Source organism: Lysobacter solisilvae (assembly GCF_016613535.2).
GTDB lineage: Bacteria > Pseudomonadota > Gammaproteobacteria > Xanthomonadales > Xanthomonadaceae > Agrilutibacter > Agrilutibacter solisilvae.
Genome location: NZ_CP071518.1, coordinates 2,788,668 through 2,904,010 on the forward strand (window position 1 = coordinate 2,788,668; position 115,343 = coordinate 2,904,010).

The following is a 115,343-nucleotide window of genomic DNA, read 5'->3' on the forward strand; positions in this document are numbered from 1 at the left end:
ATGCCGGACTGGTGACCAACAACCGGCTGGACGAGCTGCAGATCGAATGGCGGAGCCTGGGCTACGGCCAGCTGCAGATCCATCCACGTGGGATGCGCGACCTCTACGGCCCCACGCTGTTCCTCGAACCGCGCACCGCGGACAACATGGCGGCGATCGGCGGCGACATGCTGACCCAGCCCAGCCTGCAGCAGCCGATGCTGGCCGCGCGCGATTCGGGCGAAGCGCGACTGACCGCCCCGCTGCGCGCGGCGGTGGGCGGGCCTTCGGCATTGGTGCTGTTCGTGCCGGTGTACGAGCCGGGCCGACGCCCCGACCAGCGCGCGGCAAGGGTGGCGTCCATGCGCGGCTGGATCTACCTCCCGTTCGACGTGCAGCGGTTCGTGCAGACCTCGCTGGCCGGCCAGTATTCGGACCTGTCCTTCCGGCTCGTGGATGCCACCGGTGGCGGCGAGATCGATCTGTTCACGCATGCGGCCCCGAGCGTCGTGCCGGCGTTCCGGCATCGCCGCACCATGGACGTGTATGGACGCCAGTGGCGTCTTGAATTCGACTCCGCACCGCTGGCCCTGGCCGCGCCGCGCGTGCGCGCGCTGGAGAACATGCTCGCGCTGGGCCTGGTGGCCAGCCTGCTGCTGTACGGGATGGTGCTGGCGCTGGCGCGGACCGAAGGGCGCGCGCAGGTGATCGCACAGCGGCTGACGGAGGATTACCGCCGCAGCGAGCAGCGCTTCCGCAGCTCCATGCAGTATTCGGCGATCGGCACCGCCCTGCTGGACAACGACGGCCGCATCGTCGAGGCGAACGCCGCGCTCGGACGCATCGTGGGTCGCCCGGCGCATTCCCTGATAGGGCAGCCATTGCAGGCGCTGTTCGAGGACTTCGACCGGCCGCTGGCGCCCGACGACGAGGAGGTGTCATCCACCGACGGCCCGGGCGTGCGCCGCATGACCCGTCACCTGCACCGGGAGGGCGACCTGCCACGCCAGGCGCAGCTGACCTTCGCACCCGTGCCGGGCAACGTGGGGCAGGACCTGGCGGGGCTGGTGCAGGTCGAGGACGTGACCGACCGCGTGCGCGCCCAGGCGCGGGTGCAGGCGCTCAACCGGACGCTGGAGGCGCGCGTGGAGCTGCGCACGCGCGAGCTGAGCCAGGCCAACCAGGAACTGGAGTCCTTCGCCTACAGCGTCTCGCACGACCTGCGTGCGCCGCTGCGCGCGATCGAAGGCTTCAGCCGGGTGCTGCAGGAGCGCTACTCCGACCGCCTGGACGAGGCCGGCCACGATTACCTCGGGCGCGTGCGCAAGGCGGCGGGGCGGATGGGCGAGCTGATCGACGCGATCCTGGTCATATCGCGCCTCGGCCGGGCGGAGATCCGGCACGAGCCGGTGGACCTGAGCAGGATCGCCGTGGAGGTGCTGGACGAGCTGCGCATGGGCGACCGTGATCGCGTGGTCGAGGTGCGCATCGCGCCCGGGCTGGAGGCCAATGGCGACGCGACGCTGCTGCGCAACCTGCTGGGCAACCTGCTGGGCAACGCGTGGAAGTTCACCCGCGACCGCGAGCACGCGGTCATCGAATTCGCGTCGGTCTCCCACCCGACGGGAGAGCGCGAGTATTACGTGCGCGACAACGGGGCCGGATTCGCCCAGGCGTACTCCGACAAACTGTTCCGGCCGTTCCAGCGCCTGCATTCGCCCAGCGATTTCGCCGGCCATGGCATCGGGCTGGCGTCGGTGAAGCGCATCATCGAGCGGCACGGCGGGTCGATCCGCGCCGAGGGCCGCGAAGGGGAGGGCGCGGTGTTCTACTTCACGCTGCCCTAGGCACGCACGGGCGTGGCCCGTGCCCGTGTACCGGGTTCACGCGTCCTTGTTGTGGCGACGCATCACGCGTTGCTTCTCGCGGTCCCAGTCGCGTTCCTTGCTCGCCTCGCGCTTGTCGTGCGACTGCTTGCCCTTGGCCAGGGCGACTTCGGCCTTGACCTTGTTGCCTTTCCAGTACAGCGCCGTGGGCACCACGGTGTAGCTGTCGCGCTGCACGCGGCCGATCAGGGTGTCGATTTCGCGCCGGTGCAACAGCAGCTTGCGGCTGCGGCGGTCGTTGGTCACCACATGGGTCGAGGCGGAGATCAGCGGGGTGATCTGCGCACCCACCAGGAACATCTCGCCCTTGAGCACCACCGCGTAGGCCTCGGTGATGTTGGCCCGCCCGGCGCGGATGGCCTTGAGTTCCCAGCCTTCCAGCGACAGGCCCGCCTCGAAGCGGTCCTCCAGGTGGTATTCGTGGCGTGAGCGCTTGTTCAGGGCAATCGTCCCGCCGGCGCCCTTTCCTTTATCCTTGCCTGTCTTGCTGCTTGAATTCTTTGCCATCGCGTCATTGTCGCCGATGCCACGGCTGCGTGCGAACCGGTCCCGCCCATGCCCACGATCCGCCGCTCCGCCCTGGTCGAACACTCCGCCGCGCGCATGTTCGCGCTGGTCAACGACGTGGCCGCCTACCCGCGGCGGTTCGACTGGTGCGAGCAGGCGCAGGTGCTGGAGGCTGACGACACCCACATGGTGGCCCGGCTCGACCTGGGCCTGGGCGCGCTGCGGACCTGGTTCACCACGCACAACGCGCTGAGCCCGCCGCACCACATCGACCTGAAGCTGGTCGATGGGCCATTCCGCCGGCTGTCGGGGCGCTGGGAGTTCCACGCCCTGGACGAGTCGGCGTGCAAGGTGACCCTCACCCTGGAGTTCGAGCCGTCGATGAAGCTGCTGGGGCCGGCGTTCGCGCTGGGTTTCCAGAGCCTGGCCGACCGGATGGTCGACGATTTCGTGAAGGTGGCCGATTCCCCCGAGGAAACCACGCCATGAAGGTCCAGCTGCTGCGCGCCTCGCCGCGACGCTTCGACGAAGTGTGGCTGGACCTGCCCCAAGGCGCCCGCGTCGCCGATGCCCTGGTGGCGGCCGGCTGGAGTGACGACCCGGAAGTGGTCGGCCATGCGGTCTTCGGCCAGCGCGTGGACCGGGCCAGCGTGCTGCACGAGGGCGACCGGCTGGAACTGCTGCGGCCGCTGCAGGCCGATCCCAAGCAGGCCCGCCGCGAGCGCGTCGAGGAAGCGCGGCGCACGCAGGGCAGGCGATAGCAGACCGGCGAAAGCGGGCGGCGAAAGCGGGCAGGATCGGGCAGGGATCGCGCGGCGGCCGCACAAACAAAAACGGAGCCCGAGGGCTCCGTTTTTTCCTGCAGCGCGGGCCGGATCAGCGGCCGCGCTTCTTGTCCTTGTCCTTGGCCAGGTTGCGCCCGAACTGCCGCGGCGCGGACTTGGCCAGCGCCTCGTCCTGCTCGGGGAAGTAGTCGCCTTCCCAGCGGGCCAGGCCTTCGCCCTCGAAGTACACCGTGAGGTTCTTGATCTCGGTATGGCCGGTGCGTCCGGTGCGCTGGGTGGCGGTGTAGTCCCAGCGATCGTGGTGGAACGGATCGGAGATCGACGGCGTGCCCAGCAGCAGCATCACCTGCTGCCGGCTCATGCCCGCCTGGAGCTGGTCGACGTTCGACTTCTCAAGTAGGTTGCCCTCGTAGATGGGCTGCTTGTAGAGGATGCCGCAACCGGCGGTGAGCAGGGCAAGGCAGGAGATGAGCAGAAGCTTTCGCATGGGGTTTTCGCGACTGGCGGGACGGCCGGATCAGTCGCCGATGATACACTGAACCCATTGCAGCGCGGCTTGGCCGCGCCCGCGTTCATTCACCATTGCGGGCGCCCCGGACTGCGCGCCAGGCCGTGCCGCAGTTGGCGGAACGACGGCCGCGGCCGGTTCGACGCCCGCGTCATGGGAGCTTCAATGGAATCGCAAGACCTCCGCAACGCTGGTCTGAAAGTCACCCATCCGCGCCTGCGGATCCTGGAACTGCTCGAACAGGCCAAGCCCCGGCACATGACGGCCGAGGACATCTACCGACACCTGCTCGAGCACGGCGAAGACATCGGCCTGGCCACGGTCTATCGCGTCCTGACCCAGTTCGAGGCGGCGGGCCTGGTGCTCAAGCACAACTTCGAGGCCGGCCAGTCGGTGTACGAACTGGACCGCGGACACCACCACGACCACATGGTCGACATCGACAGCGGCAGGATCACCGAGTTCGAGAGCCCCGAGATCGAGGAACTGCAGCGCAAGATCGCCGCGGCCCACGGGTACGACATCGAGGAGCACTCGCTCGTGCTGTACGTGAGGAAGAAGAAGTAGCAGCAGCCGGGGCGCGCCGATAACGGAGCGCGCCCGCCAGCGCGTTGCAGTCACTGATGCTCCTGCCTGCCCGGACAGTGTCGCCTCATGCACTGCCCTGGATCGTCCGGTCCCTGTCCCGATGCCGGCGCTCCCCGCGCTCGGGTCGTTACTCCACGTCCGCCAGCAGGCGCTTTGCAGCCGCACGCGCCTCGCGCGTCATCTCCACGCCGCCGAGCATCCGCGCCAGTTCTTCCTCACGCTGCTTCGCATCCAGCCGCGTGACGGCGCTCTGGGTCACGCCCTGGCTGGCGGCCTTGCTCACCCGGTAATGCGCGTGGCCCTGCGCCGCGACCTGCGGCAGGTGGGTGACGCACAGCACCTGGCGCGAAGCGCCCAGCGCCCGCAGTTTCTGCCCCACGATCTCGGCCACGCCGCCGCCGATGCCCGAATCGACCTCGTCGAAGACCATCGTCGGCACGGCGTCCAGGCCCAGCGCGGCCACTTCTATCGCCAGCGAAATGCGCGACAGCTCGCCGCCGGATGCGACCTTGCGCAGGGGCCGCGCGGGTTGGCCGGGATTGGCGGCCACCAGGAATTCGACGCGCTCGCCGCCCTGCGGGTCCGGCCGCTCGGTTTCGATGGGTTCGAAAGCCACCTCGAAGCGTCCCCCGCCCATGCCCAGTTCGCCGATGAGGGCGCTGGTGGCGTCCGAAAGCGAGGCGCCCGCGCTGCGCCGGACCGCGCCCAGGGCATCGGCTGCCGTGCGCCAGCGGCCGCGCGCCTGGGCGATCTCGCCGTCCAGGCCGGCCAGGCGTGCATCGGCGCCCCGCAGCGTGTCCAGTTCGGTGGCGATCGTGTCGCGTTGTTCGGCCAGCTGCTCGGGCGGGACGCGGTGCTTGCGCGAGAGTTCGTGGATGCGGCCCAGGCGGCGCTCGAGGACGGCGAACGCGTCCGGGTCGACTTCCAGGTCGCTGCGCACGCGATCGAGCAGCGACAACGCCTCGTCGATCTGGATGGCGGCGTTGTCGAGCATGCCGTCGACTTCGCCCAGGCGGGGCTCGTGTTCGGCCACGTGCTGCAGCTCGCTGCGGACCTGGTTGAGCGCGCTGGACAGCGAAGGGCCCTCGTCCCCGCCCAGGCGGGTGAAAGCGCCCTCGCAGGCGGCGATCAGCGCCGCGGCGTGCGCGTGCCGGCGGTGGTCGGCGTTCAACTTGCCCAGCGATTCGGGTTCCAGCGTTTCGCGGTCCAGTTCGTCGAACTGGTGCTGCAGCCAGCCCATCCGATCGGTGACGTCGCCCTTGGCGAGCAGGGCTTCGCGTTCGCGCAGCAGGGACGCCCACTGGTGGGCCGCCTGTTCCACCGCGGCGCGCTGCGGTTCGCAACGGGCGTAGGCGTCCAGCAGGCTGAGCTGGCTGGCGCGGGTCAGCAGCGCCTGGTGCTCGTGCTGCCCGTGGATTTCCACCAGCAGGCCGGCCAGGTCGGTCAGCTGGGCCACCGTGACGGGGCGACCGTTGATCCACGCCCGCGAACCGCCGTCGGCGCGCACCACGCGCCGGACCTGGCAGTCGTTGTCTTCGTCCAGTTCGTTCTCGCGCAGCCATGCGCGCGCCGGCGATGCATCGTCCAGCACGAACTGCGCGGTGAGCTCCGCCCGCTGGGCGCCATGCCGCACCGCGCCGCTGTCCGCGCGCAGCCCGGACAGCAGCCCGAGGGCGTCGACCAGCAGCGACTTGCCCGCGCCGGTCTCGCCGGAAATGACGGTCAGTCCGGGGCCGAAGTCCAGCTCTGCGCTGCTGACGACGGCGAAATCCTTGATGGCGAGGTGGGCGAGCATAGGGGCGGATTGTGCCTTGGCCGGTGCGGCCGGAGTAGCCGGGAGAGTTTGCCGGTGGGGCGCGATGGCGCGCAGCCTCGCGTGGGGCCGTCTCACGGGGCGATACGGCGGCCCGCCGCATGGCTTCGCGCCGCAGGCTGGCAGACGACGACAGATCCTCGCTCTCCCCCGAAGGTTCCGGAGCGCTTCCGGGGGCGCACCTGTCATCCAGGGACCTCGCTTCAGAGTCAGCCGCTAGCCCTCCCGCAGTTTCCGGAAGGCAATCCGTATTCCCCCAAGGTGCTTTCGCCTTCGCGGAGACGATTCCGGCTTCCGGAAGGCCGTGGCGGATTCCGGAAGGCCGAAACGGTATTCCCGAAGACCGTTTTTGCCTTCGCGAATACGAATTCCGGCTTCCGGAAGGCTGTGGCGGATTCCGGAAGGCCGAAACGGTATTCCCGAAGACCGTTTTTGCCTTCGCGAATACCAATTCCGGCTTCCGGAAGGCTGTGGCGGATTCCCGAAGGCCGAATCGGTATTCCCGAAGACCGTTTTTGCCTTCGCGAAGACGAATTCCGGCTTCCGGAAGGCTGTGGAGGACTCCGGAAGGCTGTGGAGGACTCCGGAAGGCTGTGGAGGACTCCGGAAGGCTGCGGAGGATTCCGGAAGGCTGTGGAGCATTCCGGAAGGCCGTGGAGCATTCCGGAAGGCCGTGGAGGATTCCGGAAGGCCGTGGAGCATTCCGGAAGGCCGTACCGATATGCCCTGGGCGCGGCCCGCCTGCGCGGCGGGCGGGGTTCGGCAGATCGCCGGGCTCCCGAAGCTGCGGTGTCCTGGCGCGCCCGTGCGCGGCGTTCAGGCGAACGCCCCTGGAAGGCTGAAGCAGCCATTCCGGTCCGTCCCGGCGGCCGCGCCGTCCTTGCACCCGGCTGTCCCGGCCCGTATATCCACCGCATGGCCCGCCATCCCGCCGACATCGCCAACCTCGACCCGCGGGCCCGCCACCTGCTGCGGACGCTCATCGGCCGCTACATCCAGAGTGGTGAACCGGTCGGGTCGCAGACGCTGGCCCGCCATGCCGGCCTGGATGTCAGCCCCGCGACCATCCGCAACATCCTGTCGGACCTGGAGGAGATCGGGCTGCTCAGCGCCCCGCACGCCTCAGCCGGGCGCATCCCCACCGCCCAGGGCTACCGGCTGTTCGTCGATTCCCTGCTGCAGGTCCGGCCGCTGCCGGAGGGCGAGATGACCCGGCTGCGCAACGAACTGCCGGCCGGGTCGGGCATCCAGTCCCTGCTGGGCAATGCCTCCGAACTGTTGTCGGCGATGACCCATTTCGTCGGCGTGGTGAGCGTGCCGCGCCGCGAGCAGTTCGCGTTCCGCCGGATCGAGTTCGTGCCGATCGACGGGCTGCGCGTGCTGGCCATCCTGGTGTTCGCCGACAACGAAGTGCAGAACCGCATCATCCAGACGCGGCGCCCCTTCGATGCGGGCGAGCTCGAACGGGTGGGCAACTACCTCAACACCCATTTCGCCGGCCGCACCGTGGCCGACATCCGGGCCCACCTGGTGCGCGAACTGCGCAACGCCCGCGACGAGATGGACGTGCTGCTGTCCCAGTCGATGGAGCTGGCCGAGCAGGTGCTCGCGCCCACGCACGACGACATGGTGCTGGCCGGCCAGACCCGCCTGATGGGCGTGCAGGACCTGGCCGACGTGGACCGGCTGCGCGAGCTGTTCGAGGCCTTCGCCCGCAAGCGCGAGATCCTCCAGCTGCTCGAGCGGACGGTGCGCGCCCCGGGCGTGCGCATCTTCATCGGAGAGGAAACCGGGCTCGCCCCGCTGGAAGGCATGTCGCTGGTCAGCGCGCCCTATACCGCCGGCGGACAGGTGCTGGGCGTGCTGGGCGTCATCGGCCCCTCGCGCATGGCCTACGAGCGGGTGATCCCGGTGGTGCAGGCCGCGGCCCAGGCGCTGGGTGCGGCGATCCAGCCGGACCCGACCTGAGCCGGGCACGATCCGGTACGGCAGCATTCGCCGGGCGAGATCCTCTCGGCACCGCCGGCATGACCCGGCACGACCCGGCACGATCCTGTCGGCACGATCCGGCCCTGCACGATCGGGCCCGGCATGCCGCCGGCTGCTTCCGGCCGGCCGCGCCGTGATCCGGGCTGATCGCAGGCGGACAGTTGAAAGCGCTCGGGGCGGGCCCCATACGGGCTGGGTTGCGAAACCCTCGCGTAAGGACGAGCCCGCCCACGATGACCACCGAACCGATCCAGGACCCCTCCGAAGCGACCGCCGAGCAGGAGGCCAACCCCCTGCAGGCGCAGCTCGACGCGGCCCTCGCCGAACTCGAACAGCTCCGTAATGAATCGCTGCGCGAGCGCGCCGAACTCGACAACCAGCGCAAGCGCCTGGCCCGCGACATCGAGATGGCCCGCAAGTTCGCCAACGAGCGCCTGCTCGGCGCGCTGCTGCCCGTCATCGACAGCCTGGAAGCCGGCCTGGCCGTGCAGGGCGACACCGCCGCGCACCTGCGCGAAGGCATGGAGCTGACGATGCGCCAGCTGCTCAAGGTCGCCGGCGACAACGGCCTGGTGATGGTCGACCCGGTCGGCCAGCCCTTCAATCCCGACCACCACCAGGCCATGAGCATGGTCGACAGCCCGAGCCACGCCCCGGGCCAGGTCGTCCAGGTCTACCAGAAGGGCTGGCTGCTCAATGACCGGCTGTTGCGGCCGGCGCTGGTGACCGTCCGCGGGGACTGAGCCGGCGGCTGAAGCCGGGGCAGGCGCCGCACGCCGGACGCTTGAACTACCCGGCCGCGACCCCAGATAGCGCTCAGGCGGTCACGACCGCAGCACGACACACCAGCTCACGCACACAAGATTCGCAAGAGGATTCCACCATGGCAAAGATCATCGGCATCGACCTGGGCACGACCAACTCGTGCGTGGCGATCATGGAAGGCGGCAAGGCCCGCGTCATCGAAAACGCCGAAGGCGATCGCACGACCCCGTCGATCGTCGCCTTCACCAAGGACGGCGAAGTGCTGGTCGGCGCCTCGGCCAAGCGCCAGGCCGTGACCAACCCCAAGAACACCTTCTACGCGGTGAAGCGCCTGATCGGCCGCAAGTTCACCGACGCCGAAGTGCAGAAGGACATCGGCCTGGTCCCGTACAAGATCACCCAGCACGACAACGGCGATGCGTGGGTGGAAACGGCCGACGGCAAGAAGATGGCCCCGCAGCAGATCTCGGCCGAAGTGCTGGCCAAGATGAAGAAGACCGCCGAGGCCTACCTGGGCGAGACGGTCACCGAAGCGGTCATCACCGTGCCGGCCTACTTCAACGACAGCCAGCGCCAGGCCACCAAGGACGCCGGCAAGATCGCCGGCCTGGACGTCAAGCGCATCATCAACGAGCCCACCGCGGCCGCGCTGGCCTACGGCATGGACAAGAAGGGCGGCGACCGCAAGGTGGCCGTGTACGACCTGGGCGGCGGCACCTTCGACGTGTCGATCATCGAGATCGCCTCGGTCGACGGCGAGATGCAGGTCGAGGTGCTGTCCACCAACGGCGACACCTTCCTGGGTGGCGAGGACTTCGACAAGCGCGTCATCGACTACCTCGTGGAGGAGTTCAGCAAGGACCAGGGCATCGACCTGCGCAAGGACCACCTCGCGCTGCAGCGCCTGAAGGACGCCGCCGAGCGGGCCAAGATCGAGCTGTCGTCCGCGCAGCACACCGAGGTGAACCTGCCCTACGTCACCGCCGACGCCTCCGGTCCCAAGCACCTCAACATCAAGTTGACGCGCGCCAAGCTGGAGTCGCTGGTCGAAGACCTGGTCCGCAAGACGATCGAACCCTGCCGCATCGCCCTCAACGATGCCGGCCTGCGTGCGTCCGACATCGCCGAGGTGATCCTGGTCGGCGGCCAGACCCGCATGCCCAAGGTGCAGCAGGCGGTGACCGAGTTCTTCGGCAAGGAACCGCGCAAGGACGTCAACCCGGACGAGGCCGTGGCCGTCGGCGCGGCGATCCAGGGCGGCGTGCTGCAGGGCGACGTCAAGGACGTGCTGCTGCTCGACGTGACCCCGCTGTCGCTGGGCATCGAGACCCTGGGCGGCGTGTTCACCAAGATCATCGAGAAGAACACCACGGTGCCGACCAAGGCCTCGCAGACCTTCTCCACCGCCGAGGACAACCAGTCCGCGGTCACCGTGCACGTGCTGCAGGGTGAGCGCGAACAGGCCCGCTACAACAAGTCGCTGGCGCGCTTCGACCTGTCGGGCATCGAGCCCTCGCCGCGCGGCCTGCCGCAGATCGAGGTCTCCTTCGACATCGACGCCAACGGCATCGTGCACGTGACGGCCAAGGACAAGAAGACCGGCAAGGAGCAGAAGGTCGAGATCAAGGCCGGCTCGGGCCTGTCCGAGGACGAGATCCAGAAGATGGTCGCCGACGCCGAGGCCCACCGCGAGGAGGACAAGAAGTTCCACGACCTCGTGCAGGCGCGCAACCAGGCCGACGGCCTGATCCACACCGCGCGCGGCGCCATCAAGGACAACGGCGACAAGGTGCCGGGCGACGTGATCGGCCGCACCGAGGGCGCGATCGCCGAGCTGGAAACGGCGATGAAGGGCGACGACCAGGGCCAGATCGAGGCCAAGTCCAAGGCGCTGGAGGAAGCCGCGCAGGCGCTGTTCGCCGCGGCCGCGGCGGCGGGCCAGCCGGGTCCCGACATGGGCGCCGGCGCCGCCGGTGCCGCGCCGCAGGACGACGTGGTGGACGCGGAGTTCACCGAAGTCCGCGACGAAGACAAGAAGTAAGCGCAACGGGACCCGCGCCCGGGCATCGAAGGAGCAACGCCTCGGCTTGCTCCTTCGGTCTTTCTGCCGCCGGCCCCGCGGTGCGCTCGCGGCGGTTCCGCCCCCGGCGGTCCGCTCCGGGTGCGCGCCACCGACCCGATCGATCAATCCCCCCAGGTTCCTGAAATTCCGGCATGAGCAAGCGCGACTACTACGAAGTCCTGGGCGTGGCCCGTGACGCCAGCGAGGAAGACCTCAAGAAGGCCTACCGTCGCTGCGCGATGAAGTACCACCCCGACCGCAATCCCGGCGACCACGCCGCGGAGGCTTCGTTCAAGGAGTCCAAGGAGGCCTACGAGGTGCTGTCGGACGGCGGCAAGCGCCGCATGTACGACCAGCATGGCCACGCCGCGTTCGAGCACGGCATGGGCGGCGGCGGCCAGGGGCCGGGCTACGCCGACATGGGCGACATCTTCGGCGACATCTTCGGCAACATCTTCGGCGGCGGCGCGGCGCGCGGCCAGCCGCGGCGCGGCGCCGACATCGGCTACGTGATGGAGCTGTCGCTGGAAGAAGCCGTGGGCGGCATCGACAAGCAGATCGAGATCCCCACGCTCGACGAATGCGAAACCTGCAAGGGCTCGGGCTCGGCCGACGGCAAGCTCGACAACTGCGGAACCTGCCAGGGCCGCGGCCAAGTGCGCTTCCAGCGCGGCATCTTCTCCATGCAGCAGACCTGCCCGCATTGCGGCGGTCGCGGCAAGACCATCACCAGCCCCTGCGGCGACTGCCACGGCCAGGGGCGGCTGGAACGCACCAAGACGCTGCAGGTCAAGATCCCGGCCGGCGTCGACAACGGCGACCGCATCCGCCTGGCGGGCGAGGGCGAGGCGGGCCCGGCCGGTTCGCCGCCCGGTGACCTGTACGTGGAAGTGCGCGTGCGCCCGCACGACATCTTCGAGCGCGACGGCGACGACCTGCATTGCGAAGTCCCGATCCGCATCTCGCAGGCGGCCCTGGGCGACAGCGTCCGCGTGCCCACGCTGGAGGGCGACGTGGAACTGCGCATCCCGGCCGAGACGCAGAGCGGCAAGCAGTTCCGCCTGCGCGACAAGGGCGTGCGCTCCGTGCGCAGCCGCGCCCCCGGCGACCTGTATTGCCGCGTCGTGGTCGAAACCCCCGTCAACCTCACGCCCGAACAGCGCGCCTTGCTGGAGCAGTTCGAGGCGACCTTCGTGGGCGACGGCGCGCGCCGGCATTCGCCGCGCGCATCGACCTTCCTCGATGGCGTGAAAGGGTTCTGGGACCGGATGACGTCCTGAGCCCGGCGCCGGTGCCGGATCCCGCGCCGGCGCACCAGTCCACCTCCCCCGGATCCGGCATGTGGCCGGCGCGTGGGGCGCGACACTTGATAACCTTTCGCCGCGCGGATCTGGCGCGCGCCCTTTCCGGGGCGCGTGTTCCGGACCGCCCATGCCGGGCGCGCACGACTCGCGGGTGCCGGCGTCAACTTTCCAGGGGATGCAATCGATGAAATTCGTGAATTTCCGCTGGCTTGGCCTGGCGGCCGGGCTGGCCTGCGCCAGCGCCGTGGCTGCCGAACCGGCCAAGCCGGCCTAGCCGGCCGAACCGGCCAAGCCGGTCGAGCTGTTCGTCAAGACCCAGCGCTACAACGTCGCCTACACGATCAATGCCGACGGCTCCTACGTGGAAGACCGCGAGTGGGCCGTGCAGATCGTCAAGGAGCAGGCGGTCGACTACATGAAGGACACCTCGATCTCCTACAGCACGAGCATCCAGAAGGCGGACGTGATCTCCGCCTATACGCTCAAGGCCGACGGGCGCCGGATCGACGTGCCCAAGGCCAACTTCCAGGTCGAAACCAACGGCGGCAAGGGCGACGGCGGTCCGGCGTTCTCCGACCGCACCACCATGACGGTGGTCTTCCCGGAGCTGGCGGTGAATGACACCGTCGTCTTCGCCTATCGCCTGACCGGCAGCCAGCCGGTGTTCGAGCGTCACTTCTCCACGGTCGAGAACTTCAATCCCTCGACCTACTACGGCGACGTGCGGATGAAGATCGACGCGCCCGAGACCATGCCGGCGCGGTACGAGGCGTGGCAGCTGAAGGAAGCGCGCAATGCCGTGGCGAACGGCCGCCGGGTCATCGAATGGACCTGGCAGAACCGCGCACCGATGGAAAGCACGCGCAAGGACTGGTCGGTGTATGAACTCGGCCAGGCCCCGGGTCTGGCGTACTCGACGTTCCCCGACTACGCCAGCATCGCCGATGCCTACGGTGCGCGCGCGCTGCCCAAGGCGGCGGTGACCCCGCGCATCCAGAAGCTGGCCGACGAAGTCGCCGCCGGCCGCACGGGCACGCGCGAGATCGCGCACGCGCTGTACGACTGGGTGGCCACGGAGATCTCCTACGCCGGCAACTGCATCGGACTGGGCGCGGTGGTGCCGCGCGACACCGATTTCGTGCTCGACAACCGCATGGGCGACTGCAAGGACCACGCCACGCTGCTGCAGGCCATGCTCGCGGCCAAGGGCATCCGCAGCCAGCAGGCACTGATCAACGCCGGCAATTCCTACGGCCTGCCGAAGATCCCGGTGGTCTCGATGGTCAACCACGTGATCACCTACATCCCCGAGCTGGACATGTACCTGGATTCCACCTCGTCGGACACGCCCTTCGGCAGCGTGCCGCCCTCCAGCGCGGGCAAGCCCGTGCTCCTGGTCGACGGTTACCGCGACGGGTCGCGCACCCCGCCCATGCCGGTGGGCCGCAACCGGCAGGTGCAGTCCACGCACCTGAAGGTGCTGGCCGACGGTTCGGTCGAAGGCGACATGACCGTGAAGCTGGCGGGCATGTACGGCGCCGCCTCGCGCGCCGGGCTGCGCGAGGTGACCGAGCAGCAGCGCCAGGAGATGGTGAAGAACTACTTCGAGCGCAGCGGTCACGAGGGCAGCGGCAGCATCGAGTGGGACGACGCCAAGGCCTTGGCCGACAGCCACCGCTACAGCGCGAAGTTCCAGGTCAAGGAACTGCTCCCGGTCCCCGGCGCCTTCCAGGTGGACGCGCCGTTCTTCAGCGCCGGCGGCGTGGCGCGCTTCGCGGCGGGCGGCGCGGATGAGGTCGATCCCGACTTCCCCAGCGCGTGCACCAGCGGTTATGCGGAGGAAGAGTTCACCTATGAATTCGCGCCGGAACTGAAAGTCCTGGCCGTGCCGTCGAACCTCAAGCTCGCCAATGACCTGATCAGCTACGAGGCCAGCTACGAGCTGGACGGCAACCGCTTGAAGGTGCGCCGCGTGATCGACGACCGCACGCCCGGTCCGACCTGCGCGCCGGCCGTCAATGCGGCCAACCAGGCGCTGCTGAAGAAGGTGCTGTCCAACCTGAAGTCGCAGGTGGTGTACGGGACGAATTGAGGGGGGCGGGTCCGGGTCTGTCTGATGGCGTGGCAACCGGGACCGTCCCAGCCTGTCCGGCCTGCGCAGTGCGCGGCGGCTCGATCGGGTGCTCCTTCGCTTTGAGGGGCACCTGGCGCGGCCCCGCCTGTCAGGGCTGCGCAGCGCGCGGCGGCGCGTTCGGGGGCTTCCACGCTTTGAGGGGCACCTGGCGCGGCTGCGCAGCGCGCGGCGGCGCGTTTGGGGGCTGCTTTGCGTTGAGGGGCACCTGGCGCGGCTACGCAGCGCGCGGCGGCGCGATTGGGCGCTGCCACGCTCTCAGCAGAACCTGGCGCGCCCTTGCAACAAACCCGGGGCGACGTTAGCGTCGGCGCAAGGGCCGGGGGCCCGTGGGGCACGATGTGGTCGCGGACAGTTCGGATCGTCAGGAACATGCGCTTGGGGAGCAGGCTCTCAAGGAGCAGGCTCTCAAAGGGCAGTCTGCGGGGCTTGCCGGCCCTGCAGGCCAGGCGTGGCTCCTCCCCGACGACGTGCCGGCCGCGCTGCTGGTCTATGACGACGACATGCCGGTGGCCGCCAATGACCGCGCCCGCCAGTTGCTGCGCCTGGGCAGTGAGGCTTCGCTGGCCCAGTTGCGCCACACCCTGGATCCCGACCACTGCCTGGCCGCGATGCTCGAGGCGGCCGGGCCCGAAGGCGCGGCGATGGAATGCCGACTGCACGATGGCACCCGCCTGCGGCTGCGCGTCCAGGGCGTTCCGGTCGCATCGCGGCCGGGACGTCGCGTCGTGGTGCTGGAGGACATCGGTCCGCGCGAGGACAGCGAACGCCAGCTCCAGCGCCGCCTGCTGTTCGAACGCCTGCTCACGGAGGCGTCGGCGGCGCTGATCCGCAGCGATGACGAAGCGCTCGACCTGGTCGTCGTCAACATGCTGGGCTCGATCGGCAGCTTCTTCGGCGTCGACCGGGCCTACGTGTTCCTGATCGACGAGTGCGCGCAGACGCAGAGCAATACCCACGAATGGGTGGCGGCCGGGATTTCCCGCGAGGCGCCCAATCTCCAGGACGTTCCGCTGACGACCTTCCCCTGGCTGCTGCAGCAGCTGCGCGCCGATCGCGTGTTCCGCGTGGAGGACGTGGCGGCCCTGCCGCCGGAGGCCGCGAACGAACGCAGCGAATTCGAGCGCGAGGGCATCCAGTCCCTGCTCGTGGTGCCGCTGTGGACCGGGCTGCGCCTGGACGGCTTCGTCGGCTTCGACGCGGTGCGGCACCGGGTGGAGTGGGGCGAACACTACGTGATCGGCCTGCGGCTGATGACACAGATGATCTCCAACGCGCTGGAGGCCCGGGCCATGTCGCGGCGCCTGCACATGCTCGCCTTCCAGGATCCGCTGACCGGCCTGCCCAACCGCAAGCGGCTCGAGGACGACTTCACGATCGCCTCGCGCGTCGCGGGCGCGGCGCCCGAGCGGATCGTGGTGGCCGTGGTCGACGTGGACAATTTCAAGCAGATCAACGACACCCATGGCCACGCCGTCGGCGACCGCGTGCTGTGCGAGATCGGCCGGCGCCTGCAGGGCGTCATGCGCGAGACCGACACCGTGGCCCGCATCGGCGGCGACGAGTTCGTCGTGGTCGCGCACCGCCTGGACGCGGCCGGCCTGTCGCGCCTGGCCGACCGGCTGCTGACGGCCTGCGCGACGCCGGTGGAAGTCGATGGACTGGAACTGCGCCTGGGCCTGAGCGTGGGCCTGGTCCGCGCGTCCGATGGCGCCGAAGCGCTCGACGGACTGCTGCGCAAGGCGGACCTGGCGATGTACCGGGCCAAGGCGGAAGGCAAGAACCGGTGGGTGGAGAGCCTGGCGGACGAAGTGGACTTCTGAGCCGGCGTCCACGCAGGGGAGGGCAGCCGGAAATCTCCGCGCTGTTCACTACGGCCGGCAGCGGCTAGCCTGTGGCCATGAACGAGGCAACTTCCCCCGTGCGCCTGCTCGTCCACGGCGCATCCGGCCGCATGGGCCAGGCCCTGCTGAGGCTGGCCGCCGAACGCGACGACATCGCCATCGCCGGAGCGGTATCGCGCCGAGTGGAAGCGCGCGTGGTCGACGGCATCCCCCATTTCGCGGCGACCGAGCTGGCGGGCGTTCCGCCGTTCGATGTCGCCATCGACTTCAGCCTGCCCGAAGCGTTCGACGCCATCACGCAGGCCTGCGTGGCCCGTGACGCGGCCCTGGTATCGGGGACGACCGGGCTGTCGCCCGGGCAGCGGCAGGCCCTCGACCAGGCGGCGGGCCGCATCCCGGTGCTGTGGGCCTCCAATTTCAGCCTGGGCGTGGCGGTGCTGCACGAACTGGTGGAGCGGGCCGCAGCGGCGCTGCCCGGCTGGGACTGCGACATCGTCGAGGCGCACCACACGCGCAAGCTGGATGCGCCGTCGGGTACGGCGCTGACCCTGGGGGAAGTCGCCGCGCGCGGCGGCGCCCAGGCCCGGTATGCCTCCCTGCGCGCCGGCGACATCGTGGGGGAGCACACGGTCCAGTTCACCGCGGCCGGCGAGCGCATCGAGCTGATCCACCGCGCCACCAGCCGCGACATCTTCGCGCGCGGGGCCCTGCATGCGGCCGTCCGGCTGCGGGGTCGCCCCGCGGGCCACTACTCGCTGCGGGACCTGCTCGACTGATCCGGGCGCCTCGCCCCCCGGGGCGGGCCGCGAACCTGGGGACGGGGGAAGTGTGAACTGCGACACGGTCGCTTGACCTTCCATCCGCCGACGAACGGAGCGTAGCGCCGGATTTTGACGAAGATCACCTTGCTGGTTCAGCAACTGGTTAGGATGCCCTCGAGATCCAAGGGAAGTGTTGGCATGTCCATCGACGGCGAGTCATTTCCGGCTGGAAGCCGGGACCCGCAATTGCTGCTTGCGGCAATGCAGCGCATCACCCAGGAACAGCTGGGGGCCGCGCTCGAGCGCGTCCTGCGCCGTACCGACGACTACCTGTTCGACAGCAGCAACAGTGGTGGCGGCGGCGCCGAGCTGACGGCGCTGCGTGACCTGCGCCGGGCGCGCGCCCAGATCCAGCAGCGTTTCGACCAGACCGTCGCCACCGGTTTCCGGCGGCTGCAGGAAGCGCCGATGGCGGGCCGGACGATGGATGCTTCCTCCCTCAGCCTGGTCTCGGACGAGGCGCTGGAAGAGCAACTGGCCACCGAGCAGGTCGTCGACAGCCTGAGCAAGGCGTTCGCCCCGGGCCTGGAACTGCTGGACAAGCGCCTGGCCGCACTGACCGAGCGGCCCGTGCTGCATGCCAAGGACAACCCGGCCGGGCCCAAGTTCATCTCCGAATCGATGAGTGGCGCGTTGTCCGCGCTCGAGGTCTCCGCCAACGTCCGCATCGTGCTCTTCAAGTTCCTGGAGCGCGAACTGGCCCCCGTGCTGGGTCCGCTCTACGAGCGACTCAATGCCGGCCTGGCGGGCGCCGGCGTGCTGCCGATGATCAAGCCGACCAAGCGCGCCGAGCCGCTTCCCCAGCAGGCGGCCACCGTGGTCGAAACGCCGGCCGATCCGGCCACCGCCGCCGCGATGGCCGGCGTGGTGGCGGCGCAGGGGGGAATGGCCGGGCCGGGCGACCAGGCCCTGTTCTCGAGCCTCTTGAATCTCCTCCAGACCTGGCGGCAGGCGATGCAGCCGCAGCGGTCGGACGGTGGTGGCGGCGGCGTCGGCGGCGGTGCTGGCGGCCCCAGCATGAGCACGACCGACGTCATGACCGTGCTGTCCCTGCTGCAACGCGAGGCGCCCCCCAGTTTCGAGCCCGCCGCGAGCGGTGAGACCCGGGCCCCGCTGGCCGACCAGATGCGCAACCAGCTCATCGAGGGCGCCCGGCGCCTGGGAATGGGCGAGCGCATGAGCCTGTCGAACGTGGACGAGGATGCCGTGGACCTGGTCGGCATGCTCTTCGACGTGCTGCTGGACGAACGCCATTTCGAACCCGACGTGCGCTCCAAGCTCAACCGGCTGCTGGTGCCCTACATCAAGGTCGCGGTGAAGGACCGCCGCCTGTTCCTCTACAAGGCCCATCCGGCCCGCCGCCTGCTCAACGTCGTGGCCGAAGCCAGCGAGGGCAATCGCGGCGAGAGCGTCCAGGACCGCGAGCTGATGGCGCGCGTGGACACGACCATCGAACGGCTCGTGGTGGAGTTCAACGAAGACATCGCGATCTTCGAGACGCTCGAGCAGGAGCTGCGTTCCTTCATGGAACAGCACCGCAAGCGCATCGAGGTCACCGAACGACGCGCCGCGGAGGCGCAGCGGGGCCGCGAACGCCTGGAGCAGGCGCGCGAGGACGTGTCCGTCGATCTCACCATCGTCCGCCAGATGCGCGACCTGCCGCCGGCGCTGGATGCCTTCGTCGTCCAGTACGCGGCCCACCACCTCACCCAGCTCGTCCTGCGCGAAGGCAAGGATTCGCCGCGCTACGCCGAGGCGATCCGTGCGGTCACCTCGGTCATGGCGATCTACGACCAGGCCGAACTGGGCGTACCGATGGACCGGTTGCCCGCGCTCGACAAGCCGACCATCGAAACCATCCTGGCCAGTTCCGGCCTGCTGGGCGCCACGGCCGACGACGTCGTGGCGACGCTGCAGCGCACGCTCACCCAGATTTCCGCCGGCGACGAGGCCGCGGCCAGCGCCGAGCAACTGCCGGTGTCGCCCGTGCCGCCGCCGCCGCCCGAACCCGCCGCGGCCGAGCCCGACCTGGAACTCATCGCGGGCAATTCCACCCTCGACTTCGATCCGGCGATGGCCGATCGCATGCGGGCGCTGGAAGTGGGCACCTGGATCCAGCTGACCAGCGAAAGCGGTCGCGTGGAGCCGGCCAAGGTGTCGTGGGTCAGCCCGATCTCCTCGCGCCTGCTGTTCGTCAATCGCCGTGGCATCCGCGTGCTGGTCGCCTCGGCCGAGGAGCTGGCGGCGATGGCGCGCCTGGGCCGTGTCCAGCTGCGCGAAGCCGACACCGCCTTCGACGACGCGATGCAGCAGGTGATGGGTCGCCTGAAGTCCAGCGCGCCCCCGGGGGCATCGTTCAACGCCTGAACTCGGCCGTCCCTGGATGCGTCGCCCCTGGATGCGACAGCCGTGGATGTGATCGCCTGGATGCGATCGCCGTGGATGTGAATGCGCGTGCGGGCCTGGCCCGGTCGCAGGCGGCGGGCTTGGAGGCTCGGCGGGGCCGCTTCAGCAGTCTCTGAGTCCGGTCTGGCGGGCCGGTCCTCCTCGGGCGGGCGGCGCTGCGGCCTTCGGGCCGGCGTGGGCCGCGCCATCCCCGTGCCGGCCCCCCTCGACGCGGGTCGCCGTCGGCGCCCATCACTCGGCGCCCATCACATCGACGCTGGTCATCCGACTCGGCCATCGCTACAATTCCCGCTCGCCTGAACCCCTCCCTCGGACCGGTACTCCACCGTGTTCGCGATTTGCTGCAACCTGCGTTCAGCCGGTTGCCCAGCGGCGGGGTCAGTCCCCCCAGCTGCCAAGGCGATCCCCAGTGACCCAACCCGCAATCCTTGCACTCGAAGACGGCACGATCTTCGAGGGCATTTCCGCAGGCGCGCCCGGGCTTTCCGCGGGCGAGGTGGTGTTCAACACCGCCATCACCGGTTATCAGGAAATCCTGACCGACCCGTCCTACGCCCGCCAGATCGTCACCCTGACGTACCCGCATGTCGGCAACACCGGCATGACCGACCAGGACGACGAGGCCACCCAGGTCTGGGCGTCCGGCCTGATCGTCCGCAACGTGCCGCGCCGTCCCAGCAACTGGCGCAGCCAGGTGCCGATGCCCGAATGGCTGATCAAGCGCGGCATCGTCGCCATCTCCGACATCGACACCCGCAAGCTGACGCGCCTGCTGCGCGACAGCGGCGCCCAGAACGGCGCCCTCATGGCCGGGCAGATCGACGTGGCGCAGGCGCTTGCCGCCGCCCGCGCGTTCCCGGGCCTGAAGGGCATGGACCTGGCCAAGGTGGTCAGCACGCCCACGTCCTACGAGTGGCATGACGGCCAGCTGGACCTGGACAACAACGTGTTCGTCCACGCGAACCCGAAGTTCCATGTCGTGGCCTACGACTTCGGCGTCAAGCACAACATCCTGCGCATGCTGGCCGAGCGCGGCTGCCGCGTCAGCGTGGTGCCGGCCCAGACCTCCGCGGCCGACGTGCTGGCGATGAACCCCGATGGCGTGTTCCTCTCCAACGGCCCGGGCGACCCGGAGCCCTGCGATTACGCGATCACCTCGATCCGCGAATTCATCGCGCGCAAGGTGCCGACCTTCGGCATCTGCCTGGGTCATCAGCTGCTGGGCCTGGCCGCAGGCGCCAGGACGCAGAAGATGAAGTTCGGCCACCACGGCGCGAACCATCCGGTCCAGACCCTCGACGGCGGACGGGTGATGATCACCTCGCAGAACCACGGTTTCGCGGTCGACGAGGCCACGCTGCCGGCCAACGTGCGGGTCACGCACCGCTCGCTGTTCGACGGCAGCAACCAGGGCATCGAACTGACCGATGCGCCGGCCTTCAGCTTCCAGGGACACCCGGAAGCCAGTCCCGGCCCGCATGACGTCGGCCCGTTGTTCGATCGCTTCATCGATTCGATGCAGCAGGCGAAGTGACCGCGGTGGCCGCCAAGCCGGCCCGTGGACGCCGTCTGCGGCGTCTGTTGGCCGTGCTGGCCGTCGCCGGCGCCTATCCGGCGCTCGTGCTGGGCGGCACCTACTGGTACTTCTTCCAGGCTGAATTTCCCGGTGGCCGCAACGGACCGGCGGATGCCTACCGCCATTCCCTGGCCAGCGCGATCGTGGCGTACACGCTCTCGCCGCGCTGCGTGGACTGGGTGACGACGCTGATGGAACGCGACGGGGAAGGCCATCCCTCGCGCGCCATGGATGCGCACAACAACCGGCTCGGCGCGCGCATCGGCGCGACCGCCCGCAGCTGGAACGAGATGCAGCAGGCCGTGCTTGCTGCGGTGAACCAAGGCGCGATCGATGCCCGATCGCCCGACCAGATCACCTGGCTCGCGCCTGGCGCGTGGCAGGAACGACTTTACTGAGGACGCCATGCCCAAGCGCACCGACATACAGACCGTCATGATCATCGGCGCCGGCCCGATCGTGATCGGCCAAGCCTGCGAATTCGACTACTCCGGCGCGCAGGCCTGCAAGGCCCTGCGCGACGAGGGCTACCGCGTGGTCCTGGTCAACTCGAACCCGGCCACGATCATGACCGACCCGAACATGGCCGATGCCGTGTACATCGAGCCGATCAACTGGCAGACGGTCGAGAAGATCATCGCCAAGGAAAAGCCCGATGCGCTGCTGCCGACCATGGGCGGCCAGACCGCGCTGAACTGCGCGCTCGACCTGGCCGACAACGGCGTGCTGGAGAAGTACGGCGTCGAGTTGATCGGCGCGTCCCGCGAAGCCATCCGCATGGCCGAGGACCGCGAGCTGTTCCGCATCGCGATGAAGGAAATCGGCCTGGATTGCCCCAAGGCGGAGGTCGCCCGGAATTTCGACCAGGCCGTCGAGATCCAGGCCAAGGTCGGCTATCCGACCATCATCCGTCCGTCCTTCACGCTCGGCGGCACCGGCGGCGGCATCGCCTACAACCGCGAGGAGTTCGAGGAAATCGCCAAGCGCGGCCTGGAGCTCTCGCCCGTGCACGAGATCCTGGTCGAGGAATCGGTGCTGGGCTGGAAGGAATTCGAGATGGAGGTCGTCCGCGACCGGGCGGACAACTGCATCATCGTCTGCTCGATCGAGAACTTCGACGCCATGGGCGTGCACACCGGTGACTCGATCACCGTGGCGCCGGCGCAGACGCTCACCGACAAGGAATACCAGCGCCTGCGCGACGCCTCGATCGCGGTGCTGCGCAAGATCGGCGTCGATACCGGCGGCTCGAACGTGCAGTTCGGCGTCAACGCCACCAACGGCCGCGTGGTCGTGATCGAGATGAACCCGCGCGTGTCGCGCTCCTCGGCGCTGGCCTCCAAGGCCACGGGCTTCCCCATCGCCAAGGTGGCCGCCAAGCTCGCGGTGGGCTACACGCTGGACGAACTGCGCAACGAGATCACCGGCGGCAAGACCCCGGCCTCGTTCGAGCCGACGATCGACTACGTCGTCACCAAGATCCCGCGCTTCGCCTTCGAGAAGTTCCCGCAGGCCGATGCCCGCCTGACCACCCAGATGAAGTCGGTGGGCGAGGTGATGGCGATGGGCCGCACGTTCCACGAATCGCTGCAGAAGGCGCTGCGCGGACTGGAGACGGGCAAGGTCGGCCTGGACCCCACCGGCCTGGACCTGGCCAGCGAGGTCGACATGGCGACGCTGCGGCGCGAACTGAAGGAGCCGGGCCCGGAACGCATGTTCCACATCGGCGACGCCTTCCGCGCCGGCATGAGCGTGGAGGACGTCCACGCGCTGTCCTTCGTCGATCCCTGGTTCCTTGACCAGATCGAGGAGATCATCGCCGCCGAGAAGGACCTGGCCGCCGCCGGCCTGGGCTCGCTCGACGCGCGCCGCATGCGTGCGCTCAAGCGCATGGGCTTCTCCGACGCGCGCCTGGCGCAGCTGTGCGACACCGACGAGACCGCCATCCGCATGCTGCGCCGCGCACTGAAGGTGCGTCCGGTCTACAAGCGCGTGGATTCCTGCGCGGCGGAGTTCGCCACCAGCACGGCGTACCTGTACTCGACCTACGAGGACGAGTGCGAGGCGATGCCGACCGACCGCAACAAGATCATGGTCCTGGGCGGCGGCCCCAACCGCATCGGCCCAGGGCATCGAGTTCGACTACTGCTGCGTGCACGCCGCGCTCGCCCTGCGCGAGGACGGCTATGAAACCATCATGGTCAACTGCAACCCGGAAACCGTGTCGACCGACTACGACACCTCCGACCGCCTGTACTTCGAGCCGCTGACGCTCGAGGACGTGCTCGAGATCTGCGACCTGGAGAAGCCCAAGGGCGTGATCGTGCAGTACGGCGGCCAGACGCCGCTGAAGCTGGCGCGCGCGCTGGAGGCCAACGGCGTCCCGGTCATCGGCACCTCGCCCGATTCGATCGACCTGGCCGAGGACCGCGAGCGCTTCCAGAAGCTGGTGCAGGACCTGGGCCTGGCGCAGCCGCTCAACCGCACCGCGCGCAACCCGGAAGAGGCCCTGCTGCTGGCCTCGCAGATCGGCTATCCGCTGGTCGTGCGGCCCAGCTACGTGCTGGGCGGGCGGGCGATGGAAGTGGTGCATTCCGATGCCGACCTCACGCGTTACATCCGCGATGCGGTGAAGGTGTCCAACGACTCGCCGGTGCTGCTCGACCGCTTCCTCGACAATGCCGTGGAAGTGGATGTCGACGTCATCGCCGACAAGGACGGCAACGTCCTCATCGGCGGCGTCATGGAGCACATCGAGGAGGCCGGCGTGCACTCGGGCGACTCGTCCTGCTCGCTTCCGCCGTACTCGCTCACCCCCCGAGGTGCAGGAGAAGCTGCGCGTGCAGGTCGTCGCGCTGGCCAAGGCCCTGAACGTGGTCGGCCTGATGAACACGCAGTTCGCGATCACCTTCGACGAGGCCGGGCGCGACACCGTCTACCTGATCGAGGTCAACCCGCGCGCCTCGCGCACCGTGCCCTTCGTGTCCAAGGCCACCGGCATGCCGCTGGCGAAGATCGCCGCCCGCTGCATGGTCGGCCAGACGCTGGCCGAACAGGGCGCGACGAAGGAAATCATCCCGGACTACTACTCGGTCAAGGAAGCGATCTTCCCGTTCGCCAAGTTCCAGGGCGTGGATCCGATCCTCGGCCCGGAGATGCGTTCCACCGGGGAGGTGATGGGCGTGGGCCGCAACTTCGGCGCCGCCATGGCGCGGGCGCAGGAGGCCGGTGGCATCCGCGCGCTGCCCGAGTCCGGCAAGGTCTTCATTTCCGTCCGAGACCCGGACAAGACCCGCGTGCTTTCCGTGGCGCAGGACCTGGTCAAGCGCGGCTACACGCTGGTCGCAACCGGCGGCACGCATGCCTTCCTGACCGCCAATGGCCTGGCCTGCGAGCGCATCAACAAGGTCGCCGAAGGGCGGCCGCACGTGGTCGACCTGATCAAGAACGGCGAGATCGTCTACATCGTCAACACCACCGAAGGCCGCCAGGCGATCAACGACTCGTTCTCGATCCGGCGCGAAGCGCTGCAGCAGCGCCTGACCTACTCGACCACCGTGTCGGGCGCGCGGGCGCTGGTGAATTCACTGGATTACCGCGGCACTGGCCCGGTGTGGTCGCTGCAGGAGCTGCACGCGGGCGCCGGCGGCAACACGTGACATCGCGGCGCGGGCGCCCTGGCGGGCCCGCGCCACACTCGAAAGGGCTGGCGCATCGCGCCGGCCCGCCAAAGCCTTCCGCCCGCACCGGGGGTGGGAGAGAATCGGTCCATTCAAGGACAGCCATCCATCCGGGACGGCACGAGGAATACGAATGCGAGCACCCATCACCCTGCAGGGCGCCCAGCGCCTGCGCGCGGAACTCGAAGAACTCAAGTCGGTCAAGCGGCCGGCGGTCATCCATGCGATCGCCGAAGCGCGCGCGCATGGCGATCTCAAGGAAAACGCCGAATACCACGCCGCGCGCGAACAGCAGGGCTTCATCGAAGGCCGCATCAAGCAGCTGGAAGGCGAGCTCTCGCACGCGCAGATCATCGACATCTCCTCGCTCAACGCCGGTTCGCGCGTGGTGTTCGGCGCGAAGGTCGAACTTGCCGACGTGGACACCGATGAACAGCGTTCCTACCAGATCGTCGGCGACCTGGAAGCCGACCTCAAGCTGGGCCTGATCGCGATCTCCTCGCCGGTGGCGCGCGCGCTGATCGGCAAGAACGAAGGCGACAGCGTCACCATCGAGGCGCCCGGCGGTACCCGCGAGTACGAGATCGTCGGCGTCAGTTACCCCGGCTGACATGAAGTCCGCGACCCTGCTGCTGCCCGACCGCGCCCGCTTCGGCGCGCAGCGCCTCGCACCCGGGATCGCCAGGGCGGTGGGGCAGGGTGACCGGATCGCACTGGCAGGCGAACAGCGTGCGCGCGTGTTCGACATCCTGCCGCGTGGCTGGCCGGTCGCCGCGGTCACCCGCCAGCGCGACGCAGGCGACGCCTCGCTGGGCGCATGGCTGCGCGCCGACCCGGCCCACGTGCGTCCGGACATCAACGGCGCGCGCCTGCTGGCCTACGGGTCGGCGCTGGAGCTGAGCATGGAGGACTGCCAGGCGCTGCTGCGCCCGTTGCAGCCCCTGTTCGGGGACACCGGGTTTCCGATCGATGCGCCGACGCCGTCGCGCTGGTACCTGCGGCTGCCGCGGGGAGCGAAGCTGCCCGCGTTCACCGAGCCCGAAGCGGCGCTTGGCTCGGATCTGTTCGAGCACCTGCCAGAAGGGCCGGAGGGCCGCCGGTGGCGGGCACTGCTGAGCGAGGCGCAGGTCACCCTGCACAATCATCCGGTCAACGCGCGGCGGATCGCGGCCGGCCTGGCGCCGGTGAATTCGCTCTGGTTCTGGGGCGCGAGCGCGTCGCCGGATCACGTGCGCACCGGTTTCGAGGCGATCCACAGCGAGGACGATGCCTTCCACGCTTTCGCCTTCGCCGCCGGCCTGCCGGCGCAGAGCCTGCCGGCGCGCTGGCCCGCGCAGGAGGGCGCCGGGGCGAGCGCATTCGACCTGCGCCACGTGCGCGACCTGGCTGCGCTGCAGGCCGACTGGATCGACCCGATGCTGCGGTCGATGCAGGCGGGCGGCTTGCGGGCGCTGACGCTGGATTTCGAGGATGGCATCGGCGTCGCGCTGCGGCCTGGTCAGCGCTGGCGGTTCTGGCGCCGCCCGGTCGGAAGCCTGTCCGCATGAGTCCGCAGCCCAGGCTGCGCCGCCGCGAAATGTCGGACGGCGGCGAATGGCCGGCGCAGTTTCCGCCGCTGCTGGCGCGCCTGTATGCGGCGCGCGGCGCCGTCACCCTCGACACCGCCCAACCCCGCCTGGCCCAGTTGCTGCCGCCGGACACCCTGAGCGGCCTGGCCGCGGCCAGGCGCCTGCTGGCAGATGCCATCGAGCAGGACCAGCACATCGTGGTGGTCGGCGACTTCGACTGCGACGGCGCCACGGCGTGCGCGGTCGGCGTGCGCGGCCTGCGCCTGCTGGGTGCGCGCCACGTGTCGTACGCCGTGCCCAACCGCATGGTGCATGGTTATGGCCTGTCGCCACTGCTGGTGGACGAACTGGCGGCGCTCAAGCCCGATCTGCTGGTGACCGTCGACCACGGCATCGCCTGCCATGCCGGCATCGCGGCCGCGAAGAAACATGGCTGGAAGGTGCTGGTCACCGACCATCACCTGCCCGGCGACGCGCTGCCACCGGCCGACGCGATCGTGGACCCCAACCAGCCCGGGGACCTGTTCCCCAGCAAGGTGCTCGCCGGGGTCGGCGTGATGTTCTACGTGCTGCTCGCGCTGCGGCGGCAGCTGCGCGAGGACGGCCGCTTCCCCGCGGCCGTGCCGGACCTGTCGCAGCTGCTCGACCTCGTCGCCGTCGGCACGGTCGCCGACCTCGTTCCGCTGGACACCAACAACCGTGCCCTGGTGGGCGCGGGCCTGCGGCGCCTGCGCGCGGGGCAGGGCTGCGCCGGCCTGCGGGCGCTGGTCGAGGTCGCGCAGCGCGACGCCTCGCGGCTGACGGCGGCCGACATCGGCTACGCGATCGGACCCCGCCTGAACGCGGCCGGCCGGCTGGAGGACATGGCGCTGGGCATCGAATGCCTGCTCACCGACGACCTCGCCCGTGCGCGGGACATCGCCGCCACCCTCAACGAGATCAACGGCGAGCGCCGCGCCGTCCAGCAGCAGATGACCGACGAGGCCGAGCACGCGCTGTCGCGCGTCGCCCCGGCCGATGGACAGGTCCCGGCGGCGGTGTGCCTGTTCGACGCGGAGTGGCATCCCGGCGTGGTCGGGCTGGTGGCGTCGAAGATGAAGGAGCGATTGCACCGGCCGGTGATTGCGTTCGCCCCGGCGGAGCCAGGCAGCGGGCTGCTGCGCGGCTCGGCGCGCTCGGTGCCCGGCTTCCACATCCGCGACGCCCTGGCCGCCGTCGACGCGCGGCACCCGCAGCTGATCGAACGCTTCGGCGGCCATGCCATGGCGGCCGGGCTGTCGCTGCGGATCGAATCCTTCCCTGCGTTCGCCGCGGCCTTCGTGCAGTGCGCGGCCTCGTTGCTGACCGCGGAGCTGCTGCAGGCCGAAGTGCTCAGCGACGGCGAGCTGCAGGCCGGCCAGTTCGACCGCGCCACCGCCGAAGCGCTGCGCGATGCCGGGCCCTAGGGGCAGGGCTTCCCCGAACCCCAGTTCGATGGCGAATTCGATGTACTTGGATGGCGACCCGTCGGCGAGCGCCACCTCAAGCTGGAGCTTGGCCTCGCGGGGCTTCGGCTCAATGCCATCCATTTCGGTGGCTGGGCGGGTGAACCGCCGCCCGTCCGGGTGCGGATCGCCTACCGGCTGGATCCGGACGACTACCGGGGCGGCAATGCGGTGCAGCTCGTGGTGGTCCATCGCGAGGCCTGTGATGGCCCACGGACCAATTGACACCGGATCAACAAAAGCGCACATAGGCTGAATCTCGACCTGGAGCCCCCGCCATGAGCCTGACCGTCACCCTCGAGCTGTCCGAGAAGGACATCGCCCACTTCAACCGCGCGGCCGAAAAGGCCCGGACCATGGCCGAGGGCATGTCCAACGAGGAGGTCGCCAGCGGCGCGGTCGTGCTGCTGGTGAAGGCGCAGCAGATGGAGGACGTGCCCGAGTTCGTGAAGCAGCGGCTGATCGTCCTCGACACCCTGGTCGCGATGATCCGCGACGAGGGTTGGGCGCTGTCCGGGGAAGACGCCGAGCACGTGCGTTCGGCCCTGATGTATTTCTCGGTCGCCGGCGACGCCATCCCGGACCACATCCCGGTGCTGGGCCTGCTCGACGACGCGATCATGATCGAGTTGTGCGCCCGGGAACTGCAGCACGAACTGGAGGCGTACGACGATTTCTGCGAGTACCGCCAGCGTGAAACCGAACGCCGTGGCCTGGCCCCGGAATCGGTCGGCCGGGCGGACTGGCTGGATGCCCGCCGCGATGAACTGCAGGAGCGCATGCGCCGCCGTCGCAGCCGCGACGGGAATTCGGGCTTCGGCAAGGGCTATGGCAGCAGCAGTGGCTATGCCAGCAGTCGCGCCGGCTACACGAGCGGATGCTGGCGCCCGGGCATGTTCAAGTTCGGCTGACCGGCACGCCGCGCAAGCCGTGGGCCCTGGGGGTTTGCTAGAATTTCGGTTCTACGACGCCCCAGGGCCGAACATGATCGAACTCAATCCCGTCCGCCAGCGCATCGCCGACCTCCGGGACCGGCTGGATGCGCTCAGGGGGTATCTTTGACTACGACCGCAAGGTCGAACGTCTGGAAGAAGTAAACCGGGAGCTGGAAAGCCCCGATATCTGGAACAACGCCGAGTACGCCCAGACCCTGGGCCGTGAACGCTCCCAGCTCGAGAAGGTGGTCAACGGCATCCGTGACCTCACCGACGGGCTGGTCGGCGGCGCCGAGCTGCTCGAACTGGCCGAAATGGAAGACGACGAGGACACCGCGCGGGCCGTGGTGGACGACGTCGAGGGCTTCGCGCGCCAGGTCGACAAGCTCGAATTCCAGCGCATGTTCTCGGGCAAGATGGATGCCACCAACGCTTTCGTCGATATCCAGGCGGGAGCGGGCGGCACTGAAGCCCAGGACTGGGCGGAAATCCTGCTGCGCATGTACCTGCGCTGGGCCGAGTCGCGCGGCTGGAAGGCCGAGCTGATGGAAGTCAGCGGTGGCGACGTCGCCGGCATCAAGTCGGCCACCTTCCGCGTCGAGGGCGATTTCGCCTACGGCTGGCTCAAGACCGAGACCGGCGTGCACCGCCTGGTGCGCAAGTCGCCGTTCGATTCCGACAATCGCCGCCACACCAGTTTCACCTCGGTCTTCGTTTCGCCCGAGGTCGACGACAAGATCGACATCGAGATCAATCCGGCCGACCTGCGGACCGACGTCTACCGCTCCTCGGGCGCGGGCGGCCAGCACGTCAACAAGACCGAGTCCGCGGTGCGCATCACGCACATGCCCTCGGGGATAGTCGTGGCCTGCCAGACCGAGCGCAGCCAGCATGCCAACCGCGACCGCGCGATGAAGATGCTGGCGGCCAAGCTCTACGAAATGGAAATGATGAAGCGCAACGCCGAGCGCGATGCGGTGGAAGCCACCAAGTCGGATATCGGCTGGGGCAGCCAGATCCGCAACTACGTGCTCGACCAGAGCCGCATCAAGGACCTGCGCACCGGAATCGAGCGCAGCGATACGCAGAAGGTGCTCGATGGCGACCTCGACGAGTTCGTCGAAGCCAGCCTGAAATCGGGCCTGGAAGTGGGCTCCAAACGCAGCGACGCGGCGTAGTGCGGCGGGGCGGGGCGCCTGCGCCCCGCAAAGTCCCGCAGCCACCGCACGCAGGCCCGCCCGTGCTCTGCCCGTTCCCGCTTCCCACCCCCTTCCACTCTCCAGTTGCCCCATGACCGACACCGCCGACACCCCGACGCAGACCGACGAGAATTTCCTGATCGCCGAGCGTCGCGCGAAACTCGCCGCACTGCGCGGGCTGGGCGTCGCCTTCCCGAATGATTTCCGCCGGGCCGACTACGCGGGCGACCTGCAGTCGCAGTACGCCGACGCCGAGCGCTGGACCGCGCAGGCGCTGGAAGACGAGACGCCGCGCGTCGCGATGGCGGGCCGCATCCTGCTCAAGCGGGTGATGGGCAAGGCCAGCTTCGTGCAGGTGCAGGACGAGTCCGGCCGCATCCAGCTGTTCCTGCAGTCCAATACGCTCGGCGACACCTACGAAGCCTTCAAGTCATGGGACGCCGGCGACATCATCGGCGTCGAGGGCGTGCTCACGCGCACCCGCACGGGCGAGCTTTCGATCCGGGCCGACCGCCTGCGCCTGCTGACCAAGTCGCTGCGCCCGCTTCCCGACAAGTTCCACGGCCTGGCCGACGTCGAGCAGCGTTACCGCCAGCGCTACGTCGACCTGATCGTCTCGCCCGAGTCGCGCGAAGTCTTCGTCAAGCGCTCGCGGATCATCCGCGCGATGCGCGCGTGGCTGGACTCGCGGCGTTTCCTGGAAGTTGAAACGCCGATGATGCATTACATCCCCGGCGGCGCGGCAGCCAAGCCCTTCGTCACCCACCACAACGCGCTGGACCTGGAACTGTTCCTGCGCGTGGCGCCGGAGCTCTACCTCAAGCGGCTGACGGTCGGTGGCCTGGAGCGCGTGTACGAGATCAACCGCAACTTCCGCAACGAGGGCGTGTCCACGCGGCACAACCCCGAGTTCACCATGCTCGAGCTCTACGAGGCCTACGCCACGTACAACGAGATCATGGACCTCACCGAGAACCTGATCCGCGACGTCGCGCGCGAGGTGCTGGGCACGACGGTGATGGAATGGGACGGCGTGAGCATCGACGTCGGCCCGGCGTTCCGCCGCTGGCGCCTGGATGCGGCCGTGCGGGAGAAGAACCCCGAGATCAGCGCCGCCGACTGCCGCGACCGCGACGCGCTCGTCCGCCATTGCGAGCGACTGCGCATCCCGGTCAAGGCCGGCTACGGCTGGGGCAAGCTGCTGCTGGAAATCTTCGAGAAGACCGTCGAGGGCAAGCTGGAGCAGCCGACCTTCATCACCCATTACCCGGTGGAGGTTTCCCCGCTGGCGCGCGAGAGCGACAGCGAGGCGGGCATCACCGACCGCTTCGAGCTGTTCGTCAACGGCAAGGAGCTGGCGAACGGCTTCTCCGAGCTCAATGACCCCGAAGACCAGGCGGCGCGTTTCCAGGCCCAGGTCGAGGCCAAGGAGGGCGGCGATGACGAGGCCATGCACTTCGACGCCGACTACATCCGTGCGCTGGAAGTCGGCCTGCCGCCCACCGGCGGGCTGGGGATCGGCATCGACCGGCTGGTGATGCTGATGACCGGTTCGGCGTCGATCCGTGACGTGCTGCTGTTCCCGTACATGCGGCCTGAAGCCCAGGGCTGATCGACGCCGGCATCTATCGGCCGGTGGACTGGCGCCGGCATGGGCTGGAAATTGTCCCGGAAACCGGCCCGGACGCGCTCAATTTCCGCGCCTGCATGCCGTCAATGCATCCGGAGTCGGCGCACCGCAACGCGCGTCAACGCACATACGCCAATGCCGTCCAGTACGGTCCCGGATGCCCAAGGCCGTATTCGGGGTTATGCTGCATCGACGGCCGTGAAGGACAACGGCACCGACCGCAGGGGGACTGTACGTGGATGTAGTCATTGTCGATGACCAGACTTCGGCGCGCACGATGCTGCGCCACATCATCGAGGACATTGCCACCGAGCTGCGCGTCCATGATTTCGGCGAGCCGGCCACGGCGCTGGACTGGTGCGAGAACAACCAGCCGGACCTGCTCCTGCTGGACTACCGCATGCCCGGCATCGACGGCCTCGAGTTCGCGCGCCGGTTCCGCCGCGCGCCGCTGCATCGCGACATCCCGATCATCCTGGTGACCGTGGTCGGCGACGAACCGGTGCGCCAGGCCGCGCTGGACGCGGGTGTCATCGATTTCCTGGTCAAGCCCGTGCGCCCGCGCGAACTGCGCGCCCGCTGCCGGAACCTGCTGCAGCTTCGGCAGCAGTCGGAGAACGTCAAGCAGCGCGCCCTGTCGCTCGAACAGCGGCTGCTGGCGAGCATGCACGAGGTCGAGGAACGCGAGCGCGAGACGCTGCAGCGCCTCGCCCGCGCCATCGAATACCGCGACGCGGGCACCAGCGCCTACCTGGAGCGGATGTCCCACGTGGCCGGCCTGATCGCCGAGCAGCTGGGCATGACCGAGGACGAGGCCCGGCTGGTGGAGATGGCCGCGCCCCTGCACGACGTGGGCAAGATCGCCATTCCCGACTCGGTCCTGCTCAAGGCCGGGCCGTTGACCCCGGAAGAAGCCGGCGTGATGCGGCAGCACCCCAAGATCGGCCACCAGCTGCTCGGGGGCAGCCAGAACCGCTTCATCCAGACCGGCGCGCTGATTGCACTGCGCCATCACGAGCGCTTCGACGGCACCGGTTACCCGGATGGGTTGGTCGGGGAGGAAATCCCCCTGGAAGCCCGGATCGTGGCGGTCGCGGACGTCTTCGACGCCCTGATTTCCCCCCGTCCCTACAAGGACGCCTGGGACATTGACGCCGCGCTGGCGTACCTTTGCTCCCAGCGCGGACGGCTGTTCGACCCCCGCTGCGTGGATGCCCTGATGCATTCACGTGCGCGGCTCGAGGAAATCTGCGATCGTTATTCGCGACGGCACGGACGGCCCGGCGTGGAGTAGGGCAATGACTGCGACCTGGCGCTGGATCACACAGCGTTTGTCGAACCGCCCGGACACTGAACATGCCCAGGCACTGATCCGTATCGCCGTTCTGGCGGTGGTGCTGGCGTACCTGCTGATCCTGATCTACGTGGAAAACCGGCCTCCGGTCGGCTATTTCCAGGTATTGACCCTGGTCGCACTGGCCTTCGGCATCGGCGCCATCATCATCGGCTGGCTGCTGGCCGACCCCGCTCCGTCGCACGTCCGGCGGGTGGTGGGCATGCTGGCCGACTATGGCCTGATCAGCCTGGCCATGATCCGGATGGGCGAGCCGCTGGCCTGGATCTACGTGATCCTGATGTGGGTCACCATCGGCAACGGCCTGCGCTTCGGCCCCAGCTACCTGGTGGCCGCCATGTCCATGGCCACGGTGGGTTTCGGCAGCGTCCTGTTCTACACCCCGTACTGGTGGGTGCACATGAGCCTGGGGATCGGCCTGCTGGTCGGCCTGGCGGCGATCCCGCTGTACCTGTCCGGCCTGCTGCGCGCCCTGACCGACGCCACCGAGGAGGCCAAGCGCGCCAGCGCGGCCAAGAGCCGGTTCCTCGCCAACATGAGCCACGAGTTCCGCACCCCGCTCAACGGCCTGGCCGGCATGTCCGAACTGCTCGCCGCCACCCGCCTGGACCAGGAACAGCGCGAGTGCGTGAACACCATCCAGGCCTCGACCCGCAGCCTGCTGGCGCTGGTCGAGGACGTGCTGGACATCTCGGCGATCGAAGCCGGCAAGCTCCGCCTCAACCCCACCGATTTCTCGCCGCGCGAGCTGGTCGCCGGCATCGGCCTGATCCTGCAGCCGCAGGCGCGCGCCAAGCAGCTGCGGTACGAGGCCCGGGTCGCGGACGACGTGCCGGAGAACCTGCGCGGCGACGTGGTCCACCTGCGCCAGGTCCTGATCAACCTGGCCGGCAATGCGGTGAAGTTCACCGACAAGGGCTCGGTCCGGCTCGAAGTGGACCGCCTGGACAGCGAGGACGGCGGCACGCGCCTGCGCTTCACCGTGACCGATACCGGCATCGGCATCCCCACCGACATGCGCCAGCGGCTGTTCGAGGCCTTCGAGCAGGCCGACGCCCGCCTGGTCCGGCGCTACGGCGGCAGCGGCCTGGGCACGACCATCGCCAAGCGCCTGACCGAGGCGATGGGCGGCACGATCGGTTTCGAAAGCGTCGAGCGCAAGGGCAGCCGGTTCTGGGTCGAGCTGCCCTTCGAGCCCTCGGTGCTGGAAACCCTGAGCGAGCCGATGGCACTGCCGTCGCTGGCCCCGGCGCCCGACGACCTGCTGGAGGCCGGGCAGCCGCAGGACCGGCCACGCAACGTCATCGCCTTCGGCGACCCGTTCCTGCGCCATCGCGCCCGCGTGCGCAGCATGCAGATCCTGATCGCGGACGACCACGCGGCCAACCGCATGGTGCTGCAGCGGCTGCTGCAGAAGGCCGGACACCGGGTGATGTCGGTGGAGGGCGGGGAACAGGTGCTCAACGCGCTGGAAGTGGCCGACTACGATGCGGTCATCGTCGACCTGCACATGCCCGACGTCAGCGGCCTGGACCTGCTGCAGCAGCTGCGCCTGATGGAAGCCGGTGGCCGGCGCCGTACGCCGGTGATCGTGCTCAGCGCCGATGTGACGCCCGAATCCATCCAGGCCTGCGAACGGGCCGGTGCCCGCGCTTTCCTGGCCAAGCCGGCATCCACGGCGCGCCTGCTCGACACGCTGGCCGACGTCGCCGCCAGCGCCCGCGTCGACGCTACGCCGACACCCACGCCGATGGTCCGCGGTGAAGGGGCAGGGGGTGACAGCGTCTTCGATCCCACCCTGCTCGACGAACTGGCCGGGCTGGGCATGGGGGACAACTTCGAGCGGGAATTCATCGCCCAGTGCCTGAGCGACGCCGGCGCCTGCCTGCTCGCCCTGGCCGAGGCCGGCGAGGATGCCCACTGGGTGCGCGTGCGCGAACAGGCGCACGCGATCAAGGGCGTGGCAAGCAACCTGGGGCTGATGCAGCTGGCCGGCAGCGCCAGCGAAATCATGCGCCTGACCGATCCGGTGATCACCCGCGAGTGGCGGCAGCGCCTGGAGACGCTGCACCGTCAACTCGCACACGGCAAGTCGGCGCTGGAAGCGCGAGCGCGCCAGCGCGACAGCCGGGATGGCAACCCTCCCTAGCGCGGTGCCGTCGTCATTCGGGCGCGGTCAAGCCTGACCAACCGCGCCCCGACACACCGCATTGCCTCGGTCCTGTGGACCGGTTCCCCTCAGGCTGCCTGCGCAGCGCTGCGACGCACCTGGGCCCGCACGATCCGTTCCATCATCTTCAGCGACTTGTCCCCGAGTCGCAGCGCGCTGTCCACCCACAGCTCGGTGATGTTCATCAGCTCGTCGCGGCTGACCGGCTGCGCCATGGTGCGCGCGGCGTTGAGGGCCAGGTGCGAGATCGGCGAACGCTGCTGCTGCTGGATGAGCGCCTCGACGGCCTGCGCGCCACCGCCCTTGGGCGCCAGGATGTCCACCACGCCCATCCGGTGGAGTTCCTCGGCCTTGTAGAGGCGGCCTTCCAAGATGATCCGCTCGGCCATCTGCGAGCTGACGCGGCGGCTGAGGAAGGAATACGCGCCCATGCCCGGGAACAGCCCGAACAGCACTTCCGGCAGGCCCATCTCGACGCCTTCCTCGGCGACGATGTGATGGCAGGCCAGCGCCAGTTCCATGCCGCCGCCCAGCGCGTCGCCCTGGATGAGCGCGATGGTCCTGACGTCGCCGCCCAGGCCGGTGTGCAGGTGGTGCACGCCGTCGATGCAATGGCGGGCATAGGACAACAGCCGCTGGCGGTCCTGCTCGCGGATCAGGCGGGCGAACAGCTCCAGGTCGCCGCCCAGGTTGAAGGCCGCCGGGGCATCGGAGGCCAGCACGACGTGGCGCAGGCGATTGCCGGAACGCTGGTCGTCGCGCAGGGTGATGGAGGACAGGAAGTCCCACATGTCGTTCATCAGTTCGGTGCGGAAGCAGGGACGGATACCGCGTCCGACATCCGTGTGCATGTGCAGCCAGTGACAGGCGCCGGCGGGGTCGGATTCGACCCGCACGGTGTTGTACGAGCGCACACGGCGCAGTTTCTCGATCGTGCTCATATTGCAGTCCTCGGTGAGCTCGCCCGCAGACTGACGGTGGGCGCGGGCGGCGTTGTGGAAGCCCACGTCCAGATGCTACTCCGGTCGGACCCGCGTGCCCGGCGGACAGGCACGGGGACGGCGACGGCGCCCGGCCATCGCAGGCGTCCCCGCCCGGGGGTTCAGGCCGCCCGCGAACGCGGCAGCGGCTTCAGCACCGGCCGGTCGGGCGCCGTATACCGGTCGATGACCTGCTGCGCGAGGGCGCTGTCGTCCAGTTGCCAGGGGTGGAAGCCCGGGCGCAGGTAGTCGAACACGTGGCGGCATGTCCGCCGGAACATGTGATCGCGACCGAACAGATGCGCGCGCAGCCGCGACCAGGTGTCGCGCCGGCCCAGCAGGCGGTCCTGGCGCAGGAACACCATCGCGCCCACGGACATCAGCAGGTAGAACAGCGGCAGGACCAGCACCGCGCCCAGCAGGCGCAGGGGGTAGCGCAGGGGCAGGGTCTGCAGCACGTCGAACACCACGTGCTTGTGCTCGATCTCTTCGGCGAAGTGCCATTCGAACAACGCGCGCAGTTCGGGCTCGGCCGAACGCAGCAGGCCCTCGCTGAGGAATTCGTGCCCCAGGTAGGCGTTGACGTGCTCCACGCAGCTGACCATCGCGATGCGCAGCGGCAGCGGCGTGATCGGCTCCAGGACCTTGTAGAGGAAACCGTCGACGGGCTGCTGGAAGCCGGAGATGCGGTAACCCTGGGCCTCCAGCATCTGCCAGCAGCGATGGTGCCCGGCGCCATGCTGGCCTTCCTGCAGCAGGAACTGGGCCACCATGACCCGCATCGCGGGGTCGTGGATGCGTGGCATCCGCAGCTTCAGCGTGCGGATGTAGTAGCCCTCGTTGCCCGGCACCAGGAGGGTGTAGGCATTGAGCATGTGGGTCAGTACCGGATCGCCGTCGCACCAGTGGCGCGGCGTGTCCGCATCGAAATCGGCGACGAAGCGACGGGCGGGAATCGGCCGCTCCACTCCGTTGGTGCCGGGATCCGCCATGGTGCGATCCCCCCGTTCAACACGCCCGCCACAGGCACGGACGCTCGCAACGATCTTACTACCTTCCCGGCGAGGGGCCCAACCGCGTGCGGGCGGCCCTGGGCCGCCCGCACGGGGCCTGGGATCAGGCCTTGGCCGCGTCCCGCAGCTCGCGACGCAGGATCTTGCCCACGTTGGTCTTGGGCAGTTCGGTGCGGAACTCGACGAACCGCGGCTGCTTGTAGCCGGTGAGGTTCTCGCGGGCGTGGGCCTTCACGTCCTCGGCGGTGAGGGCCGGGTCCTTCTTCACGATCACGACCTTCACGGCCTCGCCGGACTTGTCGTCGGGCACGCCCACGGCCGCCACCTCGAGCACGCCGGGCATCATCGCGATGACGTCCTCGACCTCGTTGGGATACACGTTGAACCCCGAGACCAGGATCATGTCCTTCTTGCGGTCGACGATGTAGAAGTAGCCGCGCTCGTCCATCTTCGCCATGTCGCCGGTGTGCAGCCAGCCGTCGGCGTCGATGACGTTGGCCGTTTCCTCCGGCCGCTGCCAGTAGCCCTTCATCACCTGCGGGCCCTTGATGCACAGTTCGCCCACTTCGCCGACGGGCATCTGCTGGCCGTTCTCGTCCTTGACGCAGGCCTGCGTGGACGGGATGGGCAGGCCGATGGCGCCGTTGTATTCCTCCAGGTCCATCGGGTTGATGCAGGCGGCCGGGGAGGTTTCGGTCAGGCCGTAGGCCTCCACCAGGGTGGTGCCGGTGACCTGCTTCCAGCGCTCGGCCACGGCGCGCTGCACGGCCATGCCGCCGCCCAGGGTCAGGTGCAGCTTGGAGAAGTCGACCTGGTCGAACCCGGGCGTGTTGAGCAGGCCGTTGAACAGCGTGTTGACGCCGGTGATCGCGGTGAACGGCGTGTTCTTGAGCTCCTTCACGAACGCGGGCATGTCGCGCGGGTTGGTGATCATGTGGTTCAGGCCGCCGAACTTCATGAAGACCAGGCCGTTCGCCGTCAACGCGAAGATGTGGTACAGCGGCAGCGCGGTGATGATGGTCTCGTGGCCGTACTTGACGTTGGTGCCGATCCAGGCCGAGGCCTGCTGCATGTTCGCCACCAGGTTGCGATGGGTGAGCATCGCGCCCTTGGACACGCCGGTGGTGCCGCCGGTGTACTGCAGGAAGGCGATGTCGTCAGGCGCGATGTCCACCACCGGCAGCTGCTTGAGCTGGCCCAGCACCAGGGTGTCGCGGAAGCGCACCGCGCCCGGCAGGCTGTAGTCCGGCACCATCTTCTTGATGTGCCGCAGGACGAAGTTGACGATGTTGCCCTTGGGGAAGCCGAGCATGTCGCCCAGGCCCGTCGTGATCACCTGCTTCACCGGGGTCTGCGCGATGACTTCCTGGACGGTGTGCCCGAAATTGTCCAGCACCAGCAGCACGCTCGCACCCGAGTCCACCAGCTGGTGCTTGAGTTCGCGCGCGGTGTACATGGGATTGGTGTTGACCACCGTCAGGCCCGCGCGCAGCGCGCCGAAGATGGCGATCGGGTACTGCAGGCAGTTGGGCAGCATGATCGCGACGCGATCGCCCTTCTTCAGGCCGAGCTCGCCCAGCAGGTAGGCGGCGAACTGCCGGCTCAGGCGGTCGATGTCGCCGTAGGTGAGCGTCTTGCCGAGGTTGGCGAAAGCGGGGCGGTCGCGGTAGGTGTCGATGGCCTTCTGCAGGACCGACACCACGGACGGAAACTCGTCGACGTCGATTTCGGCGGGCACGCCTTCGGGATACTCCGCCAGCCACGGACGTTCATTGCTCATCGCGATCCCCTCGCTGTAACGCTGTCTAGTCGCTGCGCCGGCGAATGCGCCGCCGTACGGTATTCACCCGATTGGAGCATAGGCTCCAGAGGCTGGCAAGGCGCGTGGGCGCGCGCCGTCGCGGGCCTGCTAGGCTCGCGGCATACGAGCGGAGAACTCGCCGATGAAACCACGCGCGCCATGGCTCGGACCAGCCTGCCGGACCCTAGTGCTGTCATGGATCCTCATGGCGGCCGCCTGTTCGGGCACCCCGCCGGAGGCCGCCCTGCGGCAGACCATCGCCGATGCACGCGACGCCGCCGAGAAGCGCGACGCCGCATCGCTCAAGGACACGCTGGCCGGCGATTTCGTCGGCCCCCAGGGCATGGACCGGCAGGGCCTGGCGCGCATGGCGCAGGCGGTCTTCCTGCGCCACCAGGGCATCGACGCCACGCTGGGCCCGCTGGACATCGACATGCACGGCGACGCCGCCACGGTGCGGTTCACCGCCGCGGTGACCGGCGGCAACGGACTGCTGCCCGACACCGGGCAGGTCTACGACGTCGATACCGACTGGCGCCTGGAAGACGGCGAGTGGCGACTGGTGCGGGCGAACTGGAAACCGCAGCTGTAGCGCCTTCCCCCGCTTCGCGGGGGGTGAGAGGACGCGATTGCGGACCACGGGTCCGCGCGTCATCGAACGCCAGCAGGCTGTGCCTGCTGGCCGGGACGGTTGGGATGGGGGGCAACGATCGCCGCGAATGCGCCCCTTCCCCCGCTTGACCAGCCTTCGGCTGTTGAAAGCGCGGGGGAAGGTTGGGATGGGGGCAACGATCGCCGCGAATGCGCCCCTTCCCCCGCTTCGCGGGGGAAGGTTGGGATGGGGCCAACGATCGCCGCGAATGCGCCCCTTCCCCCGCTTCGCGGGGGAAGGTTGGGATGGGGGCAACGATCGCCGCGAATGCGCCCCTTCCCCCGCTTCGCGGGGGAAGGTTGGGACGGGGGCCAACGATCGCCGCGAATCATCCCGTGAGGGCAGCAAGTCAGTGCGCGCCCGCGGTTCGCAATGGCGCTCAACGCAGCAAAATCAGATGCAGGGGCGAACCGCGCGATTGGACATCGTCGCGACCTGCGCCCCCACCCCGACCCTCCCCCGCGAAGCGGGGGAGGGAGCACAAGGTCCAGCGCCTTTCCCCGCGAAGCGGGGGAGGGAGCAGAAGGTTCAGCCCCTTCCCCCGCGAAGCGGGAGGGAGCCCGGCGCTCACACCTGCTTGCGCGCCGCCAGTTGCCGCAGCACGTAGTGCAGGATGCCGCCGTGGCGGAAGTACTCCACTTCCTTGGGCGTCAGCAGCAGGACCTTGACCTCGAAGCGGTGCTCGCGGCCGTCGGGCTTGGTCGCCACGACGGTGGCCGTCTTCGACGCGCCGTCCTCCAGGCCGGTGATGCTCACCGTCTCCGAGCCGTCCAGCTCCAGCTTCAGCGCATTCTCGCCTTCGCAGAACTGCAGCGGCAGCACGCCCATCCCGACCAGGTTCGAACGGTGGATGCGTTCGAAGCTCTCGGCCACGACCGCGCGGATGCCCAGCAGGTTGGTGCCCTTGGCGGCCCAGTCGCGCGACGAGCCGGTGCCGTATTCCTTGCCCGCGAACACCACCAGCGGCACGCCGTCGGTCTTGTAGCGCATCGCCGCGTCGTAGATCGACAGCTTTTCGGTGCTGCCGTGCGCGCCGTGGTACAGCGTGTTGCCGCCTTCCTCGCCGCCGAGCATCAGGTTCTTGATGCGGATGTTGGCGAAGGTGCCGCGGACCATGACGTCGTCGTTGCCGCGGCGCGAGCCATAGCTGTTGAAGTCCGCCGCCTGCACCCCGCGGTCGACCAGGTAACGGCCGGCGGGCGAGTCCTTCTTGATGTTGCCCGCCGGGGAGATGTGGTCGGTGGTGATCGAATCGCCGAACAGGCCGAGCACGCGCGCGCCGGCGATGTCGTCGATCGTGCCGACCTGCATGCTCATGCCGTCGAAATACGGCGGGTTCTTGATGTAGGTCGACGCCGCGTCCCAATGGAACGACTCGCCCTCCGGCGAGGCGATCTGGTTCCAGCGCGTATCGCCCTTGAACACGTCGGCGTAGTTCTGCGCGAACAGTTCCGGGCCCACCGTGGCGGCGATGAGGTCGCCGATCTCCTTGTTGCTGGGCCAGATGTCGCGCAGGAACACTTCCTTGCCATCGGCGGTCTTGCCGACCGGTTCACGGGTGAGGTCGATGTCGACCGTGCCGGCCAGCGCATAGGCCACGACCAGGGGCGGGGAGGCGAGGTAGTTCATCTTCACCTCCGAGTGCACGCGGCCCTCGAAGTTGCGGTTGCCCGACAGCACCGAGGCCACCACCAGGTCGTTCTCCGCGATGCCCTTGGACACCTCGTCCGGCAGCGGCCCCGAGTTGCCGATGCAGGTCGTGCAGCCGTAGCCGACGACGTAGAAGCCGAGCTTTTCCAGGTCGGCCAGCACGCCGGCCTTGCGGAGGTAGTCGGTCACCACCAGCGAGCCCGGGCCGAGCGAGGTCTTCACCCACGGCTTGGTCTTGAGCCCCAGCCTGACCGCGTTGCGCGCCACCAGGCCGGCGCCCAGCATCACCGCCGGGTTGGACGTGTTGGTGCAGGAGGTGATCGCGGCGATGACCACCGAGCCGTCGCACAGGTCCGCGTCCTGGTCCTGGATGCGGATGCGCGATACCGGCCGCGCGGCCAGGTGTTCGGCCTGCGGCTGCGCGCCGCCCTCGCTGGCCAGGCGTTCCAGTGCGACCTTCGGCTTGGGCTTGCGGTTGACCGTGAGGCCTTCCAGATTCTGGTGGTAGTTGTCCTTGACCGCCTCCAGCAGCACGCGGTCCTGCGGGCGCTTGGGTCCGGCCAGCGACGGCCTGACATCGGCCAGGTCCAGTTCCAGCAGGGCCGAGTAGGTGGCCGCCGGCGTGTCGGCGTCGTGCCACAGGCCCTGGGCCTTCGCGTAGGCCTCCACCAGCCCGATCAGCTCCTCGCTGCGCCCGGACAGGCGCAGGTAGGTCAGCGCCTCGCCGTCGATGGGGAAGATGCCGCAGGTCGCGCCGTATTCGGGCGCCATGTTGGCGATGGTGGCCCGGTCGGCCAGCGGCAGGTGCTGCAGGCCGTCACCGAAGAACTCGACGAACTTGCCCACCACGCCCAGCGCGCGGAGCATCTGGGTGACCGTCAGCACCAGGTCGGTCGCGGTGGTGCCTTCGGGCAGGCGGCCGGTGAGCCGGAAGCCCACGACCTCGGGAATCAGCATCGAGGAGGGCTGGCCCAGCATCGCCGCTTCGGCCTCGATGCCGCCCACGCCCCAGCCGAGCACGCCGATGCCGTTGATCATCGTGGTGTGCGAGTCGGTGCCGAACACGGTGTCCGGGAAGGCCAGCAGTTCGCCGCCCACTTCGCGCTCCATGACCACGCGCGCCAGGTTTTCCAGGTTCACCTGGTGGACGATGCCGGTGTTGGGCGGCACGACCTTGAAGTTGCCGAAGGCCTTCTGTCCCCAGCGCAGGAAGGCGTAGCGCTCCAGGTTGCGCTCGAATTCGATCTTGCCGTTGAGGTCCAGCGCGTCGGGCCGCCCGAACACGTCCACCTTGACCGAGTGGTCGATCACCAGTTCCGACGGGATCAGCGGGTTGATCTGCGAGGGGCGGCCGCCCAGCCGCGTCACCGCGTCGCGCATCGCCGCCAGGTCGACCACGCAGGGCACGCCGGTGAAGTCCTGCAGCACGACCCGGGCCGGCATGAAGGCGATCTCGGTTTCCGGCTCCAGCCGCGCGTCCCAGTTGGCCACGGCCCGGATGTGCTCCGGCCCCACGGTCATCCCGCCGTCCTCGTGCCGCAGCAGGTTCTCCAGCAGGATCTTCATGGAGTAGGGCAGGCGCGACAGCGGCATGGCCGGCGTGCCGTCCGCCTCCAGCCGCCGGGCGAGTTCGGGCAGGCTGAAGTAGGTATAGGACTTGCCGTTGACCTCGAGCTTTCGGCGGGTGGCGAAGGAGTCGTGCGACATGGGGGGCTCCGGTGGGGCGGCGGGGGGACGGCGGCCTGGCGGTGGACCGGCACCGGACTGCGGCGCGGGGCGCCTTGATTATGAACAACTGTGGCCCCGTGGGGCGAAAGCCAGCCCACGGTCGCAGACGCAGTGTTGCGATTGCGTCGTAACCCCGCGCCAGGTCTCGGATTTTGCCGCTTTCGACATTGCCCGCGGGGGCCATTGCGGGCAAAATATGCGGTCGGGAATGGTGCGTGCCGGTCACTGGGCTGCGCCATTCCGACAGCACGCAACACCAGTAGCCATTTCCCATCGGACCCTGTCGCTGCGGCCCCGCGCCGCCGGTGTCGCACGGGCCCGGTGCCCTGACGCCACTCAGACGGGACTGTTCATGCTTTCCAGCGACACGCTTTCCAACGGCACGCTCACCAACGGCACGCTTTCCACCTACCGCCAACACGTCGCCGAGCGCGCCGCGCTGGGCATCCCGCCGCTGCCGCTCACCGCCCGGCAGACCGCCGATGTCATCGAGCTGCTCAAGGCCCCGCCGGCGGGCGAGGAAGCCTTCCTGCTCGAGCTGATCACCCACCGCGTCCCCGCGGGCGTGGACGATGCGGCGAAGGTGAAAGCGTCCTACCTGGCGGCCGTGGCGTTCGGTTCCGAAGCCAGTGCGCTGATCAGCCGCGAACGCGCCACGCAGCTGCTGGGCACGATGCTCGGCGGCTACAACATCCTGCCCCTCGTGGAACTGCTGGACGACGCCCAGGTCGGCACCGTCGCCGCCGAGGCGCTCAAGCACACCCTGCTGATGTTCGATGCCTTCCACGACGTGCAGGAAAAGGCCCTGCAGGGCAACGCCAATGCCAAGGCCGTGCTGCAGAGCTGGGCCGACGCCGAGTGGTTCACCAGCCGCCCGCAGGTGCCCGAGAGCCTCACCGTCACCGTGTTCAAGGTGACCGGCGAAACCAACACCGACGACCTCTCGCCGGCCCCCGATGCCACCACGCGTCCGGACATCCCGCTGCACGCGCTGGCGATGCTCAAGAACGCCCGCGACGGCATCGTCCCGGAAGTCGACGGCAAGCGCGGCCCGGTGGGCTTCATCGAGTCGCTCAAGGCCAAGGGCCACCTGGTGGCCTACGTCGGCGACGTGGTCGGCACCGGTTCCTCGCGCAAGTCCGCCACCAACTCGGTGCTGTGGTTCACCGGCCAGGACATCCCCTACATCCCGAACAAGCGCTTCGGCGGCGTCTGCCTGGGCTCCAAGATCGCGCCGATCTTCTACAACACGATGGAGGACGCCGGCGCGCTGCCGATCGAGCTGGACGTGTCGCAGATGGACATGGGCGACGTGGTCGAACTGCGTCCGTACGAAGGCAAGGCGCTGAAGAACGGCCAGGTCATCGCCGAGTTCTCGGTCAAGTCCGACGTGCTCTTCGACGAAGTGCGCGCCGGTGGCCGTATCCCGCTGATCGTCGGCCGCGGCCTTACGGCCAAGGCGCGCGAAGCGCTGGGCCTGGCGCCCTCGACGCTGTTCCGCCTGCCGTCCAACCCGGCCGATTCCGGCCGCGGCTATTCGCTGGCGCAGAAGATGGTCGGCCGCGCCTGCGGCCTGCCCGAAGGCACCGGCATCCGCCCGGGCACCTACTGCGAGCCGAAGATGACCTCGGTGGGCTCGCAGGACACCACCGGCCCGATGACCCGGGACGAGCTCAAGGACCTGGCCTGCCTGGGCTTCTCGGCCGACCTGGTGATGCAGTCCTTCTGCCACACCGCGGCCTATCCCAAGCCCGTCGACGTCAAGACCCACCACGAGCTGCCGGCCTTCATCAGCAACCGCGGCGGCATCGCGCTGCGCCCCGGCGACGGCGTGATCCACAGCTGGCTCAACCGCATGCTGCTGCCCGACACCGTCGGCACCGGCGGCGACTCGCACACCCGTTTCCCGGTCGGCATCTCGTTCCCGGCCGGCTCCGGCCTGGTCGCCTTCGCCGCCGCCACCGGCGTCATGCCGCTGGACATGCCCGAATCGGTGCTGGTGCGCTTCAAGGGCACGATGCAGCCGGGCGTCACCCTGCGTGACCTGGTCAACGCGATCCCGCTGGCCGCCATCAAGCAGGGCCTGCTGACCGTGGCCAAGCAGGGCAAGCAGAACATCTTCTCCGGCCGGATCCTCGAAATCGAAGGCCTGCCGCAGCTGAAGGTCGAGCAGGCCTTCGAGCTGTCCGACGCCTCGGCCGAACGCTCGGCCGCCGGCTGCACGGTCAAGCTGGACAAGGAACCGATCGTCGAATACCTCACCAGCAACATCACGCTGCTGAAGTGGATGATCGCCCAGGGCTACGCCGATCCGCGTTCCCTGCAGCGCCGCATCAAGGCGATGGAGCAGTGGCTGGCCAGCCCGCAGCTGCTGGAAGGCGACGCGGACGCCGAGTACGCCGCCGTCATCGAGATCGACCTGGACCAGATCGTCGAGCCGATCGTGGCCTGCCCGAACGACCCGGACGACGTGAAGACCCTGTCGGACGTCGCCGGCGCGGTGATCGACGAGGTCTTCATCGGCTCGTGCATGACCAACATCGGCCACTTCCGCGCCGCCGCCAAGCTGCTGGAAGGCCAGCGCGACATCCCGACCCGCCTGTGGGTGGCCCCGCCGACCAAGATGGACGCCTCCGAGCTCACCAAGGAAGGCCACTACGGCACCTTCGGCACCGCCGGTGCGCGCATGGAAATGCCCGGCTGCTCGCTGTGCATGGGCAACCAGGCGCAGGCGCGCGAGGGCGCGACCGTGTTCTCCACCTCCACCCGCAATTTCCCCAACCGCCTGGGCCGCAACACCAACGTGTACCTGGGTTCGGCGGAACTGGCGGCGATCTGCTCGCGCCTGGGCCGCATCCCGACCCGCGAGGAGTACATGGCCGATGTCGGCGTGATCAACAGCAAGGGCGCCGAAATCTACCGCTACATGAACTTCGACCAGATCGAGGAGTACCGCGACGTGGCGGACACGGTCGCCTGACCGTTCCGCGCGGCGCGCATGCACGAAGCCCCGGTTCGCCGGGGCTTTTTGTTTCGGGGGCCCGGGGCTGTCGGGCGGTGAGGGTCGGGGGAATAGCTTTGAAGCGATTGGGGAATAGCTTTAAAGCGATTGGGGAATAGCTTTAGAGCGATTGGGGAATAGCTTTAGAGCGATTGGGGAATTGCTCCCGAGGGTTCCGGAATCCCTCCGGAGGGATTGGGGAATAGCTTCAAAGCGATGGGGGAATAGCTTTGAAGCGATGGGGGAATAGCTTTGAAGCGATGGGGGAATAGCTTTGAAGCGATTGGGGAATAGCTTCAAAGCGATTGGGGAATAGCTCTCGAGGGTTCCGGAAACGCTTTGAAGCATTGGGGGAATCGCTTCATAGGGCGGGTCTCGACCCGCCATCGCGAATCCCTCCGCCGCGACGCCCGCCTGGTCCCGCATCCGTGGTCTTCCCGCGTGTAGGGAACGCCTCGGCCGGATCCGATGGCGACCTTCGACATCGTGATGGCGGGTCGAGACCCGCCCTATGGGACGCGCCCCGAATAAGGCGGGTCTCGACCCGCCATCGCGCATCCCTCCGCCGCGACGCCCGCCTGGTCCCGCATCCGTGGTCTTCCCGCGTGGTGGGGAACGCCGCGGCCGGATCCGATGGCGACCTTGGACATCGTGGTGGCGGGTCGAGACCCGCCCTATGGGATGCGCCCGGGCGGCCGGATCCGATGGCGACCTTGGACATCGTGATGGCGGGTCGAGACCCGCCCTACGGGACGCGCCCCGAATAGGGCGGGTCTTGACCCGCCATCGCGCATCCCTCCCCCGCGACGCCCGCCTGGTCCCGCATCCGTGGTCTTCCCGCGTGGTGGGGAACGCCGCGGACGGATCCGATGGCGACCTTCGACATCGTGATGGCGGGTCGAGACCCGCCCTATGGGATGCGCCCGGGCGGCCGGATCCGACGGCGACCTTCGACGTCGTGATGGCGGGTCGAGACCCGCCCTATGGGATGCGCCCGGGCGGCCGGAGCCGATGGCGACCTTCGACATCGTGGTGGCGGGTCGAGACCCGCCCCATGGGACGCGCCCCGGGGCTAGGCGCCCAGCAGCGCCCGCACGGCCGCGCCCATCTCCCGCTTGCGCAGGAAGAAGTCCCACAGGCTGCCGCCCATCTGGCGCCACAGCACCGCCGAACGCACGGCGGCGAGCAGGACGGCGCGGACCTCGGCCACGACGGGGGCCTGTCCCAGGTAGTGCGGGTTGCCCTGGACCAGCACGCGCGGTCGCAGGTGGCTCAGGGTGTCGGCGTAGAGCGCGCCCAGGGCGTTGAGGACCTCGGGATGGGTGCTGCCCAGGCGCTGGGCCGCGTCGGCCTGCGCGCGGATGCCGGCCTGGACGCGCCGGGCCATCTCGTCGTCGCGGACGAAACGGCGTTCCAGCTGCATCACCGCCATCGCCAGCCGCGGCAGCTGGTCGTCGGGCATGCTGCCGTCGAAGTAGTCGCGCAGCAGCACCAGGCCGTTGCGCAGCGACTGCTCGCCGCCGTACACCTGCGCCGCGTCGGTGGCGTCGATGCGGAAGACCGAGTCCAGCGCCGTGCCGAGCACCTCGGCGTGCGCCTGGCCGGTGTCGGCGATCCGGCGCACCTGTGCCAGGGCCTGCGCCAGGCCCGCCAGGGCCAGGACGCGTTCGGACATCGGATTGAAGCGGCCAGCGTCGCTCATGCAGCCTGTTCCCTGATCAGTTGTTCCAGCGGGGCATCGGTGGAGGCGATCACGCCGCCTCCCAGGCAGACCTCACCGTCGTACAGCACCAGCGATTGCCCGGGCGTGACCGCGCGCTGGCGCTGGGCGAAGCGCACGCCCACCGTCCCGTCGTCGGCGACGGTGACCTCGCAGTCCTGGTCGGGCTGCCGGTAGCGGGTCTGGGCCATGCAGGTGAAGCGCCGCTGCGGCGGGCTGCCGGCGATCCAGTGGACGTGCTGGGTGTCCAGCGACTGCGACTGCAGCCAGGGCGAATCGGTGCCCTGGTCGACATAGAGCACGTTGCGCGCCACGTCCTTGCCGACCACGTACCACGGGGCGGCCGCGAAGCCGCGCCGGCCGCCGATGTTCAGGCCCTCGCGCTGGCCCAGGGTGAAGTAGAAGACGCCCGGATGCTCGCCGACGGGCTGGCCGTCGGGCGTGCGCATCGGGCCGGGCCGGGCGGGGAGGTAGCGGCCGAGGAATTCGCGGAAATCGCGTTCGCCGATGAAGCAGATGCCGGTCGAATCCTTCTTGGCGTGCGTGGGCAGGTTCGCCGCCCGCGCCATCTCGCGCACCTTGGTCTTGTGCAGTTCGCCCAGCGGGAACCGGGTGGCCGCCAGCTGGTCCTCGCCGAGCTGGTGGAGGAAGTAGCTCTGGTCCTTGCCGCGGTCGGCGGCCTTGAGCAGCTTCCAGCCCTCCCCCGATCGGGCGATGCGCGCGTAATGCCCGGTGGCGATGTACTGCGCGCCCAGTTCCTGCGCGGCATCCAGGAAGTGCTTGAACTTGATCTCGCGGTTGCACAGCACGTCGGGGTTGGGCGTGCGGCCGGCGGCATACTCGTCGAGGAAGTGCGCGAACACGCCGGACCAGTACTCGGAGGAGAAGTCGCGGAAGTGCATCGGGATGCCGAGCCGTCCGCACACCGCCACCGCGTCGCGCCGGTCGTCCTCGGCGCGGCAGTCGCCGCTGTCGTCCTCGGCCCAGTTGCGCATGAACAGTCCGGCGATCGGCTCACCGGCTTCCTGCAGCACCAGGGCGGCGACCGAGGAATCCACGCCGCCGGACATCCCCACGATGGTGCGCATGGCGCTCATGACAGGTGCTGCAGCATGTCCAGGGGATAGCGGCGCCCGGCGAGGAAATCGGCGGCGACCTGCCACACCAGCGGGCTGCGGTGGCGTCCGGCCTCGGCCTTGAGTTCGGCGGGCGTCAGCCAGAGCGCGCGGATGATGCCGTCGTCCAGGGCGCGCCCCGGATCGTGCGACACCGGCTCGGCGGCGAACGCGAAGCGCAGGTAGTGGCGGCCCGACTCGGGGGCCTTCCATTGATAGGCGCCAACAAATGCCGTCAGCCGCACATCCCAGCCCGTCTCCTCGCGTGTCTCGCGCAACGCCGCCTCGACCAGGCTTTCGTCGGGTTCCAGGTGCCCGGCGGGCTGGTTGATCACGCACTGGCCGGCCACCGCTTCCTCCACGACGAGCAGGCGTCCGTCGCTGACCACCACGGTGGCGACGGTAACGTCCGGTTGCCAGAAGCGGCCTTCGCGATAGCTCATTGATTTTCCTGGGACGGGAGGCGCGGCGCGCGCGGCACGCGGGATGCGCGCCGGGTGGTCGATGGGGGAATCACGCCCCCTGCACGCCCTGGGCGGTCACGCCGTCCACACCGGACGGTCACTGCCTGGCTGATCACATCGGGCCGGGACCGTGCCGATTCAATCACGCGGGCTTCAATTCTGACGATTGCCGGCGATAGCGTCCAATTTGGCCGCATTTCCTATAATGCGCCGATGCCCAAGCAGACCGACCACGAACACAGCCACGGCCTCATGGTCGAAACCGGCAAGCCGGAAGTGGCGCGACCGCCCCTGTATTCCGTCCTGCTGCTGAATGACGACTACACGCCGATGGACTTCGTGGTCGAAGTCCTCATGCGTTTTTTCTCGTTCAACGCCGAAAAGGCGACGCAGGTCATGCTCCATGTCCACACCCGCGGACGGGGCGTTTGCGGTGTCTTCACCCGGGAAGTTGCCGAATCCAAGGTGGCGCAGGTGAACGAATATTCAAGACTCAACCAGCACCCCTTGCTCTGTACGATGGAAAAGGCCTAAAACGACTCGAACGCGCGTTGTATTAGGGAAACAGGGAAGCCGCGCCACACAGCGTTCCGAAAGCCTGAGGGGGCTGGCATGGAAAAGCCGGTTGCTGTCCCCATCTAGGGTTGCAGTAACTGCGGAGGCAAAAGCCACCATGTTCAGCAAGGATCTCGAGTACAGCATCGGCCAGTGCTACAAGCGCGCCCGCGAGGCGCGCCACGAGTTCATGACGGTCGAGCACCTGTTGCTGGCGCTGCTGGAGAACCCCTCGGCCGAGGCGGTCCTCAAGGCGTGCCACGCGGACTTCGACCGCCTGCGCGGCGAACTCGAACAGGCCATCGCCACGTCGGTCTCCCGACTGGCCGACGACGACGGGCGCGACACACAGCCCACGCTGGGGTTCCAGCGCGTGCTGCAGCGCGCCGTCTACCACGTGCAGTCCTCCGGCAAGAAGGAGGTGACCGGCGCCAACGTGCTGGTCGCGATCTTCGGCGAGAAGGACTCGCACGCGGTCTATTACCTCAACCAGCAGGACATTGCCCGGCTGGACGTGGTCAATTACCTGTCGCACGGCATCGCCAAGCATGGCGGTGAAGAGCCCTCGCACCAGGACGAAGGCGACTCCCGGCAGGGCGAGGGCGGCGACGGCGAGATGAAGGGCGACGCCCTGGCCGAGTTCGCGGTCAACCTCAACCAGCTGGCGCGCGAAGGCCGGATCGACCCGCTGGTCGGCCGCGTCAACGAGGTCGAACGCACCATCCAGGTGCTGTGCCGCCGCCGCAAGAACAACCCGCTCTACGTGGGCGAGGCCGGCGTGGGCAAGACCGCCATCGCCGAGGGCCTGGCCAAGCGCATCGTCGACGGCGACGTGCCCGAGGTGCTGGCCGACGCCACCATCTACTCGCTCGACCTGGGCGCGCTGGTGGCCGGCACCAAGTACCGCGGCGACTTCGAGAAGCGCCTGAAGGCGGTGCTGGCGCAGCTGAAGAAGCTGCCCGACACGATCCTGTTCATCGACGAGATCCACACCATCATCGGCGCCGGTTCCGCCTCGGGCGGCACCATGGACGCCAGCAACCTGATCAAGCCCGCGCTGGCGTCGGGCGAGCTGCGCTGCATCGGCTCGACGACCTTCCAGGAATACCGCGGCATCTTCGAGAAGGACCGCGCGCTGGCCCGTCGCTTCCAGAAGATCGACATCGTCGAGCCGACGGTGGGCGAGACAGTGGAGATCCTGCACGGCCTCAAGCCGCGCTACGAGGCGCACCACGGCGTGACCTACGCCGACGACGCGCTGCAGGCCGCGGTCGACCTGTCGGTCAAGCACCTGGGCGACCGCCTGCTGCCGGACAAGGCCATCGACGTCATCGACGAAGCCGGCGCCCGCCAGCGCCTGCTGCCCGACGCCGAGCGCAAGGCGCTGATCGACACCGAGGAAATCGAGACCATCGTGGCCAAGATGGCGCGCATCCCGACCAAGCAGGTCAGCGCCTCGGACAAGGACGTGCTGCGCAACCTGGAGCGCAACCTCAAGATGGTGATCTTCGGGCAGGACCCGGCGATCGACACCCTGACCGCCGCGATCAAGCTGGCGCGTTCGGGCCTGGGCAATCCGGACAAGCCGATCGGCAACTTCCTGTTCGCCGGCCCCACCGGCGTGGGCAAGACCGAGGTCACCAAGCAGCTGGCCCTGCAGCTGGGCATCGAGCTGGTGCGCTTCGACATGTCCGAGTACATGGAGCCGCATTCGGTCAGCCGCCTGATCGGCGCGCCCCCGGGCTACGTGGGCTTCGACCAGGGCGGCCTGCTGACCGAGAAGATCGTCAAGACGCCGCACTGCGTGCTGCTGCTCGACGAGGTCGAGAAGGCGCATCCGGACATCTTCAACATCCTGCTGCAGGTCATGGACCGCGGTGTCCTCACCGACACCAACGGCCGCGAAGCCAACTTCAAGAACGTCGTGCTGGTGATGACCACCAACGCGGGCGCCGCGCAGGCCTCGCGCCGGTCGATCGGCTTCACCCGCCAGGACCATTCCTCCGACGCGATGGAAGTGATCCGTCGTGCCTTCAGCCCGGAATTCCGCAACCGCCTGGATGCGGTGGTGCAGTTCCAGGCACTGGCCTTCGACCACATCCTGCGCGTGGTGGACAAGTTCCTGATCGAGCTGGAAGCCCAGCTGCACGAGAAGAATGTCAGCCTGACCGCCACCCTGAGTGCGCGCGACTGGCTGGCCCAGCATGGCTTCGACCCGCTGATGGGCGCGCGCCCGATGGCCCGCGTGATCCAGGACAAGGTCAAGCGCCCGCTGGCGGACGAGCTGCTGTTCGGCAAGCTGGTCGGCGGCGGCCGGGTCACCATCGACGTGCGCGACGACGAGCTGGTGGTCGATGCGCAGGCCGAGCCGGAAAAACTGCTGCCCGTCACCGTCTGACGGTGGGGCGGCGGGGGAGGGCCGCGGCCAGGCCCTCCCGGCGGGTGGCGCAGGCCTCCCGGGCGCGGACGGATGGTCCCGGGCGGATCCCGGATTGCGGAAACGAAAAAGGCGGCCCCGAGGCCGCCTTTTTTCAATGTTTCCGGAGCATCACTTCATGCGATAGGTGATGCGACCCTTGGTCAGGTCGTAGGGCGTCATCTCGATCTTGACCTTGTCCCCGGTGAGGATGCGGATGTAGTTCTTGCGCATCCGCCCGGAGATATGGGCAATGATCTCGTGGCCGTTCTCGAGGCGCACGCGGAACATGGTGTTCGGAAGGGTTTCCGCCACCGTGCCCTCGAATTCGATCACATCATCTTTTGCCATGCGTTTCCTGTATCACCGGATGTAACGGGCATCCACGCCCGCGAAGCCGCGCATTCTGCCACAAAAGCCAGCCGCCGTTGCGATCCCCCCGGCAGGCCCGGCCAGGTCGTTCAGTCGGCTGGGGCGGGCCGCGGGCGGGAGCGGTGCCGTCCCGGGTTCAGGGGGGCGGATGGCCCAGGTCCCGTGCCGGGAGGCGGCCGAACCGCGCGGTCCAGGGCCCTGCCGGGGCGTCCAGCCGGGTCAGGTTTTCGACCTGCGCCAGGAATGCCTCGCGTGGCCAGAGCTGCGCGCCCAGGCTGAGCAGGTGGTCATTTTCCACCTTGGCGTCCATCAACGGCCAGCCCCATGCCGACAACTGCCGCGCCAGGCCGGCCAGGGCGACCTTGGAGCCGCCCGAGGCGGCGCTGTACATGCTCTCGCCGAAGAACATCCGGCCGATCGCGACACCGTAGAGCCCGCCGACCAGCCGGTCGTCCCCATCGAACACCTCGACCGAGTGGGCGTGGCCCAGCCGGTGGAGGGTGTCGTAGGCGGCGATCATTTCCGGCGTGATCCAGGTGCCGTCCTGGCCTTCGCGCGGCGTGGCCGCGCACTGCCGGATCACCTCCGCGAAAGCCGTGTCTGCCGTGACCGTCCAGTCGCTGCGGCGCAGCAGGCGGCGGAACTTCGAGGACAGCCGCACCTGGCCGGTGTCGAACACGGTGCGCGGATCCGGGCACCACCACAGGATCGGCTGGCCGTGGCTGTACCAGGGAAAGATGCCGTGCCGGTAGGCGTTGATCAGCCGCGCGGGCGACAGGTCGCCGCCCATGGCCAGCAGTCCGTCGGGATCGACCCGGGCGGTGCGGGCGGGAGGAAAGGGCGCGGTGGGGTCGCTGGACAATGCGGGCAGGCGGATCGGCATGACCCATCATCGCCCAGGGCACGCGCGCCCCGCAGCGGTGCCTAGCTCCGGAAGGGCGAGCGCTCGGCAAGATGCCGGGCGTAGCGCTCGACCGCGGCCGACTCCTCCGCGCACCAGGCGCGCAGCGCCTGGCGGAAGCGCGGGTCGGCGATCCAGTGCCGGCTGTGCACCAGGGTGGGCAGGAATCCGCGCGCCAGCTTGTGTTCGCCCTGTGCGCCGGGTTCGAACCGCGTGAGCCCGTGTTGCAGGCAGTATTCGATGCCCTGGTAGTAGCAGGTCTCGAAGTGCAGTCCCGGCAGCGTTTCCGTCGCGCCCCAGTAGCGTCCGTACAGGGTGTCGCCCCCGCGCAGGCACAGGGCGCCGGCGATGGTGCGTCCCTCGCGCTGCCCCAGGATCAGGACCAGCGATCGCGGCCGGGTACGCGCCAGGTGCTCCAGGAACGGCAGGGTCAGCGCCGGCTGGTTGCCGTACTGGTCGAAGGTGTCGACGTAGAAGGCGTGCATCGCCGCCAGGTCGCCCTCGCGCAGCTCGTCGCCGTGGACGACCCGGAAGTCCACCCCGGCGCGGGCGACCCGTGCGCGCTCCTGGCGGATGTTCTTGCGGTGGCGATGGTCCATCGCGGCGAGGTAGTCCTCGAAACCGGCCCAGCCGGCGTCGTTGCGCCAGTGGTACTGCACGTCCACGCGGGGCAGCCAGTCGTCATCGAAGGCCGGCGCCTCGTCGTCGCGATGGAAGTTGACGTGGGCCGAGGACCAGCCCTGGTCACGGCAGTGCGCCACCAGCGCCTGCGCCAGCGTGGCGCGCAAGGCGACGGCCGGCGCCAGCAGCCGCGGGCCGGTGACGGGCGAGTAGGGCACCGCGCAGAGCCACTTGGGAAAGTAGTCCAGCCCGTGCTGCGCATAGGCGTGGGCCCAGGCGTGGTCGAAGACGAACTCGCCGTGGGAATTGGACTTGAGGTAGGCGGGGGCGGCGGCGACCAGCTGGTCGCCTTCCCAGAGCGTGAGGTGCCGGGGCTGCCAGCCCCAGCGGGCGCGCAGGCAGCCGTGGGTTTCCAGGCCGGCGAGGAAATCGTGGGTGACGAAGGGATGGGTGCCGTCGTGCAGGCCGTCCCAGCGCGCCGCGTCGACCTGGTCAAGCGCGCCGAGGACGCGCGCCTGGGGCATCAGCCTTCCTTGTCCAGGAACTTCTCGGCGTCGAGCGCGGCCATGCAGCCGAAACCGGCGGATGTGATCGCCTGGCGGTAGACCTGGTCGGCCACGTCGCCGGCGGCGAACACGCCCTGCACGCTGGTGGCGGTGGCTTCGCCGGCCAATCCGGTGCGGATGGTGATATAGCCGTTTTTCATCTCGAGCTGGCCTTCGAACAGCGTCGTGTTGGGCGTGTGCCCGATGGCGACGAACAGGCCGTGGATCGGGATCTCGCGCACCGCGCCGTCCTGCACCGACTTCACGCGCATGCCGGTCACGCCGGCATCGTTGCCCAGTACCTCGTCGACGACGTGGTGCCACACCGGTTCGATCTTGCCCGACTGGATCTTCGCCTGCAGTTTGTCCTGCATGATCTTCTCGGCGCGCAGCGTGTCGCGACGGTGCACCAGGTAGACCTTGCGCGCGATGTTGGACAGGTACAGCGCTTCCTCGACCGCGGTGTTGCCGCCGCCGATCACGGCCACGTCCTGGTCCTTGTAGAAGAACCCGTCGCAGGTCGCGCAGGCGGAAACGCCGCGGCCCTTGAACTCGTCTTCCGACGGCAGGCCCAGGTACTTGGCGGTGGCGCCGGTGGAGATGATCAGCGCGTCGCAGGTGTACTCGCCGCTGTCGCCCTTGAGCTTGAACGGCCGGCGCGAGAGGTCGGCGGTGTGGATGTGGTCGAACACCACTTCGGTGTCGAAGCGTTCGGCATGCGCCTGCATGCGCGTCATCAGGTCCGGACCCATCAGGCCGTGCGCATCGCCCGGCCAGTTGTCGACCTCGGTGGTGGTCATCAGCTGACCGCCCATCTGCAGGCCGGTGATCACCACGGGCTTGAGGTTCGCGCGTGCCGCGTAGACGGCGGCGGTCCAGCCTGCCGGGCCGGAACCGAGGATGATCAGACGGGAGTGCTTGGATGGGCTCATGGGTATAATTGCGTGCTGTTGGACGCGCACCGTACGGTGCGGAATGGATTGGCCTGTGCGGGTCTGGAACCGGCTTTGAATGCAGGGTTTGAATCCAGGTTTGAAACCCTGGCTTGAAACACTGACTTCAAACCGGATTGGAACCGGCGAGCGGAAACCGTAACTCCGCTCGATGTGCCCAGGCAGGATCCGTGGACGCAATAGATTGGCGGTCGCGTCCCGGCATTACAAGGCAAGGTTGGCGGGCCGCAGCGTTGCGTGCCCGCCCCGGATCGCGTTTGGACAATTTCGCCCCGGAGCCGCCGCAACCGCGGCGCCTCTTTCCCGGGCCCCCACTTGAGAGAACGGTAATGCGCATCGGTGTACCGAAGGAAACCAAGACCCTCGAGGGTCGCGTCGCGCTCGTGCCGGCCGCCGCCGGCGACCTGGTGAAGCGTGGCCACGAGGTGTGGCTGGAGCAGGGCGCGGGCCTGAAAAGCGGGTTCAAGGACGAGCAGTACACCCAACTGGGCGTCAACATCGCGCCGGACGCCGCTGCGCTGTATGAAAAGGGCCAGCTGATCGTCAAGGTCAAGGAACCCATCGCCGGCGACCTGCAGCACCTGCGCCGCGACCACCTGCTGTTCTGCTACCTGCACCTGGCCGCCGAGCCGGTGCTGACCAAGCAGCTGCTGGACATCGGCCTGACCGGCGTGGCCTTCGAGACGGTCGAGCTGCCCAACGGCGACCTGCCGCTGCTGGCGCCGATGTCGATCATCGCCGGCAAGATCGGCGTGCAGGTCGGCACGCACCTGCTGCACCAGCCCATGAGCGGCAAGGGCAAGCTGCTGGGCGGCCTGCCGTCCACCGAGCGCGGCAAGGTCGTGGTGTTCGGCGCCGGCCAGGCCGGTGGTGCATCGGCCGCGCTGGCCGCCTCGGGCGGGTCGAACGTGACCGTGTTCGAGATGCGCCAGGACCGCATGGACCAGATGATGCGCCTGGGCAACAACGTCACCACGCTGTATCCCTACGTCGACGTCGTGGCGCGCGAAGTGGCCTCGGCCGACCTGGTGATCGGCGCGGTGCTGGTGACCGGCGCGCGCGCGCCGCATGTGCTGACCCGCGAGATGCTCAAGGGCATGGAGGACGGCAGCGTGGTGGTGGACATCTCCATCGACCAGGGCGGCTGCTTCGAGACCTCGCGTCCGACCACCTGGAAGGAGCCGACCTACGTGGAAGAGGGCGTGACCCACTTCTGCGTGACCAACATGCCGGGCGCCGTGCCGCAGACCTCGTCGCAGGCCATCTGCGCGGCGATCCTGCCCTGGGTCAACAAGCTGGCCGGCGGCAACGAGTGGCGCAACAACCCGGCGCTGGTGCGCGGCATCAACGTCGAGGGCGGCCAGCTGGTCCACCCGGCGCTCCAGGGCATGAAGCTGTAAAGTGCCCCGTCAGGGCCCCGCGAGGGGCCCTCCATGGATACGGCTCCCGATTGCGGAGCGAGCACGAAACCCTGTCATTTGGCAGGGTTTCGCCGTATATTCAATAACTAACGGAACCTAGCTCAGGCAGATCCTCACGGTGGCGCAGCCGTCCACAGCAACCCGCAAGAAGGCCACGGCGGACAAGAAGCCGCCATCGCCCCGCCGCCAGCGGATCATGCGCGACATCGCGATGATCCTCATCGCGCCGGTGTTGCTGTACCTGATGGCGAGCCTGTTCTCGTTCTCGCCGACCGACCCCGGCTGGTCGCACTCGGGCAGCATCACCGCGCCGCTGCACAACGTGGGTGGGCGCGTCGGCGCCTGGATCGCGGACGTGCTGCTCTACCTCACCGGCTACGTGGCGTTCCTGCTGCCGGTGATGCTGGGCCTGATCGCCTGGATCGCCCTGTTCGGAATGGACGCCGACGGCGATGGCGACGCTGACCTCGGCCCCGCACTGCGCCTGATCGGCATCGTCGGCTTCCTCGTCTCGGCCACCGGCCTGCTCTACCTGCGGGTGAGCGCGGCGCCGGACTTCTCCGCCGGGCCTGGCGGCATCCTCGGCCGCCTGGTCGGCAATTCGCTCTATCGAGGCTTCGGCCCCATGGGCGGCAACCTGTTCCTGTTCGCGCTGCTGCTGATCTCGATCACGCTGGCCACGGGCCTGTCGTGGCTGGTGGTGATGGACCGCATCGGCCAGTGGACGCTGTCGATCGGCCCGCTGCTGTCCAAGCTGTTCCGCCGCGGCAGCCAGCAGGCCACCGAATGGCAGCAGACCCGCGCCTTCCGCGAGGAACGCGTGGAAGCGCGCAAGGTCGATACCGAACTGCGCGCCAAGCGCCCGCCGGTGAAGATCGAGCCACCACCGGCGCCGGTGGTGGAGAAGAGCGAGCGCGCCAAGCGCGAGCAGCAGATTCCGCTGTTCCATGTCGGCGACGGCTCGGGCATCCCGCCGCTGGCCCTGCTCGACGACCCCAAGCCGCAGGTCAAGGGCTACAGCGAGGAAACGCTGGAGACGCTGTCGCGCCAGATCGAATTCAAGCTCAAGGACTTCCGCATCGAGGCCCAGGTCGTCGGCGCGTATCCGGGCCCGGTGATCACCCGCTTCGAGCTCGAGCCCGCGCCCGGGGTCAAGGTCAGCCAGATCAGTTCGCTCGACAAGGACATCGCCCGCGGCCTGTCGGTCAAGTCGGTGCGCGTGGTGGACGTGATCCCGGGCAAGTCCGTGGTCGGCCTGGAAACGCCGAACACCTCGCGCGAGATGATCTATCTCTCCGAACTGCTGCGCTCCAAGGAGTACGACAAGTCCGGCAGCCCGCTGACCCTGGCGCTGGGCAAGGACATCGCCGGCCGCCCGACGGTGGCGGACCTGGCGCGCATGCCGCACCTGCTGGTCGCCGGCACCACCGGCTCGGGCAAGTCCGTCGCGGTCAACGCGATGGTGCTGTCGCTGCTCTACAAGGCCTCCGCCAAGGACGTGCGGATGCTGATGATCGATCCGAAGATGCTGGAGCTCTCCGTCTACCAGGGCATCCCGCACCTGCTGGCGCCGGTGGTCACCGACATGAAGGAGGCCGCCAACGGCCTGCGCTGGTGCGTGGCGGAAATGGAACGCCGCTACAAGCTGATGTCCACCGTGGGCGTGCGCAACCTGGCCGGCTTCAACAAGAAGGTCAAGGACGCCATCGACGCGGGCCAGCCGATGATGGACCCGTTGTTCAAGCCCAATCCGGACTTGAACGAGGCGCCGCGCCCGCTCGAGCCGCTGCCCTACATCGTCGTCTTCATCGACGAATTCGCCGACATGATGATGATCGTCGGCAAGAAGGTGGAGGAGCTCATCGCCCGTCTGGCGCAGAAGGCGCGCGCCGCGGGCATCCACCTGATCCTGGCCACCCAGCGTCCGTCGGTGGACGTGATCACCGGCCTGATCAAGGCCAATATCCCGACCCGGATCGCGTTCCAGGTGTCGAGCAAGATCGACTCGCGCACGATCCTGGACCAGTCCGGCGCCGAGACCCTGCTGGGCCACGGCGACATGCTGTACCTGCCACCGGGCACGGCGCTGCCCGAACGCGTGCATGGCGCCTTCGTCAGCGACGAGGAAGTGCATCGTGTCGTCGAGCACCTCAAGCAGGTCAGCGGCAGGCCCGACTACATCGACGGCGTGCTGGACGAAGTCCAGACGCTGGGCGAGGGCGTGGTGGTCGGCGCCACCGGCCTGCCGGAAACCAGCGGCGGTGCGGGCGATGAGTCCGATCCTCTGTACGACGAGGCGGTCCGGATCGTCACCGAGACCCGCCGCGCGTCGATCTCCGGGGTGCAGCGACGGCTCAAGATCGGCTACAACCGCGCCGCGCGGCTGATCGAGGCGATGGAGGCCGCCGGCGTGGTGTCCCCGCCGGAACACAACGGCGACCGCAGCGTGCTGGCGCCGCCGCCGCCGAAGTAGGTCGCGGCAAGGGCGATGTCACGGCGGCGTCGACGCCGCCTGAACACGGTCCGATTCAAGTTAGCCCGTCTACCGCGCTGTTCAGCCCGCACCGGGCAGACTCGCCCCCATTCCAATCAAATCCCCAGAGGCCTTCCCATGCGTCATCCGAAGACCCGCCTGCTTGCCGCCGCGCTGTGCACCCTGCTGGCCGGCACCGCCGCCGCAGGCGCCCGCGACGAGCTCAACGCCTTCACCAAGGGCCTCAAGGGCCTGGATGGCGCGTTCTCCCAGCAGGTGTTCGATCCCAAGGGCAAGCTCAAGGAAACCTCCAGCGGCAAGGTCGCGCTCTCCGCGCCCCGCCTGTTCCGCTGGGAGTACACGAAGCCCTACCCGCAGCTGATCGTCGCCGACGGCAAGACCGTGTGGGTGTTCGACCCGGACCTGCAGCAGGTCACCAAGCGGCCGCAGGGCGCCGAAGAGCAGCACAGCCCGCTGTCGGCCCTGATCGACCCGGGCAAGCTGGATGCGCAGTTCGTCGTCAAGGAAGCCGGCACGGACAAGGGACTGGAATGGCTGGTGCTGTCGCCCAAGGGCGAGAAGAGCGACGCCAGCTTCCAGAGCGCGCGGCTGGGGTTTGGCGCGGCGGGGCTGGAGAAGATGCAGGTCGTCGACGCACTGGGCCAGCGCACCGTGATCGACTTCAGCGGCTGGAAGCGCAATCCCGCGTTCGGACGCGACGTGTTCCGCTACAGCCCGCCCAAGGGCGTGGACGTGATCGGCGAGGGCGGTTGAGCGCATCCGTGCTGGCCAAGCCAGTCTGAAAGAAGGAAAGGGGCCCACGCGGGCCCCTTTCCATTTGTGCACCGGCGGTGTTGCTGCCGTGCGCGTTGCGCTCAGAAGAAGCCGCAGGTGTCGGTGAAGTAGCCCCCGTTGGAGTCCACGCCGCCATTGGTGTTCCAGGACAGGGTGACGCCCGAGCCGGAGCCGTTGCGGGTCACCGTGGCGCTGGCATCGCCGGTGAACTTGTGCGCGCACTTGGTTTCCGCAACCCAGCGTCCGGTGCGCCCGGAAGAGCCGTAGTTGTACGCGTTGCCGCAGGCCACGTCGTAGCCCAGCGTGCCCGAACCGCTGGAGGAATTGCTGTAGCCGAACGGCGCCGGATAGCAGCTGGAGTTGCAGCGGATGCCCGACTGCTGTCCGCCCAGGTTCTTGGTGACCAGGGTGATGCCGTAGATGTTCTTGTAGCGCTGGGTCCACGCGCCCCAGGTCAGCCACTTGGAGATGTAGGCCGGATTGCTGGCCAGGCCACAGGCGGCAAGCTTGGTGTCGCCGAGCTTGCCCGCCAGCGACGCGGGGCGTTCGCCGTACTGCACGCGCGGACCATAGCCGGCCGCCTTGGCCAGGCGACGGTTGTTCACGATCGAATCGAGGAACACGATGCTGGGGTCATAGACGACGCAGTGGCCCAGCTTCTCCCAGCACAGCTCGATCGCCTGGTGGCGCATCGTCTTCCCGGCCACGGTGGTCTGCACCGCGAGCTTGCGGTAGCGGCCCATTTCCAGTGGCAGGCCCGCGACTTCGAAGCCCTCCACGCCGCCACGCAGTTCGGTGCCATCGTAGCCATGCAGGTCCCGCTTGAAGCGCGGGTTGCGCAGCGAGAGCCTGTCCTCGTCCACCTCCACCAGGTGACGGGGCGTGCCGAGGATCTGGCCGAAGGAACGGCCCTGCAGCTGCTTGAGGGTGCCGGTCTCCAGCGTGCCCAGCGAGAAGGCGACCTGGCGGCCCGAGGCCGCGGCGAAGTCGGCGTAGACACCGTCGGCGTAGCCCGTGGACGCGGGAGGCGGGGACGCTTGCAGCGTCGCTGCGAGACACACGATCGAGACTCCGATAGCCAGGCTCGACACCAGTACTGTTGTCTTCATGACAGTTCCTTGTGGTTGTGTTGCAGGCTTGATGTCCCCGCGTTCGTTCCGGGAACGCGGGGCGGCGGCCTGGACCGGCCGCGGTCGGACAACGGTGGGGTTGCGTCTGCGTTGCCGTGCAGCCCCTCCTTGGCTGCGGATTCCTGGTCGTTCCGTGGGTCCAGGGCCGCGCGTTGCGCGTGGCCCGATTTCGACTGCGACGTTCGTGACTATCGCGCGTTGCCGATGGGGAACAAGGCGCGACCCGGGACGGAATGCGGGATTCGTGACGCAGGCCTCGCGCTTTGCGCCCCCTGTCAACGCGCCGTGAAGCCACCTTGCGCAGGCAACGATCTTGCTAAGGTATCGGCAGATCGCAGCAGGAATGGCAGGCGTGGCCAGAAGGGGTTCGACAGCCGGAATCGACAGTACGCAGGGACTTCTGCAGCCGTCAGGCGAGGACCTGCGCCCGCTCGCCGAGCGCATGCGTCCGGCCGCCCTGGACGAAATGGTGGGTCAGCGTCGATTGCTGGCCCCGGGCTCGGCCCTGCGGCGCGCCGTCGAGAACGGGCGCGTGCATTCCATGATCCTGTGGGGGCCGCCCGGTTGCGGAAAGACCACGCTGGCCCTGCTGCTCGCGCAGTATGCCGACGCGGAATTCCAGGCGATATCGGCGGTCCTGTGCGGCCTGCCGCAAGTGCGCGAGGTGCTGGCCCAGGCGGCCGCGCGGTTCGGGCAGGGACGTCGCACGGTGCTGTTCGTGGACGAGGTGCACCGCTTCAACAAGGTCCAGCAGGATGCCTTCCTGCCGCACATCGAGCGCGGCACGATCCTCTTCGTGGGCGCCACGACCGAGAATCCCTCCTTCGAACTCAACTCGGCGCTGTTGTCGCGCTGCCGCGTGCATGTCATGGAAGCCGTGTCCGCGGCCGACATCGCGGTGGCGCTGCACCGCGCCCTGGCCGACCGCGAGCGTGGCCTGGGTGCACTCGACCTTCGCATCGACGAGGCGCTGGTCGAGATGATCGCGCACGCCGCCGATGGCGACGTCCGCCGCGGGCTGACCTTCCTGGAAATCGCCGCGGACCTGGCCGGGCCTGGCGGCGAGGTGACGCAGGCGACGCTGGAGCAGGTGCTCGCCGACCGCACGCGCCGGTTCGACAAGGGCGGCGAGCAGTTCTACGACCAGATTTCGGCGCTGCACAAGAGCGTGCGCAGCTCCAATCCCGATGCCGCGTTGTACTGGCTGGCGCGCATGCTCGACGGCGGCGCCGATCCCAGCTACCTGGCACGACGCCTGACCCGCATGGCGGTGGAGGACATCGGCCTGGCCGACCCGCGTGCGCTGGAGATGGCCGTGGACGCGTGGGAAACCTACGACCGGCTGGGCAGTCCCGAGGGCGATCTCGCGCTGGCCCAGGTGGCGATCTACCTGGCGAGCACGGCCAAGTCGAACGCGGCCTATGTCGCCTTCAATGAGGCCCGCGCCGACGTGGCGCAGTACGGGACCCAGGAAGTGCCGCTGCATATCCGCAACGCGCCCACGCGCCTGATGAAGTCGCTCGGCTATGGCCGGGATTACCGCTACGACCACGACGTCGATGGCGGCATCGCGCTGGACCAGACCGGATTTCCCGATGCGATGGGCGAGCGGATCTATTACCGGCCGGTGACGCGCGGCATGGAGATCAAGCTGAAGGACAAGCTCGACGCGTTGCGCCAGGCGCGTGCAAAGGCGCGCGGCGAGGCGCCGCCGGAATGATGGCCCTGTGGTGGCAGCAGCTGGGCCTGGTGATGCTGGGCGGCGCGCTGGGCGCGGGCCTGCGGTTCTGGATCGGCGGTGCGCTGCTGCGCCAGCTGGGCGCGGGCTTTCCGTGGGGCACGCTGGCGGTCAACCTGCTCGGGGCGTTCGCGGGCGGGTTCCTGGTCGTCTGGCTGGAAGGCCGTGGCAGCGCGGCGTTGTACTGGCGCGCGTTCCTGGTGGTGGGGCTGCTGGGTGGCCTGACGACGTACTCGGCGATGATGATCGAGTGGCTGCTGTACACGCGCTCCTCGCGCACCGACCTGGCCTTCGTCTACCTGCTGACGACGCTGTTGCTGGGGCTGGTGCTGGTCTGGGCGGGCGCAAGGATGGGGCACGCGTGGCGCGGCTGATGGCGTCGCTGCGCGGCCTGCCCGGCACGGTGTGGCTGCTGGGTGTGATCAGCCTGTTGAACGACGCGGCCAGCGAGATGGTGTACCCGCTGCTGCCCCTGTTCCTGGCGACGACCCTGGGCGCCGGGCCGCGGGTGATCGGCCTGATCGAAGGACTGGCCGAGGCTGCCAGCAGCCTGCTCAAGCTGGTGTCGGGCGTGATTTCCGATCGCACGCGACGTGCCAAGCCATTCGTCGTGTGGGGCTACGGCGTGGCCGGTGTTGCGCGCACGTTGATCGCGGCGGCGACGGGCTGGTGGTTCGTGCTGGTCTGCCGGCTGGCCGACCGGATCGGCAAGGGCCTGCGCAGTTCTCCACGCGATGCGTTGCTGGGACGCGCGGTGAGTCCGCAGGAGCGCGGCCTGGCCTTCGGTTTCCATCGCGCCATGGACAACGCCGGCGCGGTGCTGGGGCCGCTCGCGGCCGCCGCCCTGCTGGCGGCGGGGCTGGAACTGCGCACCGTGTTCTGGTGCGCGGGAGTACCGGCACTGATGGTGCTGGTGCTGTCGTTCCGCGTCCGCGAGTCGGCGCCCCCAGCGGCTCCCGTCGCGCCGGCTACCCGCTTCAACTGGCATCTGCGGGAATTTCCGCCGCGCTTCCGGCGCTACCTGCTGATCCTGGGCCTGTTCATGCTGGGCAACTCCTCCAACCTGTTCCTGATCCTGCGCGCGCGCGAGTTTGGCGTGCCGCAGGCCCAGGTCCCCTTGATGTGGTCGCTGATGTCGCTGGTCGCGGCGCTGCTGCTGACCCCGCTGTCCGCGCTGTCCGACCGCGTCGGCCGGCGCCGGCTGATCCTCTCCGGCTGGGCGATCTACGCGGTGCTCTACCTCGTGCTGGCCCGGGGGGGATGGCCGACGTGGACGGTGTGGGGCGTGTTCGTCGCCTATGGCGTGTTCATTGCCGCCACCGAAGGCGCCGAGAAGGCGCTGGTGGCCGACCTGGTGCCGCCGGCGCAGTTGGGCACCGCGTTCGGTTGGTATCACCTCACGCTGGGCGTGACGCTGCTGCCGGCCTCGCTGCTGTTCGGCGTGTTCTGGGAATCGGTGTCGCCGGCGCTCGCTTTCGGCTTCGGTGCCGGCTGCGCCGTCGCCGCATCCCTGCTGCTCGCGTTCTGGCTGCCCGATCACGACGACTGAGCAGCACGGGCGGTCCGCCGGAAGCGGCGCCGCCGCCTAGGGACTTCACCGGCCCGGCACGGGCCATCGGCAAAGGTGATGCCGCGCCGACCGGCATCCGGCGTGAGGAGGGCGCCCATGGGCCTGCAGCAACGCGAAGGCAAGTCCGACGTGCGGATCGGTGCAGAACCCCGCCCGCGGCCGCCGCGCAGTGCGCGCGACGATCGGGAGCTTGCCGGCATCACCGGCGCGCGCCGCGCCCGCGCGCTCGGTTTCGTCGCGCCGATGCTGACCACCGCGGCGAAAGCGGCCCCCGACGGCCCGCAATGGCTGCACGAATGGAAATGGGATGGCTACCGGCTGGTTGCCGCGGTCTCCGCGTCAACCCCGCCGCGGCTGTGGTCACGCAACGGCCTTGCGTGGGAAGCGCGCGTGCCGGAGATCGCGACGGCGCTGGCGTCCCTGCACCGGACGGTCGTGCTGGATGGCGAACTCATCGCTGTCGACGAGCAGGGGCGCAGCGACTTCAACGCGCTGCAGCACGCGCTCAAGCAGGGGGAAACTTCCCAGTTGCGATATGCGGTCTTCGATCTCATGCGGCTGGATGACATCGACCTGACCGGCGTGCCGCTGGAAGTTCGCAAGGCCCTGCTGGAAAGCCTGGTGGCAGGCGCCGATGCCCGCCTGTTCTACAGCGGGCATGTCACGGGGACCGGCCCGGCTGTCTTCGCCGAAGCCAGCGCGCGTGGCATGGAGGGCATCATCAGCAAGCGGCTGGGCAGCCCTTATCGCCACGGCCGCAGCACCGACTGGCTGAAGATCAAGGCGGTGGAAACCCGCGAGTTCGTCGTGGTGGGATACACGCCGCCCAAGGGCAGTCGCAAGGGCATCGGCGCATTCCTGCTGGCACAGCCAAGGCGCGGAAAACTGGTCTATGCCGGTCGCGTCGGCTCGGGGCTCACCGATGCCGTGCTCGAGCAACTGCCCGAAACGTTGGGGGCGCTGGAAACCGCGGCTCCGACGGTGCCGTTGCCGGCGCATACGCCGCTGCCGGCGGGACGGGTCCGGTGGCTGCGGCCGCAGCTGGTGGCCGAAGTGGTGTTCCGCGGCTGGGGCAAGGAGGGCTTGCTGCGACAGGCCTCGTTCCTGCGGCTGCGGCCTGACCACAAGGCCTCGCCGGCGCTCGAACAACCCGCGCCGCTGGTCAAGCTGACCAGTCCGGCGCGCGTGGTGTATCCCGACATCGGTGCCACCAAGCAGCAGGTGTTCGACTATTACCTTTCCGTGGGCGATCGCGTGCTGGCGGAAGTCGCGGGCAGGCTGCTGTCGATCGTGCGCTGTCCCGATGGCATCGCCGGCCCCCGCTTCTTCCAGAAGCACGCCGGACCCGGCTTCGGCGAGGCGGTGCGACGCATGCGGATCCGCGAGGCTGACGGGGACCAGGCGGAATACTTCTACATCGACGACATCGCGGGCCTGATGAACCTGGTGCAGATGAATGCGATCGAATTCCACCCGTGGGGTTCGCAGGTGGACGCGCTCGAGCGTCCCGACAGATTGATCTTCGACCTGGATCCGGATCCCTCCATCACCTGGCCCCAGGTGAAGCGGGCGGCCGTGGAACTGCGCGACGAACTGGCAGCCCTAGGGCTGTCGTCCTGGCCACGACTGTCAGGCGGGAAGGGCGTGCATGTGGTTGTGCCACTGGCGCCGCGCGCGGACTGGGACGCTGCCCGGGAATTCTGCGGCCGCTTCGCCACCGCCATGTCACTCAAGGCGCCTGACCGTTACGTGGGCACGATGAGCAAGGCCAAGCGTAGCGGGCGGATCTTCATCGACTGGCTGCGCAATGCGCGCGGCGCGACCAGTGTCGCCGGCTGGTCGCTGCGCGCGCGCGCCGGCGCGCCGGCGGCGTTGCCGGTGGAATGGGACGAACTGGCCCGCATCCGGCGCCCGGACCGCTACTCGATCCGTGACGCCGCGTCGCGGCCGTTGCCGGCATTCATCGCCGACCTCATCGCACGCGCGCCACCGTTGCCGACGCCGCGCGGCTGAGGATCAATGCGTGCGGTCCGTGTCGGCGGACCCGGGTTGGGGGAATTCGCGCGTCAGCGTGTCCATCCCGACGTTGTCACCCCCGGCCTGGGGTGCGAGCATGACGCCCTGGCCATCGGCCAGTTCCACCGGGCGACCGGCGCGACGGCTGGCCGAGCGTGCCAGGCCACCCCGGCGGCCCGCTTCGCGGGCCTCATCCGCGTCGAACTCGTGGGCGTTGCCACTGCGATGTGCGGCGCGACCACCCATGCTGGCGATGGCCCGCTGCTTTTCCGCGTCCATGGCCGCGAAGCCGCGCGCGCGAGGGGTTCCGGTTTGGCTGCGGTGAGGCATGACGCTATCTCCGGTCATCGCCGTGCCTGCGCATCCTGCGCCGGCAGCGGCTCACTTGGGGAAGACCAGCCGTGGGTCCAGGGTGAACGGCTGCACCTGCATCACCGTCAGGCGGCTGATGCGTGGGTGGTCGGGATTGATCAACAGGTTGAGCGAAGCCTCGCAGAGCACGCTGGGCAGGGCCAGCGCCACGGCTTCCGCGCGCTGGATCCACGCGTCGCCGAACGCGCGGACCTCGTCGCGATACGGGCACTCGCGCCAGCGCGGCGGCAGTGGCCCCGGGGTGGCGATGTCCTCGGCGGGCAGCCGCGCATGCGCGATCACCAGGTCCTGCGCGTGTTCATCCTCCACGTGCGCCAGATATTCCAGGACCGCACCGGCGGGTGTGCGCGCGGCATAGATTGCGGCGGTGCCTGGAGTGGTCCATCGCCCGCCGGACTGGTTGCGCTCTCGCGTGAAAGCACCCACGGCATCCGCCGCAGGGACGACCCGGTACACCTCGGCCAGCGCCGAGGTCGGGTCATGTAGCTGACTGGGCGAGTTGCCAACCGAAATCGCGGTGTTCGCCGCGGCGCCGGTAGCGGAAAAATTGTCCGCCAACCCGCGTTCGAAATCGCTCTGGAGTTCCGAGGCAGCCGAATCGGGATGCATGGAGCGTCGTGCAATGGGAACTGACGGATCAGCTTAGATGATGATGGATAAGGTGAAGTGAAGCCCTCAGCCAGCACGCGGAAAAACAGGGGAAATTTTCACTTGGAATGAAAACCCGCTCCCCTATGGTGCGGCAACGGCTTGCTGTTTCGACGCGGCCGCAGGTACAGGCTGGCACGCGCCTTGCCAGCCTTGGACCCACTACCCCGACGCACAGGCAGGAGGGCAATCAGTGCGTGATTCCAACATTGGCAACGAACTGAAAGACGTCGCGCATGAAGTCATGCGCTTTGGCGAGCGATGCGTGCAGGCAGGCCGCACGTGGCTCAATGAAAGGAGGGATGAAATGAACAATCGCAACAACGAAGATCGTGGCGACTATGGCTCCGGTCAACGTGGGCAACACAGCGAACAGACGCGGTCCGATGGACCTTCCGCACGGTATGCAGGCGCCAGGCAGGGCTCGGGGCAGGGCGCTTCCAGCCAGCAGTACTCCAACCAGCAATATTCCAACCCGCAATACTCCAGCCCGGACTATTCCGAATCCGAAGTGTCCGACCAGAATCTGCGCGGTGGCCGCGGCCAGCCGATGAACCGCAATCGCGGCGAGTACTACGGCGGTGCGCAGTTCAACGAGCGCTCGCAGAGTGCCGGATGGGATCAGGACGGCGGGAGCGAATGGAGCTATGAGGGCGGTCCAGAGCGGTTCGGATCGTCGGGTTACAGCGAGGGCAACCTGCGGGCCTCGGGCGCCTATCAGGGCGAGTACTCGCAGTCCAACCGCCAGAACGTGCAGCAGTATGGCCGCCAGGCGTACGGCCAGGGCCGGGGTCAGGAAAATTACGGCATGCAGCGCGGCCAGTACGGGCGCGAGCAGTCAGGCGCCAGTGATTACTACGGTGGGCGCCAGGGATTCGGCTCCCAGGCCGGCTATGGGAGCGAGTACAACACGTACGGCCGCAACCAGGGCTATGGCGAAGCGTCCGGCTATACGCGCCAGCAGAACTTCGGTCCGCGTGGGACTTCGGGCATTGGCCGCAATCCGCAGGGCGGCAGCTTCTATGGCGGCGAGAGTTCGGGATCCGGCGGCCGTGGGCCGCTGTACGCAAGCCAGGACTACCAGGACGAGGGCGAGATGTCCGGCTATCGGGGCGGTCGCGAGCTGGGCACGCAGGAGATCGGCAGCCGCGCCTCGGGGCGGTATGGGACCGAGCCCGGGCAGTACGGGTACGGCGGATATGGCCTCGGGACACGGGGCTACCGCGGCGTCGGTCCGAAAAACTACATGCGTTCCGACGAGCGCCTGATGGAGGAGATCAACGAACGCCTGACCGATGACGACGACCTCGACGCCAGCGACATCTCCGTGCGCGTCGCCGATTGCAAGGTCACGCTGGAAGGTACGGTCGACCAGCGCTGGATGAAGCACCGCGCCGAAGACATCGCCGACGCCTGCAGCGGCGTGAAGGAGGTCGACAACCGGATCACCGTGTCCTCGGCGTCGCGCGACCTGGGTGCGTCGTCGCGTGCGCAGTCGAGGACCAGCGGCAGCCGCACGACTGCGGGCGCCGCATCCGGCACTTCGGCAACCGGTGCTACCGGAACAAGCACGACTGGAGCGTCAACGACGGGCACCCAGAACCCGCCAGGTTCAATCGGTACACACTAGGCAGCAAGGGGCCGCGCGCGTGCTGCGCGCGGCCCTGCTTCAGAGTCAAGGGGCGCGGCTGGCAACTTTCTGCCAGCGGCGGCGCCTGGGGAGCTGCGCAAGTGATCGCTGGATTTCAGTTGGCGGTGGAATGTGCGCGTCCGTTGCCAGATCTGGGTCCGCGCGGATCGTTGAGGGGCAGGTCGCCACGCAGGGCGGCGTCCAGCAGCGCCTCGATCTGGTCGATGCGATAGGGCTTGGGGACGATCGGGTGGTGTCGGAACGCACTGGACAGGCCGCCTGCGCCACGCGCGGAGGCGAAGAAGAAGGGAACTTCCATCGCGCGGAGCTTTTCGGCGACCGGATAGACCTCGTCGTCGCCCAGGTTGATGTCCAGCATGGCCGCATCGAAGCGTTCGCGCGCCACGGCCGCCATTGCACCCTGCAGCGTATCGGCGTGGGTGACCACGTAACCGGTATCGTGCAACAAGTCCTGCACCATCGCGGCCAGGAGGGGTTCGTCCTCCACCAGCAGGATGTTGCGGCTTTTTCCGATGGCTTTGCCCATCACTCCTCCAACCGATGCCTTTGACGCATTGTGCGGAGGCGGGGTGTCGCGACAGGGTGGAGGTGAAAGCCGGCGTTCATGCATGTGCCGACGATGTCGACAGGAACGATGACGGCAATCGATCGCTCAGCGCTCTCCTGCCACCGAGGCGGAGCTGCCGGCCGCTCGAAGCAGGATGTCGTTCATGGCCGGCGACCACACCGACCAGGTGTGCCCGCCCTTGCGTACGAGCACCTGCTCGGCAGGCAAAGCGGGCAGGAGGAAGGGCATGGCCCTGCTCAGGCGGTCGTCCTCGCCGTAAGCCAGCCAGACGCGGCGCGCCGATGCGGGCCGTTGTGTCCAGCCCTGGATGTGACGCCACAGTTCGTGTTGCCAGGTGTCGGCGGTGATCGGCTGTGGGGGGCCGGCGTCCCAGGAGGCCACGCCGCCGGCATGGTCGATCTCCGCGATCATGGAAGTTTCGCCGAGGTAAGGCGCCAGCAGGATCAGGCCGTCGAGTTCGTCGGGGTAATGCGCGTCATACAGCATCGTGCCCATGCCGCCCATGGAAGCGCCCGCCAGCCAGATCTCCTGATAGCCGCGCGTGCGCGCTGGGAGGACGACTTCCGAACGCAGGCGCTGCACCGCGATTCCCTGCCGGTAGTACGGCATGGTCAGTGCAGCCAGCACCACGTCCGCGTCGGGCCAGGCCGATTGCACGGACTGCACGATGCCGCTGCCGCGCAGGGCCTCCAGGTCGTCCGCCCGGCCCGGGAGGACGATCACCAGCCGGGTGGGCTTCTGCGGGGCGGTGATCAACGCGGTGGGTATGGGCTGGCTTGCATCGCCGCGCGCGGCGCAGCCGGACAGCGCCGCCAACATGGACGCGACCATGACGACAGGCAGGATCCGGCACAGGCTTGCGCGGAAGGAGGTCATGGGGTCGTCTCGATCTGGGTCCGGCAATCATGGCTGCGTGCACGTGAAGATCACGCGGCATCGCCGCGCATTCGCTGCATCGGCGGAATGCGCGGCCGCGGCTATCATCGCCCGCAACCTGTCCCGGCCGAACCAACCCCCGATGTCCACCGCGATCCTGTGGTTCCGCAACGACCTGCGCCTGGCCGACAACCCGGCCCTGCAGGCGCTCCTGCGTGGCGACTTCACTGCATTGCCGGTGTACGTCCATGCGCCCGGGGAGGAGGGCGCCTGGGCGCCGGGTGCCGCTTCGGACGCCTGGCGCCGACGTTCCCTGCAGGCCCTGGACGCGCAGTTGCGTGCGCTGGGCTCGCGGCTGCACGTCTTCACGGGCCCCACGCTGGATACCCTGGCCCGGGTCGCGCAGGCGAGCGGCGCGCAGGCGGTGTTCTGGAATCGCCGCTACGAGCCGGCGATCGAGGCTCGCGACGCGGTCGTCAAGCGCGCGCTGAGGTCGCAGGGGCTTCGCGCTGAGAGCCACGACGCCGCGCTCCTGTTCGAGCCCTGGCAGGTGCAGACCCGCCAGGGAGATCCCTACCGCGTGTTCACGCCTTTCTGGCGCACCGCGCTGTCGCAGTGGCGCCTGCCGCCGGAAAGCGAAGCGCCGCGACGGCTCCCGGCGCCGGCGCCAACATCGGCCCTGGACGAGGTGGAGCTCGACCTCATCCTGCCGTCGCCCGCGCCGCGGTGGGATGCCGGCTTCTGGTCCCACTGGACGCCCGGCGAAGGTGGCGCGCGGGAGGCGATGACGGAATTCGCAACGCAGCGCACGGCGGATTACGCGCTTGCGCGAGATCGCCCCGCTGTCCAGGGCACGTCCAGGTTGTCGCCCCACCTGCATTTCGGCGAGATCTCGCCGTGGCGCATCGTCCGCGCACTCGAATCATCCCCGGCCGCCGAGCGCGAGGCGTTCGTGCGCGAACTGGGCTGGCGCGAATTCGCCCACCACGTGCTGCACCATTTTCCGCACACGCCCGAGGCGAACTTCAATCCGCGCTTCGACGACTTCCCCTGGGCGGAGGTCCCGCCTGCGCATCTGGATGCCTGGCGACATGGCCACACCGGCGTGCCGCTCGTGGATGCGGGCATGCGCGAGCTGTGGCACACCGGGTGGATGCACAACCGCGTGCGGATGGTGGTCGCCAGTTTCCTGGTCAAGAACCTGCGGGGCCACTGGCGACACGGTGCGCGGTGGTTCTGGGACACGCTCGTCGACGCGGACCTGGCCAACAACACGCTGGGCTGGCAATGGGCGGCAGGCACCGGCGTGGACGCCTCGCCCTACGTGCGCGTGTTCAATCCGACGCTGCAGGCACAGCGCTTCGACCCGCAGGGGGAATACATCGCCCGCTGGCTGCCTGGTTTCGAGCGTTTGCCGGCAGCGCTTCGCCACGAACCCTGGCGCGATCCGGCGGCGGTGGCGGCCGTCGCGCCCGACTATCCGCGCCAGCCGGTCGTGGACCTCGCGCGGAGCCGGCAGGACGCACTGGAAGCGTTCGCGCGCTCGCGTGCGCTGCGTACCTGACACGGCGCCTGTCAGAAGGGCTGAATCCACTCCAGTGTGGCCTGGCGGTATCCGTAGCCGCCGCCGGTGCCCGTGGGCGTGTTGGTATAGGTTGCGCTGGCACGCAGGTAACCGCGATCGGCGCGACGCGGGCTGGTGAGCGAGACCTCGGCCATCGCCGCATCGTGCCAGGCTCGTCCGGTGTCGCGTTGCCGGCCCCAGCCCGCGGTGCCGCTGAAGGCCCAGCCCTGCGCGAAGTGGCGGCGCACCTGCACGGTGGGCATGAGTTCGAGGAAGTCCTCCGGCGAGTAGTAGTCGTGCTCACCAGGATGGCTGCTGTGGAACGCGCGGCCGCGAAGCTGCACGCTCAGGCCCCACTCGGGCTTGACCACGGCGATGTACCGCGCCCGGACATGGGTGCGCACGTTGTCACCCGTGAAGGCCTGCACGCCGACGAGAGCGGTGAGCTGCTGGCGGTCTTCCCGACCCAGCGGGAAATCGTAGGCGGCCCCGACGAAGGTGTGGTACAGCCCCTGCACGCCTTGCGGGGTTTCGACGATGTCGCGCTCGACGAAATATTCTTGCCGGACACGGTCTTCACGCACGAGCGCCGCGCTGCCGACCAGGCTTTCGCCATCGGTGCCGATCCGTGCGTTCCAGTTCCACGGCCCCTGTGCGTCGGCGAAGGCGAAGAAGGCACGGTCGTCCCGCCACGACGGCGCCTGGGCAAAGCGCACCTGCATCGTTTCCAGCTCCAGGCCACGGTAGGACCCGGGGCCCGCGTATTTCCAGGCGGCGCCCAGTGCGAAACGGGTGACCTGCGTGTCGTCGGCGTCGTCGGACACGAACACGCGGGTGCTGCCTGCGGTCTGGGCGAACGCGGACGGGATCGCACAGCCCAGCGCCAAGGCGAGGAGCCACGGCATCGGCGGCCGGTGGCCGCCCGAGGTTCGAGCGTCGCGGCATTGGCTCATTATTTGGTTCCCCATCGCTTGCGAACGCCCAGCAACTCGGTCGCGTAACCCCACACGCAGATCGGCTGCAGGAGCATGGTGTAGACGAAGACATACAGGACGAATCCTGCGGTGTTGCGGCGCACGTTGAGGTCCTGCCGCTTGAACATGCGGTGCTGGACGCGAAAGATCACCATGTTCCACAGCACGGCCAGCGGCAGCACGAGCAGGGTCATGGGGCCGGCAAGCCAGTAGATGCCGAACAGCGCAAGGACCAGGCCTGGAATGAAGGCGAAGGTGTAGACCAGGTCCAGTGGCAGGAACAGCAGGTTCCACCAGATGAAAAGCACCGTCATGCGCGGCTTCACGAGCAGGCCGGGATGGGTGAGGAAGGCCTCGATCAGGCCGCGCGACCAGCGCTGGCGCTGCCGTGCGAACTGGGCCAGTTTCACCGGCACGTGGGTGAAGGCGATCGCGTCCTCGCAGTAGCCGATGCGGTAGCCGCGCGCCAGCAGGGCCCAGGACGCCACGATGTCCTCGCCCACGCACTGCGGCCAGCCCCCGACCTCGCGCAGCGTGTCGCGGTCGTAAAGCGAGAACGCACCCTGCGCGACCAGCGTGCCGTGATACATGCTCTGCATGCGCTTGACCGCGGCGATACCGTGGAAGTAGTCCCATTCCTGCATGCGGGTCAGCCAGTTGAAGCGCGAGTTCCGCGCCAGCACGCAGCCGGCGACCGCGCGCGTGCCGGGAGGGTCGGCCATGTAACGCTCGACCAGGTGGCGCACGGCGTCCTCGTAGACCCAGCAGTCGGCATCGACGGTCAATACGATGGCGTGCTGCGCGCGCGCCAGGCCATCGTTGAGTACGCTCGCCTTGCCGCGGTTGCGCTCGTGCGTGACTACGTGGAAACGGTGGTTGCGGCGCGCGGGAAATCGCGCGATGGCTGCGTGGACCTGGGCGACGGTGTCATCGCTGGAGCCGTCATCGAGGATCAGGATCTCGCACTCGCCGAGGTAGTCCTGCCCGGCCAGGCTGCGAACGGTATCGGCAATGGCGTCGGCTTCGTTGTAGCAGGCCACGAGGATCGTCAGTGGCGGATAGTGATCGAGAAGACGCCGCGCTGGCCGCCTGTCCAGCAGGATGGTCGTGGCGAGGAAGGCGTTCATGAAGCCGGGCACGTAGGCAATGAACGCGATGACGAACCACGCCGCCGGGCGACCGATGATCCTTCCCAGCGAATCGACCCAGGGCAGCGACAGCCAGACACTGAAGGCCGCCCACGCGATCCCCAGCAGCACGGCCAGCGCGTACTTGACGGGTACTGGCAGGTAGATGCGCCGGGAGGCGACCGGTGGAGCTGCGATGTGCTCCAGTCCGGGAGCGCTTGGGGTGGAAGGCGAGAAGTAGTCGGACGGATCGAACTCCGGCACGGGGACAGGTCGCGGCTCGGGGCCGTGCGATCGTGGCGTCACACCCATGCGGGGGCAGTCCGGTTCAAGAAGGATCCGGAGCCTAGAAACTCGCGTGTGAAACCCGCGGGGCAGACCTGAACGGGTATTCAGGCCTGCGCTGCCGACGTGAGTGCATCAGGGTGGCCGAGCAGCCTGCGCTTGCCCCGCGTTCCACGTCGGCAAACTCACCACGATGTCCGCGGTTGCTGGATCAGCGCACGCTGATGGTGGAGACCGGTCCTCGGACTTGACGGCATGCCCTACGGATCAGACCGCCCAGGCAGCCCGCCTGAGGCGGCCCCTCCCATCATCAGGCCGCTTCGGCCAGGCTGTTGGCGAGGCTGCGCCAGCGGGGCAGCTGCTCGAACTGGCCCACCTTGCGCAGGTAACCCTCGTCGATCGGCGTGCCGTTGATCAGCGTGGTGGCTACATGCACGGCGCCGGTCACCCAGAAGCCGCGGATCTTCGCCGGGTCCGTGTGGAAGGCCACGGCCTCCACGATCGGAGCGGGCAGGCCCCACAGGCCCAGCAGATAGGCGCCGGCGACGTTGTGCGGCGTGGGCTCCCGTCCGTCTTCCGTCGCGGCGAGCGGCAACAGCAGGCCCACCTGGGCCAGCAGTCCGGCCGTGGAGGCCAGTTCGGCACTGGGTCCGGCCAGCAACTGGCCGGCCAGGCGCGAGATGCGCAGCGCGCGGTCGCGCAGCGCGTTGGCCTTGGCCGGGTTGGTGCCGCCGGCGAACACTTCGCTCGCCAGCACCAGCTGGCGCAGCACATTGCTCCCCAAGCGCGTGACGGCGGTGCGGACATCGGTGATTTCGCGGCCGGTCGCGTAGTACGCCGAGTTGGTCATGCGCAGCACCTGCGCCGCGACGGCGGGATCCTGCGAGACGACATCGGCCACGCGCGCGGCGCTGACATCGGGATCGCGCAGCAGGCGCGTCAGCGCCAGATACTGGTTCGGCGCCGCGGGCAGCGAGCCGACGCGGCCGATGGCGCGCTTGAGGTCGGGGTCATCGAGCAGCGCCCTGAGTTCGTACGCGCTCTCGACGGCTTCGATCAGCGCGATGGAGTCGAGGGGCGCGGGCAACACGCGCTGGGTGACCTCCAGGGCGTGCATGGCCTCGTGGTCCTGGCCGCTTTCCATCAGCAGGATGCGCATGGCTTCGGGGTGTCGCTGCCGCAGCAGCCCCAGCAAGCCGATGCCGCCGCTGGCGCCGATCCGATCGGCGCAGACGAGCACGTCCGGCACGCATTGGCCCATCAAGGCCGTCTCGGGCTTGTCGGTCCAGGCGATTTCCCAGTCCAGGCCCTGGTCGGCCAGCTCCCGGCCTGCGCGGGCTGCGGCCTCACCGTCTTCACTCACCACCAGAATCAGCACTGTCCGGCGCTCCTGTGCACAGTCTCTCCGGACCGATAGCGGCGGCACCCAAGCGGCCTTGAGGGGCGCGTTTCGAAAGTGCCAACTGGCTCACGCTCCACGTCGTGCACGGCCGCTCGCGGCGGATCGAACTCAGGCGCCGGACACCTGCGGCCGCATGGGCAGGATCGCCTCCACCACGGTACCGTGGCCACGCTCTCCGTGGACGTGCAGCTGGCCTCCCAGTTGCTGGGCGCGCTCACGCATCGTCACCAAACCCAGGCCGGGAGGCTGGCCGGGCAGCAGGCCCTCGCCGTCATCGGTGACGGTCAGCCGCAACGCGCGGCCCTCGTCGTGCGAGGCCAATGCCACCACGACGTGGGCCGCGTCCGAATGGCGCAGGACATTGGTCAGGGCTTCCTGTGCGATCCGGAACGTCGCCAGTTCGACGGCCGGATCCGGACGGTCTTCCAGGGGCGACAGTTCCAGCGACAGGCGCGTGCGCCCGGTGCGGAAGATGCGCTCCGCGTGCCAGCGCAGCGAGGCCTCCACGCCCATCGAATCCAGCTGCGGGGGCCGCAACAGCAGCGACAGGTTGCGCAGCTTGGCGACCGTCTCGTCGGCCGTGACCTCGATCTCGTCGAGGATCTGCGCACGCTGGGCCGGGTCGCTCTCCTCGCGCAGCGCCGTCGCGCCGAGCTTGATGGCCGTGATCTGCTGCCCGATGTCGTCGTGGAGTTCGCGCGAGATCGCGTTGCGTTCGTCTTCCTGCGCGGTGAGGAGCTGGCGGGTCGCGGCCTGCAGTTCCCCGTGAAGGCGCTGCTGGTCTTCCAGGCTGGTGGTGACGGCGCCATAGGCCTCGCGGGCACGCGCCGAAAGCTGGTTCAGCGCCTGGGCCAGCGGGGCCAGTTCCTGGGGCAGTTCGCGCGTGGGGTCGGGTCCCGAATCGGTGCCGTCCAGGGCGAAGCGCTGCATCCGCTCGAGCAGTTCGCGCACGTACGCGCCCAGTCGCCGCATCTGGGCGCCCGCCACGCCCAGCACGCCGAGCAGCACCATCGCCAGCAGCGCGAGCATGATGACGTTGTTCCGGCGGACCTCGGCGATCACCGTGTCCTCGGGAACCATCACCAGCAGGTGCCAGCCGCTGCGCAGGCCCACGTGCGTGCCGTAGGCATCGCCCCCTTCGCGCAGGACGCCGGGCAGGTAGGTCACCCCGCGGGGCGCATTGATGAGTGCGCGCAGCGGGGCGTCGACGGCCGATCCATTCAGGGAATCCAGCGGTGCATGCGGCACGCCGGCAGTCGCGTGGACCACGTTGAGCGAGCGGTCCAGCAGCAGCATTTCGAAGCCCCGCGTCAGGCTGGACTGGTCGCGCAGCACGCGGAACGCATCGAGCGCGATGGCGCCGCCGACGACGCCGGCAAACTTTCCGTCGACCCGCAGCGGTGCCGAGAGGGCGAATGAGGGTACGTCGTCGTGGATGCGTCCGCGGTAGGCATCGGACACATGGGCCTCGCCGGTGCGTCTTGGCTCGAGGAAATAAGACCGGTCGCCGACCGAGCGGCCACGGGCGCCGGGGGTGGCCGGTTCGACCAGGAGAAGGCGCCCGCTGGCATCCACGACGGCCAGGCTGCTGAAGTCGGGGTAATTGCGATGCGTGCGTTCCAGGTCCGCGGCCCAGCCGCCGGTATCGTGCAGTGCGCCGCTGGCGCTGCGGCGCTCGGCCAGCAGGCGCAGGGCCGACAGGTAGGTCTGCAGCAGGTTGTCGACGTCACGCGCCGCCAGGTCGGCGGCGGCGTCCAGCCGGTGTCCGTATTCCTCGCGTGCCGCGCGCGCGCCCTGCCACAGGTTCAGTCCGGTGAGCAGCGCCACGGGGAGCACCACGGCCAGCAGCAGCAGGCGGGCGAAATCGCGCAACAGCGACCACGTGTGGCCTTTTCCTTCGCCTGCGCCCGTCACACTCATCCCCACACGCTACCCAAAGGCCGCGTGGAGTCAACTGTAATCTTCCGGTGGCCGGACCACGCCTGATGGCGACTGTCCGGTGTCGGCACCTGCAAGTCAGAACAACTCGACGCTGCCCGCATTCATCGACTGCTGCATCACCGGCTTGTGGGGAGGACGTTCCCAGTCGCCGCGCATCTGGGCGATGCGAAGGCCGAGCTGGCCCAATGCCTGTCGCAGTTCCTCGCCGGCATGGCCGTGCGTGCGGTGCAGCAGTTCCTGCAGGGCCGAGGCCTCGCGGTTGATCGCGCCCAGGCGGTCCAGGTGCACGTTGGCGGCGCCCAGGGCCTGGGTGGCGATGTCCTCGAACTGCAGCGAGCGCACGGCCTCGGCGACGGACTGGTCGATCGCGCGACCGCATTCGGCGATCTCGCGCATGCCGTTGCCCAGGCCGCGGTTGATGCCGTCCACCCGCTCGAGCATGGCGGCCGCTTCGGTGCGGGCGTTGCGGCTGCGGTCCAGGTCCCGCGAGGCCATCTGGGTCACGGTGTCGCGAACCCTGGAGATGGAATCCTTCGAACTGTGGGCCAGCTTGCGGATCTGTTCGTTGAACGCCGTGGAGCGCTCCGACAGGTTGCGCACCTCGTCGGCCACGACCGCGAAGCCACGCCCGGCCTCACCGGCCCGCGCGGCTTCGATTGCGGCATTGAGGGCCAGCAGGTTGGTCTGGTCGGCGATCGACTTCACGTCCTCGAGCAGCGCGAAGATGCCATCCAGGTGTTCGGCCATCGCATCGATGTGGGTGACCGTCGCGCCGCTCTGGCCGGCGACGGCTTCCAGCGCTTCGACCAGTTGTTCCATCTGCTGGCTGGCCTGGAGCGCGAAGCGGTGGACATCGGCGCCACCGCCGCCATTCTCGTTGTCGCCGCGCCGGTCGACGATGCGAGCCACCACTTCGCCCTGCTGGCGCGACCTGCGGTTGACCGCATCGAAGCTGCCCCCCAGCTTGCCGACGGATTCGCGGATCAGCTCGCGTGTCCGGTCGATCTCGGTGCGCGAACCCTGGACTTCGGCATTGATGAACGTGCGCAGCTCTTCGAGCAGCCGCACCTGTTCGCCCATCATCTGCCCGTGGCGGGCCATCGGCCGCAGCATGGTCCAAGCGAAGCCGCACCACGCCAGCGTCATCGCCACCAGCGCACCCCATCGGACGGGAGCGGGCAGGGCGAAGAGCTCAGCACAGACCAGGGTCAGGGTGAGTGCGAGCGGTGCGGCGATGCGGATCAGTACGCGCGAATCCATGGGGCTCTCGTGGGATGCGATCTGGGTCTGGGGTCGATAACGGCCACGGACAGGTGTGCTTTAGCCCTGCGTCGGCGGTTGCGCGGCGTCACCGAGCAGCCTGTGCGCGATCGCCGGCAATGGCAGCACCTCGTGGGCCGCATTCAGCGCGACCGCGGCGCCGGGCATGCCCCACACGACGCTCGTGCCTTCATCCTGGGCGATCGTGCCGGCACCGGCCTTGCGCAGGGCCAGCAGGCCGCGCGCCCCGTCATCGCCCATGCCGGTGAGCAGCGCCGCGCTGGCGTTCGCACCGGCGTGGGCGGCGACCGATTCGAACAGCACGTCCACGCTGGGACGATGCCCGCGCACCGGCGCGTCATCGCCAATGGCCGTGTACCAGCGGGCCCCGCTGCGCACCACGCGCAGGTGGGCGCCGCCGGGCGCGACGTAGGCGTGGCCTGCGAGCAGTGGCTGGCCGTCCGTGGCTTCGACGACCGTCATACGACTGTGCCGGTTCAGGCGCTCGGCGAACGGCCCGCTGAAGGCGGCCGGGATGTGCTGCGCGACGACGATGGCCGGACCGTCCGCGGGCATGCGCGAGAGCACGTCGCGGATGGCCTCCGTGCCACCGGCCGACGCGCCCAGCGCCAGCAGCCGGTCGGTCGTGCGGTATCCCGGCGGGCCGTCGTAGGCGTGTGAGGTGGACTGCATCCCGATGCGGGTGACCCGCGCCCGCGCCGCCTGGCGCACCTTCGTCGTGAGCACCCCGGCGTAGTCCGTCAGGCCCCGGGCGATGTCGAGGCTGGGCTTGGCGACGAAGTCGACGGCGCCCAGTTCGAGCGCATCGAGGGTCACCTGCGCGCCCGCCTGGGTCAGGGTGGAGACCATGACGACCGGCATCGGGCGCAGCCGCATCAGGTTGCGCAGGAAGGTCAGGCCGTCCATGCGGGGCATTTCGACATCGAGCGTCAGCACGTCGGGTGCCAGCTGCTTGATGCGTTCCCGCGCGATGTACGGGTCGGCTGCGGTGCCGACGACCTGGATACCAGGGTCGGCGCCCAGCAGTTCGGTCATCAGCCGGCGCACCAGCGCCGAATCGTCCACCACCAGGACGCGAACGGGAGTCGCGGGCATGTCAGAACAGTTCCACGGATCCCGTGGCCGGCGCACGGGCCAGGCGGCCATAGAGCTGGCGCTCGGCCACGACGATCGCGTCGTCGCGTGTCGAGGGCAGGCGCTTGACGAGCGTGCGTCCGGTTTGGGGGAAGAAGCCGACCTTGCGTGCGTGGATGTCACCCAGGTCCTGGGCGCGCACCGGGATGTTCTCGGCGTGGAGATAATCCAGCACGAAGCGGGCGTTGCGCGTGCCGATCGGGTCGCTGTGGAATCCGCTCAGCACATTGCCGCCGCCAAAAACCTTGGCCTGCAGCCGGCTGCGCCTCGCGCCGCGCTTGAGCAGGTCGTTGATGAGCAGTTCCATTGCGTTCGCCCCGTAGCGGGCGCTGGTGGCGTCGCCGTCGTCGCCACCCGGCAGCATGAAGTGGTTCATGCCACCCACTGCCACGCCAGGGTCATAGAGGCAGGCCGCGACACACGATCCCAGGAGCGTGACCAGGGCGAGCGGCAGGTCCGTGGCGACGTAGTCCGCCGGCAGCAGGCGGATCGCGTAGGTCTGCAACGCGCTGTCGAAGTAGGTTCCGCTGGTGGGCGCCGCGGCCTCAGCCTGGAGCATGGGGACGGGGCTCCTTCATGGGATGCAGGCGGATGCCGATGGATGCGGGTGCCGGAATGACCACGTGCGGGTGGTCTCCGCTGGGCCCGCTCTGGCCGCGGGCGGCTGGGCGGCTCATCGTCCACCCCGTGCCGGCGCGGCGCGGTAGACGGTGCGCCCGCAAGGCGAGACCAGGTCCAGCGCATGGTGGAAGCTCTCGGAGTGACCGGCATACAGGCGGCCATCCGGTGCGAGGTTCGGCACGATCCTGCGCAGTACCTGGTACTGCGTGGCCTTGTCGAAATAGATCATCACGTTGCGGCAGAAGACGGCCGTGCAGCGTTGCGCCAGACCGTAGTCGGCATCGAGCAGGTTGAGCGCGCGGAACTCGATGAGCGCGCGCAGCTCCGGCCGCACGCGGCACTGCCCGGCGTTCGGGCCGGTCCCGCGCTGGAAGAAGCGACGACGCCTCTGCGGATCCAGTCCCGCGATCCGGTCCAGGCCGTAGACGCCCGCAGCCGCGGTCTGAAGCACCTTGGTATCGATGTCGGTGGCCAGGATGCGCACCGGTGGGGTGGGCGTGTCGAAGGCTTCGCACGCGGTGATCGCCAGTGAGTACGGTTCTTCGCCCGTGGACGCCGCCGCGCACCAGATCAGCAGCGGCGCCGTTGCGCTGGCGGGACGCCGGGCATGTGCGGCCAGCAGCTGCTCGCGCAGTGCCGTGAAGTGGTAGTCCTCGCGGAAGAACGACGTGAGGTTGGTGGTGAGCGCATTGACGAAGGCCTGGACCTCCGCGTCCGGGTCGCGTTCGACCAGATCCAGGTACTCGTCGAACCGGTCCAGCGACAAGGCGCGCAGCCGCCTGACCAGACGGCCGTAGACCATGTCGCGCTTGTGCGGGCTCAGCTGGATCCCGGCGTGCTGCTGGATCATGCGGCACACGCGGCGGAAGTCCCGGTCCTCGAAGACGAACGCGCGCTCATGCGAGGGATGGCGATCGGCGCCGGCCGCGTAGGCATCGGGGTGGGGGCGGGTGAGTGCCTCGCGCATCTCAGTCGCTCCCTGCCGGCCGCGACGACTGGCCGTCGAGCCACTGGTTGAAGTCTTCGGCGCTCAGAGCCCGCGAATAGAGGAAGCCCTGCACCTGGTCGCACCCGATCTCGCGCAGCAGGCTGGCCTGCGAATCGGTCTCCACGCCTTCGGCGATCACGGTCAGGTCGAAGTTGCGCGCGATCAGGGCGATCGAGCGCACGATGGCCTCGTCGCCGCGACTCCCGATCACGTTCTGCACGAATGACCGATCGATCTTGACGCGGTCCACCGGCAGGCGCTGCAGCATGGACAGCGACGCATAGCCCGTGCCGAAATCGTCGAAGGACACGCGGATTCCGCGGGCGCGAAGCCGCGCCAGCAGCTGCTCGGTGACGCCGTCGTTGCGCAGCGCGATGGTCTCGGTGAGCTCAAGCTCCAGCAGCGCCGGATCCAGGCCAGACAGCGAAAGGGCGCGATCGACCTCTTCGAGCAGGTGGGTGTCGTCGAGCTGGACGGGGAACAGGTTGACGCCCACGGCCAGGCGGCGTCCCTCGATCACCGGCCAGGCGGCGGCGTCGCGACAGGCCTGCTGCATGATCCAGCGGCCGACTTCCTGTGCCACCACGCTGTGGGACAAGGCTTCGATGAAGGCGACCGGAAAGAGCAGGCCGCGTTCCGGATGGCGCCAGCGCAGCAACGCCTCGGCGCCGGTCGGGTGGCCGCTGGCCAGGTCGATCTGGGGCTGGTAGTGCAGTTCGAACTCACCCTGCAGGCAGGCACGGCGCAGCTCGAGGTCCAGTTTTCGGCGATCGATGGCCTCGGTGCGCATCGCCGGTTCAAACCAGCGGGACTGCTTGCCGCCCGTGCGCTTGGCGCGACGCATGGCCAGGCCGGCACGCGCGAGCACTTCGCCGGCATCCATGCGCTCGCCGCTCGTGCAATGCGCACCGCTCGGCGTGGCGTCGATGCGTGCCAACCCGATGCTCGCTTCCAGGTGGATGCGGTGGTGGTCGACCTGGCAGGGACGGGCCAGATCGCGCAGCAGCAGCTGCATCTGGCTGTCGATCTCATCGGGCGCGCAATGCGGGAAGACCATCGCGAACTCATCGCCGCCGAACCGCGCCAGCTGGGCTGCCGCGGGCATCCGCGCGAGAAGTCGGCAGGCGACGATCTGCAGCACCGCGTCGCCGATGGCGTGCCCGAGTGCGTCGTTGATGTTGCGGAAGCTGTCCAGCCCCAGCAGGCCAATGACGAAGGGAGCACCCTCGTCGACCAGGCCATCGAGCATGGCCATCAGCGTGGCGCGGTTGGGTGTGCCGGTCAGCGGATCCTGTTGCGGGACCCGGGCCTGCTCCAGGCGACGGTCGTCCGTGGTGTCGCGCAGGATCAGGGCCAGGGCATCCTGGTCGCCATGCTCCCAGGCGCAGCGCACCGCTTCGACGGTATGCAGGCGTCCCGACGGCCTTCGCAGGCGCAGTTCCCGCGAGTCGTCCAGTTCCGTGCGAGCGCCTTCGGGCGCGCACAGCCAGACAGTCGTGCCGTCGGGGTCGTCCTGCAGGTCGGCGGGGAACAGTGCCTGCAGGGGCGTGCCGGGCTGTGGCGCAGCCCCGAAAAGCTGGCGGGCAGCGCTGTTGAGGGACACGATGGTTCCCGTCCTGTCCGATACCACCACGGCATTGAACAGTGCGTGGACGCGCTGGCGCGCCAGGCCTTCGTCGCGGTCGAGCGCGCGGCGCTCGATCAGTCGTGCGCTCACGCGGGCCAAGCGCTGGAGCATGGCCAGTTGTTCCGCATCGACGCTGTCGCGCGGGTGGCGGTCGGCGACACTCAGCACCCCCAGCACGCGTCCGTTGCCGCCCATCAGCGCGATGCCGAGGTAGAAGCGCACCCCATGCAGGCAGGTGACGACGGGGTCGTCCCGGAAACGGGCGTCCTGGCGGGCGTCAGCGACGAACAGCAACGGATGGGTGGCGTTGATGGCCCGGCAGATGGCGTGCTCACGGGGTACGGAGCTCCTGCCATAGCCGAACTCGGCGGCCGTGCGGAAATGTTCCGCCTCGGCCACCGCGATCAGCGCGATCGGGCAGTCGAGCAGTTGGGCCGCCATCTTCACCAGGTCGGCGAACTCACAGGCCGGATCGTTCGGGCCATGGGAGCCGGACGCGGACGAACCCGGCCGGCCGTTTCCCGTGGCCACGGTATCGTCGAGGGCATCGGTGGCGGGCGAGGGGAGTTGCTGCAGGGCCACGTAGTCATCCATTCGGCGGGCGGGAACTCCGATCGCATGCACGCGAAGCGATGCGTTCGATCCTGCGGTCGCCTGCGCGCTCGGCGCAGGCGACCGGTGTCGTGCGGGCGCCCGCGGCGTCAGGCCGCAGGCGCCGGGGTCAGAACTCCTGCCAGTGCGGGTCGCTTCCGTTGGCGGCCACCAGTGGTGCGCTGCGCAGCGTGCGCTTGGCACGCGTGGCCGGCTTGCGCGATGCCGAAGGGATCTCGACGACGCTGCCGGCCTGTGCACCGCGCGCCGCCGGACGGGCGGCCTCGTGGCTATCGTCCAGGCGGAACACGGCCACGTTCTGCACCAGCTGCTCGGACTGCTGTTCCAGGCTGCGCGCGGCGGCGGAGGCCTCCTCGACCAGGGCGGCGTTCTGCTGCGTGCCTTCGTCCATCTGATTGATGGCCTGGTTGATCTGCTCGATGCCCGCCGTCTGCTCCTGCGAGGCGGCCGAGATGTCGGCGATGATGTCCGTGACCCGCTTCACGCTGGTGACGATCTCGCCCATCGTGCGGCCCGCCTGGTCGACCAGCACGTTGCCCTGTTCGACCTTCTCGACCGAATCGGTGATGAGCTGCTTGATTTCCTTGGCGGCGCCGGCCGAGCGCTGGGCCAGCGAGCGCACTTCGGCCGCGACCACCGCGAAGCCGCGGCCCTGTTCGCCGGCCCGCGCCGCTTCCACCGCGGCATTGAGGGCCAGGATGTTGGTCTGGAAGGCGATGCCGTCGATGACGCCGATGATGTCGACCACCTTGCGCGAGGATTCGTGGATGGCGGTCATGGTCTGCACGACGCGGCCGACCACTTCGCCACCCTGCGAGGCCACGTCGACGGCGCCGATGGCCAGCTGGTTGGCCTGGCGGGCGTTGTCGGCGTTCTGGCGGACGGTGGAGGTCAGTTCCTCCATCGAGCTGGCGGTTTCCTCCAGCGAGGCGGCCTGCTGCTCCGTGCGCTGCGACAGGTCGTTGTTGCCCGACGCGATCTCGCCGGCGGCGGTGCTGATCGCATCGCTGCCCAGTCGGATCTGGCCCACGACCTGCGCCAGCTGGCGCACGGTGCCGTTGGCATTGTTGGCCAGGGCGCCCAGCTGACCCGGCAGGTCGGCATCGGCTTCCCGGGTGAGGTCGCCCTCGGCCACGGCGGCCAGCAGCGCACCCACATCGGTCAGGCCGCGATCGGCGCTGGCCATCACGCTGTTGAGGCCCTGGATCATCTCGCGGTACACGAACTGGAAGCGATCGGCGTCGCCGCGATGGGTGAAGTCGCCGGCGACGGCCGCGTCGACCAGGGTCTTGACTTCGGTGTTGACCTGCTCCATGCCGTGCTTGACCGCATCGACGGCTTCGGTGATGCGGGCCTTCTGGCCAGGGTAGCGCTCGATGTCGGTGGACAGGTCGCCGCGTGCGTACTCGCTCACGACTTCGATGACGCGCATCTTGACCGCGATGTGCGAGGCCACCAGGTTGTTGATCTCGTCGGCCATGACGCCGAAGGAACCTGGGAAGGCGACGACGTCCAGACGCTCGTCGATCTCGCCGCGCTGATGGGCGTCGAACAGTTCGCTCTGCGCAGCGGCGAAGCCGCGCAGGGTGGTCGTCGCGCGCTCCAGGCTACGGGCGATCTCACGCAGCTCGTCCTGCGTGTCGACCCGGATGGCGTCGGGGAACTGGCCGCGGCCGAGCTGGGCGGCGCTCTCCTCGATGCGATGCAGCGCCGAGCGCGTGCCACGGGTGAAACCCAGGAACAGGTAGGCCGACAGCAGCAGGGCCAGGCTGACGCCCAACGCGGTCAGCGAGGAGCGACGCTGCAGGCGGCCGATCTCCGCCGACGTCGCCTGGCCCAGCGACTGGTTGGCGGCCGACAGCGCCGCGGCCAGCGCCAGGCGCGTGGCCTCCGTGCGGGCCGACATCACGTTCACCGCCAGCGAGGGCGTGTCCGCGTCCAGCACGTGCTTCTGGATCAGCTCGTTCTGCTTGTTGACGGCGTCGAGCGCCTTGCGCAGGGGCTGGCCCATGGTCTGCGCCAGTGAGGGACGTGCCTCTTCGGCGCGTTTGAGTTCGGCTTCCAGCCGGCTGCGAACGAACTGCTGCATGTTCTTGGAAACCGACAGGCCGGTGCGGTCATCGACCCAGATCGCGCCTTCGCCCAGCACCCGCACGCCGACCAAGCCCTGCTGCGCGGCGGACCCGCCGAGCATCGGCACCCACTCCGCGGCGGCGCGTCCCATGTAGAACACGCTCGGGTCGGTGGCCAGGTCAAGGCGGGCATGGCTGTAGACCAGGCTCATCAACTGGTTGACCTGCGCGATGGCCGCCTCGTGCGCCGCGACTGCGGCCGCGGCGTCCTTGTGTTCGCCAGAAGCCTTGGCCCAGGCACTGGTGGCGGCCGCCAGCGGCGCCTGCATCGGCGCATCCGGGAGCACTTCGCGGTGCCAGCGGCCGGTGGCCTCGAGCGCGGCCTGGGCGGCAGACGCGGAGCGGCTGAGCGCGTCGGCGGCGACCTTGTCCTTGGCGGCGGTACGCACGACGAGCGACTCGTGCTCCTGCATCGCGAGCATCGCGCGGTGCAGATGACCCAGGCCGCCGGTGGCGGAGCGCTGGAGCTGCGCTGTTGACACCTCCGCGTTGCCGCGGACGACCACCATCGCGGTGAGCACGGCGCAGGTCAGCGTGAAGCTGGCACCGATCAGCAATGCCTTGTGTCCGAATCGCAGTCGCGCCATGAGCGCGATCGACGGCGCGAGCAGGCGATCCAGCAGGGACGGGGTGGAACGAACGGACATGATGGCGGCCTCGATGACGTGACGGACCCGCTGCGGGTCGACACTTCCGGCATCGGCGCGCCGGGACGAAACTTTAGTGCGGCGGCGAGCCCGGGCATGCGGGACGCTCTGGCTGTGCCGGGCATCGACCGGTGTTGTGCCGGACATGGCGGGGCAGCGCGACCTTTCTCAAGTTCGCGGAGTACCGGCCGATGTTGCGGGCTCAATCCACACGGAGTTGGTCATGTTCCATCCCCTGCGTACCTCATTCCGCCTCGCCGCCGCCGCGGCCCTGGCGCTGGCCTTCGTCATGCCGGCGCACGCCGAGCTCAAGCCCATCAAGCGCGTCGAACCGGTGTACCCGGCCGATGCCGCCCGCGCCGGCACGACCGGTTTCGTCGAAGTCGAGTTCACCGTCGACGCCGCTGGCAAGGTCGCCAGCGTGTCGGTGGTCAATGCCAAGCCTTCGCGTACCTTCGAGGCGTCCGCCGTCAAGGCGGTCAAGCAGTGGCAGTTCCCCAGCGGCGCCGATGGCCGCGGCAAGATCCGCCTGGACTTCGCGCTGTAAAGCCGTCGCTCCCGCGGTCCCGGACAGGCGCGCCAATGGCGCGCTTCGTCTTTTCCGGGCATGACGAATTCAGCAATTGCGACGACGGCCCTCAAGAATCCGCCGCGTGCGCCGATGCCGGGGGAGTAGTCCCCGTCCCTCGAGAACGCCGTGCGTACTACCGTCATCCTTGCCGCCGCCATGCTGATGGCCCTGGCCACGCCCGCCCTGGCGGCGGACCTCAAGCCGATCAAGCGCGTCGAACCCACTTATCCGCCCGATGCCGCCCGTTCGGGCAAGACGGGTTTCGTCGAAGTCGAATTCACCGTCGATGCCACGGGCAAGGTCGCTTCGGTCTCGGTGGTGGACGCCAAGCCCGCCCGTACCTTTGAAGCCGCCGCCGTCAAGGCGGTGAAGCAGTGGCAGTTCGCTGCCGGCGCGGACGGGCGCGGCAAAGTGCGGCTGAACTTCTCGCTCTGAAGGTTCGCGACCCGCGGAATCCAGCTGCGCCGTCCCCGTTTTTTCCGCGGCGGACGGCGCAAGCTGTGGAGCGTTGTCCGTGACGCAGTGGCGGATCGCCGCCCCGCGGGCGACGGCCAGGCGACATTCACTGCTGCGCATTGCCGCGACCTTCGCCCTATTCGAACCTTCCCCCGCCAAGCGGTGGAGGGCGCTGATCGTGGGGTGCCCGGCATCCCCGCGAGCTCCGCCCCCATCCCAACCTTCCCCCGCGAGCGGGGGAAGGCGCTGATCGTGGGCTGCCCGGCATCCCCGCGAGCTTCGTCCCCATCCCGGCTTACCCCCGCGAGCGGGGGAAGGGGCTGACCTGTCAGTGCGCCGGTGCGTCGGCCACCAGGCCCATCTCGGTACTGACCATCAGTCGCTCGATGTCGAGCAGGATGAGCATGCGCTCGTCCATCGTGCCGATGCCGGTCAGGAACTGGCGGTCGATCGTCGCGGCTATCTCGGGAACGGCGCGGATCTGCTCGCCGGTCAGGCGCACGACGTCGGAGACCGCGTCGACCACCATGCCGACCACCCTGTCGGCGACACTGAGGACGATCATCACCGTCATCGCGGTGTAGTCGGCGCGCTCAAGGCGAAGTTTCACGCGCATGTCGATCACCGGCACGATGGTGCCGCGCAGGTTGATCACACCCTTGATGTAATCGGGCGCATCCGGCAAACGGGTGACCGCGTCGTAGCCGCGGATTTCCTTGACCTTGAGGATGTCCACGCCATATTCCTCCTCGCCCAAGGCGAAGGTGAGGAACTCGTGGCCGCGGTCTTCGATGCGCGCCTCGGCGTAGCTGTGGCGGACGGTGGCGGTGGCGTGCGACATGGGGCAGGTCTCGTGGTGTTCGGGGGTGCGTCAGGCGGCGGCGGGCAGGCGGGCGGCTTGTGACAGGCCGCCGGCATCGACGATCAATGCCACGCGGCCGTCGCCCATGATGGTGGCGCCGGAAACGCCCGGCACGCGGCGGTAGTTGCTTTCCAGGTTCTTTACGACCACCTGGTGCTGGCCCAGCAGGTCGTCGACCTCCAGCGCCAGCCGGCGGCCATCGCTTTCCACGACGACGGCGATCGGGTTGTCTCGCGTGGCGCCGTCGCCACGTGCCGGCAGGCCGAACTGTTCGCCCAGGCTGATCAGCGGCAGGTAGTCCTCGCGCACGCGCAACACGCGGGCATCGCCGGCGATGGTGCGCACGTCGGCCGACTGCGTCTGCAGCGATTCGACGACGATGTTGAGCGGGACGATGAAGACCTCGTCGCCCACCGCCACCGACATGCCATCGACGATGGCCAGGGTCAGCGGCAGGCGGATCGACACGGTCGTACCGTGGCCGCTGTGGCTGCGGATCTCCACCTGGCCGCCCAGCGCGGTGATGTTCTTCTTGACCACGTCCATGCCAACGCCGCGCCCGGACAGGTCGGTCAGCGCTTCGGCGGTGGAGAAGCCCGGCGCGAACACCAGGTCCCAGACCTGCGCATCGGTGGGGTTCTCGGGAACCGGGAGCGCGCGTTCGGCGGCCTTGCGCAGGATGCGCTCGCGGTCCAGGCCGCGGCCGTCGTCGCCGATCTCGATGATGATGTGGCCGCCCTGGTGGGCCGCCGCGAGGGTGATCGTGCCGGTTTCGTCCTTTCCGGCCGCGCGGCGTTCCTCGGGCGATTCCAGGCCGTGGTCGATCGCGTTGCGCACCAGGTGCACCAGCGGATCGACGATCTTCTCGATGACGCCCTTGTCCAGTTCGGTGGCTTCGCCCGAGGTGCGCAGGCGCACGTGCTTGCCCAGGCGCGAAGCGAGGTCGCGCACCATGCGCGGAAAGCGGCTGAAGGCGAACTCGACGGGCAGCATGCGCACGCCCATCACCGATTCCTGCAGGTCGCGCGTGTTGCGTTCCAGTTGGCCCAGCCCCGACAGCAGGGCTTCGTTGGCGACCGGGTCCAGGGTGCTCGGAACGCTGGCGCAGCATGGCCTGGGTGATCACCAGTTCGCCGACCAGGTTGATCAGCGCGTCGACTTTCGACACCGCCACGCGGATGGAGTTGTCGCCGTCACTGCTACGGCGGCCACCGGTGGCGCCTGCGTCCTGCTCGCTGGCCACTGATGCGCCGATGGCCGCGCCCGGCAGTGCCGGCGACGGCGCGGCGGGCACAGGCGCGACCGCGACAGCGGCCTGGTCCAGTTCGATGCGCAGTTCGCATTCGTCCTGCACCCAGGCGAAGGCTTCGTCGATGGCGGCGCGGGGCACCGTGCCCGGCAGGGTCAGGTCCCAGGCCAGATAGGCCTCGTAGGGATCCATCTGCTCGAACGGCGGCAGTCGCTTGTCCAGGGCAGGTGATGCCCAGTTCGCCGTGGCTGCCCAGCTCGCGCAGGATGCGCAGCGGGTCGTTGCCGCTCATGAACATGGAAGGCGCGGGCGAGAAGGCGATGCGCCAGTCCGCAGATGCGGCGGTCGCAGCGGTGCAGGCTTCAGCGTCGACGGGTGCGGCGATGTCGGCAGGGGTGGATGCGATCGCGACCGCCGCGTGCTCGGGTGCGGCCCCGGACAGCATCCGGTCCAGTCCGGCCCGCGCATGCGACAGCGCGTCCTGATCGACCGGGCCGCCGTGTTCGCAGGCCCGCAGCAGCGAACGCAGCATGTCGACCGACACGAGCAGGGCGCCGATCGCGCTGGCGTCCAGGCGCCGGCGGCCGCCGCGGGCTTCGTCGAGCAGCGTCTCCAGCAGATGCGTCAGGTCGGTGACCGCAGTGAAGCCGAACGTGGCCGCGCCGCCCTTGATCGAATGGGCGGCACGGAAGATGACGTTGATCGTTTCCGGGTCGCCGCAGCCTGATTCCAGCGACAGCAGGCCGCTTTCCATGGCATCCAGGCCTTCGCGGCTTTCCTCGAAGAACGCAGCGTGGAAGCGGGTGATGTCCATGGGGGCCGGGTCGGGTGATGGGAGTGGAAAGCGCGGAGATCAAGGAAGGGCGGTGGGCCCGTGCCGGCAGGCAATCTGCCCTCGGCTCGTTTCCCGCCCCGGTCGTTCCTGGTCTCAGCCGATGACCTTGCGGACCGTCGCGACCAGCTGTTCGGGATCGAAGGGCTTGACCAGCCAGCCGGTGGCGCCGGCGGCCTTGCCCTCGAGCTTCTTGTCGCCGCCCGACTCGGTGGTCAGCATCAGCAGCGGGGTGAACTTGTAGGCCGGCAGCTGGCGCAGTTCGCGAATGAGCGAGATGCCGTCCATGCGCGGCATGTTGACGTCGGTGACCACCGCGTCGAACCGCTGGGTGCGGGCTATCTCGAGCGCGGCCTGTCCATCCTCGGCCTCGCGCACCTGGAACCCACCGGAGGTCAGCGCGAAGGCGACCATCTGCCGCATGGAGGTGGAATCGTCGACGATCAGCAGTTGCGCGCTCAAGCGGGCTCTCCGGTGTGGGTATCGACCCCGAGGCTGACCGCCAGGCCAAGCTGGCGCGCGGCGGAAGCAAGGATCGTTGATGCGAGGGTGACGGTGGTCTGATGGCCGCGAGCGGCGCGGTCGCGCACGAAGGCATGAAGCAGTTGCAGGCCGGCGGCGTGCACGCGTTCGACGCGGTCGCCTGTCAGAGCCAGCGGGCCTTCGTCTTCCAGGTGCGGCTGCAGGCACGCCTGCAGTTCGGTGACGTGTTCGATGCCCAGGTCGGATTGCAGCGGAAGCTCGGTCATGGCGGTGGCCGCAGGGTGTTCGATGGATTTAACGGCGTGGTTGGCGCGGACTTGAGCGGGTTGCACGGTGGGCGGGAGAACGTTCCCGCCACGGCGGCCCTCATCCGAACAGGGCATTCGCGTCGAGCAGTACCGTCGGACATGCGCCGACCCGCGCCACGCCCAGGATGGCGCCGGGAAGGGTGCCGGGGAGCGGCGGCTCGATGCGGTCGCGGCCCAGCCAGACCACGTCGTCCACCGCGGTGACCAGGACGCCGATCAGCTCGTCGTCGCGTTCGATGACGACGATCCGGCTGCGTTCGTCGGTGTGGACACAACCGGTATCGAGCCACAGGCCCAGGTCGAAGACCGGCACGATGCGCCCCCGCAGGTTCATCACGCCCAGCACCGCGCGTTGCGCGCCGCGCATGGCGACGATCGGAGCCAGGCGGACGACTTCCTGCACGCACAGCAGTTCCACCGCGTAGCTCGCCGCGTCGACGCTGACGCGCAACCAGCGTTGCGCGGCGGGCGAGGCGGCGATATTGCGGCCCACCGGCCCGTGCGCGGCGGGCATGGGCCCGGGCAGGTGCGGCGCGGGCGCGGGGTGCGCGGGCTCGAAATGGCCCGACGGGCGCGCCACAGGCACGGGGATGGGGTGCTCGGTGGGCGACAGCGGGGCGGCGTCACATGTGGCGGGCTCGCGCGGCGGGTCCCGCAGGACCGGCTCGACCTGCAGCTCGCCGTCACCGATCAGGGCGTCCAGGTAATCGTCGATCACGGTCAGCGAGCCGGTGCTGTTCATGCGGCCTGCCTCTGGGCGGCATCGGACTGCGCCAGCAGCCAGGCCAGGGCGCGCCGGTAGGCGTCGGCGCCACGTCCGGTGATCGGCGCTGCCTGGGTGAGGGCGTTCGCATCACGCAGACGCGTGTCCACCGGCACCGCGGCCGGCCACACGCGGCCTTCGTAGCGGTCGTGCAGCAAATCGAGGTTGTGGATGCCCGACCGCGTCCGTCGGTCGTAGAGCGTGGGCAGCACGTAGCTGGGGAGCGGACGACGGCGCGAGCGTTCCACCATCTGCGCGGTGCGCAGCATGTCGGCCAGCCCGTGCAGCGCGAGCTGGTCGGTCTGGGTGGGCACTACCAGCCGGTCGGCCGCGGCCAGCGCGTTGATCATCAGCAGGCCGAGCGTGGGCGGGCAATCGAGCAGTACGTAGTCGAAGGCGGGGTGTACGGCGTGCAGCGCGCGGCCGAGCGACAGGCCCAGCCCGGGCTGCGTCGCCCCGCGGCGTTCCAGCGTGGCCAGGGCCGGCTGCGCAGCCACCAGCTTGAGGCCGTCGATCGACGTGCCGCGCGCCAGTGACGAAAGCGTGGCACCACTGCTGCCGAACAGGTCATGCGTGCCCGCTGGCGGCGGATCGCCCGGCACGCCGAAGGCGCGGGTCAGCGAGGCGTGGGGATCCAGGTCCACCAGCAGCACGCGATGTCCGGCCATCGCCAGACCGCGGGCGAGGAAAAGTGTGGTCGTCGTCTTGCCGACGCCGCCTTTCTGGTTGGCGATGGCCCAGGCCTGCATGTCAGCCGGCTCCCGGTTGCGGTGCCGCGCGCGAGTCGGCCAAGCCGGCATCCTGCGACGGCGCATGGCCGGCACGAGGCTGCGCCTTGCGCGCGGCGGAAGTGGAGGGGGAATGGACCGGCGCAGGCGCCGAATCCGGTAGCGATGGAACAAGGACCACAGCACCCGTCGGATTGACGCCGGTCGCCTGTGCCACGGTCGGCGCGGCGTCCGGTACCAACGCGAGTGTCGGGCCCCCTTCGGGGACGGCATCGGGCCCCTCGGGTGCGGCCAGGATCACCAGCAGCACCCGGCGGTTGGCGTTGCGGCCGGCTTCGGTCAGGTTGTCGGCCACCGGCTGGTGTTCGCCGTAGCCGACGACGGCCAGGCGCTTGGGCGCGACACCTTCTTCGGTCATCACGTGCACGACACTGACCGCGCGCGCCGCGGACAGCTCCCAGTTCGACTCGAACAGCGCCGTGCGGATGGGGCGGTCGTCGGTATAACCCTCGACCCGCACCGCATTGGCTTCGCCGCGCAGGACGCCTGCCAGTTTGCGGACGGTGGACGTGGCCACCGGACTGGGCAGGGCCGAACCACTGGCGAACAGGATGTCGCTCTGGATCTCGACTTCGAGGAAGTTGTGGCCGCGCCGCACGGTCACCAGGTTCTTGCGGACCAGTTCGCTCAGTGCCTGCTGGATCTGTCGGCCCAGCGAGTTGAGCTGGCGTTCGCGGGCGCGCAGGGTTTCACCTGCCTTGCCGGACTGGCCAGGCTCGCCGGCCGCGGCCTTCGCGCCGGCGTGCCGCCCGAACGTCGGCATGTCCAGCACCTGGCGCACGCGCACGACGCTGACCGGGCTCACGGCGGCCGGGCCCGTCTTGGCGGCGGCGGTCTGCATGGAGGGGCGGTCGAAGTTGGACCCCTGCAGCTGCGTCTGGCCCAGGCGGACGGGCGCGATGGTGCGGGGCGGGCCGCCGAAGGCCGAGTTGAGCGCGTCGGCCATGACGCGGTACTTGCCTTCATTGACCGAGGAGATGGCGTACATCACGACGAAGAAGGCGAGCAGCAGCGTCACCAGGTCGCCATAGGGAATCGCCCAGGCCTCGTGGTTGGCATGTTCTTCGTGCTGGTGCCGGCGGGCCATGTGCGCCTCAGTGCACGTAGCCGTTGAGACGGGCTTCGATGTTGCGCGGGTTCTCGCCCTGGGCGATGGCGATCAGCCCTTCGACGATCATCTCGCGCTCCTCGGTCTGGTGGTGGACCAGGCCCTTGAGCTTGGATGCCATCGGCAGCAGCGCCAGGTTGGCCGCGCCGATGCCGTAGATGGTGGCGGTGAACGCCGCGGCGATGCCGTGGCCGAGCTTGCTGGGGTCGGCCAGGTTCTTCATCACCGCGATCAGGCCCAGCACGGCGCCGATGATGCCCAGCGTGGGTGAATAGATGCCCATGCCTTCGAACACCTTGGCCGCGGCCAGGTCGCGCGAACTCTGGCCGTGCATGTCGATCTCGAGCATCTGCCGGATCGCCTCGGGTTCCACGCCGTCGACGACCATCTGCAGACCCTTGCGCAGGAACGGATCCTGCTGCGCCTGCACTTCGGCCTCCAGGCCGAGCAGGCCCTGCTTGCGGGCGACGGTACTCCAGCCCACCAGGCGCGCGATCAGCGCGTGCCGGTCCTGCGAAGGCGGGCGAAACACCCAGCGGGCGATCTTCATCGCCCGCTTGAAGGTGGCCGCGGGGGTCTGCAACAGGATCGCTGCCACCGTGCCGCAGATCACGATCACGAACGCGGCCGGCGACCAGAGCGCGGACAGGCCCGCGCCCTTGAGCACGCTGCCTACCAGCAGCGCGACCACGGCCAGGATGGCGCCGATGACACTGAGTCGATCCATGATTTCTTATCGGTCCGGTGAAGGTTTACTTGAACCGGTCATCGCCCGGTCGGCGCGGGTGCTCATCGCGCGCGCTCCAGGCGGCCGGGACCGTGGACCCCGTCGCGCAGGCCCGTGCGCAGCAGCGCGTCGACGTCCAGGATCAGGGCCATGCGGCCGTCGCCGACCAGGCTGGCGCCGGCGTAGCCCGGCAGTCCGCGCAGGGTGGAGGGCAGGGCCTTGATCACGACTTCCTCGCGTCCGCGCACGCGGTCGACCGCCAGGCAGTAGCGCTGTTCGCCGGACTGCAGCACCACGCTGGTGCACACCGACAGGGGCGCCGGATCCAGGCCCAGCCAGCCGCGCAGGGTCAGCAGGGGGAGCGGTTCCTGGCGCAGGTCCAGCATCGGCTGGCCGTCGATGAACAACGGAGGGCCGGGAGCGTGCGAGAGCACTTCGACCACGCGCACCAGCGGCAGCGCATAGACGTCGTCGTCGATTTCCACCAGCAGGGTGGGCAGGATCGCGAGCGTGAGCGGCACCCTGATGGCGAAGCGGCTGCCGCTGCCGATTTCCGAATGGATCTGGACCAGGCCGGAGAGTTCGCGGATCTTTGACTGCACCACGTCCATGCCGACGCCGCGGCCGGACAGGTCGCTGACTTCGTCGCGGGTCGAGAAACCGGGCAGGAAGATCAGCTGCAGGCATTCCTCGCCGGACAGGCGGGCCGCGGCGTCGGCCGTGATCAGTCCCTTGTCGACCGCGAGGCGACGGATCTTTTCCGGGTCGATGCCGGCGCCGTCGTCGCGCACTTCGATCGCGACGTGGTCGCCTTCCTGCTGCGCGCTCAGGCGGACGCGGCCCTGCTCGGGCTTGCCGGCGCGGCGGCGGGCGTCGGGCATCTCGATGCCGTGGTCGATGGCGTTGCGCACCAGGTGCACCAGCGGATCGGCCAGGGCTTCGACCAGGTTGCGGTCGAGCTCGGTATCGGCGCCGACCACTTCCAGTTCGACGTTCTTCTTCAGTTGGCGCGCCACGTCGCGCGCGAGCTTGGGGAAGCGGGCGAAGACGCGTCCTACCGGCTGCATGCGCGCGGTCATCACCGCCGACTGCAGTCGCGAGGTAGCCACATCGAGGCTGGCCACGGCACGGTCGAGGTCGTCGTCGCGCAGGCGCGGGCGGATCGTCTTCAGCCGATTGCGTGCGAGCACGAGTTCACCGACCAGGTTCACCATCGCGTCCAGGCGGCGCACGTCGACGCGGACGGTGTGATCCGAGGACTCGGCCGGCGCCGCAGGTCGGGCGGGCATCGTGCGCGCGGCGGGTGCCGGGGCGGGCACCACCGGTGTCGCGTCGACCGCGACCGGGCCTGGCACCGCGCCGGCACCGTGCAGGCTGTCCAGCAGTGCCTCGAAATCGAGATCGTCGATGCCGTCGCCGGCGGCAAACTGCGCAATCGCCGCCTGGGGAGCAGGTGCCGCGGAGGCGTGCGGCGACATCCCCGCGCGCAATGCCGCCAGCACCTCGGCCGGGGCTTGCGCCGGCGACATCCCGGCGGCGACGGCCTGCAGCATGTCCACCAGCAGGTCGATGGCCTGCTGCGCGCCATCGAAGGCGACTGCGTCGAGCGGCGCGGCGCCGCTGCGTGCAGCGTCGAGCCGGTCCTCGGCGGCATGGCAGATCTGCACCATCGGCGCGAGGTCGAGGAAGCCGGCGCCACCCTTGATGGTGTGGAAGCCGCGGAACACGGCATTGAGGCCGTCGCGGTCGAACGGGTCGCGCTCGAGCACGACCATCTGTTCGCCCAGCTGGTCGAGGATCTCGCGCGCCTCGATCAGGAAGTCGGCGCAGATATCGGAGGCGACGGCGGACATCTGGTTACAGTCCCAGTGAGGAAAGCAGCTGGTTGGCGTCGTCCTGGGTGGCGGCCGGTTCATCCAGCCCGCGCAGCGACGGGCCGAAGCCGCGGCGCGCAAGCCCGGGGTCGGCCACCTGGATCGGCGCTTCGTGTTCCTCCGCCATCCCGCCCAGGCCCGCATGCACGGCCCGTACCAGGTCGACGACGCGGCGGATGATCTGGCCGGTGAGGTCCTGGCAGCCCTGTGCGGCGGTCATCTCCGACAGGCGCCCGCGGATCGCGGCGATCGTGGCCGCAGTGGCCTCGTCGTGGCCCGATGCGTTGAGCGTTCCCACCAGGACGGCGCACTCCTGGATCAGGTCCAGGGTGTGGTGGCTGGCGTCTTCGCTCATCTGCACGACATGCTCCAGGCGCGCGCAGGCTTCGGGCAGCGAACCACCGCTCGCGCCGGCGGTGCCGCCCAGCGCCGCTTCCAGTTCGCGCGCCAGCCGGGCCATGCCCTGCACGAGCGGCTGCGTGCGCCATGAGATCAGTTCGTCGACATTCGCGCGCCAGGTGGCGTGGTCGTCCTTCTCCAGTGCATCCAGGGCCGCGTGCAGGCAGGCGATGAGGGCCTGGCGCTCGCCGCTCGGGCCGGACAGGGACGCGGCGGCATTCACGCGGCGGCCCCGAGGCGTTCGAAGATCTTGCCCAGCTTGTCGCCGAGCGTGGCAGCGGTGAAGGGCTTGATGACGTAGCCGTTCACCCCGGCCTGCGCCGCTTCGATGATCTGCTCGCGCTTGGCTTCCGCGGTGACCATCAGTACCGGGATCTTCGACAGGCCGGCCTCGGCACGGATCGCCTTGAGCAGGTCGATGCCGGCCATGCCGGGCATGTTCCAGTCGGTGATCACCAGGTCGAAGGGGCCCTTGCGCAGTTCGACCAGCGCGGTGGAGCCGTCGTCCGCCTCGGCGGTGTTGAAGAAGCCCAGGTCGTTGAGCAGGTTCTTGACGATGCGTCGCATGGTCGAGAAGTCGTCGACGATCAGGATGCGGATGTTCTTTTCCATGCGGGTCTCGGCGGGAAGGTCTTGGGGAAATGAAGGGGAGGGCAAGCGCGGCCGGTCAGGGCAGGTCGTCGTCTTCGTCGGCGTGGTCGGCACGCCATTCGCCCAGGCGGGCGCGCAGGCGCACCATGGCCTGGCCGTGGATCTGGCATACGCGCGACTCGCTCACCGACAGCACCGCGCCGATCTCGCGCAGGTTCAGTTCCTGCTCGTAGTACAGCGACAACACCAGGCGCTCGCGTTCGGGCAGGTCGTTGATGGAGGCGCCCAGGGCCTTGCGGAACGCGTCATTCTCGAACGCGCGCGCCGGCGTGGCCGTGGCGGCGACCGCCAGCCGGGGTTCGCCGTCGTGTTCCTCCATCTGCGCGTCCAGGCTGATCAGCTGGCCGCGGGCGGCGTCCTCGACCATGCGGTGGTACTCGTCGAGCGTCACGTTGAGCGCGGCGGCGACCTGCTTGGCGGTGGCGGACTGGCCCGTGCGCTGCTCGATCTCGCGCGTGGCAGCGACCATGTCGCGGTAGCGCCGGTGGACCGAGCGCGGCACCCAGTCGCCGCGCCGGATCTCGTCGATCATGGCGCCGCGGATGCGGATGGAGGCGTAGGTTTCGAAGGCGGCGCCCTGGTCGGCCTGGAAATTACGGGCGGCATCGATCAGGCCCAGCATGCCGGCCTGGATCAGGTCGTCGATCTCCACGCTGGCCGGAAGCCGAGCGGCCAGGTGATGGGCGATGCGGCGCACCAGTTCGGAATGACGCTCGACGATGTCGTGCGCGGAGCCATGCTGGTGGGCGCGGTACTGGGCAGCGGCGGCGACGTTCATGCGGCGGCACTCCTTGCGGAGGTGGCGGCGGTCGCCCGGGCGACCAGGCGCTCGAGGAAGAACTCCACGTGGCCGCGGGCGCCCGGCGGCGACTGCCACTGGCGGGCGCGGCGCGCGATGTCGCGGAAGGCCAGCGCAGAGGGGCTCGACGGGAAGGCGTCGACGACGGCTTCCTGGCGCTGGATCGCGCGGCGCAGCCATTCGTCGCGCGGAATGGCCCCCAGGTAGTTGAGGGTGACATCGAGGAAGCGCGAGGTGACGCGTTCGAGCTTCTCGAACAGCTGGCGGCCCTCGATCGGGTTCTGCACCTGGTTGGCCAGCACCTGCACGCGGGTCACGCCGCGCTCGCGGCTGAGCACCTTGATCAGCGCGTAGGCGTCGGTGACCGAGGCCGGTTCGTCGCACACCACCACCACGACGTCCTGCGCGGCCTGGCAGAAGGTCAGCACGCCATCGGCGATGCCGGCGGCGTTGTCGACCACCATCACGTCCAGCGGGACCTCGAGCTGGGAGAACGCGTGCACCAGGCCGACGTGCTGTTGTGGCAGCAGTTCGGTCATGTGGCGCTTGCCCGATGCGGCGGGCACGATCAACAGGCCGTTGGGCCCCTGCAGGATGGTGTCCTGCAGTTCGCAGCGGCCGGCGAAGACGTCGGCCAGAGTGAAGCGCGGCGCCAGGCCCAGCATCACGTCGACGTTGGCCAGGCCCATGTCGGTGTCCAGCAGCAACGTGCGCTGGCCGGCGTTGACCAGCGAGGCGGCCAGGTTGATCGAGACCGAAGTCTTGCCGACGCCGCCCTTGCCGCTGGCGACGGCGATCACGGTGGGAACGGCGCTCGCGCCGTCGCCCGCGCCCATCGGGGCGGCCGGAAGGGACGGGTTGGAATCAGGCGAACGCATGGCGATCCTCGGTGGCCAGGGGGTTAACGGCAGCACGGGTGGTTTTCTCCAGTGGGGACGCCAACGGGGGCGCCAGGGCCGCGGCGTCGGCGGCCTGCAGGTCGTGCGGGAGCTGCTGGCCGGCGCTGGTGTAGGCCAGCGGCAGGCCCTGCTGGGCCAGCACCGACAGCGCGGCGCCGGCGCGGCCGGTTTCGTCCAGCTTGGTCAGCACCACGCCCACCGGTGCGGCGGGGCGATAGCGCCGGGCAATCTCGCCCAGGTCGTGCGGATTGGCATTGGCCGGCAGCACCAGCAGGCTGCGCAGGCGGCTGGACGAGCGCAGCCAGAGGATCTGGCGCAGCAGCGCGCGGTCGCGGACGCCGTAACCGGTGGTGTCCACCAGCACCAGCGGATAGTCGACCAGCTGGTCCAGTGCCTGGCCCAGTTCGTCGCTGCTCTCGGCATCGCAGACGGTCACGCCATGCCGACGGCCGTAGGCGTGCAGTTGTTCGCGCGCGCCGGTGCGTTCACGGTCGATGCTCACCAGTGCGACGTCGCGGGCGCGGTGACGTGCGGCGAAGCGGGCGGCGAGCTTGGCCGCGGTCGTGGTCTTGCCGGCGCCGGTCGGTCCGACCAGCGCGATCACGCCGCCGTCCTCGATCGGCTCGGCGCGCAGCACCGGCATGGCCTGGGCAAACTGCGCGGCCATCGCGGCCTGGAGTTCGCGGCCGGCCAGGCGCGGATCGATGCTGGCCGCAATCGATTGCGCGAGCGCGTCGTCGCATCCGAAGCCCAGCAGCGCGTCCAGCACGGCCGCGCGGGCCGGTGAGCCGCGCAGGCGCTCCAGCGAGAGGGATTCCATCTGCTTTTCCATCAGTGCGCGCATCGAGGCGAGCTCGTCGCGCATCGCGATGATGGTCGGGTCGGGCGTTTCGACGCGCGCGGCCGGAACGACCTGCAGCGTGCGCGGCGCCGCGAAGGACTCGGCATTGGCGACGGGCGTCGGGCAGGGCGAGGACAGCGCGATCAGGTAGTCGGCGTCGCTGGTTTGCGCGTAGGGCGAGGTCGCAGGCGCCGGTTCCTCGCTGGCGCTGGCCGCCGGTGCGGTGCGATCGACCGGCGCGGTCTGCATCGGGGCGGCCGTGGCCGGGGACGCGGGCGTGACGGCGGGCACGCCGAAGGCCGCGATCAGGGATTCGAAGTCGGCTTCAGGCTGGACTGCAGGCGCGGCGGCAGCCGTCGGCGCGGCCTGCGGCAGGTCCGTGTCGGCCTCGCTCGTCGGCGCGGCTTCGGCCAGTTGCTCGCCATGCGCCAGCGTCTCATCGATGTCGACCGCATCGTCCACGCGGATGTCCAGCGTGCGTGCGATCGGCGGGGCAACCGGCGCGGCAACGGGTGCCACCATCGCCGAATGCGCACGCGGCTCAGCCGTGGTCACCAGTTCGGCCAGCGTCGGACCGTCGGACGGGTTCGGCGCGTCGCCGATACGGAAGATGGCGCGGGCGCGGGAGATCAGCGACTCGCGGGCCGGCTCGGCGCGTTCCGCGGCGAGGGCAACCGGCGCGGGCTGGTGTTGCGTCGGAGTGTTCAGTGCGGCAGACAGCGTCTGCGCATGGGCAGCGGGCGCGGTGTGGCGTGCGACCGCGACAGGCGCGTCGTTCGCAGCGGCGGCCGTCGCCGCAATCGGTGCAGGCGCCGCGGTCGCCGCAACGCGCACGACCGGTGCGGGCAAGGGTTCGATCCCCGGGGCCGCGGCGCGCAGCGCCTGCGACATCAAAGGATTCATCGTAGTCCGTGGCGGCGACCACCTCGATGCCGTTGGCCGTGGCGCGGTTGGACAGGATCACCGCATCGGGGCCCTGCTCGTCGCGGACCATGCGCAGCGCGGTGCGCATGTCGGGGGCGAGGAAGCGTTTGATTCGCATGGCGGTGGACTCAGGAGGCGGGAACGAAAAGCGGGGATGGGGAATGGGGGAAGTGGGTGGCGTCAGCCCGTGATGGGCTTCGCCTTCGATTGCAATGGCCTGGTGTCATCAGTACTTCTCCGACGCGCATGGACTTTCGTTCCCTGTTTCCCTTTCCCGCTCTTTCATTGCTGCTCCCGCCTCACCCGATCGCCCCCACTACCCGCAACCGCTTGTCCTCCGGCACCTCGCCGTAGGCCAGGACCGACAGCGACGGAATGCTGTGGCGGACCAGGCGGGCGATGGAGGCACGGATCCCGCCGGGGACCAGCAGCACCGCGGGTTCGCCGCGGCTCTCCTGGCGGGTCACGCACTCGTTGAGGTTCTGGTGAAGACGCTCGGCGAGTCCGGGTTCCAGCGCGGCACCCCTGGCCACTGACGGAGTCCTGCAACACCCGTTCCAGCGCCGGTGCCAGGGTGAAGACGGGAAGCTCGTCGGCCAGGCCGTTGAGTTCCTGGACGATGAAGCGGCCCAGTGCGGTACGCACCGCGGCGGTGAGCAGGGCCGGGTCCTGCGAATGCGTGCCGTGTTCCAGCAGCGCTTCCACGATCTGGCGCATCTGCCGGACAGGCACGCGCTCGGCCAACAGGGTCTGCAGCACCTTCACCACGACCGACAGCGGCAGCAGCTTGGGTGTCAAATCCTCGACGAGCTTGGGTGCGCTGCGTCCAAGGGCCGACAGCAGATGCTGCACTTCCTCGTGGCCCAGCAGTTCGGTGGCGCGTTCGCGCACCAGGTGGGACAGGTGCGTGGCCACGACCGTGGCCGCGTCGACCACGGTGTAGCCCAGCGATTCGGCGTGGGCGCGCTGCGTGGGCATGATCCACACGGCATCCAGGCCGAAGGCCGGATCCTTGCCGGGGATGCCCTCGAGCTGGCCGAAGACGCGGCCCGGGTCGAGTGCCAGCTCGCGGTCGGCGTGCAACTCGCCGCTGGCGATCGGCACGCCGTGGACGAGAACGCGATACTGGTTCGGCGCCAGCTCCAGGTTGTCGCGCACGTGCACGGCCGGAATCAGGAAGCCCAGATCCTGGGTCAGCTTGCGGCGCACGCCCTTCAGGCGCGGCAGCAGCTGTCCACCCTGCGCCTTGTCGACGAGCGCGATGAGGCGATAGCCCACTTCCAGTGCCAGCGGATCCACGGGGCGGATCTCGTCCCAGCCCAGTTCCGCAACGGCGGTCGATTCGACCCCGCCTGCCTCGGTAGTCGTCTCGCCCGGTTGTTCGGCCTGGAGCGCGCGCTTGCGCAGCTGCCACGCCGCGTATCCCAGGACCGCGGCGAGGATCAGGAAGGGAAGATTCGGCATGCCCGGCACGATGCCGATCAGGCCCAGCAGGACGGCGGCGACGGTGAGCGCGCGCTGATGGCCGAACACCTGCTTGGAAACCGCCGCACCCATTTCCTGCTCGCCGGTGGAGCGGGTCACCAGCATCGCCACGGCGGTGGCGATCAGCAGCGCCGGCAGCTGCGCGACCAGGCCGTCGCCGATTGCGAGCATGGTGTAGGTCTTCACGGCATCGCCGAACGACATGTCGTGCTGGAGCATGCCGATGAGCATGCCACCGACCATGTTGATCACCAGGATCAGGATGCCGGCGACGGCGTCGCCGCGGACGAACTTGCTGGCGCCGTCCATGGAGCCGTAGAAGTCAGCCTCGTCGCGCACTTCCTGGCGGCGGGCCTTGGCGTCCTCGCGGGTCAGCAGGCCGGCGTTGAGGTCGGCGTCGATCGCCATCTGCTTGCCGGGCAGGGCGTCGAGGATGAAGCGGGCCGATACTTCGGAGATGCGGCCGGCGCCCTTGGTGACGACGACGAAATTGACGATGGTCAGGATCGCGAACACGACGATGCCGACGGCGTAGCTGCCGCCAATCACGAACTGGCCGAACGATTCGATCACGTGGCCGGCCGCGCCGGGGCCTTCGTGACCGTGCAGCAGCACCACGCGGGTGGAGGCGACGTTCAGCGCCAGTCGCAGCAGCGTCACCATCAGCAGCACGCTGGGGAAGATGGAGAATTCCAGCGGCCGGCGCACGTACACCACCGCCAGCATCACCACCAGCGACAGCGCGATGTTGATGGTGAACAGCCCGTCCAGGACGATCGGCGCCAGCGGCACCATCACCATGGCCAGCATGGCCAGCATGACCAGGGGCGCGGCGGCCCCGTTGCGAAGGTTCGAGGCGATGCGGCCGGGCGTCATCGGGCCCGGCGCCGACCTGCCCGGAGTCAGGCCTCCGGCGGTGCTCATGGCGTCGGCTTGTTGACGGGGTCGGGCGCGCCCTCGGCGCCGACGTCGATGTCGGCCAGGTTCGGCATGGGGCCGCGCCCCGGCACCCAGGCACGCAGCTGGTACACGTAGGACAGCACTTGCGCGACGGCGGCGTAGAGTTTCACCGGGATTTCCTGGTCGACCTTGGCCTGCCTATACAAGGCGCGTGCCAGCGGCGGCGCCTCGATCACGGCCACGCGGTGCTGCTGCGCGGCGGCGCGGATGGCCAGCGCCAGTTCGTCGACGCCCTTGGCCACCACGACCGGGGCGCGGGTCTTGCCCGCCGTGTATTTGAGGGCCACCGCGTAGTGGGTCGGGTTCATCACGACCACGTCGGCGGTCGGCACCGCTTCCATCATCCGGCGGCGCGACATCTCGCGGGCCACCTGGCGCACGCGGGCCTTCACTTCCGGGTTGCCCTCCTGTTCCTTGGCCTCGTCGCGCAGCTCCTGCTTGGTCATCTTCAGCTTGCTGCGGTACTGGAAGTGCTGCCAGGGCACATCGATCGCCGCCAGCGCGCCGAGCGCGCCGACCATAGCCAGCAATGCCCACAGGGTGAGGTCGACGCCCTGCGCCACGGCGGCTTCGAGCGAGGCACCCGGCATCGCCAGCAACGAGGTGAAGGCGCGATGCACCACCCAGGCGCCGATGCCGCCGATCAGCAGCACGCGCAGCAGCGAGCGCAGCAGTTCGGCCAGGCTTTCCTTGCCGTACATGCGCGCCAGGCCGCGACCGGGGTTGAGGCGGTTGAAATCCGGGGTCAGCGACTTGCCGGCAAAACGCAACCCGCCCATCACCATCGGTGCCAGCACGCACGCCGCCAGAGCGGCGAACACCAGCGGCAGCATCGGCCGCACCAGGCCGCCCATCAGGGACGCGGCGTGCGGGATCAGGCGGTCTGGTGCATCCAGCAGGGCGCGGTCGAAGCTCAGCGCGTCGCGCATCCAGCCGCGCGAAGCATCGCCGAGATTACTGGCGGTGGCCTTGAGCGCGATCACGGCGCAGCCCAGTACCGCCACGTTGGCCAGTTCACGCGAACGCGGGACGTCGCCGCGTTCGCGCGCCTCGCGCAATCGTTTTTCTGATGGGGCTTCGGTGCGGTCTTCCTGGTCTTCGGCGCTCATCTGGCGTTCCTCAGCCCGTCAGGCCGCGGGCGGCGGAGAAGGCGTCGTCGAACAGGCCCTGCACGGGTCCCTGTAGTTCAGTGGCCAGCAGGCAAAGCAGGACGAGTCCGACGAGCAGGGCGACCGGCAGGCCGATGGCGATCGGATTGAGTTGCGAGGCGGCGCGCGCGAGTACGCCGAAGGCGATGTTCACCGCCAGCAGCGCCATCATCACCGGCAGCGCCAGCAGGACGCCGGCACGCAGGCAGTGACCAAAGAACGCCGGCACGGCGCCCAGCAGCGCCAGCGGATCGGGCAGGGCGGCACCGACCGGCACACCGCCGTAGCTGCCGGCCAGCAGTTCGACCAGGGCCAGGTGCCCGTCGAGGGTGAAGAACAGCAGGCCGAACACCAGGTAGAACCATTGCGACAGCACCGGCGACGATGCGCCGCTGAGCGGATCGGCCAGCGTGGCGAACGACAGCCCCATGCCCTGCGAAACGAGTTCACCGGCCAGCTGGCCTGCTTCGAAAGCCAACCGCAGCATCAGGCCGATCGAGATGCCGACGGTGAATTCGCGCACCACGCCCAGCACGGTGGCCGCATCGACACCCATCGGCGGTGGCGCGGGCAGCACGGTGGACATCGCGGCCGACAGCGCCAGGGTCAGGATCAGCCGCGCCCTTGCCGGCATCGTCTGCCCGCCCATCACCGGCAGCACCTGCACGGCCGCGCCGATGCGCAGGGCGTACCAGAGCACGGTGCCCAGCATCGCGAACAGGTCGACGCCGCTGGCGGTGGTGAGGGTGACGGTGTCCATGCTGCGTTCGTCCTGCAACCGCTGTGCCAGAGAAGGCGGGCGCGTGCGGCGCGATCAACCCTCATTGCCGCAAATTGGTCGCGCTGGTCGTCCAGGCGACTTTCGCGAAGGGCTGGGTGAGCAGAGTCACTGAATCCCCGCGTGCGCGGGGATGTCGGGAAGTGGGGCCCCCGCGGGGCGCGGCTCAGCCGATCAGGTGCGGAATGCGCTGGAACAGTTCGGCGGTGAAACTCACCAGCCGGCCCAGCAGGAAATGCCCGGTCAGCGCCAGCGTGGCGATCAGCGTGATGGCCTTCACCACGAAGGCGATGGTGGGTTCATTGATCTGCGTGGCGGCCTGCAGGATGCCGACGATCACGCCCACCGCCAGCACCGCCAGCAGCGGCGGTGCGCCGAGCGTGAGGGCCAGTTGCAGGCCGCGCGCGATTTCGCCCAGGGCGACTTCAGGAGTCATCGTTGCGCCCCTAGACCGGATTGAAGCTGGCGGCCAGCGAGCCCACGACCAGGACCCAGCCGTCGACGAGCACGAACAGCAGGATCTTGAACGGCGCGGACACCAGCATCGGCGAGAGCATCATCATGCCCATCGACATCAGGACGCTGGCCACGACCAGGTCGATGATCACGAAGGGGATGTAGATCAGGAATGCGATTTCGAACGCGGTCTTGAGTTCGCTGGTGAGGAACGACGCGGCGAGCACGCCGAAGGGCACGTCCTGCGGCGTCGCGTACGGGCCGGTGTGCGAAAGCCCGGCGAAGGTCATCAGGTCGTTCTGCCGGACCTGGGCGAGCATGAAGCCACGAAACGGCTCGGACGCGAGTGACCACGCCGTCTTGAAGTCGATCTGATCGTCGAGATATGGCGCGATGCCCTGCGCCCATGACTGGTCGAACACCGGCATCATGATCATCGATGTGAGGAACAGCGCCAGCGCCAGCAGCACCTGGTTGCCCGGTGTCTGGCCGGTGCCCAGTGCCTGCCGCAGCAGGCCGAGCACGATGATGATGCGCGTGAATGCGGTCAGCCCGAGCAGCGCGGCCGGCAGGAAGGTGATGCCCGTCATCAGGGCGAGCACCTGCAGCGGCATGCTCACTGGCTGGCCGCCGACCTGGCCGACCTTGACCGAAGGCAGCGGCTGCGAAGGCGTCGCGGCATCGGGCGCAGCCGGCGTGGTCGCCTGCGCGAGGGGCGCCCGCGGAGCGGCCGGCGCCGTGGCCTGCGCGAACGCGGCCCCGGTGGTAACCGTCAGCGCCGCGGCCAGCAGCACGCGGGTGGCCCAGCGGCGAAGGGTTGATAGCCGCGAAGTCATGCTTTCTTTCCGAAGTGCTGCGCCAGCAGTTGGGCGAAGGCGGGAGTGGCCGCCGGAGCCGGTGTGGGCAGGGGCTGTTCGAGCGTATGCAGCGTGCGCATGCCACCGGCGCCCACGCCGATGAGCAGCTGGGTCTCGCCGACGGCGACGACGACCACGCGTTCGCGCGGGCCCAGCGAGAGCGAGCTCACGACCCGCAGCGCGTTGGTGTTGCCCGCGCCGCGGAAGCCGGGCAGGCGCCTGGCGATCCAGCCGAGCGCGAGGATCAGGCCGACGACCAGCACCAGCGCGAGCACGGCGCCGCCGATGCTGCCAGCCGTGGCCGGCGACTGCACCGGCGTGGAAGATTTGGCGACGGTGGCGACGGTGCCGGGACGGCCCGCGACAGCAGGGGCCTGCGTCGTCGTGGTGGCGAGGACCTTGTCCTGCTTGGCGGTCGTGGCCTGCTCGCCCTCGGCGGGCGCCTGGGTGGCAAAGGCCTCCGCGGCCGTCACCCGGGCCGACGCGGGTGCGGCGGGCTGCAGGTCGGCGGTCTGCAATTCGGCTCGCTTTGAATCGGCACTCTCTGAGTCGGCACTCTTTGAACCGGCACCGTTCGAATCGGCACCGTTCGAATCGGCACCCTGTGCGGCTGCACTGCCCGCGACAACTGCCTGCAGGCCCGTGACCGTGGTGGAGACCGGCGCGGTGCCGGCCGACAGGTCCGCCGGCGGCTGCACCGGCAATGCGGCCGCGAGCACCTGCGCGCGTGAAGCGTGTGCGCTCATCGCAGCCTCTTGATCCGCTCGGCCGGGCTCACCACGTCGGTCAGGCGAACGCCGAAGCGGTCGTTGACCACCACCACTTCGCCCTGGGCGATGAGGGTGCCGTTGACGTACACGTCCAGCGGCTCGCCGGCGGCGCGATCGAGTTCGACCACCGAGCCCTGGTTGAGCTGCAGCAGGTTGCGGATCGGGATGCGCGCCCGGCCGACCTCCAGCGAGAGCGACACCGGTACGTCCAGGATAACGTCCAAGTTGAGGTCGCCCCCGGGGCCCATGGCATCGGCGGTCAGCGGATCGAAGGCGGCGCGGGCCGCGGCAGAGTCGGATGCGTTCATGGGATCGCCGTCAGGGATTCGAAGGAAGAAGTGGAGGTGCGCGCAGCGTTGACCTGCGTGACCTTGATGGCATTGCGGCCGTTGTGGGTGCCGAACTCGCCGGCGAACATCGGCATCTGCTCGACCTGCACCTGCACGACGGGCAGCAGGTCGATCGGGATGATGTCGCCCACGCGCAGGTTGGACAGTTCGCGCAGGCTGATCTGCCGCCGCGCGATCGCCGAGCTGACCTCGACTTCCGCGTCCTGCAGCTGCACCCGCATGGCCCGCGTCCAGCTCTCGTCCTTCTCGATGCGGTCGCTCTGCACGCCGGCGTCGAGCTGCTCGCGGATGGGTTCGAGCATCGCGTAGGGAATGGCCACGTGCAGCTCGCCGCCGCCGCCTTCCAGTTCGACGTGGAAGCGGCTGACGACGATGTAGTCGCGCGGACTGATGATGTTGGCGAAGTGCGGGTTGATCTCGGAATTCAGGTATTCGAATTCGACCGGCATCACCGGGGCCCAGGCCTCCACCAGGTCGGAGAAGGTCTGCTTGAGCAGCAGCTGGATCACCCGCATCTCGGTCGGCGTGAACTCGCGCCCCTCGATCTTGGCCGGGTACTTGCCCGCGCCGCCGAAGAAGTTGTCGACCACGGTGAAGACCAGGCGCGGTTCGTAGGTCACCAGCGCCGTGCCGCGCAGCGGCTTCATCTTCACCAGGTTGAGGTTGGTGGGGACCTGCAGCGAGTGCATGTACTCGCCGAAACGGACCAAGTCGATGCCGCGCACGGACAGGTCGGCCGAGCGGCGCAGCAGGTTGAACAGACCGATACGCCAGGTGCGGGCGAAACGTTCGTTGATCATCTCCAGCGTGGGCAGCTTGCCCCGGACGATGCGGTCCTGGCTGGCGAAGTCGTACTGGCGTGCCTCGCCCGGCGCCGGCGGCGGTTCGGTCTCCACCGCACCGCTGTCGACGCCGTGGAGCAGGGCATCGATCTCGTCCTGCGAGAGGAGGTCGGCGCCCATCATCACTGCGTCACCAGGCTGGTGAAGATGACCGCTTCGATCTTGTCGGCGGCCGCTTCCTGCCGCAGCACCTGCCGCACTTCGGTCAGCGCGCTGGCCTGCAGCCGCTCCTTGCCGCTGCGCTGGCCCAGCTGCGCGCTCGACTGCTGTCCGAACAGCAGCAGCAGCCGGTTGCGGATCGCCGGTGCGTGCTGCTCGAGCGCGGTGCGGGTATCGGCGTCGCGGGTCACCAGCTGGACGTCGGCCTGCAGGTAGCGGACGGAGTCGTCGTCGGTCAGATTGACCACGAACGCCGGCTCCAGCGCGAAATATTGCGCTGGCGAACGGACGGGACCGGCCTTCTTCTGCACGGCATGCGTGGCGTTCTGCCGCGCCTGCCACCACCACCAGCCGCCGCCGCCCGCGCCGCCGAGGACGCAGACCGTGACGATGACCCACAGCAGCTTGCGCCCCTTTTTTTTCGGCGTGGTCTTGGCGGTGGCTTCAGCGGTCGAGGACACGTACGGGCACTCCGGCGGGGCGATGCCGGATCAGTGCAAGCCGCGTGCCTGCAGACCCGCCGGGGTTTTGACGTGAAACTGAAGCGGGGAGCGCCGGTTGCTTGACGGCGCTGGACCGCGCGATTCGGACTGCTCCAGGACAGTACGATCCGGGACCCCACCGATCCAGGCGGCGCGATGTTCGGCGGCGTGATCGTCACGACGCGGTTGTTGACCGCGCCCCGCCGGCCTCAGGCGTACTCGTCGAGCAGGCCGCGCCGATGGATCGCGCTGGCGGCCGCTGTACCCGCGATGTCCTCGCGCTCGCCATGCGGATCGGAGCCGTCGGTCCGGAAGGCTGCCGCCTGGCCGGAGGGCGCTCCCTAGGATTGCCGTTGCCCAACGTCCGCCTGCCCCAGCTGGAGGCCGTGCTGGCCTAGCAGTTCGCGCAGTCGCGGTACGCTGGCTTCCAGAGCGGCCCGGACTTCGACGTGGGTGCTGTGGAACTGGGCATCCACGCGCGAGCCATCCAGTTGCAGGCTCACTTCGATCGGGCCGAGGTGTTCGGGATTGAGGCGGATCTGCGCCTGGCCCAGGCGCTGCTCGGCCATCCAGGCGATGCGGGCGCCGAATCCGTCTTCGAAGCCGGCGTCGGGATCGGCGGGCACGGGCAATGGGGCAGACACCGCGGTCGCTTCGCGTGCGGGCGAGGGCGCCGCCGTCCCGCCGACGCCGGACAGGAATCCGTCGAATGCCGAGGCGGCGTCACTGCTGCCCGACGTCGCCGTGCCGGCATCTACCAGGCCCGTCTCCGTCGCGCCGGCGGGCAGGGTGCCGAGGACCGTTGCCGCCCCGACGTCCGAAGCCGGTCCCGCCGCCGTCAGAGTCAGCGTCGGCAGAAACGGTGCGTCGAACGCGCCCGTTTGGCCTGCCGTGGTGGCCGCCACGGGACCCGGTGAGGTCGCTGCGCTGCCCGCGCCTGGCGTTGCGCCAGACGCGGTCGCGGGAACGGCCGCTGCGGGAACCGCGGCCGCGGGCAGGGCCCATGCGCCGGCCAGCAGGGCCAGCAACTGTTCGGGCGTCGCCGCTGCCGGCGCCGCTTCGGATGTCGGGGGTTCTGGTGCCGCCACGGTGGGTGCGGCCGCGGGCGGAAGTCCCTGCGCCGGAGGCGCAAGCAAGGCGTCGAAGGCGCTGCCGTCGGGCGCTGCGTTGGCGGGCGCATCCGGGCGGGCCATGCCTTTCAGACCGGTCGCGGGAGCGTGGGCGGGCGCGGCGTTTGTTGGCGCGGCCGCCTCACCCTGGGCCGACGCGGCCGGACCGGCGGGACGGGGCGGCGCCGGCACGGCGGCGGGAGCACCCGGCAGCGTGGCATTGCCGGCCATCACGGCGTCGGTTCCTTGTCGGCGGTGCCGGTGAGTTCCGGCCCGCGCCTGCGCGCACCGAGGTCGTCGAGCTCGCGCTGGACGCGCTGGTCGGCCTCGCGCGTCTCGCGGGCCTTGTAGCTGTCGGACAACTGCTCCAGCACCTTGGTCTCGCGGCTGGCCAGCATCAGGCGCATGCGTTCCACGTCGCTGAGCTGGCGGTTGTGGTCGACGATGCCGGCCTGCTGCACGACGGCCGCGTTCAGCCGCTCGCGGAAGGCCAGGCGGTTCACCAGCAGCGCGGGCGTCGTCGTGGCAACCGGCGCGGCGGCGTATTCCTCGGCGTAGCGGCGCAGCGCTTCCAGCCGCTCCTGCTGCTCGGCCAGCTGGCGGTCGCGCTCGGCCACCTCGCGGGCGGCGGTGTCCTGGCGCTGCTGCACCACCTTGAGCAGGGGATCGAGACGTCGCGAACGCATCGGGTCAGGTCTCCGCGGGAGGCGTCATCAAAGGGAGGTTTCGTCGAGCAGGCGCGCCAGGGCGGCGCGGCTGGCTTCGACATTGGCGGCCTGCGCGACATCCTGGCCGAGGAACTGCTGGATCGCCGGCCACCGCGCCATGGCTTCGTCGACCGCCGGGTCGCTGCCGCGCTGGTAGGCGCCGATGGCGATCAGGTCGCGCTGCGCGCTGTAGGCGGCCATCAGCCGCTTGAGCTTGCGGATGCGCTCGCGCCACGGTGCATCGGTGATGTCCTGCATGACGCGGCTGACCGACACCTCGATGTCGATCGCCGGGTACTGGCCGGCGTCGGCGATGCGGCGGGTCAGCACGATGTGGCCATCCAGGATCGCGCGAGCGGCATCGGCGATGGGCTCCTGCTGGTCGTCGCCCTCGGTGAGCACCGTGTAGAAGGCGGTGATCGAGCCCAGGCCGTCGGCGCCGTTGCCGGCGCGCTCCACCAGCCCGGGCAGCTTGGCGAAAACCGAAGGCGGATAACCGCGGGTGGTCGGTGGTTCGCCCACCGACAAACCGATCTCGCGCTGGGCATGGGCGAAGCGGGTGAGCGAATCCATCAGCAGCAGCACGTGCAGGCCCTGGTCGCGATACCACTCGGCGATCGCGGTCGCGCGCAGGGCGCCGTGCAGGCGCGCCAGCGGCGGCCGGTCGGCGGGCGCGGCCACGACGACCGAGCGGCGCAGGCCTTCCTCGCCCAGCGTGCTCTCGACGAAATCGCGTACTTCGCGGCCGCGTTCGCCGATCAGCCCCACGACGATCACGTCGGCGGCGGTGTAGCGGGTCATCATGCCCAGCAGGGTGGACTTGCCCACGCCCGAGCCCGCGAACAGGCCCACGCGCTGGCCGCGGCCGATCGGCAGCATGGCGTTGATCGCGCGCACGCCGACGTCGAGCGAGCGGGTGATGGGTTCGCGCATCAGCGGATTGATCGGGGTGCCGGCCAAGCCCACGAAGTGTTCGGCGCGCACCGGGCCGCGACCGTCGAGCGGCACGCCGTCGTTGTCGATCACGCGGCCCAGCAGTCCCTCGCCCACGGCGACTTCACCGCGACGCTGCGTCGGCACGACGCGGGCATTGGGCAGCAGGCCTTCCAGGTTGGCGGTCGGCATCAGGAAGGTGCGGTCGCCGCTGAAGCCGACCACCTCGGCGTCGACCCAGCGGCCGCCGAAGGTTTCCACGCGGCAGCGCGAACCCATCGGGGCGCTGCAGCCGGAGGCTTCCAGGGTGAGGCCCACCGCGCGGCGCAGCACGCCTTCGCGCGCCAGGCCCGCCGATGGCGGCTGCGGATCGCGGGCGCGCAGCTGCGCGGCCAGGCGCAGGTTGCGCGCTTCCTGCCAGTGGGAGGCGGGCGTGGCGCTCATGGATTGCGGTCCGCGGGGCCCGCGGCCAGCGTGGCGTCGAGCACGCATTGCAGGCGCGCGGCCAGCGTGCCGTCGATGCGCACGCTTTCGCTGTTCAGGCGCAGCTCGCCGCGGCCCAGCGCCGCGTCGATGACCAGGCGCACGCCGTCCAGGCCGGCCAAGTGCGGGGCCAGCACGCCGAAATCGTCCGGATGCAGGCGCAGTTCCATTTCACGGCTGCCGCTGCCCACCGCGTCCAGCGCTTCGCGTACCAGGTCGGCCAGCAGCGTGGGATCGGCGTGGTATTCGCGGCCGAGCAGGGTGCCGGTGATGCGCACGGCCAAGTCGGCCAGCGCGTCGGCGACCTCGCCGTCCAGGCGCGCGAGCGGACGGGTGAAGCCGTCGAGGATGCCTTCGATCTGCGCGATCATCCGGCGCACTTCGCCCTGGCCGGCGGCCAGGCCTTCGGCGTGGCCACGCGCGAAACCCTCGGCATGCGCGGCCGCTTCCAGCGCCTGCAGTTCCTCCACGCTCGGCGGCGAGGGCAGCGGCAGGTCCTGCATCGGCGTCGCCAGGCCCGGCGCCATCCAGCGCACGGCGGGACCGGTCGGGGCGAACGGATTGTCGGCGGCCAGCGCGCTCATACGAAGGCCTCGGCCTTCGCCGACAACTGGATCTCACCGCTCTCGGCCATCTTGCGCACGATGGCGAGGATTTCCTTCTGCGCGGCTTCGACTTCGACCAGGCGCACGGGACCGCGAGCCTCCATGTCCTCCAGCAGGATCTCCGCGGCGCGCTGGGACATGTTGGTGGTGACCTTCTCCTTGACCTTCGCATCGGCGCCGCGCAGGGCAAGCGCCAGGCGCTCGCTGGGCACGTCGCGCAGCACCGACTGCATGGCGCGGTCGTCCAGGTCGGCCAGGTTGTCGAAGACGAACATCAGGTCGCGGATCCGGCCGCCCAGTTCGCCGTCGATCTCGCCGATCGAGCCCAGGATCACTTCGTCCTGGCCCGAATCCATGAAGTTGAGGATGTTGGCGGCGACCTTGATGCCGCCGACCGACGAGGACTTGATGTTCTGGCTGCCGGCGAACTGGCGCTGCATCACGTCGTTGAGTTCGTTGAGCGCGTGCGGCGGAATGCCGTCGAGCGTGGCCAGGCGCAGCAGGACGTCCACGCGCACGCGATCGGCCAGGCACTTGAGCACTTCGGCGGCCTGGTCGCTGTCCAGGTGGGCCATGACGATGGCGATGATCTGCGGATGCTCGTTGCGCACCAGTTCGGCGATCGCCCTGGGCTCCATCCACTTGAGCGAATCCAGGCCCGAGGTGTTGCGGCCCATCAGGATGCGGTCGATCAGGCTGCTGGCGCGTTCCTCGCCCAGCGCCTGGGTGAGCACGGCGCGCACGTATTCGTCGGCGGCCGAACCCGATACGCCGGGCTGGGCCAGCGTGTCGACGAAGTCGTCGAAGACATGGGCGACCACGTCGCGCGTCACGCCACCGACCGAGGTCATGGCCACGCCGAGCTTCTGCACTTCCTTGGCGCCCATGTGCTTGAGCACCTCGGCGGCCTGCGCCTCGCCGAGCGAGAGCAGGACGATCGCGGCGCGCTGCACGCCGGACAGGACGGCGGGATCAGCCATCGGCTTCCACCCATCCGCGTACGACCTGGGCCACGCGCTTGGCGTCGGTGTTGACCGCGGTGCGCGCGACCTCGAGCTTCTCGTCGAAATTCATGGCGGCCTGCTGCTGCGCGACAGCGCGTGGGGACTGCTGCGGAGAAAGCGACACCTGGATCTCCTCGTCCCGCTCGACCAGTTCCACGGCGGTCTGCACACGCTTGCGCGGTGACAGGAGCGCGCGGAAGGCGGGGCGAAGCACCGTGAAGATCAGCACGAGCACGGCCAAGCCGCCCAGGATGGTGCGAAGCAGGTCGCGGGCCCGCGGGTGCTCCCAGATCGGCGGAGAATCGGCCGCCGGATCAGCGTTCTCGCGGGCGAAGGGCGCGTTGACCACCGACACCACGTCGCCGCGCTGGCCATCGAATCCGATGGCCTGCTGGACGAGCGTCTCGATGCGCTTGAGCTCGGCCTCGTTGAGCGGCCGTGCGGCCGGCTTCTTGCCGGTCTCGCCGGCGGCCTGCGGCACGTTGTCCACCAGCACGGCCGCCGTGACGCGACGGATGCGGCCGGGCGCCTGGCGCGTATGCGTGAGCACGCGGTCCATTTCGTAATTGCGCACCGCGGTGCGGCTGCCGGGGCCGGAGACCGAGCTGGCCCCGGCC

Annotated in this window: 91 protein-coding genes and 5 pseudogenes (2 of these 96 cut by a window edge); 38 read left to right on the top strand and 58 right to left on the bottom strand. The window is 69.2% G+C overall.

All coding sequences use genetic code 11. The annotated features are described in order from the left end of the window. Positions 1-1,826, top strand: partial view of a CHASE domain-containing protein gene (locus I8J32_RS12285; protein ID WP_200612572.1) — the 3' portion only. Its footprint begins 301 nt before the window's first position; the window shows 1,826 of its 2,127 coding nt (coding positions 302-2,127); the start codon falls outside the window, past its left edge; it ends in the stop codon at positions 1,824-1,826. A gap of 36 nt (positions 1,827-1,862) precedes the next feature. Here the strand turns inward: I8J32_RS12285 and smpB are convergent, their stop codons facing one another. Then, positions 1,863-2,372 carry an SsrA-binding protein SmpB gene (gene smpB / locus I8J32_RS12290; RefSeq protein ID WP_207526591.1) on the bottom strand — a complete coding sequence of 170 codons (510 nt, stop codon included), beginning with the start codon at positions 2,370-2,372 and terminating at the stop codon, positions 1,863-1,865. A gap of 48 nt (positions 2,373-2,420) precedes the next feature. On the opposite strand from smpB, the gene I8J32_RS12295 reads away from it, so the two are divergent. Together I8J32_RS12295 and I8J32_RS12300 are read left to right on the top strand one after the other, a co-directional pair. Next, positions 2,421-2,861, top strand: coding sequence for a type II toxin-antitoxin system RatA family toxin (locus I8J32_RS12295; RefSeq protein WP_200612575.1), 441 nt, complete (start codon positions 2,421-2,423; stop codon positions 2,859-2,861). Beyond that, the gene (locus tag I8J32_RS12300) at positions 2,858-3,133 is read left to right on the top strand and encodes an RnfH family protein (protein WP_207526592.1); all 276 of its coding nucleotides are present in this window, start codon (positions 2,858-2,860) and stop codon (positions 3,131-3,133) included. The genes I8J32_RS12295 and I8J32_RS12300 overlap by 4 nt, the downstream gene beginning before the upstream one ends. Positions 3,134-3,248: 115 nt before the next feature. Here I8J32_RS12300 and I8J32_RS12305 read toward each other — a convergent pair whose 3' ends face one another. After that, complete coding sequence (locus tag I8J32_RS12305) at positions 3,249-3,644, bottom strand: outer membrane protein assembly factor BamE (RefSeq protein ID WP_207526593.1); 396 nt, start codon at positions 3,642-3,644, stop codon at positions 3,249-3,251. Between the two features lie 186 nt (positions 3,645-3,830). Between I8J32_RS12305 and fur the strand changes: the two genes are divergently transcribed. After that, on the top strand, positions 3,831-4,232 hold the full coding sequence (gene fur, locus I8J32_RS12310) for a ferric iron uptake transcriptional regulator (protein WP_200612582.1): 402 nt from the start codon (positions 3,831-3,833) through the stop codon (positions 4,230-4,232). A 148-nt stretch (positions 4,233-4,380) separates the two neighbouring features. On the opposite strand, the gene recN is transcribed toward fur, so the two are convergent. Beyond that, complete coding sequence (gene recN, locus I8J32_RS12315; RefSeq protein ID WP_200612584.1) at positions 4,381-6,048, bottom strand: DNA repair protein RecN; 1,668 nt, start codon at positions 6,046-6,048, stop codon at positions 4,381-4,383. A gap of 933 nt (positions 6,049-6,981) precedes the next feature. Between recN and hrcA the strand changes: the two genes are divergently transcribed. From hrcA to I8J32_RS12410, 19 genes and pseudogenes are all read left to right on the top strand, one after another. Further along, complete coding sequence (hrcA, locus tag I8J32_RS12320) at positions 6,982-8,034, top strand: heat-inducible transcriptional repressor HrcA (protein ID WP_200612586.1); 1,053 nt, start codon at positions 6,982-6,984, stop codon at positions 8,032-8,034. 254 nt (positions 8,035-8,288) lie between these two features. Then, positions 8,289-8,798 carry a nucleotide exchange factor GrpE gene (gene grpE / locus I8J32_RS12325; protein WP_200612588.1) on the top strand — a complete coding sequence of 170 codons (510 nt, stop codon included), beginning with the start codon at positions 8,289-8,291 and terminating at the stop codon, positions 8,796-8,798. Between the two features lie 140 nt (positions 8,799-8,938). Continuing rightward, the gene (gene dnaK, locus I8J32_RS12330; protein ID WP_200612590.1) at positions 8,939-10,861 is read left to right on the top strand and encodes a molecular chaperone DnaK; all 1,923 of its coding nucleotides are present in this window, start codon (positions 8,939-8,941) and stop codon (positions 10,859-10,861) included. A gap of 173 nt (positions 10,862-11,034) precedes the next feature. Then, on the top strand, positions 11,035-12,162 hold the full coding sequence (dnaJ, locus tag I8J32_RS12335; RefSeq protein ID WP_200612592.1) for a molecular chaperone DnaJ: 1,128 nt from the start codon (positions 11,035-11,037) through the stop codon (positions 12,160-12,162). A 385-nt stretch (positions 12,163-12,547) separates the two neighbouring features. Next, on the top strand, positions 12,548-14,278 hold the full coding sequence (locus tag I8J32_RS12340) for a DUF3857 domain-containing transglutaminase family protein (protein ID WP_207526594.1): 1,731 nt from the start codon (positions 12,548-12,550) through the stop codon (positions 14,276-14,278). Between the two features lie 509 nt (positions 14,279-14,787). Next, positions 14,788-16,140 carry a GGDEF domain-containing protein gene (locus I8J32_RS12345; protein WP_200612596.1) on the top strand — a complete coding sequence of 451 codons (1,353 nt, stop codon included), beginning with the start codon at positions 14,788-14,790 and terminating at the stop codon, positions 16,138-16,140. 77 nt (positions 16,141-16,217) lie between these two features. Beyond that, positions 16,218-16,937, top strand: coding sequence for a 4-hydroxy-tetrahydrodipicolinate reductase (gene dapB, locus I8J32_RS12350; RefSeq protein ID WP_200612599.1), 720 nt, complete (start codon positions 16,218-16,220; stop codon positions 16,935-16,937). Between the two features lie 183 nt (positions 16,938-17,120). Next, positions 17,121-19,349 (top strand): DUF1631 family protein, encoded by a 2,229-nt coding sequence (locus I8J32_RS12355; RefSeq protein ID WP_207526595.1) that lies wholly within the window; start codon positions 17,121-17,123, stop codon positions 19,347-19,349. Positions 19,350-19,797: 448 nt separating this feature from the next. After that, complete coding sequence (gene carA, locus I8J32_RS12360; RefSeq protein ID WP_200612604.1) at positions 19,798-20,922, top strand: glutamine-hydrolyzing carbamoyl-phosphate synthase small subunit; 1,125 nt, start codon at positions 19,798-19,800, stop codon at positions 20,920-20,922. 35 nt (positions 20,923-20,957) lie between these two features. Then, entirely contained in the window at positions 20,958-21,362 is a 405-nt protein-coding gene (locus I8J32_RS12365; protein ID WP_407061027.1) for a DUF6973 domain-containing protein, read from the top strand. A 7-nt stretch (positions 21,363-21,369) separates the two neighbouring features. Beyond that, positions 21,370-24,623, top strand: a pseudogene (carB, locus tag I8J32_RS12370) (carbamoyl-phosphate synthase large subunit). Between the two features lie 154 nt (positions 24,624-24,777). Next, a complete protein-coding gene (gene greA / locus I8J32_RS12375; protein ID WP_200612613.1) occupies positions 24,778-25,254 on the top strand; it encodes a transcription elongation factor GreA in 477 nt (158 codons plus the stop codon). Between the two features lies 1 nt (position 25,255). After that, on the top strand, positions 25,256-26,191 hold the full coding sequence (locus tag I8J32_RS12380) for a phosphoglycerate mutase (RefSeq protein ID WP_200612616.1): 936 nt from the start codon (positions 25,256-25,258) through the stop codon (positions 26,189-26,191). After that, positions 26,188-27,921, top strand: a pseudogene (gene recJ / locus I8J32_RS12385) (single-stranded-DNA-specific exonuclease RecJ). The gene I8J32_RS12380 and the pseudogene recJ overlap by 4 nt, the downstream one beginning before the upstream one ends. Before the next feature lie 53 nt (positions 27,922-27,974). Continuing rightward, entirely contained in the window at positions 27,975-28,607 is a 633-nt protein-coding gene (locus tag I8J32_RS12390; RefSeq protein ID WP_200612622.1) for a YkvA family protein, read from the top strand. A 73-nt stretch (positions 28,608-28,680) separates the two neighbouring features. Continuing rightward, a protein-coding gene (prfB, locus tag I8J32_RS12395) for a peptide chain release factor 2 (RefSeq protein ID WP_200612624.1) occupies positions 28,681-29,809 on the top strand; the annotation gives its coding sequence in 2 pieces (ribosomal slippage) (positions 28,681-28,755 and positions 28,757-29,809; 1,128 coding nt in all). Positions 29,810-29,921: 112 nt separating this feature from the next. After that, positions 29,922-31,442: a lysine--tRNA ligase gene (gene lysS, locus I8J32_RS12400; RefSeq protein WP_200612626.1), complete on the top strand. Its 1,521-nt coding sequence runs from the start codon at positions 29,922-29,924 to the stop codon at positions 31,440-31,442. 295 nt (positions 31,443-31,737) lie between these two features. Beyond that, positions 31,738-32,754 (top strand): response regulator, encoded by a 1,017-nt coding sequence (locus tag I8J32_RS12405; protein ID WP_245156518.1) that lies wholly within the window; start codon positions 31,738-31,740, stop codon positions 32,752-32,754. A 4-nt stretch (positions 32,755-32,758) separates the two neighbouring features. After that, the gene (locus I8J32_RS12410) at positions 32,759-34,963 is read left to right on the top strand and encodes an ATP-binding protein (protein WP_200612630.1); all 2,205 of its coding nucleotides are present in this window, start codon (positions 32,759-32,761) and stop codon (positions 34,961-34,963) included. Between the two features lie 89 nt (positions 34,964-35,052). Here the strand turns inward: I8J32_RS12410 and I8J32_RS12415 are convergent, their stop codons facing one another. From I8J32_RS12415 to I8J32_RS12425, 3 genes are all read right to left on the bottom strand, one after another. Beyond that, a complete protein-coding gene (locus I8J32_RS12415; RefSeq protein WP_200613165.1) occupies positions 35,053-35,925 on the bottom strand; it encodes a crotonase/enoyl-CoA hydratase family protein in 873 nt (290 codons plus the stop codon). Between the two features lie 161 nt (positions 35,926-36,086). Continuing rightward, on the bottom strand, positions 36,087-36,956 hold the full coding sequence (locus tag I8J32_RS12420) for a metal-dependent hydrolase (RefSeq protein ID WP_207526596.1): 870 nt from the start codon (positions 36,954-36,956) through the stop codon (positions 36,087-36,089). Between the two features lie 124 nt (positions 36,957-37,080). Next, positions 37,081-38,757: a long-chain fatty acid--CoA ligase gene (locus tag I8J32_RS12425; protein WP_200612634.1), complete on the bottom strand. Its 1,677-nt coding sequence runs from the start codon at positions 38,755-38,757 to the stop codon at positions 37,081-37,083. Between the two features lie 208 nt (positions 38,758-38,965). Between I8J32_RS12425 and I8J32_RS12430 the strand changes: the two genes are divergently transcribed. After that, positions 38,966-39,370, top strand: a complete 405-nt coding sequence (locus tag I8J32_RS12430) for a nuclear transport factor 2 family protein (protein ID WP_200612636.1) — start codon at positions 38,966-38,968, stop codon at positions 39,368-39,370. 702 nt (positions 39,371-40,072) lie between these two features. Here the strand turns inward: I8J32_RS12430 and acnA are convergent. Then, positions 40,073-42,787 (bottom strand): annotated as a pseudogene (gene acnA / locus I8J32_RS12435) (aconitate hydratase AcnA); the annotation flags it as partial. 373 nt (positions 42,788-43,160) lie between these two features. Between acnA and acnB the strand changes: the two are divergent. Continuing rightward, positions 43,161-45,788 carry a bifunctional aconitate hydratase 2/2-methylisocitrate dehydratase gene (acnB, locus tag I8J32_RS12440; RefSeq protein ID WP_200612642.1) on the top strand — a complete coding sequence of 876 codons (2,628 nt, stop codon included), beginning with the start codon at positions 43,161-43,163 and terminating at the stop codon, positions 45,786-45,788. Between the two features lie 1,093 nt (positions 45,789-46,881). Here the strand turns inward: acnB and I8J32_RS12445 are convergent. Genes I8J32_RS12445 through I8J32_RS12455 form a run of 3 tightly spaced genes read right to left on the bottom strand, consistent with a single transcriptional unit; the run spans position 46,882 to position 49,087 of the window. Continuing rightward, positions 46,882-47,484 carry a lysogenization protein HflD gene (locus tag I8J32_RS12445; RefSeq protein ID WP_200613168.1) on the bottom strand — a complete coding sequence of 201 codons (603 nt, stop codon included), beginning with the start codon at positions 47,482-47,484 and terminating at the stop codon, positions 46,882-46,884. A 23-nt stretch (positions 47,485-47,507) separates the two neighbouring features. After that, positions 47,508-48,626 carry a tRNA 2-thiouridine(34) synthase MnmA gene (gene mnmA / locus I8J32_RS12450; protein WP_207526598.1) on the bottom strand — a complete coding sequence of 373 codons (1,119 nt, stop codon included), beginning with the start codon at positions 48,624-48,626 and terminating at the stop codon, positions 47,508-47,510. Further along, a complete protein-coding gene (locus I8J32_RS12455) occupies positions 48,623-49,087 on the bottom strand; it encodes an NUDIX hydrolase (RefSeq protein WP_200612648.1) in 465 nt (154 codons plus the stop codon). Before I8J32_RS12455 ends, mnmA begins: the two co-directional genes overlap by 4 nt. A 234-nt stretch (positions 49,088-49,321) precedes the next feature. Here I8J32_RS12455 and clpS point away from each other — a divergent pair, with 234 nt between their 5' ends. Together clpS and clpA are read left to right on the top strand one after the other, a co-directional pair. After that, positions 49,322-49,642 (top strand): ATP-dependent Clp protease adapter ClpS, encoded by a 321-nt coding sequence (clpS, locus tag I8J32_RS12460; protein WP_200612651.1) that lies wholly within the window; start codon positions 49,322-49,324, stop codon positions 49,640-49,642. Positions 49,643-49,781: 139 nt separating this feature from the next. After that, the gene (clpA, locus tag I8J32_RS12465; RefSeq protein WP_200612654.1) at positions 49,782-52,061 is read left to right on the top strand and encodes an ATP-dependent Clp protease ATP-binding subunit ClpA; all 2,280 of its coding nucleotides are present in this window, start codon (positions 49,782-49,784) and stop codon (positions 52,059-52,061) included. Between the two features lie 150 nt (positions 52,062-52,211). Here the strand turns inward: clpA and infA are convergent, their stop codons facing one another. From infA to trxB, 4 genes are all read right to left on the bottom strand, one after another. After that, positions 52,212-52,430, bottom strand: coding sequence for a translation initiation factor IF-1 (gene infA / locus I8J32_RS12470; RefSeq protein WP_200612657.1), 219 nt, complete (start codon positions 52,428-52,430; stop codon positions 52,212-52,214). A gap of 157 nt (positions 52,431-52,587) precedes the next feature. After that, positions 52,588-53,334, bottom strand: a complete 747-nt coding sequence (aat, locus tag I8J32_RS12475; RefSeq protein ID WP_207526599.1) for a leucyl/phenylalanyl-tRNA--protein transferase — start codon at positions 53,332-53,334, stop codon at positions 52,588-52,590. A 41-nt stretch (positions 53,335-53,375) separates the two neighbouring features. Then, positions 53,376-54,497, bottom strand: coding sequence for a GNAT family N-acetyltransferase (locus tag I8J32_RS12480; RefSeq protein ID WP_200612663.1), 1,122 nt, complete (start codon positions 54,495-54,497; stop codon positions 53,376-53,378). Then, positions 54,497-55,450 (bottom strand): thioredoxin-disulfide reductase, encoded by a 954-nt coding sequence (gene trxB, locus I8J32_RS12485; protein ID WP_200612666.1) that lies wholly within the window; start codon positions 55,448-55,450, stop codon positions 54,497-54,499. The genes I8J32_RS12480 and trxB overlap by 1 nt, the downstream gene beginning before the upstream one ends. Before the next feature lie 350 nt (positions 55,451-55,800). Between trxB and I8J32_RS12490 the strand changes: the two genes are divergently transcribed. From I8J32_RS12490 to lolA, 3 genes are all read left to right on the top strand, one after another. Then, positions 55,801-56,871 (top strand): alanine dehydrogenase, encoded by a 1,071-nt coding sequence (locus I8J32_RS12490; RefSeq protein ID WP_200612668.1) that lies wholly within the window; start codon positions 55,801-55,803, stop codon positions 56,869-56,871. A gap of 139 nt (positions 56,872-57,010) precedes the next feature. Next, positions 57,011-59,365: a DNA translocase FtsK gene (locus tag I8J32_RS12495; RefSeq protein WP_245156325.1), complete on the top strand. Its 2,355-nt coding sequence runs from the start codon at positions 57,011-57,013 to the stop codon at positions 59,363-59,365. A 138-nt stretch (positions 59,366-59,503) separates the two neighbouring features. Beyond that, a complete protein-coding gene (lolA, locus tag I8J32_RS12500; RefSeq protein WP_200612670.1) occupies positions 59,504-60,139 on the top strand; it encodes an outer membrane lipoprotein chaperone LolA in 636 nt (211 codons plus the stop codon). Between the two features lie 101 nt (positions 60,140-60,240). On the opposite strand, the gene I8J32_RS12505 is transcribed toward lolA, so the two are convergent. Then, positions 60,241-61,269 (bottom strand): hypothetical protein, encoded by a 1,029-nt coding sequence (locus I8J32_RS12505; RefSeq protein ID WP_200612672.1) that lies wholly within the window; start codon positions 61,267-61,269, stop codon positions 60,241-60,243. Between the two features lie 463 nt (positions 61,270-61,732). On the opposite strand from I8J32_RS12505, the gene I8J32_RS12510 reads away from it, so the two are divergent. From I8J32_RS12510 to ligD, 4 genes are all read left to right on the top strand, one after another. Then, positions 61,733-63,010 carry a replication-associated recombination protein A gene (locus I8J32_RS12510; protein WP_245156326.1) on the top strand — a complete coding sequence of 426 codons (1,278 nt, stop codon included), beginning with the start codon at positions 61,733-61,735 and terminating at the stop codon, positions 63,008-63,010. Continuing rightward, positions 63,007-63,402: a fluoride efflux transporter CrcB gene (gene crcB, locus I8J32_RS12515; RefSeq protein ID WP_200612675.1), complete on the top strand. Its 396-nt coding sequence runs from the start codon at positions 63,007-63,009 to the stop codon at positions 63,400-63,402. Before I8J32_RS12510 ends, crcB begins: the two co-directional genes overlap by 4 nt. Continuing rightward, positions 63,390-64,577, top strand: coding sequence for an MFS transporter (locus I8J32_RS12520; RefSeq protein ID WP_245156327.1), 1,188 nt, complete (start codon positions 63,390-63,392; stop codon positions 64,575-64,577). The genes crcB and I8J32_RS12520 overlap by 13 nt, the downstream gene beginning before the upstream one ends. A 117-nt stretch (positions 64,578-64,694) precedes the next feature. Beyond that, positions 64,695-66,611, top strand: coding sequence for a DNA ligase D (ligD, locus tag I8J32_RS12525; protein ID WP_200612677.1), 1,917 nt, complete (start codon positions 64,695-64,697; stop codon positions 66,609-66,611). 3 nt (positions 66,612-66,614) lie between these two features. Here the strand turns inward: ligD and I8J32_RS12530 are convergent, their stop codons facing one another. Further along, positions 66,615-66,944 carry a KGG domain-containing protein gene (locus I8J32_RS12530; protein ID WP_200612680.1) on the bottom strand — a complete coding sequence of 110 codons (330 nt, stop codon included), beginning with the start codon at positions 66,942-66,944 and terminating at the stop codon, positions 66,615-66,617. A gap of 51 nt (positions 66,945-66,995) precedes the next feature. Further along, a complete protein-coding gene (locus I8J32_RS12535) occupies positions 66,996-67,595 on the bottom strand; it encodes an RES family NAD+ phosphorylase (RefSeq protein WP_200612683.1) in 600 nt (199 codons plus the stop codon). A gap of 232 nt (positions 67,596-67,827) precedes the next feature. On the opposite strand from I8J32_RS12535, the gene I8J32_RS12540 reads away from it, so the two are divergent. Continuing rightward, on the top strand, positions 67,828-69,264 hold the full coding sequence (locus tag I8J32_RS12540) for a BON domain-containing protein (protein ID WP_200612686.1): 1,437 nt from the start codon (positions 67,828-67,830) through the stop codon (positions 69,262-69,264). Positions 69,265-69,379: 115 nt separating this feature from the next. On the opposite strand, the gene I8J32_RS12545 is transcribed toward I8J32_RS12540, so the two are convergent. Together I8J32_RS12545 and I8J32_RS12550 are read right to left on the bottom strand one after the other, a co-directional pair. Continuing rightward, the gene (locus I8J32_RS12545) at positions 69,380-69,811 is read right to left on the bottom strand and encodes a response regulator (protein WP_200612689.1); all 432 of its coding nucleotides are present in this window, start codon (positions 69,809-69,811) and stop codon (positions 69,380-69,382) included. A gap of 126 nt (positions 69,812-69,937) precedes the next feature. Continuing rightward, the gene (locus I8J32_RS12550; protein WP_200612692.1) at positions 69,938-70,729 is read right to left on the bottom strand and encodes an alpha/beta hydrolase-fold protein; all 792 of its coding nucleotides are present in this window, start codon (positions 70,727-70,729) and stop codon (positions 69,938-69,940) included. A gap of 142 nt (positions 70,730-70,871) precedes the next feature. Here I8J32_RS12550 and I8J32_RS12555 point away from each other — a divergent pair, with 142 nt between their 5' ends. Then, a complete protein-coding gene (locus I8J32_RS12555) occupies positions 70,872-72,293 on the top strand; it encodes a cryptochrome/photolyase family protein (protein ID WP_200612695.1) in 1,422 nt (473 codons plus the stop codon). An 11-nt stretch (positions 72,294-72,304) separates the two neighbouring features. Here I8J32_RS12555 and I8J32_RS12560 read toward each other — a convergent pair whose 3' ends face one another. The 10 genes from I8J32_RS12560 to I8J32_RS17880 form a co-directional block, all read right to left on the bottom strand. Beyond that, positions 72,305-73,246, bottom strand: a complete 942-nt coding sequence (locus tag I8J32_RS12560) for a hypothetical protein (RefSeq protein ID WP_200612697.1) — start codon at positions 73,244-73,246, stop codon at positions 72,305-72,307. Continuing rightward, positions 73,246-74,658, bottom strand: coding sequence for a glycosyltransferase (locus I8J32_RS12565; RefSeq protein ID WP_245156328.1), 1,413 nt, complete (start codon positions 74,656-74,658; stop codon positions 73,246-73,248). Before I8J32_RS12565 ends, I8J32_RS12560 begins: the two co-directional genes overlap by 1 nt. Positions 74,659-74,989: 331 nt before the next feature. Continuing rightward, positions 74,990-76,057 (bottom strand): HDOD domain-containing protein, encoded by a 1,068-nt coding sequence (locus tag I8J32_RS12570; protein ID WP_245156329.1) that lies wholly within the window; start codon positions 76,055-76,057, stop codon positions 74,990-74,992. A gap of 132 nt (positions 76,058-76,189) precedes the next feature. Then, a complete protein-coding gene (locus I8J32_RS12575) occupies positions 76,190-78,001 on the bottom strand; it encodes a histidine kinase (RefSeq protein WP_207526600.1) in 1,812 nt (603 codons plus the stop codon). A 96-nt stretch (positions 78,002-78,097) separates the two neighbouring features. Continuing rightward, entirely contained in the window at positions 78,098-79,282 is a 1,185-nt protein-coding gene (locus tag I8J32_RS12580; RefSeq protein WP_200612702.1) for a methyl-accepting chemotaxis protein, read from the bottom strand. Positions 79,283-79,342: 60 nt separating this feature from the next. Beyond that, positions 79,343-80,449, bottom strand: a complete 1,107-nt coding sequence (locus tag I8J32_RS12585; protein WP_407060967.1) for a protein-glutamate methylesterase/protein-glutamine glutaminase — start codon at positions 80,447-80,449, stop codon at positions 79,343-79,345. Beyond that, positions 80,400-80,996: a chemoreceptor glutamine deamidase CheD gene (gene cheD / locus I8J32_RS12590; protein WP_200612706.1), complete on the bottom strand. Its 597-nt coding sequence runs from the start codon at positions 80,994-80,996 to the stop codon at positions 80,400-80,402. The genes I8J32_RS12585 and cheD overlap by 50 nt, the downstream gene beginning before the upstream one ends. A gap of 114 nt (positions 80,997-81,110) precedes the next feature. Beyond that, positions 81,111-82,025, bottom strand: coding sequence for a CheR family methyltransferase (locus I8J32_RS12595; protein ID WP_207526601.1), 915 nt, complete (start codon positions 82,023-82,025; stop codon positions 81,111-81,113). Position 82,026: 1 nt separating this feature from the next. Next, on the bottom strand, positions 82,027-84,267 hold the full coding sequence (locus I8J32_RS12600; protein ID WP_200612711.1) for a putative bifunctional diguanylate cyclase/phosphodiesterase: 2,241 nt from the start codon (positions 84,265-84,267) through the stop codon (positions 82,027-82,029). Between the two features lie 127 nt (positions 84,268-84,394). Further along, positions 84,395-87,064, bottom strand: a complete 2,670-nt coding sequence (locus tag I8J32_RS17880; RefSeq protein WP_284691286.1) for a methyl-accepting chemotaxis protein — start codon at positions 87,062-87,064, stop codon at positions 84,395-84,397. 223 nt (positions 87,065-87,287) lie between these two features. Here I8J32_RS17880 and I8J32_RS12610 point away from each other — a divergent pair, with 223 nt between their 5' ends. After that, the gene (locus tag I8J32_RS12610; protein WP_200612713.1) at positions 87,288-87,611 is read left to right on the top strand and encodes an energy transducer TonB; all 324 of its coding nucleotides are present in this window, start codon (positions 87,288-87,290) and stop codon (positions 87,609-87,611) included. Positions 87,612-87,761: 150 nt separating this feature from the next. After that, positions 87,762-88,070 (top strand): energy transducer TonB, encoded by a 309-nt coding sequence (locus I8J32_RS12615; protein WP_200612716.1) that lies wholly within the window; start codon positions 87,762-87,764, stop codon positions 88,068-88,070. A 349-nt stretch (positions 88,071-88,419) separates the two neighbouring features. Here I8J32_RS12615 and I8J32_RS12620 read toward each other — a convergent pair whose 3' ends face one another. The 29 genes and pseudogenes from I8J32_RS12620 to fliF form a co-directional block, all read right to left on the bottom strand. Continuing rightward, positions 88,420-88,932, bottom strand: coding sequence for a chemotaxis protein CheW (locus tag I8J32_RS12620; protein ID WP_200612719.1), 513 nt, complete (start codon positions 88,930-88,932; stop codon positions 88,420-88,422). Positions 88,933-88,962: 30 nt separating this feature from the next. After that, a pseudogene (locus tag I8J32_RS12625) lies at positions 88,963-91,016 on the bottom strand (chemotaxis protein CheW). 114 nt (positions 91,017-91,130) lie between these two features. Further along, positions 91,131-91,496, bottom strand: coding sequence for a response regulator (locus tag I8J32_RS12630; protein WP_200612724.1), 366 nt, complete (start codon positions 91,494-91,496; stop codon positions 91,131-91,133). After that, entirely contained in the window at positions 91,493-91,783 is a 291-nt protein-coding gene (locus I8J32_RS12635) for an STAS domain-containing protein (RefSeq protein ID WP_200612727.1), read from the bottom strand. The genes I8J32_RS12630 and I8J32_RS12635 overlap by 4 nt, the downstream gene beginning before the upstream one ends. Positions 91,784-91,883: 100 nt before the next feature. Further along, positions 91,884-92,567, bottom strand: coding sequence for a chemotaxis protein CheW (locus I8J32_RS12640; RefSeq protein ID WP_200612730.1), 684 nt, complete (start codon positions 92,565-92,567; stop codon positions 91,884-91,886). Next, the gene (locus tag I8J32_RS12645) at positions 92,564-93,337 is read right to left on the bottom strand and encodes a ParA family protein (RefSeq protein WP_200612732.1); all 774 of its coding nucleotides are present in this window, start codon (positions 93,335-93,337) and stop codon (positions 92,564-92,566) included. The genes I8J32_RS12640 and I8J32_RS12645 overlap by 4 nt, the downstream gene beginning before the upstream one ends. A gap of 1 nt (position 93,338) precedes the next feature. Continuing rightward, on the bottom strand, positions 93,339-94,463 hold the full coding sequence (gene motD, locus I8J32_RS12650; protein WP_200612735.1) for a flagellar motor protein MotD: 1,125 nt from the start codon (positions 94,461-94,463) through the stop codon (positions 93,339-93,341). A 7-nt stretch (positions 94,464-94,470) separates the two neighbouring features. Continuing rightward, positions 94,471-95,211, bottom strand: coding sequence for a flagellar motor protein (locus tag I8J32_RS12655; RefSeq protein WP_200612737.1), 741 nt, complete (start codon positions 95,209-95,211; stop codon positions 94,471-94,473). Positions 95,212-95,273: 62 nt separating this feature from the next. After that, positions 95,274-97,064 carry a chemotaxis protein CheA gene (locus I8J32_RS12660; protein ID WP_200612740.1) on the bottom strand — a complete coding sequence of 597 codons (1,791 nt, stop codon included), beginning with the start codon at positions 97,062-97,064 and terminating at the stop codon, positions 95,274-95,276. Positions 97,065-97,068: 4 nt separating this feature from the next. Continuing rightward, positions 97,069-97,707: a protein phosphatase CheZ gene (locus I8J32_RS12665; protein ID WP_245156330.1), complete on the bottom strand. Its 639-nt coding sequence runs from the start codon at positions 97,705-97,707 to the stop codon at positions 97,069-97,071. Continuing rightward, positions 97,704-98,096: a chemotaxis response regulator CheY gene (gene cheY / locus I8J32_RS12670; RefSeq protein WP_200612744.1), complete on the bottom strand. Its 393-nt coding sequence runs from the start codon at positions 98,094-98,096 to the stop codon at positions 97,704-97,706. Before cheY ends, I8J32_RS12665 begins: the two co-directional genes overlap by 4 nt. Before the next feature lie 55 nt (positions 98,097-98,151). Beyond that, positions 98,152-98,913: an RNA polymerase sigma factor FliA gene (locus I8J32_RS12675; RefSeq protein ID WP_200612747.1), complete on the bottom strand. Its 762-nt coding sequence runs from the start codon at positions 98,911-98,913 to the stop codon at positions 98,152-98,154. Then, a complete protein-coding gene (locus tag I8J32_RS12680; RefSeq protein WP_200613186.1) occupies positions 98,910-99,770 on the bottom strand; it encodes a MinD/ParA family protein in 861 nt (286 codons plus the stop codon). Before I8J32_RS12680 ends, I8J32_RS12675 begins: the two co-directional genes overlap by 4 nt. Before the next feature lie 28 nt (positions 99,771-99,798). Continuing rightward, the gene (locus I8J32_RS12685; RefSeq protein WP_207526602.1) at positions 99,799-101,577 is read right to left on the bottom strand and encodes a flagellar biosynthesis protein FlhF; all 1,779 of its coding nucleotides are present in this window, start codon (positions 101,575-101,577) and stop codon (positions 99,799-99,801) included. Positions 101,578-101,897: 320 nt separating this feature from the next. After that, positions 101,898-104,007, bottom strand: a pseudogene (gene flhA, locus I8J32_RS12690) (flagellar biosynthesis protein FlhA). Beyond that, a complete protein-coding gene (gene flhB / locus I8J32_RS12695) occupies positions 104,004-105,152 on the bottom strand; it encodes a flagellar biosynthesis protein FlhB (RefSeq protein WP_200612751.1) in 1,149 nt (382 codons plus the stop codon). Before flhB ends, flhA begins: the two are co-directional and overlap by 4 nt. 10 nt (positions 105,153-105,162) lie before the next feature. Then, on the bottom strand, positions 105,163-105,951 hold the full coding sequence (gene fliR / locus I8J32_RS12700; RefSeq protein WP_200612753.1) for a flagellar biosynthetic protein FliR: 789 nt from the start codon (positions 105,949-105,951) through the stop codon (positions 105,163-105,165). A gap of 184 nt (positions 105,952-106,135) precedes the next feature. Next, entirely contained in the window at positions 106,136-106,405 is a 270-nt protein-coding gene (locus I8J32_RS12705) for a flagellar biosynthetic protein FliQ (protein WP_200612755.1), read from the bottom strand. 10 nt (positions 106,406-106,415) lie between these two features. Beyond that, on the bottom strand, positions 106,416-107,261 hold the full coding sequence (fliP, locus tag I8J32_RS12710) for a flagellar type III secretion system pore protein FliP (protein ID WP_200612757.1): 846 nt from the start codon (positions 107,259-107,261) through the stop codon (positions 106,416-106,418). Beyond that, positions 107,258-107,596, bottom strand: coding sequence for a flagellar biosynthetic protein FliO (fliO, locus tag I8J32_RS18110; RefSeq protein ID WP_407061028.1), 339 nt, complete (start codon positions 107,594-107,596; stop codon positions 107,258-107,260). The genes fliP and fliO overlap by 4 nt, the downstream gene beginning before the upstream one ends. A 428-nt stretch (positions 107,597-108,024) precedes the next feature. Further along, positions 108,025-108,360: a flagellar motor switch protein FliN gene (gene fliN / locus I8J32_RS12720; protein ID WP_200612761.1), complete on the bottom strand. Its 336-nt coding sequence runs from the start codon at positions 108,358-108,360 to the stop codon at positions 108,025-108,027. Beyond that, positions 108,357-109,367: a flagellar motor switch protein FliM gene (gene fliM, locus I8J32_RS12725; protein ID WP_200612764.1), complete on the bottom strand. Its 1,011-nt coding sequence runs from the start codon at positions 109,365-109,367 to the stop codon at positions 108,357-108,359. Before fliM ends, fliN begins: the two co-directional genes overlap by 4 nt. After that, positions 109,367-109,864 carry a flagellar basal body-associated FliL family protein gene (locus tag I8J32_RS12730; protein WP_200612767.1) on the bottom strand — a complete coding sequence of 166 codons (498 nt, stop codon included), beginning with the start codon at positions 109,862-109,864 and terminating at the stop codon, positions 109,367-109,369. Before I8J32_RS12730 ends, fliM begins: the two co-directional genes overlap by 1 nt. A 362-nt stretch (positions 109,865-110,226) precedes the next feature. Then, a complete protein-coding gene (locus I8J32_RS12735) occupies positions 110,227-111,225 on the bottom strand; it encodes a flagellar hook-length control protein FliK (protein WP_207526603.1) in 999 nt (332 codons plus the stop codon). Next, positions 111,225-111,680 (bottom strand): flagellar export protein FliJ, encoded by a 456-nt coding sequence (fliJ, locus tag I8J32_RS12740; protein WP_200612773.1) that lies wholly within the window; start codon positions 111,678-111,680, stop codon positions 111,225-111,227. The genes I8J32_RS12735 and fliJ overlap by 1 nt, the downstream gene beginning before the upstream one ends. A gap of 27 nt (positions 111,681-111,707) precedes the next feature. Next, on the bottom strand, positions 111,708-113,078 hold the full coding sequence (gene fliI / locus I8J32_RS12745) for a flagellar protein export ATPase FliI (protein WP_200612776.1): 1,371 nt from the start codon (positions 113,076-113,078) through the stop codon (positions 111,708-111,710). After that, positions 113,075-113,701, bottom strand: a complete 627-nt coding sequence (locus I8J32_RS12750; RefSeq protein WP_200612779.1) for a FliH/SctL family protein — start codon at positions 113,699-113,701, stop codon at positions 113,075-113,077. Before I8J32_RS12750 ends, fliI begins: the two co-directional genes overlap by 4 nt. After that, positions 113,698-114,684: a flagellar motor switch protein FliG gene (gene fliG / locus I8J32_RS12755; RefSeq protein ID WP_200613189.1), complete on the bottom strand. Its 987-nt coding sequence runs from the start codon at positions 114,682-114,684 to the stop codon at positions 113,698-113,700. Before fliG ends, I8J32_RS12750 begins: the two co-directional genes overlap by 4 nt. A gap of 10 nt (positions 114,685-114,694) precedes the next feature. Further along, positions 114,695-115,343 carry the end of a flagellar basal-body MS-ring/collar protein FliF gene (gene fliF / locus I8J32_RS12760; RefSeq protein ID WP_200612781.1) on the bottom strand. It continues 1,055 nt past the right edge of the window, so the window shows 649 of its 1,704 coding nt (coding positions 1,056-1,704); the start codon falls outside the window, past its right edge — the gene reads right to left on this strand; its stop codon occupies positions 114,695-114,697.

Coding starts and splice junctions, on each gene's coding strand:
- smpB (WP_207526591.1), bottom strand. CDS start 2,372: ATGGCAAAGAATTCAAGCAGCAAGACAGGCAAGGATAAAGGAAAGGGC.
- I8J32_RS12295 (WP_200612575.1), top strand. CDS start 2,421: ATGCCCACGATCCGCCGCTCCGCCCTGGTCGAACACTCCGCCGCGCGC.
- I8J32_RS12300 (WP_207526592.1), top strand. CDS start 2,858: ATGAAGGTCCAGCTGCTGCGCGCCTCGCCGCGACGCTTCGACGAAGTG.
- I8J32_RS12305 (WP_207526593.1), bottom strand. CDS start 3,644: ATGCGAAAGCTTCTGCTCATCTCCTGCCTTGCCCTGCTCACCGCCGGT.
- fur (WP_200612582.1), top strand. CDS start 3,831: ATGGAATCGCAAGACCTCCGCAACGCTGGTCTGAAAGTCACCCATCCG.
- recN (WP_200612584.1), bottom strand. CDS start 6,048: ATGCTCGCCCACCTCGCCATCAAGGATTTCGCCGTCGTCAGCAGCGCA.
- hrcA (WP_200612586.1), top strand. CDS start 6,982: ATGGCCCGCCATCCCGCCGACATCGCCAACCTCGACCCGCGGGCCCGC.
- grpE (WP_200612588.1), top strand. CDS start 8,289: ATGACCACCGAACCGATCCAGGACCCCTCCGAAGCGACCGCCGAGCAG.
- dnaK (WP_200612590.1), top strand. CDS start 8,939: ATGGCAAAGATCATCGGCATCGACCTGGGCACGACCAACTCGTGCGTG.
- dnaJ (WP_200612592.1), top strand. CDS start 11,035: ATGAGCAAGCGCGACTACTACGAAGTCCTGGGCGTGGCCCGTGACGCC.
- dapB (WP_200612599.1), top strand. CDS start 16,218: ATGAACGAGGCAACTTCCCCCGTGCGCCTGCTCGTCCACGGCGCATCC.
- I8J32_RS12355 (WP_207526595.1), top strand. CDS start 17,121: ATGTCCATCGACGGCGAGTCATTTCCGGCTGGAAGCCGGGACCCGCAA.
- greA (WP_200612613.1), top strand. CDS start 24,778: ATGCGAGCACCCATCACCCTGCAGGGCGCCCAGCGCCTGCGCGCGGAA.
- I8J32_RS12380 (WP_200612616.1), top strand. CDS start 25,256: ATGAAGTCCGCGACCCTGCTGCTGCCCGACCGCGCCCGCTTCGGCGCG.
- I8J32_RS12390 (WP_200612622.1), top strand. CDS start 27,975: ATGAGCCTGACCGTCACCCTCGAGCTGTCCGAGAAGGACATCGCCCAC.
- lysS (WP_200612626.1), top strand. CDS start 29,922: ATGACCGACACCGCCGACACCCCGACGCAGACCGACGAGAATTTCCTG.
- I8J32_RS12405 (WP_245156518.1), top strand. CDS start 31,738: ATGCTGCGCCACATCATCGAGGACATTGCCACCGAGCTGCGCGTCCAT.
- I8J32_RS12410 (WP_200612630.1), top strand. CDS start 32,759: ATGACTGCGACCTGGCGCTGGATCACACAGCGTTTGTCGAACCGCCCG.
- I8J32_RS12415 (WP_200613165.1), bottom strand. CDS start 35,925: ATGAGCACGATCGAGAAACTGCGCCGTGTGCGCTCGTACAACACCGTG.
- I8J32_RS12420 (WP_207526596.1), bottom strand. CDS start 36,956: ATGGCGGATCCCGGCACCAACGGAGTGGAGCGGCCGATTCCCGCCCGT.
- I8J32_RS12425 (WP_200612634.1), bottom strand. CDS start 38,757: ATGAGCAATGAACGTCCGTGGCTGGCGGAGTATCCCGAAGGCGTGCCC.
- acnB (WP_200612642.1), top strand. CDS start 43,161: ATGCTTTCCAGCGACACGCTTTCCAACGGCACGCTCACCAACGGCACG.
- I8J32_RS12445 (WP_200613168.1), bottom strand. CDS start 47,484: ATGTCCGAACGCGTCCTGGCCCTGGCGGGCCTGGCGCAGGCCCTGGCA.
- mnmA (WP_207526598.1), bottom strand. CDS start 48,626: ATGAGCGCCATGCGCACCATCGTGGGGATGTCCGGCGGCGTGGATTCC.
- I8J32_RS12455 (WP_200612648.1), bottom strand. CDS start 49,087: ATGAGCTATCGCGAAGGCCGCTTCTGGCAACCGGACGTTACCGTCGCC.
- clpS (WP_200612651.1), top strand. CDS start 49,322: ATGCCCAAGCAGACCGACCACGAACACAGCCACGGCCTCATGGTCGAA.
- clpA (WP_200612654.1), top strand. CDS start 49,782: ATGTTCAGCAAGGATCTCGAGTACAGCATCGGCCAGTGCTACAAGCGC.
- infA (WP_200612657.1), bottom strand. CDS start 52,430: ATGGCAAAAGATGATGTGATCGAATTCGAGGGCACGGTGGCGGAAACC.
- aat (WP_207526599.1), bottom strand. CDS start 53,334: ATGCCGATCCGCCTGCCCGCATTGTCCAGCGACCCCACCGCGCCCTTT.
- I8J32_RS12480 (WP_200612663.1), bottom strand. CDS start 54,497: ATGCCCCAGGCGCGCGTCCTCGGCGCGCTTGACCAGGTCGACGCGGCG.
- trxB (WP_200612666.1), bottom strand. CDS start 55,450: ATGAGCCCATCCAAGCACTCCCGTCTGATCATCCTCGGTTCCGGCCCG.
- I8J32_RS12490 (WP_200612668.1), top strand. CDS start 55,801: ATGCGCATCGGTGTACCGAAGGAAACCAAGACCCTCGAGGGTCGCGTC.
- lolA (WP_200612670.1), top strand. CDS start 59,504: ATGCGTCATCCGAAGACCCGCCTGCTTGCCGCCGCGCTGTGCACCCTG.
- I8J32_RS12505 (WP_200612672.1), bottom strand. CDS start 61,269: ATGAAGACAACAGTACTGGTGTCGAGCCTGGCTATCGGAGTCTCGATC.
- I8J32_RS12510 (WP_245156326.1), top strand. CDS start 61,733: ATGCGTCCGGCCGCCCTGGACGAAATGGTGGGTCAGCGTCGATTGCTG.
- crcB (WP_200612675.1), top strand. CDS start 63,007: ATGATGGCCCTGTGGTGGCAGCAGCTGGGCCTGGTGATGCTGGGCGGC.
- ligD (WP_200612677.1), top strand. CDS start 64,695: ATGGGCCTGCAGCAACGCGAAGGCAAGTCCGACGTGCGGATCGGTGCA.
- I8J32_RS12530 (WP_200612680.1), bottom strand. CDS start 66,944: ATGCCTCACCGCAGCCAAACCGGAACCCCTCGCGCGCGCGGCTTCGCG.
- I8J32_RS12535 (WP_200612683.1), bottom strand. CDS start 67,595: ATGCATCCCGATTCGGCTGCCTCGGAACTCCAGAGCGATTTCGAACGC.
- I8J32_RS12545 (WP_200612689.1), bottom strand. CDS start 69,811: ATGGGCAAAGCCATCGGAAAAAGCCGCAACATCCTGCTGGTGGAGGAC.
- I8J32_RS12550 (WP_200612692.1), bottom strand. CDS start 70,729: ATGACCTCCTTCCGCGCAAGCCTGTGCCGGATCCTGCCTGTCGTCATG.
- I8J32_RS12555 (WP_200612695.1), top strand. CDS start 70,872: ATGTCCACCGCGATCCTGTGGTTCCGCAACGACCTGCGCCTGGCCGAC.
- I8J32_RS12560 (WP_200612697.1), bottom strand. CDS start 73,246: ATGAGCCAATGCCGCGACGCTCGAACCTCGGGCGGCCACCGGCCGCCG.
- I8J32_RS12575 (WP_207526600.1), bottom strand. CDS start 78,001: ATGAGTGTGACGGGCGCAGGCGAAGGAAAAGGCCACACGTGGTCGCTG.
- I8J32_RS12580 (WP_200612702.1), bottom strand. CDS start 79,282: ATGGATTCGCGCGTACTGATCCGCATCGCCGCACCGCTCGCACTCACC.
- I8J32_RS12585 (WP_407060967.1), bottom strand. CDS start 80,449: ATGGCCGCCTGGCCCGTGCGCCGGCCACGGGATCCGTGGAACTGTTCT.
- cheD (WP_200612706.1), bottom strand. CDS start 80,996: ATGCTCCAGGCTGAGGCCGCGGCGCCCACCAGCGGAACCTACTTCGAC.
- I8J32_RS12595 (WP_207526601.1), bottom strand. CDS start 82,025: ATGCGCGAGGCACTCACCCGCCCCCACCCCGATGCCTACGCGGCCGGC.
- I8J32_RS12600 (WP_200612711.1), bottom strand. CDS start 84,267: ATGGATGACTACGTGGCCCTGCAGCAACTCCCCTCGCCCGCCACCGAT.
- I8J32_RS17880 (WP_284691286.1), bottom strand. CDS start 87,064: ATGTCCGTTCGTTCCACCCCGTCCCTGCTGGATCGCCTGCTCGCGCCG.
- I8J32_RS12610 (WP_200612713.1), top strand. CDS start 87,288: ATGTTCCATCCCCTGCGTACCTCATTCCGCCTCGCCGCCGCCGCGGCC.
- I8J32_RS12620 (WP_200612719.1), bottom strand. CDS start 88,932: ATGTCGCACGCCACCGCCACCGTCCGCCACAGCTACGCCGAGGCGCGC.
- I8J32_RS12635 (WP_200612727.1), bottom strand. CDS start 91,783: ATGACCGAGCTTCCGCTGCAATCCGACCTGGGCATCGAACACGTCACC.
- I8J32_RS12640 (WP_200612730.1), bottom strand. CDS start 92,567: ATGAACAGCACCGGCTCGCTGACCGTGATCGACGATTACCTGGACGCC.
- I8J32_RS12645 (WP_200612732.1), bottom strand. CDS start 93,337: ATGCAGGCCTGGGCCATCGCCAACCAGAAAGGCGGCGTCGGCAAGACG.
- motD (WP_200612735.1), bottom strand. CDS start 94,463: ATGGCCCGCCGGCACCAGCACGAAGAACATGCCAACCACGAGGCCTGG.
- I8J32_RS12655 (WP_200612737.1), bottom strand. CDS start 95,211: ATGGATCGACTCAGTGTCATCGGCGCCATCCTGGCCGTGGTCGCGCTG.
- I8J32_RS12660 (WP_200612740.1), bottom strand. CDS start 97,064: ATGTCCGCCGTCGCCTCCGATATCTGCGCCGACTTCCTGATCGAGGCG.
- cheY (WP_200612744.1), bottom strand. CDS start 98,096: ATGGAAAAGAACATCCGCATCCTGATCGTCGACGACTTCTCGACCATG.
- I8J32_RS12675 (WP_200612747.1), bottom strand. CDS start 98,913: ATGAACGTCGCCGCCGCTGCCCAGTACCGCGCCCACCAGCATGGCTCC.
- I8J32_RS12680 (WP_200613186.1), bottom strand. CDS start 99,770: ATGGGCGCGGGCGACGGCGCGAGCGCCGTTCCCACCGTGATCGCCGTC.
- I8J32_RS12685 (WP_207526602.1), bottom strand. CDS start 101,577: ATGAATCCTTTGATGTCGCAGGCGCTGCGCGCCGCGGCCCCGGGGATC.
- flhB (WP_200612751.1), bottom strand. CDS start 105,152: ATGAGCGCCGAAGACCAGGAAGACCGCACCGAAGCCCCATCAGAAAAA.
- fliR (WP_200612753.1), bottom strand. CDS start 105,951: ATGGACACCGTCACCCTCACCACCGCCAGCGGCGTCGACCTGTTCGCG.
- I8J32_RS12705 (WP_200612755.1), bottom strand. CDS start 106,405: ATGACTCCTGAAGTCGCCCTGGGCGAAATCGCGCGCGGCCTGCAACTG.
- fliP (WP_200612757.1), bottom strand. CDS start 107,261: ATGACTTCGCGGCTATCAACCCTTCGCCGCTGGGCCACCCGCGTGCTG.
- fliN (WP_200612761.1), bottom strand. CDS start 108,360: ATGAACGCATCCGACTCTGCCGCGGCCCGCGCCGCCTTCGATCCGCTG.
- fliM (WP_200612764.1), bottom strand. CDS start 109,367: ATGATGGGCGCCGACCTCCTCTCGCAGGACGAGATCGATGCCCTGCTC.
- I8J32_RS12735 (WP_207526603.1), bottom strand. CDS start 111,225: ATGGCCGGCAATGCCACGCTGCCGGGTGCTCCCGCCGCCGTGCCGGCG.
- fliJ (WP_200612773.1), bottom strand. CDS start 111,680: ATGCGTTCGCGACGTCTCGATCCCCTGCTCAAGGTGGTGCAGCAGCGC.
- fliI (WP_200612776.1), bottom strand. CDS start 113,078: ATGAGCGCCACGCCCGCCTCCCACTGGCAGGAAGCGCGCAACCTGCGC.
- I8J32_RS12750 (WP_200612779.1), bottom strand. CDS start 113,701: ATGAGCGCGCTGGCCGCCGACAATCCGTTCGCCCCGACCGGTCCCGCC.